Origin of the sequence: Pseudomonas sp. PB103 (assembly GCF_009764635.1) — a bacterium.
Taxonomy (GTDB): domain Bacteria; phylum Pseudomonadota; class Gammaproteobacteria; order Pseudomonadales; family Pseudomonadaceae; genus Aquipseudomonas.
The window spans coordinates 1-105784 of record NZ_RWIL01000176.1 but is presented as its reverse complement, the minus strand read 5'-3'; the positions used below and the strand labels follow the sequence as shown (position 1 = coordinate 105784).

General features: G+C 59.3%; 87 protein-coding genes and 1 pseudogene. 30 read left to right on the top strand and 58 right to left on the bottom strand.

Annotated elements, in window-relative coordinates; translation table 11 throughout:
- From EJA70_RS30785 to EJA70_RS30775, 3 genes are all read right to left on the bottom strand, one after another.
- The coding region (locus tag EJA70_RS30785; RefSeq protein ID WP_158836381.1) for a hypothetical protein at positions 1-456 on the bottom strand (456 nt) is incomplete at its 3' end.
- A gap of 43 nt (positions 457-499) precedes the next feature.
- A complete protein-coding gene (locus EJA70_RS30780; protein ID WP_158836379.1) occupies positions 500-904 on the bottom strand; it encodes a hypothetical protein in 405 nt (134 codons plus the stop codon).
- Positions 905-945: 41 nt separating this feature from the next.
- On the bottom strand, positions 946-1695 hold the full coding sequence (locus EJA70_RS30775; RefSeq protein ID WP_158836377.1) for a lysozyme inhibitor LprI family protein: 750 nt from the start codon (positions 1693-1695) through the stop codon (positions 946-948).
- Between the two features lie 490 nt (positions 1696-2185).
- On the opposite strand from EJA70_RS30775, the gene EJA70_RS30770 reads away from it, so the two are divergent.
- Entirely contained in the window at positions 2186-2572 is a 387-nt protein-coding gene (locus EJA70_RS30770) for a DUF6124 family protein (protein WP_158836375.1), read from the top strand.
- A gap of 79 nt (positions 2573-2651) precedes the next feature.
- Here EJA70_RS30770 and EJA70_RS30765 read toward each other — a convergent pair whose 3' ends face one another.
- The 30 genes from EJA70_RS30765 to tssA all read right to left on the bottom strand — a co-directional run bounded on the left by EJA70_RS30765 (position 2652) and on the right by tssA (position 35241).
- Complete coding sequence (locus tag EJA70_RS30765; protein ID WP_158836373.1) at positions 2652-3746, bottom strand: tetratricopeptide repeat protein; 1095 nt, start codon at positions 3744-3746, stop codon at positions 2652-2654.
- Positions 3743-6919 carry a hypothetical protein gene (locus EJA70_RS30760; RefSeq protein ID WP_158836371.1) on the bottom strand — a complete coding sequence of 1059 codons (3177 nt, stop codon included), beginning with the start codon at positions 6917-6919 and terminating at the stop codon, positions 3743-3745. Before EJA70_RS30760 ends, EJA70_RS30765 begins: the two co-directional genes overlap by 4 nt.
- A gap of 18 nt (positions 6920-6937) precedes the next feature.
- Positions 6938-7957, bottom strand: coding sequence for a tetratricopeptide repeat protein (locus EJA70_RS30755; protein WP_158836369.1), 1020 nt, complete (start codon positions 7955-7957; stop codon positions 6938-6940).
- Between the two features lie 5 nt (positions 7958-7962).
- Positions 7963-10011 carry a type VI secretion system tip protein VgrG gene (locus EJA70_RS30750; protein WP_158836367.1) on the bottom strand — a complete coding sequence of 683 codons (2049 nt, stop codon included), beginning with the start codon at positions 10009-10011 and terminating at the stop codon, positions 7963-7965.
- A gap of 28 nt (positions 10012-10039) precedes the next feature.
- Positions 10040-11041 carry a serine/threonine-protein kinase gene (locus EJA70_RS30745; protein ID WP_158836365.1) on the bottom strand — a complete coding sequence of 334 codons (1002 nt, stop codon included), beginning with the start codon at positions 11039-11041 and terminating at the stop codon, positions 10040-10042.
- The gene (locus tag EJA70_RS30740) at positions 11038-11766 is read right to left on the bottom strand and encodes a PP2C family serine/threonine-protein phosphatase (RefSeq protein ID WP_008078706.1); all 729 of its coding nucleotides are present in this window, start codon (positions 11764-11766) and stop codon (positions 11038-11040) included. The genes EJA70_RS30745 and EJA70_RS30740 overlap by 4 nt, the downstream gene beginning before the upstream one ends.
- The gene (tssM, locus tag EJA70_RS30735) at positions 11766-15305 is read right to left on the bottom strand and encodes a type VI secretion system membrane subunit TssM (RefSeq protein ID WP_158836363.1); all 3540 of its coding nucleotides are present in this window, start codon (positions 15303-15305) and stop codon (positions 11766-11768) included. The genes EJA70_RS30740 and tssM overlap by 1 nt, the downstream gene beginning before the upstream one ends.
- A 13-nt stretch (positions 15306-15318) precedes the next feature.
- The gene (gene icmH, locus EJA70_RS30730; RefSeq protein WP_008078709.1) at positions 15319-16194 is read right to left on the bottom strand and encodes a type IVB secretion system protein IcmH/DotU; all 876 of its coding nucleotides are present in this window, start codon (positions 16192-16194) and stop codon (positions 15319-15321) included.
- Positions 16195-16199: 5 nt separating this feature from the next.
- Positions 16200-17531 (bottom strand): type VI secretion system baseplate subunit TssK, encoded by a 1332-nt coding sequence (gene tssK / locus EJA70_RS30725; RefSeq protein WP_008078710.1) that lies wholly within the window; start codon positions 17529-17531, stop codon positions 16200-16202.
- A gap of 2 nt (positions 17532-17533) precedes the next feature.
- Positions 17534-18034, bottom strand: coding sequence for a type VI secretion system lipoprotein TssJ (gene tssJ / locus EJA70_RS30720; protein WP_008078712.1), 501 nt, complete (start codon positions 18032-18034; stop codon positions 17534-17536).
- A 5-nt stretch (positions 18035-18039) separates the two neighbouring features.
- On the bottom strand, positions 18040-19236 hold the full coding sequence (gene tagH / locus EJA70_RS30715; protein ID WP_008078713.1) for a type VI secretion system-associated FHA domain protein TagH: 1197 nt from the start codon (positions 19234-19236) through the stop codon (positions 18040-18042).
- Between the two features lie 18 nt (positions 19237-19254).
- A complete protein-coding gene (locus EJA70_RS30710) occupies positions 19255-19395 on the bottom strand; it encodes a hypothetical protein (RefSeq protein WP_008078714.1) in 141 nt (46 codons plus the stop codon).
- Between the two features lie 348 nt (positions 19396-19743).
- Complete coding sequence (locus EJA70_RS30700) at positions 19744-21264, bottom strand: sigma-54-dependent Fis family transcriptional regulator (protein WP_008078716.1); 1521 nt, start codon at positions 21262-21264, stop codon at positions 19744-19746.
- A gap of 10 nt (positions 21265-21274) precedes the next feature.
- Entirely contained in the window at positions 21275-23932 is a 2658-nt protein-coding gene (gene tssH / locus EJA70_RS30695) for a type VI secretion system ATPase TssH (RefSeq protein ID WP_158836359.1), read from the bottom strand.
- A gap of 11 nt (positions 23933-23943) precedes the next feature.
- Positions 23944-24951 (bottom strand): type VI secretion system baseplate subunit TssG, encoded by a 1008-nt coding sequence (gene tssG / locus EJA70_RS30690; protein WP_158836357.1) that lies wholly within the window; start codon positions 24949-24951, stop codon positions 23944-23946.
- Positions 24915-26702: a type VI secretion system baseplate subunit TssF gene (tssF, locus tag EJA70_RS30685; RefSeq protein ID WP_158836355.1), complete on the bottom strand. Its 1788-nt coding sequence runs from the start codon at positions 26700-26702 to the stop codon at positions 24915-24917. Before tssF ends, tssG begins: the two co-directional genes overlap by 37 nt.
- A 27-nt stretch (positions 26703-26729) precedes the next feature.
- Positions 26730-27173 carry a hypothetical protein gene (locus tag EJA70_RS30680; protein WP_158836353.1) on the bottom strand — a complete coding sequence of 148 codons (444 nt, stop codon included), beginning with the start codon at positions 27171-27173 and terminating at the stop codon, positions 26730-26732.
- Positions 27170-27391 (bottom strand): hypothetical protein, encoded by a 222-nt coding sequence (locus EJA70_RS30675; protein ID WP_008078730.1) that lies wholly within the window; start codon positions 27389-27391, stop codon positions 27170-27172. Before EJA70_RS30675 ends, EJA70_RS30680 begins: the two co-directional genes overlap by 4 nt.
- Positions 27388-27783: a hypothetical protein gene (locus EJA70_RS30670; RefSeq protein WP_052178201.1), complete on the bottom strand. Its 396-nt coding sequence runs from the start codon at positions 27781-27783 to the stop codon at positions 27388-27390. The genes EJA70_RS30675 and EJA70_RS30670 overlap by 4 nt, the downstream gene beginning before the upstream one ends.
- Positions 27780-28163, bottom strand: a complete 384-nt coding sequence (locus tag EJA70_RS30665) for a hypothetical protein (RefSeq protein WP_008078734.1) — start codon at positions 28161-28163, stop codon at positions 27780-27782. The genes EJA70_RS30670 and EJA70_RS30665 overlap by 4 nt, the downstream gene beginning before the upstream one ends.
- Positions 28160-28510 carry a hypothetical protein gene (locus EJA70_RS30660; protein ID WP_158836351.1) on the bottom strand — a complete coding sequence of 117 codons (351 nt, stop codon included), beginning with the start codon at positions 28508-28510 and terminating at the stop codon, positions 28160-28162. The genes EJA70_RS30665 and EJA70_RS30660 overlap by 4 nt, the downstream gene beginning before the upstream one ends.
- The gene (locus tag EJA70_RS31250) at positions 28501-29076 is read right to left on the bottom strand and encodes a hypothetical protein (RefSeq protein ID WP_008078738.1); all 576 of its coding nucleotides are present in this window, start codon (positions 29074-29076) and stop codon (positions 28501-28503) included. Before EJA70_RS31250 ends, EJA70_RS30660 begins: the two co-directional genes overlap by 10 nt.
- A 75-nt stretch (positions 29077-29151) precedes the next feature.
- Positions 29152-29577, bottom strand: a complete 426-nt coding sequence (locus EJA70_RS30650) for a hypothetical protein (protein ID WP_158836349.1) — start codon at positions 29575-29577, stop codon at positions 29152-29154.
- A gap of 43 nt (positions 29578-29620) precedes the next feature.
- Positions 29621-30055 carry a hypothetical protein gene (locus EJA70_RS30645; RefSeq protein ID WP_158836347.1) on the bottom strand — a complete coding sequence of 145 codons (435 nt, stop codon included), beginning with the start codon at positions 30053-30055 and terminating at the stop codon, positions 29621-29623.
- 230 nt (positions 30056-30285) lie between these two features.
- On the bottom strand, positions 30286-30684 hold the full coding sequence (locus EJA70_RS30640) for a hypothetical protein (protein WP_158836346.1): 399 nt from the start codon (positions 30682-30684) through the stop codon (positions 30286-30288).
- Entirely contained in the window at positions 30681-31067 is a 387-nt protein-coding gene (locus tag EJA70_RS30635; protein ID WP_158836344.1) for a hypothetical protein, read from the bottom strand. Before EJA70_RS30635 ends, EJA70_RS30640 begins: the two co-directional genes overlap by 4 nt.
- A 157-nt stretch (positions 31068-31224) precedes the next feature.
- Positions 31225-31632 (bottom strand): type VI secretion system baseplate subunit TssE, encoded by a 408-nt coding sequence (gene tssE, locus EJA70_RS30630; protein ID WP_008078744.1) that lies wholly within the window; start codon positions 31630-31632, stop codon positions 31225-31227.
- Between the two features lie 9 nt (positions 31633-31641).
- Positions 31642-33117, bottom strand: coding sequence for a type VI secretion system contractile sheath large subunit (gene tssC, locus EJA70_RS30625; RefSeq protein WP_158836342.1), 1476 nt, complete (start codon positions 33115-33117; stop codon positions 31642-31644).
- 25 nt (positions 33118-33142) lie between these two features.
- On the bottom strand, positions 33143-33646 hold the full coding sequence (gene tssB, locus EJA70_RS30620; RefSeq protein ID WP_003229587.1) for a type VI secretion system contractile sheath small subunit: 504 nt from the start codon (positions 33644-33646) through the stop codon (positions 33143-33145).
- A gap of 32 nt (positions 33647-33678) precedes the next feature.
- The gene (gene tssA, locus EJA70_RS30615) at positions 33679-35241 is read right to left on the bottom strand and encodes a type VI secretion system protein TssA (RefSeq protein WP_008078749.1); all 1563 of its coding nucleotides are present in this window, start codon (positions 35239-35241) and stop codon (positions 33679-33681) included.
- Positions 35242-35913: 672 nt separating this feature from the next.
- On the opposite strand from tssA, the gene EJA70_RS30610 reads away from it, so the two are divergent.
- The 3 genes from EJA70_RS30610 to EJA70_RS30600 are packed head-to-tail and all read left to right on the top strand — an operon-like array spanning position 35914 to position 38073.
- On the top strand, positions 35914-36546 hold the full coding sequence (locus EJA70_RS30610) for a CDP-alcohol phosphatidyltransferase family protein (protein ID WP_158836340.1): 633 nt from the start codon (positions 35914-35916) through the stop codon (positions 36544-36546).
- On the top strand, positions 36533-37132 hold the full coding sequence (locus tag EJA70_RS30605; RefSeq protein ID WP_158836338.1) for a 1-acyl-sn-glycerol-3-phosphate acyltransferase: 600 nt from the start codon (positions 36533-36535) through the stop codon (positions 37130-37132). The genes EJA70_RS30610 and EJA70_RS30605 overlap by 14 nt, the downstream gene beginning before the upstream one ends.
- A complete protein-coding gene (locus tag EJA70_RS30600; protein WP_158836336.1) occupies positions 37129-38073 on the top strand; it encodes a phosphatidate cytidylyltransferase in 945 nt (314 codons plus the stop codon). Before EJA70_RS30605 ends, EJA70_RS30600 begins: the two co-directional genes overlap by 4 nt.
- Positions 38074-38175: 102 nt before the next feature.
- Here the strand turns inward: EJA70_RS30600 and EJA70_RS30595 are convergent, their stop codons facing one another.
- The 3 genes from EJA70_RS30595 to EJA70_RS30585 all read right to left on the bottom strand — a co-directional run bounded on the left by EJA70_RS30595 (position 38176) and on the right by EJA70_RS30585 (position 39979).
- Positions 38176-38451: an HU family DNA-binding protein gene (locus tag EJA70_RS30595; protein WP_003213368.1), complete on the bottom strand. Its 276-nt coding sequence runs from the start codon at positions 38449-38451 to the stop codon at positions 38176-38178.
- A 190-nt stretch (positions 38452-38641) separates the two neighbouring features.
- On the bottom strand, positions 38642-39790 hold the full coding sequence (locus tag EJA70_RS30590; RefSeq protein ID WP_008078758.1) for an NAD(P)/FAD-dependent oxidoreductase: 1149 nt from the start codon (positions 39788-39790) through the stop codon (positions 38642-38644).
- 21 nt (positions 39791-39811) lie between these two features.
- Positions 39812-39979: a rubredoxin gene (locus EJA70_RS30585; RefSeq protein ID WP_007954349.1), complete on the bottom strand. Its 168-nt coding sequence runs from the start codon at positions 39977-39979 to the stop codon at positions 39812-39814.
- 201 nt (positions 39980-40180) lie between these two features.
- Between EJA70_RS30585 and EJA70_RS30580 the strand changes: the two genes are divergently transcribed.
- Both EJA70_RS30580 and ubiA read left to right on the top strand, forming a co-directional pair.
- Complete coding sequence (locus EJA70_RS30580) at positions 40181-40741, top strand: chorismate lyase (RefSeq protein ID WP_158836334.1); 561 nt, start codon at positions 40181-40183, stop codon at positions 40739-40741.
- Positions 40741-41631 (top strand): 4-hydroxybenzoate octaprenyltransferase, encoded by an 891-nt coding sequence (ubiA, locus tag EJA70_RS30575; protein ID WP_158836332.1) that lies wholly within the window; start codon positions 40741-40743, stop codon positions 41629-41631. Before EJA70_RS30580 ends, ubiA begins: the two co-directional genes overlap by 1 nt.
- Before the next feature lie 83 nt (positions 41632-41714).
- Here ubiA and EJA70_RS30570 read toward each other — a convergent pair whose 3' ends face one another.
- Positions 41715-42098 (bottom strand): hypothetical protein, encoded by a 384-nt coding sequence (locus EJA70_RS30570; protein WP_008078761.1) that lies wholly within the window; start codon positions 42096-42098, stop codon positions 41715-41717.
- 151 nt (positions 42099-42249) lie between these two features.
- Between EJA70_RS30570 and phoB the strand changes: the two genes are divergently transcribed.
- The 3 genes from phoB to EJA70_RS30555 all read left to right on the top strand — a co-directional run bounded on the left by phoB (position 42250) and on the right by EJA70_RS30555 (position 45817).
- Positions 42250-42939 carry a phosphate regulon transcriptional regulator PhoB gene (gene phoB / locus EJA70_RS30565; protein ID WP_007896474.1) on the top strand — a complete coding sequence of 230 codons (690 nt, stop codon included), beginning with the start codon at positions 42250-42252 and terminating at the stop codon, positions 42937-42939.
- A 140-nt stretch (positions 42940-43079) separates the two neighbouring features.
- Positions 43080-44366 carry a phosphate regulon sensor histidine kinase PhoR gene (phoR, locus tag EJA70_RS30560; RefSeq protein WP_256677783.1) on the top strand — a complete coding sequence of 429 codons (1287 nt, stop codon included), beginning with the start codon at positions 43080-43082 and terminating at the stop codon, positions 44364-44366.
- A 110-nt stretch (positions 44367-44476) separates the two neighbouring features.
- Entirely contained in the window at positions 44477-45817 is a 1341-nt protein-coding gene (locus EJA70_RS30555) for a hemolysin family protein (RefSeq protein ID WP_008078763.1), read from the top strand.
- A 110-nt stretch (positions 45818-45927) separates the two neighbouring features.
- Here EJA70_RS30555 and EJA70_RS30550 read toward each other — a convergent pair whose 3' ends face one another.
- The 8 genes from EJA70_RS30550 to EJA70_RS30515 form a co-directional block, all read right to left on the bottom strand.
- Entirely contained in the window at positions 45928-46824 is an 897-nt protein-coding gene (locus EJA70_RS30550) for a M23 family metallopeptidase (protein WP_008078764.1), read from the bottom strand.
- Positions 46825-47010: 186 nt separating this feature from the next.
- On the bottom strand, positions 47011-47961 hold the full coding sequence (locus EJA70_RS30545) for a response regulator (RefSeq protein ID WP_008078765.1): 951 nt from the start codon (positions 47959-47961) through the stop codon (positions 47011-47013).
- A gap of 177 nt (positions 47962-48138) precedes the next feature.
- Positions 48139-48900 carry a phosphate signaling complex protein PhoU gene (gene phoU / locus EJA70_RS30540; protein ID WP_007954334.1) on the bottom strand — a complete coding sequence of 254 codons (762 nt, stop codon included), beginning with the start codon at positions 48898-48900 and terminating at the stop codon, positions 48139-48141.
- 118 nt (positions 48901-49018) lie between these two features.
- Positions 49019-49852 carry a phosphate ABC transporter ATP-binding protein PstB gene (gene pstB, locus EJA70_RS30535; protein ID WP_064116474.1) on the bottom strand — a complete coding sequence of 278 codons (834 nt, stop codon included), beginning with the start codon at positions 49850-49852 and terminating at the stop codon, positions 49019-49021.
- A gap of 184 nt (positions 49853-50036) precedes the next feature.
- Positions 50037-51707, bottom strand: a complete 1671-nt coding sequence (gene pstA / locus EJA70_RS30530; protein WP_008078768.1) for a phosphate ABC transporter permease PstA — start codon at positions 51705-51707, stop codon at positions 50037-50039.
- A 16-nt stretch (positions 51708-51723) separates the two neighbouring features.
- Complete coding sequence (locus EJA70_RS30525) at positions 51724-53757, bottom strand: ABC transporter permease subunit (RefSeq protein ID WP_178117052.1); 2034 nt, start codon at positions 53755-53757, stop codon at positions 51724-51726.
- A gap of 553 nt (positions 53758-54310) precedes the next feature.
- The gene (locus tag EJA70_RS30520) at positions 54311-55312 is read right to left on the bottom strand and encodes a phosphate ABC transporter substrate-binding protein PstS (protein WP_034152107.1); all 1002 of its coding nucleotides are present in this window, start codon (positions 55310-55312) and stop codon (positions 54311-54313) included.
- A 240-nt stretch (positions 55313-55552) separates the two neighbouring features.
- Positions 55553-56851, bottom strand: a complete 1299-nt coding sequence (locus EJA70_RS30515; RefSeq protein WP_158836326.1) for an MFS transporter — start codon at positions 56849-56851, stop codon at positions 55553-55555.
- Between the two features lie 376 nt (positions 56852-57227).
- Here EJA70_RS30515 and EJA70_RS30510 point away from each other — a divergent pair, with 376 nt between their 5' ends.
- A complete protein-coding gene (locus tag EJA70_RS30510) occupies positions 57228-57632 on the top strand; it encodes an acyl-CoA thioesterase (RefSeq protein ID WP_003229628.1) in 405 nt (134 codons plus the stop codon).
- Positions 57633-57689: 57 nt separating this feature from the next.
- On the top strand, positions 57690-58589 hold the full coding sequence (locus EJA70_RS30505; RefSeq protein ID WP_158836324.1) for a D-hexose-6-phosphate mutarotase: 900 nt from the start codon (positions 57690-57692) through the stop codon (positions 58587-58589).
- 174 nt (positions 58590-58763) lie between these two features.
- Here EJA70_RS30505 and EJA70_RS30500 read toward each other — a convergent pair whose 3' ends face one another.
- The 5 genes from EJA70_RS30500 to EJA70_RS30480 form a co-directional block, all read right to left on the bottom strand.
- Positions 58764-59300, bottom strand: coding sequence for a DUF3299 domain-containing protein (locus tag EJA70_RS30500; protein ID WP_008078784.1), 537 nt, complete (start codon positions 59298-59300; stop codon positions 58764-58766).
- Positions 59301-59393: 93 nt separating this feature from the next.
- Positions 59394-59639, bottom strand: a complete 246-nt coding sequence (locus tag EJA70_RS30495; protein ID WP_007920223.1) for a GlsB/YeaQ/YmgE family stress response membrane protein — start codon at positions 59637-59639, stop codon at positions 59394-59396.
- Positions 59640-59748: 109 nt separating this feature from the next.
- A complete protein-coding gene (locus EJA70_RS30490; protein WP_158836322.1) occupies positions 59749-60831 on the bottom strand; it encodes a 5-(carboxyamino)imidazole ribonucleotide synthase in 1083 nt (360 codons plus the stop codon).
- Between the two features lie 10 nt (positions 60832-60841).
- Positions 60842-61333 (bottom strand): 5-(carboxyamino)imidazole ribonucleotide mutase, encoded by a 492-nt coding sequence (gene purE, locus EJA70_RS30485; protein WP_007954291.1) that lies wholly within the window; start codon positions 61331-61333, stop codon positions 60842-60844.
- 332 nt (positions 61334-61665) lie between these two features.
- Positions 61666-62583 (bottom strand): LysR substrate-binding domain-containing protein, encoded by a 918-nt coding sequence (locus EJA70_RS30480; RefSeq protein ID WP_158836320.1) that lies wholly within the window; start codon positions 62581-62583, stop codon positions 61666-61668.
- A gap of 180 nt (positions 62584-62763) precedes the next feature.
- On the opposite strand from EJA70_RS30480, the gene EJA70_RS30475 reads away from it, so the two are divergent.
- From EJA70_RS30475 to EJA70_RS30440, 8 genes are all read left to right on the top strand, one after another.
- Entirely contained in the window at positions 62764-64188 is a 1425-nt protein-coding gene (locus tag EJA70_RS30475) for an aspartate ammonia-lyase (RefSeq protein ID WP_008078790.1), read from the top strand.
- A 612-nt stretch (positions 64189-64800) separates the two neighbouring features.
- Complete coding sequence (locus tag EJA70_RS30470; RefSeq protein WP_158836318.1) at positions 64801-66249, top strand: sodium:alanine symporter family protein; 1449 nt, start codon at positions 64801-64803, stop codon at positions 66247-66249.
- Between the two features lie 171 nt (positions 66250-66420).
- The gene (locus tag EJA70_RS30465) at positions 66421-67425 is read left to right on the top strand and encodes an asparaginase (RefSeq protein WP_158836316.1); all 1005 of its coding nucleotides are present in this window, start codon (positions 66421-66423) and stop codon (positions 67423-67425) included.
- Between the two features lie 248 nt (positions 67426-67673).
- Positions 67674-68666 (top strand): AraC family transcriptional regulator, encoded by a 993-nt coding sequence (locus tag EJA70_RS30460; protein WP_158836314.1) that lies wholly within the window; start codon positions 67674-67676, stop codon positions 68664-68666.
- Positions 68667-68737: 71 nt separating this feature from the next.
- A complete protein-coding gene (locus EJA70_RS30455; RefSeq protein ID WP_158836312.1) occupies positions 68738-70627 on the top strand; it encodes an ankyrin repeat domain-containing protein in 1890 nt (629 codons plus the stop codon).
- A gap of 161 nt (positions 70628-70788) precedes the next feature.
- Complete coding sequence (locus EJA70_RS30450; protein ID WP_158836310.1) at positions 70789-71814, top strand: histone deacetylase family protein; 1026 nt, start codon at positions 70789-70791, stop codon at positions 71812-71814.
- 142 nt (positions 71815-71956) lie between these two features.
- A complete protein-coding gene (locus tag EJA70_RS30445; RefSeq protein WP_158836308.1) occupies positions 71957-76543 on the top strand; it encodes a DUF6543 domain-containing protein in 4587 nt (1528 codons plus the stop codon).
- 187 nt (positions 76544-76730) lie between these two features.
- Positions 76731-81293 (top strand): dermonecrotic toxin domain-containing protein, encoded by a 4563-nt coding sequence (locus EJA70_RS30440; protein WP_158836306.1) that lies wholly within the window; start codon positions 76731-76733, stop codon positions 81291-81293.
- A gap of 2 nt (positions 81294-81295) precedes the next feature.
- Here EJA70_RS30440 and EJA70_RS30435 read toward each other — a convergent pair whose 3' ends face one another.
- A complete protein-coding gene (locus EJA70_RS30435; protein ID WP_158836304.1) occupies positions 81296-82849 on the bottom strand; it encodes a PLP-dependent aminotransferase family protein in 1554 nt (517 codons plus the stop codon).
- Positions 82850-82941: 92 nt separating this feature from the next.
- On the opposite strand from EJA70_RS30435, the gene EJA70_RS30430 reads away from it, so the two are divergent.
- From EJA70_RS30430 to EJA70_RS30420, 3 genes and pseudogenes are all read left to right on the top strand, one after another.
- Positions 82942-83565 carry an FMN-binding negative transcriptional regulator gene (locus EJA70_RS30430; protein WP_158836302.1) on the top strand — a complete coding sequence of 208 codons (624 nt, stop codon included), beginning with the start codon at positions 82942-82944 and terminating at the stop codon, positions 83563-83565.
- A gap of 10 nt (positions 83566-83575) precedes the next feature.
- Positions 83576-84021 (top strand): annotated as a pseudogene (locus tag EJA70_RS30425) (N-acetyltransferase family protein).
- Between the two features lie 12 nt (positions 84022-84033).
- Positions 84034-84705 carry a GNAT family N-acetyltransferase gene (locus EJA70_RS30420; RefSeq protein ID WP_158836298.1) on the top strand — a complete coding sequence of 224 codons (672 nt, stop codon included), beginning with the start codon at positions 84034-84036 and terminating at the stop codon, positions 84703-84705.
- A gap of 63 nt (positions 84706-84768) precedes the next feature.
- Here EJA70_RS30420 and EJA70_RS30415 read toward each other — a convergent pair whose 3' ends face one another.
- The gene (locus EJA70_RS30415) at positions 84769-85668 is read right to left on the bottom strand and encodes a homocysteine S-methyltransferase family protein (protein WP_158836296.1); all 900 of its coding nucleotides are present in this window, start codon (positions 85666-85668) and stop codon (positions 84769-84771) included.
- A gap of 113 nt (positions 85669-85781) precedes the next feature.
- On the opposite strand from EJA70_RS30415, the gene EJA70_RS30410 reads away from it, so the two are divergent.
- The 3 genes from EJA70_RS30410 (at position 85782) to EJA70_RS30400 (ending at position 90110) form a co-directional block, all read left to right on the top strand.
- The gene (locus tag EJA70_RS30410) at positions 85782-86603 is read left to right on the top strand and encodes an ABC transporter substrate-binding protein (protein ID WP_158836294.1); all 822 of its coding nucleotides are present in this window, start codon (positions 85782-85784) and stop codon (positions 86601-86603) included.
- A complete protein-coding gene (locus EJA70_RS30405) occupies positions 86600-87436 on the top strand; it encodes an amino acid ABC transporter permease (RefSeq protein ID WP_158836292.1) in 837 nt (278 codons plus the stop codon). The genes EJA70_RS30410 and EJA70_RS30405 overlap by 4 nt, the downstream gene beginning before the upstream one ends.
- 280 nt (positions 87437-87716) lie before the next feature.
- A complete protein-coding gene (locus tag EJA70_RS30400) occupies positions 87717-90110 on the top strand; it encodes an autotransporter outer membrane beta-barrel domain-containing protein (RefSeq protein ID WP_158836290.1) in 2394 nt (797 codons plus the stop codon).
- A gap of 164 nt (positions 90111-90274) precedes the next feature.
- On the opposite strand, the gene oadA is transcribed toward EJA70_RS30400, so the two are convergent.
- The gene (oadA, locus tag EJA70_RS30395) at positions 90275-92083 is read right to left on the bottom strand and encodes a sodium-extruding oxaloacetate decarboxylase subunit alpha (protein ID WP_008078836.1); all 1809 of its coding nucleotides are present in this window, start codon (positions 92081-92083) and stop codon (positions 90275-90277) included.
- A gap of 101 nt (positions 92084-92184) precedes the next feature.
- The gene (locus EJA70_RS30390; RefSeq protein WP_053125176.1) at positions 92185-93600 is read right to left on the bottom strand and encodes an acetyl-CoA carboxylase biotin carboxylase subunit; all 1416 of its coding nucleotides are present in this window, start codon (positions 93598-93600) and stop codon (positions 92185-92187) included.
- Between the two features lie 190 nt (positions 93601-93790).
- Here EJA70_RS30390 and EJA70_RS30385 point away from each other — a divergent pair, with 190 nt between their 5' ends.
- A complete protein-coding gene (locus EJA70_RS30385; RefSeq protein WP_158836288.1) occupies positions 93791-94753 on the top strand; it encodes a LysR family transcriptional regulator in 963 nt (320 codons plus the stop codon).
- Here EJA70_RS30385 and EJA70_RS30380 read toward each other — a convergent pair.
- From EJA70_RS30380 to EJA70_RS30370, 3 genes are all read right to left on the bottom strand, one after another.
- Positions 94695-94898, bottom strand: a complete 204-nt coding sequence (locus tag EJA70_RS30380; RefSeq protein WP_077575111.1) for a PA3496 family putative envelope integrity protein — start codon at positions 94896-94898, stop codon at positions 94695-94697. The two genes, EJA70_RS30385 and EJA70_RS30380, sit on opposite strands and share 59 nt — an antisense overlap.
- Before the next feature lie 232 nt (positions 94899-95130).
- The gene (gene hexR / locus EJA70_RS30375; RefSeq protein ID WP_008078846.1) at positions 95131-95997 is read right to left on the bottom strand and encodes a transcriptional regulator HexR; all 867 of its coding nucleotides are present in this window, start codon (positions 95995-95997) and stop codon (positions 95131-95133) included.
- Positions 95998-96124: 127 nt separating this feature from the next.
- Positions 96125-98998, bottom strand: coding sequence for a bifunctional diguanylate cyclase/phosphodiesterase (locus tag EJA70_RS30370; protein WP_158836286.1), 2874 nt, complete (start codon positions 98996-98998; stop codon positions 96125-96127).
- Between the two features lie 257 nt (positions 98999-99255).
- Here EJA70_RS30370 and uvrD point away from each other — a divergent pair, with 257 nt between their 5' ends.
- The 3 genes from uvrD to EJA70_RS30355 all read left to right on the top strand — a co-directional run bounded on the left by uvrD (position 99256) and on the right by EJA70_RS30355 (position 103168).
- A complete protein-coding gene (gene uvrD / locus EJA70_RS30365; protein ID WP_158836284.1) occupies positions 99256-101439 on the top strand; it encodes a DNA helicase II in 2184 nt (727 codons plus the stop codon).
- 304 nt (positions 101440-101743) lie between these two features.
- Positions 101744-102622 carry a Tim44 domain-containing protein gene (locus EJA70_RS30360; protein ID WP_008078851.1) on the top strand — a complete coding sequence of 293 codons (879 nt, stop codon included), beginning with the start codon at positions 101744-101746 and terminating at the stop codon, positions 102620-102622.
- A gap of 138 nt (positions 102623-102760) precedes the next feature.
- Positions 102761-103168 carry an SMI1/KNR4 family protein gene (locus EJA70_RS30355; RefSeq protein ID WP_008078852.1) on the top strand — a complete coding sequence of 136 codons (408 nt, stop codon included), beginning with the start codon at positions 102761-102763 and terminating at the stop codon, positions 103166-103168.
- Positions 103169-103189: 21 nt separating this feature from the next.
- On the opposite strand, the gene EJA70_RS30350 is transcribed toward EJA70_RS30355, so the two are convergent.
- On the bottom strand, positions 103190-104953 hold the full coding sequence (locus EJA70_RS30350) for a cation:proton antiporter (protein WP_008078853.1): 1764 nt from the start codon (positions 104951-104953) through the stop codon (positions 103190-103192).
- A 279-nt stretch (positions 104954-105232) separates the two neighbouring features.
- Between EJA70_RS30350 and EJA70_RS30345 the strand changes: the two genes are divergently transcribed.
- Entirely contained in the window at positions 105233-105715 is a 483-nt protein-coding gene (locus EJA70_RS30345; RefSeq protein WP_003229693.1) for an acyl-CoA thioesterase, read from the top strand.
- Positions 105716-105784 lie beyond the last annotated feature (69 nt).

The following is a 105784-nucleotide window of genomic DNA, read 5'->3' as shown; positions in this document are numbered from 1 at the left end:
ACTCGCAAGCGACTGACTCTCGCAATAAGCGTTCTTCTCTGCATCGTAATAAAACGCCACTTTGTGATTGGCCATCCCGCCCCGGTTGGGGACGAACAACTCGACGGCGAACACGACATCGGGCATATCAGTTTTTCTATCCGACATCAGCGAGGGTGGCCCAAGAAACTTACAGGGCACGCCGTCAAAAGGCAGATCCAACTGGCCTTCTTGATACCTGTAAATCGCACAAATGCCATTCGGATCTTCAATCACCACGGCAGCAATCGTTCCACCGCTCCAGCTAACGACGCCATCTGTAATAGAGCGAAAACTCTCTGCAGGCATTTGGTGTTCTTTCGTTAGCGCGGCGACCATGGCGGCGGGCATTGCTTGGCTTGTACTGACACCGGCCGGCTCTGCGCTTGCGGGCAATGCCCACGTCAATGTCAGGAACAACAAGGAAACGACTTTCACTTTGACTCTCCGATGGCGTGGCTGACTGTGCAATACACGACCATTACTGCGCCGTACATTCAGGTTCAGCGAGACGCTCCCCATCAACGCGGAATTTACATAATTCGGTAGTTTCATTCACTCCAACCAACGACATCAGCTTGAAGGTCAGCTGCAATTCGGTGTCGGAAAACGTCGCCTTATCCAATGAGACATCGGAGAAGCCGTTGTTAAAACTCTTCCCTGCAATGCCGCAGAATGCAATCGAGTCGCTCGCAGCCCCTTGCCCCCCAGGCTTGAGAATCTGAATATTGACGCAGGGGCTATCGAACGTCTGGAAGTAACGGACAATTTTTCCGGAAACCTTAGCGACATCCGCTTTGTATATATCGACGATTGGCTCTCGTGCGCTGCCTGCAAATGCACAACATGAAAAACACAAAACTGAAAACAGCGACAATCCTTTCAAGACTTACCTACTCCATCTACCGGCTGATCAAATGCTTTAATTCACTGCTTGTTCTTGTCCGGAGCCATGGCCAATTGACGCGCTCGCTCTATCGTCGCGCGGATCAAGCAGGAATTCGACCACTCCCCGAAAACCGATTTATACGATTTCGCCTCAGGCAGACACTCCGCATCGCGAAACTTCATCCAGGCTCTTTGGGTTTCTCTCAGGCCTTTCTGTGCATTTTCGTCCAACCGCTCCATGCGCTCCCGGTAAACCAGGTTGAGCAGTGCATCCGTATCCGTCACGACCAGATCAAGCGTCCCACTCGGCACAGTTGGCCACACAACGTCCGCCAAAGCCTGCTTGGTTTCGTTGTTCCAATTGTAGAAACCGTTCTCTTCAATCTTCAGCCAGGCAGAGCGCCTATGATGATTGGTCGGATCGGTCGCACTGACTTCAGACTGGTAAACAATCTCCAGATAGATCGGGTCGCTTGAGCGCTGAGGATCATTCAGCAACGTTTGGCGAACGATGGCCCGTTGTTTTTTGCTCTCGGTGATTTCAATCGAAAAGCATGGATCCGGGCCGGGACGGTCAGACGATTTCCCCCTCGCCAGACACTCTTTACGAAGGGCCATCGACGGAGCATCCGGCCCCCATCCTATGTCTACAACCCTTACGAGCAGCCTTACCTCCGGATCTTTGGAAAAATCCGCCTGAAGCACGGTCGCAATCATCGTGCCTTCCGCTTGGGCGAGGGACGATAGTAAGGACAGTATGAAAACGACGCCGAATCTGAAAATCTTCATTCCCTGGTTTCCTTGGAAAAACAATAAAAGCCTGCAATTCATCCGATCTGAATTTGACCCACTCAACCTTCGGAATCAGACGTAGATGCCCTGCTGTAAGACCCATCCACGTTCTGGCGTAGGCACCTAAACAGAACTCACGATCCTCTGCTAACCGGATGTCATGTTCGTCGGACATTTCCCGCAGAACGCCGAGCCACCCATGAACTATCCACACCTTGCATTCACCGCTAACCTTGATTTGTCACCGCAAAAAACGATGACACGGACGTGCAAGTCCGGTACATATCGCCGCACAAACGCCTAGTCAGAGGTTCGAGCTTTCAAGTGCTCGTTATGACGCTTTATGGCGGCTGTGCGCGGGAGGTCCTTTTGGGGTCTGCCGGGTCCGATATGCCCGGTCTTGCACACCTGCGTACAGCTGCCACCTTCATTCGAATGCAAGCGAACGGGTGTCAGTCCCTTTAAATACTCATATCGGGATGTATCCATGTTCAAAGTAACGCCCAACCCGCCAGACAACACTGGCCCCCCCGCCGAGCAATCCCTCGACACAGAATTGCTCGACAAAGAAGCCGCCGACCGTGCCTTCGCCCATTACTTCCCACCCACCAACGACAAACCGTCCAAATGCCGCAAAGGCAGGCTCTTCACCATCTCGACCGGCTTTGACCCGGAAGCCCTCCTGGCCAACGCCTCCGAAGACATGCTGTCCATCAGCGCCATCGCCGCCAAATTAGCGGACGATGTCGAAGGCTCTAACCGCTCCGTAGCACTGGCCCTTAGCCGAATTGCCGATGGCGCGCAGCTCATGGTGGAGCGTGCGCTGGATCACCTGGAAGAATTAATCGCGGCGAGGCAAGAAGCTAAGACCTAAGTGGAACGGATAGGGGGGATAAGCACTTCCCCCTTTCCCAATCAGCAATAATCGAATAAACCAAAGGCAGTGAAAAATTCTACTTAATACGCTCCCCCACTCTTTTGGGGATTTTTGCGAACTTTCCTGATTGCTGCATCAGCAGGCTGTATTTTTTGTAGTTTTCAGCCGAAAGTTCTTTGAGCCCTAGTCCCCAGTAAGCATCTGCCAGATTCAAATAGGCGACTGCCCTATCCGGATTCTCCGATACAACTACTTTCAATAACTCAATCGCCTCCTGATAGTACCCGGCTTCAGCAAATAAGAATCCAACATCGTTGGACCACCCCACCATACCGGGGTAGTAATACTTCTCCACCACATAAGAGTCCGGAGCACAGCTATCACTTGAACCGCCATCAACCAACATATTCCCCATTAATTCTTTTAGCTTTGCTTTATCGCCAATTTTAAAAGCTGCCAACGCCTTTTCAAAATTTGAAGTCACGGAAACCGAAAAAAGCTTTTCACTACCTATTTTTTTAGCCAGGAAATCCGAGCGGAGTTTTTTTAAGTACTCAAACGCTTTCGCGCCATCGAACTCTTCAAATGAAATAGACATTAAGTCATTTGAAGGCAGCGCATAAACGCTCAATATCGACCTGTCACACTCACTATTGCTGCTTACAAGTAGAACTTTACTCACCACAATTTTTTTGACTGACGCGTCATACTGGAACTGCACATTAAAGACAGACTCAGTATTACCGTCCTCCCTTGTAGTCAAATTAATTATATCGCCTGCCTTAGAGGATGCATATTTATAAAGTAAATCCTCGCCCTGCCCCCCCGAAACACTTACTATTTTTTTTTGACCGCTTAGCACAGCCACAGCAAACCCATCATAACTCGCTGGAGAATATTCATTTCTTATATCGGGTAGCGCAAAGGATGCTTTGCTTATTACGGATTGCTTACCATCTTTATCTGCCACAATACTCAACGACTTTCCAACAACGCCATCTTCTTTAAAAATCAACAGCTTTTGCCCGACAAAATCCGGCATTAATTTTATATGAAATTCCTTTACGACCTCCGAAGCCGAATCTGTAGATTGAGACGCCCACACCATAGAGTTTGCAAATACGAAGAATAAAACATTAAAGAATCTGATTTTTTGAAATAGACTGCTCACTGCCCAATCTCCTGATATATGAAGGTAAAATTATTCCGACGCTTAATATAGCTTGCTTCAGGGGTATGCAAGTTAACAATTTTGGTTATCTCAGTTGTTGAGTCAGTAGTAGGGAACACGAGATCATTTAGTTTCTTCCAGTCCCAGAAGCCCATGGCTGAAAGCAATCCGAATTTTGTTTCTAGCAACTGATCCGGGTTCGAAACCATCTGGAAAGTTTCCTCTGGTATCTTTACCTTCAAAAGGTCTTCCACGGCTTGATAATTGGCTTTCCATGTGAGTTGAATGAAACCCTTCCCTTTATACTTTATCCCCTCTACACATCCACCCTGTATTAATACAAACCCCCCATTCGCAGAGCAGCAGCAGTAGATCCGCTTAGCAATTTCATCTTCATTTGGGAATTGCGAGTACGCTTTTTCGTTATGTATTGTGTACGCACTTTTTGCTGCAGGACTAAGACTGTTGTACTGACTCAACTCGATACGTTTATATCCAATCTGATCCGCTTCTGCAGGATAAGTATCAAAATAACGTCCAAATTTTTCTCTAAGAATATCGGTCCTATACCACAAGTCCTCAACTTTCCCAACAAGTGCATCACCAACTTCTGCTTTAACCTGGGCAAAAAACTGGGCAATTCTAGGCGCCGTATTGATCTCAAAACGATCGGCATATTTATTAAATAAACCTCTAACCTCCTCACGCTTTTCTTCCGAGGATGCCGGAAACATTCGTTTCATTTGGTCGTAAGATACAAGCTCCGCTACTGCAGAAGTGAACCCTCCGACGAACTCTATTGGATGAAAATGCCAAACCATGCTGGTACCAGGTGAAGCTTCACCAGATAGCTTATCCCAGAAAATGAGATTATTTATTCTCTCTTTCTCATGCTCCAAAAGTTTGGGGGAATGTTTGAGAATATCGGACAGGCGCGCCCACTTTGGCTGATCTGCCTTATCATTCCACTCCGTTGGATGCCGAGCAATAAGTTTTGACCATTGCGAGCGCGTTTCCAAATTCTTAAGCGCTTCAGCTAACTCTTCAGCCTCTATTTCATGATTGTTATTTTTATCGATTTTTTCAAATAACTTCTTGAAAAACGGTGGAAGATCATTTGGATCGAGAAAGCCATCAGCTGAAGAATTGGATTCTTCAACTACCTGAAATCCTAAATCCGCCCAGTCGTGCTGCGTTATTAAATTAGAACCTGCCTTCCTGGCCAATCCTACAAGAGCTTGGCCATCATCCTCTACATGAACCTCATACCACTCTTCTGAATCTTTGAATATGGGTGCCTTGCTCAAGTCTACCGCGTGCGACTCCTTCAGGTCGACTTCTCCTACGCCCGGAGCCTTAAACTTCAGCAAACTATCTTTTGCCAAAGACAAGTATTGCTTACCTATCTTCAATCCGGCAGTGTTATTTAAGAAGCCCTCTATACCCGCATCAGCGGTAAAAATCTCTACGTGAACTTGAAACTTACTACTGACCTCTTCCAACTCATTTATATTCTCCATTTGCCCAAGGTAACCAATAGGATCCCCCGCCTTGATTCCAACCCCCACGTTTATAACAATATCGGCAGAAGCCGGCTCCGTAACACTCCATTTCACTACGTTATTTTCTGGAGTATTTTCGACACACGCCCAAAATGTTGGCGGAACATTTCCCGCACCAGTCGGACCACCGCTAACCAAAGTGCATTCAGCCATACGCTGTAGTGACGCCCCCGAAACTAAACTCACTACCTTCTGACTATCGAATGCCACGACGCTATTCATAACTAACTGCACGGCGCCAAGCGGAGCACCTGCCGCTTTTCCGTTACTAGGATCTGACGGAGCACCAAAGAGCGGAAGTTTATTCACTACCGTTCCATTAACTTTTCCCTGCCAATAATTTGGCCGTTCGCGCGCAGGTATCCTATCTTCTATCCAAACCCTATCTCCGGCGTTATTTTCATAAGGCTGCCCGTTTTTTAAATACGCGAACCAGATTTCACTTCCTGCCTCTCTTTTTACTTGCGAGCCTGACTTTACGCTTCCAGTAATTATCTTACCTTTGGCATAAATTCGATCTGTGTTAGGGACCGGCCCTTGATCTAAGATTTCAAGCCTTGAACCCTTAGTTAGCTTACCTGCGGATATAACACTAGATGACACCGGCAATTCGTCATATGCCTTAAAATCATTTACCTGCATTGTCACTTTTGGCTTTGGAGTTTCCGCAGGAGAAAGAGGATATTTATTAAACGGCAAAAGATGCATATACAGACTATAAAATGTCAGCTTGTTCTGCTTCCCCTTATTTACCCCCTCTTCTGGATTAGGTGCAGATTTATATTCGTGCCGAACCAGACAGAATGAACTTGAATACTTCAACCTTTTCGTTTCGCCATTTACATCGAAAGGTGACTCTAAATAGTCCTTGTTTAAGCGATACGCGACAACTTCACCATCGGCCATACAGCGTATTGGCTCATCTAATATACATTGTGAAGCGCTTGCATTACTGATGTGAACTCCGCCGTGCCAGAACTTATTACTACCAAGCAAGTAATGACCAGACGCTTCCTTCTCCAATACCTTATACACTTCATCAGCGCCAGCAAACTGCTTGCCATCGGGTTTGCGGAAAGGGAATTGAAAATTCATCAATGGCACCGCCCCTGCCTGAACTGGAGCCGATGCAGGAGCAGGAGAGGTAGCTCCCGACCTCGTTGACTCTTTAACCCTTAAAAATTTTGTAGGGACTGGCCAAAAATAAGCTTTCCCCACTGCACCGAATGGTGCAGTGGCTGGGCCGGAACTTTGCGCGCCAAAAAAGCTACCAATCTCAGATTCTAATGTGCTGTCATAGCTTTCGACAATACCCGTATGCTTTAACGTCCTACTTTGATCATTGGATACTTTGTTAAACCAAAGTACGATATCTCCACGCTTTACATTAGCGGGACTAATTACATCATAGTACTGAAGAGCCTCGTCCCCATTAAGAGCTACTGTATTCTGATAAGGGACTTCGTAGCCAGCACGCGTGAGCAGCAAATTTACCATGTGTGAACAGTCAATTATTTTCTTACCATCCTCAACATCAAAACCGTTCCCTCCCTCCTTATATCTATAATTGGCGCTTGTATATTCACTCGAGAAACTTAGTGGCTCTGTCATTTCTGCTTCCTGCAATAATCAATAGCAATAGCTGGCTTTATAAGTTCCGGCCGGCTGCTTATTCAATCGGTCCAAATGTGCGATGGCACCTTTACTGCCTTCTTTGGTAGCGAGTTGGTAGCAAGCAACAGCCCTGGACATGTCCTTTGTAACAAACCTTCCAGTTTCGAAGGCGCGACCGAGCGCATTTGTTGCGAAGGCACTCCCCATACGGGCAGCTTGCGTCAACGCTTCTTCAGCTTGTTCTGGGTGCTGGCACGGGCCGTCAGATGAAATGTTGTTACCGTCGCAATAAAACAACGATAGGCTCATAGCGCCCTCCGGCAAAGTGGCGGCTGCTGCCTTGAACAGCTGCTCAACCTTCTCGGTCTCCAACTGCGGAGCCATGCCAGAAAGACTTAAACTCGCAGCACTTAGACTGGACTGAGGATCACCGGAAGCTGCTGCGCATAAATAGTTCTCCAGAGACGCTTCAAATAACTCGCCTGTGAGTCGGTACTCCTCTAGCCCCCCTAGGCCTCTGAAGGCTTCTGCACGCTGAAAGCAAAAATTTTCTGTCTTGCCCATGCGGGGGTTGCTCCCCTCTACGAGATCTTTCTCTCTGATCGACCAATCTTCAATTCCCTCAAGCACCCAACACGCTTGGCGAGAAAAGTTGAAGATCTTGATGTTGCTGTTACCCGCTCGCTTGTCCACAACGTTGAAATGACTATCGTCAATCGTTTCAACCTCAACACCTTCAGTCTTTTCTATGTCTACAGGCGCCATTAACGGAAACGCCAGATTGGAACTGTTGACTCCCGTCGTTTGCGGTTCAAAAACCCCGTGCTCACCAACCGGTTTCAATACCAGCGACTTGACCGTCATCGCAGTCAACCGCTGCTGAGTTTCAGCATTCGCAGAGAACGCCGGCAGGAACTGGGAAAAGTCCTCAGACGGACACTCACCCGCATAAGCGCTGCCATGAAACAGGCTCAGCAGCGAGGCGGTGAAAGCCGCTACGGCGAAGCCATTCCTCTTCTTCAAAAAACCATTCATGTCGATCACTCAGAAAACACAAAAAAAGCCTTCGGCTTAACCTTCTCAGGCGGCGAATTACCCAACGCCTGATCCATCAAACTCCCCGCCTTATCCTTATCCGCCGCCCCCGGCAGCACCGGCGGTTTAATCCCGATCCCGGTCCCATTCCCAGGCGCCCCACCGGCATTAATCTTCACCACCGGCCCAACCACCGTCACACCACCGCCATCGAGCTTGATAAAGCTCCCACCCCCAAGAATGGTCAGCTCCGTCCCCGCTTCAATAACGATCTTGTCCCCAGCCTTGAGATGGATCTCTTTCCCGGCGCTGGTCAGTTGCGCAGTCCCCAGTTTGATGTGCTGGTTCTGCCCAACTGTCAGGTGATCATCGATTCGCGTTTCAACCTTGCGGTCGGACACCGTGGTGCGGTGTTCTTCGGCCTTGAGTTCGGTGTAGGTATTTTTCTCAACGGTGTCGTGGCGTTCGTTGCCGACCCGAATCTTCTGGTCGCGCTCAACGTTTTCATCCCAGTCGCGCTGGGCGTGGATGTAGATTTGCTCCGCGCCTTTCTTGTCTTCGATGCGCAGCTCGTTGTACCCGCCGCCCCCCGGTGAGCTGAGGGTTTTGAACACGCTGCGCGTCTTGTTCGCCGGCAAGGCGTAGGGCACCGGGTTTTCCTTGTGGTACAGGCAGCCGGTAACCAGTGGTTGGTCGGGGTCGCCTTCGAGGAAGGTGACGAGGACTTCCATGCCGACGCGCGGGATGCTGATGGCGCCGTAGCGGTCGCCGGCCCAGGAGCTGGAAACGCGCAGCCAGCAGCTGGTTTTGTCGTCGGCCTGGCCTTCGCGGTCCCAGTGGAATTGCACCTTGATGCGGCCGTACTGGTCGCAGTGGATTTCTTCACCGGCGGGGCCGGTGACGTGGGCGGTCTGGCTGCCGAGTACGCGCGGTTTCGGGTGTTCGAGGGCCGGGCGGTAGAACACGTCCCACGGGGTGCCGAGGAAGGTGTTGCGGTAGCCCTGGTGGAAGTCGTCCTTGTTGTCGGTGGTGTCGCTGGTCACGCCTTCTTCGAGGACTTGCGGTTGTTTGCCTTCGTGGAAGATTTCGGTGAGCAGCCACAGGTCGTTCCACTCGCTGCGCGGGTGGTCGGACATTTCCATGAAGTGGCCGCTGACCAGACGGGTCTGGTCGCCGCGACCTTCGGCCTGACGGTAGTCGGCGCGGTGGCGTTCGAGGGCGCGCTGGCTGAGGAACTTGCCGCGCGCGCGGTCGATGAAGCGACCGGGGTAGTCGTAGTCTTCCAGATCCGGTTCGGCGCTTTGGCTATCGGGAGCGGCGTCCGGTTTGTAGGCCGCTTCCATTTGCAGACGCGGTTTTTCGAAGTCGTAGTCGCGGCGGGTGACGCGGCTGGTGCGGGTCTCCAGGCGCAGGCGGAAGCCTTTGATCACCGGCTCGTCAGCCACCATGCCGCTGCCCTGAATGTAAGCGGTCGGCTGGCCGAGTTTGGGGAACACGGTCTGGTCGTCGCCGAACACCAGCAGGTGGCCTTTCGGGGTGTGCTGGAAGTGGTAGTGGATGCCTTCCTCTTCGCACAGGCGCTGGACGAAATGCAGGTCGGTTTCGTCGTACTGCACGCAGTAGTCGCGATCCGGGCACGGCTGGCTCAACTGGAAGTTGTAGGCGTTGCCCTTGATGCCGTGTTCTTCGAGGATCAGCGCGATGATTTTCGGCGCCGACATCTGCTGGTAGATGCGTTGGTTGGTGCGGTGATGCAGGTACTGCAGTTGCGGCACCAGCGACACTTTGTAGCGGGTCAGGCGCTTGCCGGCATCGCCCTGGGCGACGCGATAGATCTGCCCGTGAATGCCGGAGCCCTGCGGATCGAAGGCGAGGAAAGCCTGTTTGTGCAGGAGCTTTTCCAGGTCCAGATCCGGGTTTTCGCTGACCAGTTCGAGGTCGAAGCGAAACGGCTGGCTGATGCCTTCGGTGCCGGTGAACGACAGCACTTGCAGGTCGCCGACATAGTCTTCGACCGTCAGGCTGAAGTGGGTCTCGTTAGCTGAGTTGAACATTGTGTGTTCCCTGTTCGAATGTCATCCGTTATGCCCGAAGTCGCAGACGTTGCAGCCAGGACGAGGTGGCGCCCATGGCGTCACGCAATTGAGTGGCAGTGATGGCGCGTTCCGCCGCGTGGAAGCTCAGCGCTGTTTGCAGCGCAGGCCAGCAGTGTTTCGGCAGGTTTGCCGGGGCTTGCAGCTCGCGCTCCAGGTGCTCGTCGCGGGCCTGGGTCGAGGGCAAGCGGCGGAACGGGTGTTTGCCGCCCGCCAATTCATAGATCACGCAGGCCACGCCGTAGACGTCTGCGCTGGCCGACAACGGTTGGCCTTCAAGCAGTTCGGGGGCGGCGTAGCCTGGCGTCCAGGCGTTGAAGCGCTCGCGGCTCAGGTGCGGCAGGCCGGGCAAGGTGCCCTCTTCTGCCTGGCCGAGACCGAAGTCGAACAGGCGCAAGCCGTCTTCGCTGAGCATGACGTTGCTCGGTTTCATGTCGCCGTGCAGCACGCCGCGACGGTGGGCGTAGGCCAGCGTGTCGAGCAGCGGCAGGACGATGTCGCGCAGTTCTTTCCACGGCAGGCCGAGGGGCCGCTCGCAGAGCAATTTGTCCAGGGTCAGGCCACGCATGTATTCCATGGTGATGAAGGCCCGCTGGCAATCGGTGTCGACTTCAAAGGTGTGTGCGCGCACAACGTTGTCGTGGCGCAGGCGTCGGGTCAGGGCGAACTCGCTGTAGAGCAAGGCACTGGCGTCCGGCGATTCGGCAAATTCTTCGCTGAGGATTTTCAGCGCGATGTAAGGGTCGGGATCGCCGAACTGTTCGTGCAGCAGATCCCTCGCCCGGTATACAGCGCCCATGCCGCCTGCCCCGAGCAGGCGCTCGAGGCGATAACGGCCGGCCAGCACGTCCGGCAACGCGCCGATGCTGGCCTTGGTCGGGGCCAGCGCGGGTTCCGCGTTATGGGCTTTGGCGAAGGCGAAGTAGGTCAGGTTGTTGGCCTGTTCTTCGCTCATCAGCACGTCATCGATGGGTGATTCGATTTCACTCATTGGCGGATTACCACGGCAGTCAAATTGTCCCGAGCGGCGCCCCGCAGGGCACCGTCGAACAAACGTTCCAGCGCCACGTGCGGCGCGCTGAGGCTGAGGGCGTTGCCGAGGGCATCGCTGCTCAGGCCTTGATACAAACCATCGCTGCAGAGCAAAAACGCATCGCCCGGATAGACCTCGAGTTCGAGGACATCCAGGGTCAGTTGTTCGGCGGCGCCGACGGCTCGGGTCAACGCCTGAGCCGACGGGTGCGCTGCCGCCTGTTCGACGCTCATTTGTTGCTCGTCGATCAGTTGCTGTTGCAGCGAATGGTCTTTGGACAGTTGGTACAGACGCTGGCCGCGCCACAGGTAGCAGCGGCTGTCGCCGGCCCAGATGCAGGCCGCGCGATTGCCTTCCACCAGCAGCGCCACGACGGTGCTGCCCATGATGCTGTCGTGACGGCCGGCAGTGACGGTCAACTCCTGCCCCAAACGCCGGTTCAGCCAGTGCAGGCACTGGCGAATGGCTTTGAGGCGTTCGTCGAACTCGTCGTGTGCCGGCAGTTCAGCCAGGCTGGCGACGATCAACTGGCTGGCGACGTCGCCACCCTGATGACCGCCCATGCCGTCCGCGACCACCCACAGCCCCTGCTGCGGATGGTCGAGGAAGGCATCTTCGTTGCGCGCCCGCACCTTGCCCGGGTCGGTACGCGCCGCGCTGCGCCAGGGACTGGCCACCAGCATCAGAGCTGCACCGGCATACGGAAGGTGCGCAGCACGCCCATGTCGAACGGGTTCGGCGTGCGCTGGCTGGTCAGCAGGTAGTTGGCGCGCAGGCCGCCTACGTCAGCTTTCAGCACCAGCACGTCGCGACCGGTCAGGTACTCGGTCTGCATCAGGTCGAACAGACGGAACAGCGACCATGGGCCGGAGTTCTTCTCGATACCGATCGGGCGGCCGGCCATTTTGTCCATGACCAGGCTGGTACGACCGTCTTCAGCCTCGGTCGGCCACTTGAACGACATTGGCAGGATCGGGCCGTGACGGTATTCCATGGTCTTGTCGCCGAACTTGAACTCGGAACGGCTGACGGCCGGGTCGAGGGTGTACGGCTCCAGTTTGAACTGCACGGTCGGTTCGGCCGGGTTGATCGAGAAGAAGCTCTGACGAATCGTCAACGCCGCCGCCATCTGATCGAGGTAGACCTTGGACACCGGCAGGCTGTGACCGTCGATGCTGCGCATGCGGTAGTTGCCCGGATCGCCGCTGACGAACGGACGCATGTAGCTGTCGAAGAAGCGGTCAACGGTGCCTTGCGCCTTGAAGAACTCGCGGAAGTCGCTGATCGCCACGTCGCTGGTGCTGCTGGCGCTGAACGGATAACGCTTGCTGATGGTCTTGCCATACACGCTGTACAGTTCGTTCTGATAACGACCGTTGAGGTATTGGTAAGCATCGTTGAGCACCAGACGCCAGGAGTCTTCGGCCAGCACGTTGAACCACACGCTCAGTGGACGCGGCAGGCGACCGGAAGCGGTGCGCAGGTTGGTCAGCGCATCACGCTGGCCGCTCATGCGGGTTTTCGCCAGTTCGAACGCGGCTTGTTCCGGCGTGCTGGAACGGGCCAGACCGGACAGTTGCAGTTGCAGGTCGTTGAGCGCGTTGAAAGCCGGCGTCAGGTCGGCGCCCGGACCGTTGTTGTCATCGAGCAAACGATGCAGCGGTTCGAAGCGACGTTGCAGCGACTTCTTCGCGGTGTCCGGCAGGCTCTTGGCGACGTTCAGGGCCGAAGCCTTGTCCGCCACGGCAGACGCCAGTTTGCCGACTTTACCCAGTTTGCCCTTCTGCCCCGCCAGTGCATCGGCGGCATCACCGGCTTCATCGACCGGATCGGCAGCAGCCGGGAAGCGGGTGTTTTCACGCACTTCGGTGAGCAATGCGAGCACCGGCGAGTTGGCCGAAGTCAGCCCCGCCAGTTGTTCGGCGCCTTCACCGGCGTCGCTGATCGGCGGCAACGCCACCTGGCCAACGGCTTCGCTCCAGTAGTTGGCGTAGTCGCGGAAATACAGCTGCTCCAGTTCGACCATCAGGCGACGCAGGTCCATGTCGCTGATGCCCGCACCTTCGCCCAGCACCCAGTTGTCACGCAGGATGTCGGTGACCAGCGCCGAACCCTGCACCGAGAAGTACTGCTGATAACCGGTTTGCGTGTAGAAGCCCGGGATCACGTATTCGGTGCCGATAAACAGCGAGCCTTGCGGGCCGAGGTGTTGGCTGAAACGGTATTCCGGCAAGTTGCGCGCCTGCTCGCGGAGCATGCGATAAACCACGGTGGCCAGCGATTCGCTGCGCAATACCTGACGCGCCTGCGTGACCAACTGGTCGTTCAGCGGGTAGATAAACGGCAGCTTCAGCAGGCGTTCGAGGTGAGTGTTCAGACCGTTCTGCACCGCGGTGTTGCCGGTGTAGCGCGTCGACCAGTCAGTGGCGACCCAGTCCTTCAGCCAAGCGGCGTCGCGACGGTCTTTCATATTCAGCATCAGGTAGGCGCGCAGGCTGTTGAGCAGCTTTTCGCGGTCCTTCATGTTGGCGCGGATCTGCCCTTCGAGCATCGTCGCGACGCGTGGCAGCAGTTGCTTCTCAAGCTCGCGCTCGTAAGCTTCTTTGACCACCGGATTAACCGTTTCACCCTGATACAGACCGCCGCGCTCAAGGTACGAGACATCACCTTTTTTCGGGAAGGCCTGGGTCGCGGCATAGCTGGTGTCGAGGGTTTTCAGCGCGCCCATCGCATCATCGCGCGGCGACAAGGCCGAGCGCTGCTGCGTCCAGTTTTGCGCGAGGTTGCGCAGGTTTTCCAGACGCTCGTAGTTGGCCGAGAAACCGCCGGCCCAGAGCATGCCGAACAACGCCAGTGCCGCCAGTGCGCCGACGTACAACGCACGTTGCCCCCAATGGATGCGGCTGCGCTCGCGCTTGTCGAGACCGGCCAGATCGGCTTCAGGGAAAATCACCCGGCTGAGCAAGTGATGAATGAACCGCGAACGGCCGCTGCGCAAGGTCGGCAACACGCCGGCACTGATGCCGAGGTTGGCGCCGATGCCGGCGGTGCTCGCATCCATTTCCTGGGTCAGGTGCGGTGCACTGGTCAGGTAGAAACCGCGCAGTTGCGTAGCACGCTGATAACGGTTGCCGGTGAACGCCATGTCGACGAACAGGCACATGCGCTCGCCGATCTGCCCCAGTTGATGCGGGAAGTCGAGGATGCGGCCACGGCGCTGCGTGTCACGCTCGGAGTGCATGCGCATGATCACTTGGCTGTTGAGGCGACGCAGCAGTTCTTCGAACTCGTTGCGCAGCACGGCCACGTCGGTGCCGACCTGATCCTTGCGGAAACTGGTACCGAGCACCTGATCGCTTTCTTCGCGGGTCAGTTGATCGAAGAACTCGTCGAAGCCCAGCAGCTTGTCAGCCTTGCTCAGCACCAGATACACCGGCACGTCGACGTGCAGTTTCTGATGCACGTCTTGCAGACGGGCACGTACCTGGCGCGCCAGGGTGTCGATGTCTTGTTCGCTGCCGCCGAGCAGGGTTTCCACCGGAATGGCCACCAGCACGCCGTTCAACGGACGGCCACGACGACGCTTGCGCAACAGTTCCAGCAAGGTGGTCCAGGCGCTGCCGTCGACTTCGGCGTCCGGCTGCGTCAGGTAACGGCCGGCGGTGTCGATCAGCACACCGTGATCGGCGAAGTACCAGTCGCAATGACGGGTGCCGAGGGTGTCGCGGGTCAGCTTGCGGTCGATCTTGTTGATCGGGAATTCCAGACCGGAAAAGTCCAGCAGGCTGGTCTTGCCCGAGGCCTGCGGGCCGATCAACAGGTACCACGGCAAGTCGCTGCGCCAGCGTTCGCTGCGGCCGCGATACAGGCTCGAGGTCTTCAGGGTTTTCAGCGCGTCCTTGAAGCGCGCCTTCAACTCTTTCTGTTCTTCGTCGATCTGCTCTTCGCGGCGGATGCGATCCTGACCGTCCTCGGATTCTTCATCGGCTTTCTTGCGGATGCCCGCGCGCCAGCTGACGAAGACCATGGTCAGGCCCCAGATCAGGAACAGCACGCTGATGGTCAACAGACGGGAGGTCGAACCTTCCCAGAACTTGTAGTCATCAACCGCCAACAACGGGCCGACGAACCACACCAGCAGCGCCACGAACAGCACCAGCAGCAGGGTCCAGACCCAGGTCTGGCGCAGGAAGGCGCCGACTTTCTTGAAAAACTTTTTCATCACACGTCCCTGTTTACGGCTGCGACTGCGGCTGGACCGCGGCCGGATCAAGCGGCTGATATGGTTGCAGTACGGTGTCGCGCTGCTCGCCCAAGACCCAGGCGAAGCCCGAATACATCACCACCAGGCAGACGAAGGTGAACAACACCACCATCCACGCCGGCACGATGCGCACCAGGTTGCGGCGCTGATCGTTCAAGCCTTCCCAATGCGGCGACAACTCGCGCGGCACGTCGCCACGCAACTGACGGATCTGCCGGTACAAGGCGTCGCGGATGCCTTCGAGTTCGAGCATGCCGCGTGCCTGTACGCGGTACTTGCCCTCGAAACCGAGGGACAGGCACAGGTACATCAGCTCGAGCATCGGCAGGTGCTTGACCGGGTTCTTCGACAGCCGATCGAGCAACTGGAAGAACTTCTCGCCACCGAAGGTTTCGTTGTGGAAGCTGCTCAAAAGGCTCATCTGCGACCATTCGCTTTCGTTGCCCCACGGCGTGGTCACGACGGCTTCGTCGACCACGGTGCAGAGCACGTAACGCGCGGCCATCACCTGGCTGCTTTCGGCGCCGTTGTGCAGGGCGCGCACTTCAAACAGCTTGAGCCCGGCGGTCAGGCGCTCGTTGAGCGCGTACAAATCTTCGCGGGTTTCGCTGTGCTTGAGGCGCACCACTTCCGAGAGCAGTTCGGAGGACGCCGCCACCAGCGAATTGAGGCTGATGTTGAACGCTTCGGCCGGGCGCAGGCGCGCGGCGTAGATCATCCGTTCTTCCAGTTGCTCGAAACGCGGCGGCGCGGCGAAATCGGTCAGCGGACTCGACGCCGGGCCGTGGCCCTGACGGTCGAGCAGGACGGTTTTGTCGTCCTGGTTGTGTTCCATGTCCTTGATCATGTCGGTCAGTTCCTGATGGCCCAGAATTTCAGTTCAAGCTCGGCGAATTCGCCGGACACGTGGAACGCGAAGCCGCCGGAGCGCTCGAGTTGCGCCAGGTCTTCGGAACTGAGTTCGAGGATGAAATAGGTTTTGTTCGAGTGGAACGCGATCTGCCGTGGGGCCACGGGCAACGGTTTGACCTTGATCCCCGGCAGGTGCAGGTTGACCAGTTGGCGGATACGCTCCACCGGGCCGACCTTGAGGTGCGCCGGCAAGCGGTGGCGCAGTTCTTCGGAGTCGCAGTTGGCACTGGCCGCCAGCACGAACGAAGCCGAGCCGAGCAGTTTGTGGTCGTGCAACGGCGACACGATGATGCCGTACTGACGCGCTTGCAGGATCAGCTCGATGGCGTGCTGTTCCAGCACCATCGACAGCACCTGACGAATCGCGTCCATCAGTTTGCGGAAGCTCGCGCCCTGGTCGGCGTGCGAGTAGCGGCTGTCCAGACGCGGACGTTTGCTGTCGCCAGAGAAAGTCGCCAGGTCGCCGAGCATGGTCAACAGCGTGCGGTACAACTCTTCCGGGTGAACCTGCTCCAGCCCCAGATAGTGACGCAGCAGCAGCTCGGTGCGGTTGATCAGTTGCAGCATCATGAAGTCGCCAACCTCAGCGCCGCCGACCTTGCCGTTGGAGCGAATCCGCTCGGCAATCGTGTCACCACGGTGGTTGAGCATGCTGATGACTTCTTTCAGGCACGACAGCAGGTAGCTGGAGGCGTGGGCCTGAATGTAGGTCGGGACGAAATCCGGATCGAGGCTGATCACGCCGTCGGGCGTGGTGTCGAGCACGTCGCAGATCTTCAGTTTCACGTAGGCCTGATCGCTCTGCTGCTCGCCGAGCAACAGTTTGAAGTCCGGGCGACCACAGCTGACCTGGCTGGCGGAATCATCGCCGGCGTTGGAGTCGGCTACTTCGGCGTCGTACGCGGTATAGCGCGCGAGCACGTCGGACTGCTCCGGACGGCGCGACTCGATGTGGTTACCGGTGACCAGCGGCAGCGCCAGGTAGATCGGCGTGTTGCCGGTGTTCGGCGGCACGTCCAGCGCCAGCGGTTCGGTGTTGCCACCGAGTTCGAACAGGCTGCCGTCCGGCAGAATCCCCGAGGCGGCACTGATCACCAGTTTGCCCATGTTGAGGAACTGCAGGTCGATCTCCAGATTGAGGAAACCCCAGGTGTAACCGCCCAGCAACTGAGTGCGGGTTTTCATCTGGTGATCGTAATAGCGATCGTTGTGCTGGAAGTGCTGCGGACGCAGCAGCATGCCTTCCTGCCAAATGACTTTATGGGTATTCATGGTCAGTCATCCGCCTTGGCGAGCACTTGATTAGTGTTACGGATGCCGGTCTGGTCCAGGGTCAGATCGACTTCGGTGACTTCCAGTGGCGTGATCTGCACCGTGTGGCGCCATTGGGTTTCCGGCAAATCGCGGTAAGCGGCGAGAACGCCGACATAACTGCTGCCCTCTTCCACCTTGAGTTTCAGTTCCACGGTTTCGCCCGGGCGCAGTTCGAGTTCTTCGCTGGCCACCAGATCCGGGTTGAGGGATTCCTTGGCGCGCTCGTAAAGGCTGAAGAAGTCAGCGTTCTCGAAGGTCACCGGGTGCTTGAGTTCGAACAGGCGCACGACGATCGGCGATGGCCGCCCGTTGAGGTCCGGGTTCAACTGATCGCTGCCGGTCAGTTTCAGGTTGATCTTGGTCACTTTCGAGTACGGCGACAGCGACGAGCAACCGGCGAGCAACACCAGCACGGTGAGCGCAGTCAGCGTCTTGAAAAAAGCGGTCGAGCGGCGAGACATGCGCATCATCCTTGGTGGTCGGTGTGGAGGGTGGAGATCAGGCGGATCTGTTCTTCGTAGGCCTGGGCGAAGTCGCGGGCCAACAGGCGTTCGCTCCAGTCATCGTCCTGGCGCAGCGCCTGGTGGTAACGGCCGAACGCTCTCCAGCGCCCGCCCGACGTGGCGATCAACGGCTTGTTGTCGCGCTCGAAACGCAGGGTCAGCTGCTCCGGCGAGAAGTGCTCCAGCGTGCCGCGCACGGCGGCGCGGCTGGCGGTCAGCAAGGCCACTTGGTGCGCCTGCAAATCGCGGAACGCGCGGGAGATGGCTTGCTCGGCCGGCAGGTGGCCTGGCTTGCTTGGCTGCAACAGAATCTGCAGGGCTTCGCTCGGATCAACGGCGAATTTCAGCGGATTCTTGTTGGTGCCTTGCACGGTGGTCTGGGCCAGACGCAGTTCGTTTTTAAGCTCCGAACGGGTACGCAGACTCTGCTGCAAACCGCCGACGCTCTGACGCAACAAGCGCGCAGCGTTCAGCGCCAGGGCTTCGCGCTCGTCGTGGCTGAGGCCTTTGACGTCGACCCCCAGTGCCGCACCGAAGTGCTCCCAGAAACCTTCGCTCTGGCGCTCAACGGCTTTCGGCGCGGGCGCAGGCTCAGGCTCGACGGGGGCGCTGATCAGCTCCGGCACCATCAGGCTTTCCATGTCGATACGCGCGTAGTCGGCGCGCTGACGGCTGTCCTCGGGCGCGGTGTTCGGCGCCAGCAATTCGTCGATTTCCGAGTAGACGCGTTCTTGCTGTTCGAGCGCATTGAGCGGGTCGAGGTCGAGGAAGGCGTCATCGGGGATGATGCTGCCGGCCGCGCGCGGTCGCCCGGCTTCACCGTCGAACGCCGCCGGGTCACGCACCAGCCGAGCACGGATCTCGAAGTCGCCCAGCACGTAGGTGCTGCCGTGTTCGATGCGCACTGGCTCGCCCTTGCTCAGACGTGCGCCGCTTTCACCGTCCTGAACACCGTTGCTGCTGGTGTCCGTGAGGAAAAACACGCCTTCGCGAAAGCTGACAATCGCGTGGTGGTTGGACAGGTGACGCTTGCGGTCAGGAATGATCCAGTCGCAGTCCTCGCCCCGCCCGATCACGCCACCGGCCTGTTTGAAGGTCCGCTGGCACAGCTCGGTGGGCACGAACTGCTTGGTGTTCAGCATTTCGAAAACCAATTCCATGTTTGATGCTCCTTGCGGTCACTTGCCGCGATTGACCGCTTGCGGATCACCCAACGGGCGATAGTCGGTATCGTTGAATTTGTAATTGCCGCTACAGCCTGCAAGGCCGCATAGAACGACAAGGGTCAGCAGGACAGCGTGCCAGTGACGAACAGACATCAGAGGGTCTCCAGGGGTAGACAAAGCACAAAGCGCCGACCCTTGCGGGCGGCGCCATTATTAGCGAATTCATTGGCATGGGAGGCTCTAGATCGCAGCCTCCAGCCACTTTTTGGAGGAATGTTGATCCCCTGTGGTGAGGGGACTTGGCGAAACGTCGCACCGCCCCGCTGGGGTGCGCAGCGCCCCCAAAACCTGTGACCCGGTTTCTGCAGGGAAACCGCGTTTGCCGGACTACGACTGCTGCGCAGCCGATCGGGGATAAATCCCCTCGCCACAGGGGGTTCACTGATCACAGGGGTTTCACTGCCCACAGGGATATTGTTGGATGCAGCGATCACTTTCTGCTCAACCATCAAAGTCACCCAAATTGATATTCAGGCGACCGAGGCGATACAGCAGCGTGCGGCGTGGCAGGCCCAGTTCGCGGGCGGCGAGGGTCTGGTTGCCGTCGTTCTTGCGCAGGCAATCGAGCAGCAGGCTGCGTTCGACTTTCTCCAGGCGTTCACGCAGGTTCAGGCCACTGTTGTCGTCGGCCATCGCCTCCATGCGCAGGGAAAAATGCTCGTCCAGCAACTCGCCGCCCTCGCACAACAACACCGCGCGTTCGACCAGGCCTTTGAGTTCGCGGACGTTGCCGGGGAAGTTGTAGCCAGACAGATGCTCCAGCGCCGCATCCGACCAGCGCACCGGGTCGCGCTGCAAAAACGAACAGGCCTTTTCGGCGAAATGCCGGGCCAGTTCGAGAATGTCGCTTTCACGGTGACGCAGCGCCGGCAACTCGATCGGGAATTGCGCGAGGCGGTAGTACAAGTCCTCGCGGAATTTGCCCTCGCTGACCAGCACCGACAAATCACGGTGCGTGGCGGCGATGATGCGTACATCGATCTTGTGGGTGTCGTTGGAACCCAGCGGACGAATCTCGCCTTCTTGCAATACGCGCAGCAATTTCGCCTGCAACGACAACGGCATGTCGCCGATCTCATCGAGCAACAACGTGCCGCCATTGGCCGCGTCGAACAGCCCGGCACGGTCGCGATCGGCGCCGGTGAAGGCGCCTTTGCGGTAGCCGAACAGTTCGCTTTCCAGCAGGTTTTCCGGGAACGCCGCGCAGTTCTGCACGATGAATGCCTGGGATCGACGCGGGCCGCAATCGTGAATCGCCCGCGCCACAACTTCCTTGCCGGTGCCGGTTTCACCGCGCAGCAGCACGGTATACGGGCTGTGCAAGACCTTGCTGATCAGCGAGTAGGTCTGACGCATCGCCGCACTTTTACCGATCAGGCCATAACCGCTGACATTGGCCACACTGCGCGACGTCGGCGCGACCACATCCATCGGCTGACGCAGGCGTTGCAGCAAGTGCAACTGCCCCAGCACGAACGAGCCAAGTTGCCCGAGCGAATCGGCGAAACCCTGCAAATCGACGCGGCGATGGCTGGCGCACAGCAGCAAGCCTTCAACCGCCTTGTGCTGGTTAACCAGCGGCACGCACAGCAACGATTGCCAGGCGCGCGTGGCGGCCGGCAGGAAACTGGTTTCGTGCAGGCTGCCGCCGAGGTCGTCGAGGCACACCACGCGGTTCTGGCACAGGGCGAATTGCAGCAATTGCTCACCGTTGTAATCGGCAGGCAGGCTCGCCGCTTCACGCGGTTGCAGGGCGCCATCGAGGTACTCGGCGTTCATCCCCAGGCAGGTGTGGGTAGCGTCGAGAAGATACAGCTGCGTCAATTCGCAGCCGCTCAACTCGGCCAGCCCACGCACGAAGTCACCCAAGAGCGCAGCGCCGTCTGCCGCACGCGACAGACTGGCGAACTGCGCCAGCAACGCTTCGGCATAGACCAGCGGCTGCGGCACTTGAGTGAACATCACGCCCACCTCAGGCGAACTCGCACGTCACGCTGGCGTCGCCGTCGAGCGTGGCATGCACACGCTTGAGGCTTTCACCGGTGGCCATCGCGTCGAGCAGACGATCCGCTACCAGCGGCAGCACGTGCTGATCGAGCAAGTGATCGATCAGGCGCGCGCCGCTTTCGCTTTGCGTGCAACGCTCGGACAAATGATCGACGAGGTTCTGGCACCAGCTGAAATCCAGCTGACGACGGTTGAGGCGTTCGCCGAGACGACCGAGCTTGATCTCGATCAGTTCGCGCAGCACCGGGCCGCCGACCGGGTAGTACGGCACCACTTTCATCCGCGCCAGCAGCGCCGGTTTGAAGTGTTTACTGAGCACCGGGCGAATGGTTTCTTCGAGCACTTCGGCGGTTGGCCGCGCGCCGTTTTCACAGAGGTCGCTGATGCGGTCGCTGCCGAGGTTCGAGGTCATCAGGATCAACGTGTTGCGGAAGTCGATCTCGCGACCTTCGCCGTCGTTGGCCACGCCTTTGTCGAAGATTTGGTAGAACAGGTTGAGCACGTCAGGGTCAGCCTTCTCGACTTCATCGAGCAGCACCACCGAGTACGGCTTCTGGCGCACGGCTTCGGTGAGCATGCCGCCCTCGCCGTAACCGACGTAGCCTGGCGGTGCACCGATCAGGCGGGAAACGGTGTGCTTCTCCTGGAACTCGGACATGTTGATGGTGGTGATGAAACGATCGCCGCCGTACAGCAGGTCTGCGAGGGCCAGCGCAGTTTCGGTTTTACCGACGCCGCTCGGGCCGACCAGCAGGAACACACCGACCGGCGCATCAGGTTTGTTCAGGCCGGCAGCGGTGGCGCGCATCGAGCGATCCAGTGCGTGCACGGCTTGTTCCTGACCACGAATGCGCGCGCGCAGGTCGGTGGCGAAGCTGGCGACTTTGGCGTTGTGTTCGCGGGCCAGTTGCGCCAACGGCACACCGGTCCAGGCGCTGATCACTTCGGCAACCAGACGCGGGCACACTTCAAAGCTGACCAGACGCTCTTTGACCTGCGCGGCGGTCAGTGCGCAGTGGGTTTCGTTGAGCAGGGCTTCCAGCGCTTCGACGCTCTGGCCTTCTTCAACCTCAGCGGCAACGGTTTCGATCACGGTGCCTTCGGCGTCTTCCTCAACGGTGACCACCGGCTCCACGGCGGCCGCTTCGCGGGCCTTGGCCAGTTGCTGACGCAGTTCCAGCAGGCGCTCGGCCAAGGCTTTCTGTTCGGTCCACTGGGTTTCCAGTGCGACCATCTCGTCTTCGGCTTCGTCGAGACGCGCTTCCAGCGCATCGAGTGCTTCGTGGTCGATCAGCAAGCCAGCTTCGGCATCGCGGCGCAGGGCCTGACGCTGACGGCCACCTTCAGCCAGTTCGCCACGCAGGCGCTCAAGACTTTCCGGAGCAGCGGCGAGGCTGATGCGCACGCGGGCACAAGCGGTGTCGAGCACATCAACGGCTTTGTCCGGCAGCTGCCGACCGGCCAGATAACGCGCGGACAATTCGGCAGCGGAAACCACCGCGTCATCACGCAGGTAGATGCCGTGGCTCTTCTCGTACACCTGGGCCAGGCCACGGAGGATGGTCACCGCTTCGCTGACGGTCGGTTCGTGCAGTTGCACCGGTTGGAAACGACGGGCCAGAGCCGGGTCTTTCTCGAAGTATTTCTTGTACTCGGCCCACGTGGTGGCGGCGATGGTGCGCAGCTCGCCCCGCGCCAGTGCCGGTTTCAGCAGGTTGGCCGCGTCGGAACCGCCGGCATTGCCGCCCGCGCCGATCAAGGTGTGGGCTTCGTCGATGAACAGAATGATCGGTTTCGGCGAGGCTTTGACTTCGTCGATCACGCCTTTGAGGCGACGCTCGAACTCACCTTTGACGCTCGCGCCGGCCTGCAACAGGCCCATGTCCAGCGACAGCAGCTCGACGCCTTTGAGCACTTGCGGCACTTCACCGGCAGCGATGCGCGACGCCAGGCCTTCAACGATCGCGGTCTTACCGACACCGGCTTCACCGACCACGATCGGGTTGTTCTTGCGGCGACGGGCGAGGATGTCGACCATCTGGCGGATCGCGCCGTCACGGCACAGCACCGGGTCGAGTTTGCCGTCGCGGGCCTGTTGGGTCAGGTTGTGGGTGAAGCGCTGCAACAGCGATTCGCCCTGCGCGGCCGGTTTGCCATTGGCCGTTGGTTGCTCTTTTTGCGACAGGGCAAATTCTTTCAGGCGATCGATGTTCAGCTTGGCGAGCAGCGGCTGATAACGGCTGCCGGCGTAGCGCATCGGGTTGCGCAGCAGCGCGAGAATCAGCGCGGCGTCTTCGACCTGGGTCTGGCCCAATTCGAGGTTGGCCACCAGCAGCGCGTCTTGCAGCCACTGCACCAGTTCCGGGGCGAACACCGGGTTGCGCGAAGCGCTGTGCTCGACCCGCGATTGCAGCGCGGCGCTGAGTTCACCGGCGTCGACGTCGGCATCTTGCAACGCGCGCGTGAGCAAACCGTTCGGGCGCTCGAGCAGGCCGAGCATCAGGTCTTCGACGAGGATCTTGCTGCCGCCACGGGCGACGCAACGCTCGGCCGAACGTTCCAGATCACGACGGGTTTCGGCGTCCAGCGCCTGGATGAGTTGTTGCAGGTCTACGTTGATCATGGCTCACGTCCTTAATGAATTTTGCTGCCCAGGGTCACCACGCCGTCCGCCTTCTCGCGGCCCAGCCAACTGGTCCAGCCGAGGCGACAGGCGTTCTGCTCACCGATGCGCAGTTCGCGGATTTCTTCCTGGCGCAACACCAGGCGGATGTCGTAATCAAGCGGGTCACGCAGGGTGAACCGCACCAGCGCGCAGAGCGGCTGGTAACCGAAACCGATCGGCAGGAATTCATGGAATCGCTGCCAGTCGAGCTGGGTGATGTGGATGCGGAATTTGCCGCTGCGGTCGCGCACGTGTTCACCGAGCACGAGGTCTTCTCCGAGCATGCTGTTGGCGCGGCCCAAACGATTGCGCTGCTCGTGGAGAATCTCCACGCGGCGCTCGATGCACTGCTCGATGACCAGGTCTTCGTGCTTGAAGTAGTAACGCAGCACGGCTTCGATCAGCGCCGCCGAGTGCGCCCGCAGGCTGAGCAGACCGAGGTACGGCAGCAGGCGTTTCCAGTTGAGTTCCTTGGCCTTGCGGATCTCGTCGCCGCCCAGGCCGATCAGCGCAAACAGCTGCGACGAGAACGGGTCGAGCGCGCCACTCTGGAAGCTCGCGCGATAGCGGTACTTGCGCCAGATCGGCAGCATCAGCCGTTGCAGGCGATGGTGGAACAGGTCGAGGAAGTTGCGCGTCGGGTTGCCGTCTTCGCTGTCGCCCAGGGCTTGTTCGCCGTAGAACGCCGGCAACGGCGAACCCGAGCCCACCAGGCCAATCAGGTTGAAACGTATGCGCGCGCGCATCTGCCCGTGCTCTTCGAAAAACTCCACGCGATCGACATCGCTGCGCGGAAAGCCCAGGCTCGGGTTGGCCTGGAACTCGACCTGATCGTACAGATCGTCTTCGCTCAGGTGCGGGTGTGCTTCGCGCAGCCGGTCGATCACCAGCAGCACGGCCTGAAACAGCGAGTACTCGCGTATTACCTTGGTCAGCCCGCTTAAAGCAGGGGCTGAAGGCCCATACGTGGTGTCCATTGGTACACCTCTCCCTGTGTGCTTTTTACGCGCAGTTCATGGAATGAATTGAGACTGGCGTAAAGCGCGAAAAACTCGTTAAGAACCGAAGCGAAGACGAACAGGTCGCCCTCGCCGATGTACCCTTCCGGGTCGATGGTCAGCTCGGTGCGCAAACCGCGTACCGGCAGGCCACGGTGCAACCGATCGACGTGGTGATGCTTGATGTGCTTGAGGCCACCGAGCAGGCGTTTGCTGACCTTCTCTGCGTGCTGGTCGTAGTAGCGCGGCAAGTCGTAGGTTTCCAGAATCACCTTCAACGCATTGACGTCGGCCAGCGACAGATAGTTAAGCGACATGTTGCTGATCAGCTTCCACAGGAAGTCACGGTTCAGCGGTGGCGCGAAACTGGACGTCGCCGGGGTGATGTTGCGGAAGCTCAAGAACTCCGGCGTCTCTTCGCAAGCCATGCAGATGTCGCCAAGCTTGAGCTTGCGCGGCAGGTTCTGGTTGGTGCACATCAGCTCGATCGACAGGGTTTCGTGGGCTTCGGTGTGGCGGATGCCGAAGCTCAGGTAAGTGTCGAGGCCGTCGTGCAACAGCGACGAACGCTGGCGAATGCTGTAGTGCGGACGGCTGTTGGGCACGTCGAAACTCGGGTCGTGCTCGAACGATTCGAACGGCACGTATTCCTGATAACCGAGGCCGCCGGGCTTCCAGCCGGTCACGGTTTCCACGGAGAACACGCCGCAGTTTTCCAGATCGAATTCCGCCGGCAGCAGCAGGTATTCATCCTGCTTGCCATCGAGGCGGATCGGCAGTGCGTCGTGCGCAAACAGGTTGGCAATTGGCGTGCAAAACAGCTTCACGTTATCCAGGGTCGGGCGCATGCGCATGATGCCGCTCTTGCGAATGTCGAAGCGCAATTCGAGGCCGCGCATCTGCTTGAGCGTGTCTTCGGGCAGTGCCTTGAGGATGTCCAGGCCGTTGACGTCGACGAACAGGAATTTGTCCTGGAAGGCGAAGTATTCCTGCAGGTAGCGATAGCCACGGAAGGTGTTCAGCGGATACGGGATCAACGCTTCTTCTTCGGCAAAGCCCACCGGTTTGACCCGGTCACCGGGAATCTTGAACGCCATCGGCTTGCCGCTGACGCCATCGATCGGCTTGCCGGCGCCGTCGAGCGGGATCAATTCGATGCCTTCGAGGTTGCGCAGCAGGCTCAGGTAGAGCATCTGACTGATGTAACGCTCACCGGCAAAGTGCAGGCGCAATTTGCTCAGTTCCAGCTCACCGAGGTGGCCGTCGGCGCTCATTTCCAGGCGCAGGCTGAGCAGCGAGCCGTCGCCCTTCACCGAGTAGTTCAGCGCGGCCAGATCCAGCGGCAACACTTCGGTCGGGTAGCAGGTGCGGAAGCGGCAGCGCACGTCTTCGATCGGCACGCTTTCAATCGGCGTATCGCGCTCGACCTTCAACGCCGGCCCCGAACGCTTCAACGGATCGAACTGCAGAATGCTGAAAGCCGGCAGCGGCCGCATGTAGTTCGGCCACAGCAGTTGCATCAGCGAATGGCTGAGCTCAGGCAGTTCGTCATCGAGCTTCTGGCGCAGCCGCCCGGTGAGGAAGGCAAAGCCTTCGAGCAAGCGCTCGACGTCCGGATCGCGCCCGGCCTGCCCCAGATACGGCGCCAACGCAGGACTACGCTCGGCGAAACGGCGACCGAGTTGGCGCAGAGCGGTGAGTTCGCTTTGGTAGTAATGGTTAAACGACACGGGTTACCTGCCTGGTAATGGAACTCATCAAAAAAATATCCTGTAGAGCGCGACCGTTACGCCGGCGCAGAAATAACCGGCGATTAGCACGTACGGTATGAGCATGATCCAGGCGAAGGACATGTAAGCATCCGAAAACGGCCCGGCAATCAGACTGCACAGGCCATAAATCACCCATGGCACGCCGTAAAAAAGCACGAATTTCAAAGGTGCCATCCAAACCATCCGCACTGCTTGTTGCTCGGTTCGACGCTTGGCGCCACGCGACATCCACAGCGAAAACCCCAACAGCCCGGGAATGCCCCACCACAACGGGTACTGCCAATAGGTCTGGGCTGAGTCGTGCGTCGAATAAGCGCCAGTCGACAGGTCATAGGAAGAAATCGCCAGCACTGCCAACGTTGGCCACCACAAGGCCCCCATGAAAAAACCCAGTTGCGCGCGACTGAGCACGTTCTGTGGCGCCGTCATGCTGGAGGCAACGAGGCGTAGTAACCGCCGCTAATTTCGATGGCAACCAGCGAAATCAGGACCATGAACATCAACGCCCGATGCAGCCATGACTGACGCAGGCGCTTGCTGATCGCCGTGACAATCAGCAGAAAACTCAAGATCGCGATGCCGCCGAACAGATCGCTGTCGGCGATGAAGGCCAGGTACATGCGCATCTCGTCAGACACGGCAATCATGGGCAAAACACTCCGTCCTTGAGAGTCCAGCTGCGCTGCAAGCCATCGCTCTCACGTTTGACGGAGTGCAAGGCCTGGCGCATTTCATCGGCAGTGACCAGACGCGTGCGTTCAGGCCCTTTGATGCTGAGCGAATAGCGGCAGCTGACTTGCCCATCGACGTCTTCACCGTACGACCGGTAGCTGGCCACGCTGACGCGCTCGCCCGGTGCAACCATTTGCGGCTCGATCGGCGGCAGCCAGTTGGTCGAATTCTGTGATTGCACTTGCAGCGGTACGCCGCAGCTGTTGACCAGATAAATGTCGTTCATATAAACCAGCTGCGTCGTGCAGCCCGTCAACAACAGGCCGGCCAGGGCCGCCAGCGACATCATGCAAGCGAGGAACTTCATTGGACGAGCCCTCCTTTGCTCGGGGTAATCGGCACGTACGAATCGATGAAGAGGTATTCGCTGTCCGCACCGCCGACACGATTCATCGTCAACGGCTTGCCGTCAGGGGTAGCGAAGCGCGTCCAGCCTTCGGTGACCAGACTGCCGCCCTCTGCACGCACCTGGACGAAATAGTCCGGCGGTGTCGAGCGGGTGATCTCGATGAAGTAGCCACCGTCCTCCGCACCGCGCCATACCGCATCGGGGTACGCGGGCAACACCGGCTTCGCATTATCACGACTCGACCCGACCCAGAACATCACGGCGGCGATGACGGCCAACGCACCGATCAGGCTCAGCAGATGATTGAGCCATTTCCATACCCGCAGCCACGCGATCATGGTGTGCACCATGTGCGCACGTCGCGCTTGTCGAAGCCCGCACACTGATTGTTTTTGGCGATCAGGCGGTAAGCGGTTTCAGGGGTGTAGGTGAAGGAGTAGTAATTTACCCGATCCTCACCGTAGAGCCAGTAAGACGTGGAACCTTGATTGATTTCGTAAGGTTCAAAGGTCCAGATCGACGACTGCGCCGGGATGAAGTTGCTCCGCTCCATCAGCAACATCACGGCGTTGGAAACCAACGGAGTGGCAAACATCGCCAGCACCAATAGCAGCGCCGTCAGCCCGAGAAAAAGTCGGCGCTTGGCGAAGGCGAGCAACGTGTTCAAACGGGTCATCAGGCGCATTGCTGTACCCCGCCGTCGTCGTGACCTTGAGTGTCGCGATACGACACGGCCGAATCATTGGCCTTTGTGGCATCCGCGTAAATCCCCAGCGCCAGCAAAACGGTGCATACGCACACGCCGATCAACGCCGTGATCAGCAGCAGAAGCGGCGTTGCCCGACGGCTGTGGATCGCTGGCGATTTCACCTGCGCCTGCCCGCGCAAGCGCGCGTAGGCCTTGTCGATGGCACCGGTCAGCAAAATGGCGGCAATCGTCAGGCCACCCGTGAGTGCGCAATACGCCAGGCCGCGGACGGGATACTGCGGCAGCAGGTAAAACAAAATCGCCAGCATCATGAAAATCACCAGGCCAAACTGGAGGGCCTGGCGCCGGATGAAGACCAGAATCAAATTCACAGCAACGAAAAAGTAGAAAATCAGGTACATCGCCATGCCGATGGCGACGCCACGCGAAGTCAACCCGCCGACCAGCTGTTTGTAGGCAGCCACGGCATAGCCGTTCATGAGGATATAAATCACGCAGGCCAACGCATGCACGGCCAGACCGATGACTCGACGGCTATTCATGCGCAACCCCGGCCATGGCTTTTTCGGCACGCAGAATCTGCGTTTGCTGAAGGTGTGCGAGGCGACCGGATCGGGTCATGCCACCCCCTCCTGCACAGGACCGGCAGGCAACGTGCGCCGCGTCAGCAAGCGGATTTGCCAACGCAGTTCAATGACCTGCGTGAGCAGAATCGCCAGCAACGTGACGCCACCTTGGGCCACGGTGTAGAACAGCGCACGCAACGGGTTGTGGGGCACCATCATGAACAAAATCCAGGCAACCATCAGCGCGAGCAAACCGAGCTTGGCCCACAGGCCGGGGAGAACGGCGGCCAATACATTCACCCCGAAAAAAATATAAATGAACGTGTAATGCGCGATACCGATGCCCACGCCACGGGTGGTGAAGCCGCCATTGAAGGCTTTATAGGCATCGACCACAGCGTCGTTCAGGAACGTGTATGCAACACATCCTGCGACGTGGAAAACCAGGCACATGGCAACGCGGACGTAGGTGTTCATTCCGAGTTCATGTTCCCAGAGAAAATCAGAGACAAAAGCACCATTAGTTAGGTATCACTTCATAGGCTGTGTTACTGACGAAAAAATTCGCCCAACTTTCTTTCCAGTTTGGAAGGGACAATACGAAAACTCGGCGAGACTTATCGAAGTCAACCCAGGTAATCCCCACGACTTTTTCATCCTCATAAGGCCGCATGTCCAATGAGGTTTTTGACATCAGGGGTGTACGGTATATATGCCCGGGCTGCTTAAGATCGATAAATCGGAGATAGATCAGATTGGACGACACCAGTATCGGACCCGCTCTGACCACGTCGACTTTATAGCTACCAGACTTGCTGACATTCGATACATATGCTTCACGATCAAACACATCGGCGACCAGAACAAAAAAGCCGATAGCCACGCTTACTCCGAGCGCAAGAAAAACCCGCGACAGCTTCGCCGCCGAACGACCCGCCACCGACGCCAAGGTCACACCCCTGAACTCATCATGTAATACACCCCGACGGCAAACATCAGCGGGATAGCCATCACACACAGAAAATTCAGCACTTGATGAATTCTATTGTTGCGAAACTTCGGAAACAGTCCCAGTGGGTGCCGTGGCCGGGGAGCGGGCAAGCAGTGGGGTCGGATACGCGTGCGGCGGGTTTTCCTGACATTGAGCTCTCCTTAATGGGCCTTGGCGTGATGACTGTTCATTGATTAACCACACACTGGAATATTCCAGCCCTCGTAACCTGACACCGTCGGATAGATCGCGTGAGACCCTGCCCACTGCGAGCGTTCATCGGTGGTGAATTCGTTCTGCCACAGCAGCCATTCCGACGACTTCAACAAGGTGCCGTCTTTGGCATACACGCGGAAAAACGCTTCGCTGGTGAACATCTTCGCAATGCTTCCCGCGACGCCAAGCGCCGAATACTGCGGAATGTAGGACTGGATGTAGCAAGTACCGGCGTCGTTCCAAGCCGTGGAGTACTCGTGAGCAAGCCGCGCGGCCTCCGTTTTCACGTAACAGGCGGCTGCCACCAAGGCAACAACAGCCGCGGCAAGCAACAGCAACGCCCTACGCCCCCACTTCACCACCGAAGAAAAACTCACGACGCTTCCTGCCAACGTCGCGAGATCTGCCGTTCGACCATCCAGCGAACGCTCAAGGCCAACAGACTCATGACACTGGTCAGGGCGCTGTAAACCACGGCTCTTACCGGGTTGTCCGGCAGGAAATAGAGCAGGATCACGCTCACCATCAACGCGATCGACACCAGTTTTGCCGAAAGCCCGGGAATAAAAAAAACAGCCGCATTGACCACAATAAAAAAATAAAACGTCAGCTCGGCCGTGATGCCAATCCCGACACCTCGATCCGTAAAACCACCCATGTGCGCTTTATAAAAAACAACAGCAAAATCATGGACGACCACGTACAGCGCACCGACCAGCAGGTAGACCGACAGACCTGCAATGACTTTTCTCAACGGCATTGTGGAATGATCCAGCTTTCCCAGCCCTCAGAGCCCGGATATAGAATCATCTCGCCGTGAAACTCCGGGGCAACACCTGGATTGCCTTCCATCAGGAGAACGCGCGCGGATGTTCTGGTGGAGCGTGCAGCAGGCTTGCCAGACATCGGGGTTCTCCTTAGTTGACTTTCACTTGACCGCTGCCATCCAGGCGCGCGGAAAAACTGACCTGACGCTTGAATCCTTCAACTTCCAGCAGGCCTTCGATGCTGAAGGCCAGGCGCAGTTGGTCGTGATCACGCGGCAGGGAAATGACACGCACGTTGCTCAGGCGCGGCTCGTAGGCTTCGATGAAGCTTTCGATGGCCAGGCGGGCCTGACTCAAGGAGTCGTGCAGGCTCAGGCGCATGTCATTGAGATCGGGCAACCCGTAGTCGGCCAGCGTTTGCACGCTGCCGGCCCGGGTGCTGAGCATTTTGGCCAGATGGGCAGCCACTGACGCCATGGCACAAGCCTCAAGGCTGTTGCCCTTGCGTAGTTGCGCGTCGCCGTTGAGGCGTTCGAACAGGCTGCCGTATCCGTCCATGAGTCGCTCTTACTCTTTGTCCAGCTTGCCAACCAGCGACAGGGTGAAATCGGCACCCATGTACTTGAAGTGCGGACGCACGTTCAAGCTCACGCGGTACCAGCCTGGCTCGCCTTCAACGTCGCTGACGATGATTTGCGCAGCGCGCAGCGGACGACGGCCACGTACTTCGGCGCTTGGGTTTTCCTGGTCGGCGACGTACTGACGGATCCACTTGTTGAGTTCCAGCTCGAGGTCGGTACGTTCTTTCCACGAACCGAGTTGCTCGCGCTGCAGCACTTTCAAGTAGTGAGCCAGGCGGTTGACGATCATCATGTACGGCAGTTGGGTGCCGAGCTTGTAGTTCAGCTCTGCCGCCTTGCCTTCTGCGCTGATGCCGAAGAACTTCGGCTTCTGCACCGAGCTGGCGGAGAAGAACGCCGCGTTGTCGGAGCCTTTACGCATGGTCAGGGAGATGAAGCCTTCCTCGGCCAGTTCGTATTCACGACGGTCGGAAACCAGAACCTCGGTAGGGATCTTGGTTTCGATTTCGCCCATGCTTTCGAAGTGGTGCAACGGCAGGTCTTCAACCGCGCCACCGCTCTGCGGGCCGATGATGTTCGGGCACCAGCGGAATTTGGCGAAGCTGTCGGTCAGCTTGGTGCCGAACGCGTAAGCGGTGTTGCCCCACAGGTAGTGCTCGTGGCTGTTGGCAACGGTTTCCTTGTACACGAACGATTTGACCGGGTTTTCTTCCGGATCGTACGGGTTACGCAGCAGGAAACGTGGCACGGTCAGGCCAACATAACGGGAGTCTTCCGAGGTACGGAAGCTCTGCCATTTGGCGAATTGCGGGCCTTCGAAGTGGTCTTTCAGATCTTTCAGATCCGGCAGGCCGGTGAAGCTTTCCAGACCGAAGAATTTCGGGCCGGCAGCCGCGATGAACGGCGCGTGGGACATGCACGAAACGCTGGCCACGTACTGCATCAGCTTGACGTCTGGCGAGCTCGGCGACATGTAGTAGTTAGCGATGATCGCGCCTACCGGCTGACCACCGAACTGGCCGTATTCAGCGGTGTAGATGTGCTTGTACAGGCCCGACTGCATGACTTCCGGCGAATCTTCGAAATCGTCCAGTAGGTCTTCTTTCGAGACGTTGAGGATTTCGATTTTGATGTTTTCGCGGAAGTTGGTGCGGTCGACCAGCAACTGCAGACCACGCCACGACGATTCCAGAGCCTGGAAATCCGGGTGGTGGAGGATCTCGTCCATCTGACGGCTGAGCTTGGCATCGATCTCGGCGATCATGCGGTCAACCATGGCTTTCTTGACCGGCTCACCGTTGTTCTGCGGCTTGAGCAGTTCTTCGATGAACGCCGACACACCGCGCTTGGCGATGTCGTAGGCTTCGTCGTCCGGAGTCAGACGGGTTTCGGCGATGATGCTGTCGAGAATGCTGTACTCGCCGTTGCCGGCGCTCTTCTCTTGTGCTGCGCTAGTGCTCATTGTGTTGGCTTCCTTGGCTGGAGTCTCAGGCGTCCGGGGCTGCGGCGTTCAGGCCCAGCTCACCGAGTACGCGACCGCGGGATTCGTCGTCGGCGAGCACGCCTTCGATCGCTTTACGGAACGCAGGTGCGTTACCCAGCGGGCCTTTGAGGGCCACCAGCGCATCGCGCAGTTCCATCAGTTTTTTCAGCTCAGGCACTTGCTCGACCAGGCTGGCCGGGTTGAAGTCCTTCATCGAATTGACGCGCAGTTGCACAGCCAGCTCGTCGGCCTCGCCATCTTCCTGCAGACGGTTCGGCACGCTCAGCGTCAGACCCAGTTCTTGCTTGGCCAACACTTCGTCGAAGGTCATCTTGTCGATGCTGATCGGCTTGCGATCTTCGATTTTGCGATCGTCCTTGCGGTGGGTGTAGTCACCGATTGCCAGCAGCTTCAGCGGCAGTTCAATCTCTTCCTGAGCACCGCCGGTGGCGGGTTTGAAGGTGACGTTGATGCGTTCCTTGGGGGCTACCGAGCCTTCTTTGGCCATGGCTTTTCTCCTTGCGGTTGTGGCCCTGGGGCCTATTCGAGTACCACTTCGAGATCGAGGTGGCACAGCCTGCGATAAATCTCTTCCTTGCGTTCACGTACGGCATGGTTCTGCGGCAACAACTCGCAGCAACTGTGCAGCAGGTGCAGCACTTCCAATGCAAGATCGGGCTCCCAGGCATGCAGGCCTGAGTCCAGTAATGTCTGATCGAGGGTTTCCAGCTGGTTCTTGGCCAGTTCGTATTTCTTGGCCATGAAGCACAGGCGCGCGAGGGCGAACTGCCAGAAGAAGCGTTCGCGGCCGCCATGGGCCGACTGCAAGCCTTGCTTGAGCGTCTGCACGGCCGGCTTCAGGCCTTCCTTGCGCAGCAGCGGCAGAACTTCTTCGAGGGCCTTTTCCCAGGCCGGCTGGGTTTCGACGTTTTCGCTTTCGACCTTGCGCGGCGCGCTGGCGCTTTGCAGGTGCGGCATGACGTTGGCGGCGATCCACGCCCGGGTGGACGGATCGGCAAACGGCGCGCCGTCATGGAAGCGCAACTCGACAATGCCGGGCAGGCGCTGAATCAAAAGCGCGAAGTGGATTTCCACTTCGCGCATGGCCAGCTCGGCGTTGAGGTTCTGGAGACATTCCCAGACCATCCTCTGGCCATCGAACCAGAACGGCGCCTTCGCCAGGCTCGCCTCCAGTTCCACCAGCAGATCGGCGTATTTGCCCTGATCGAAACGATCCTGATAGAGCTTGAGCTTTTCCAGGGGCAGGCCGCGCAGCACGGTGATCTGCTCGGCGTTGCGCTCAGGCACCGCGTCGATGGTCATCCACAGCAGCGTGCGATTCAGGCGCAGGGCGCGCAGGTCGGTGGCTTTCTGCTTGAGCCACCAGGCGCACAGCGGACGGGCGCTGTCCTGCTGGGCGCGCAGGGCTTTGTGCGCCTCGCGCTCGTTGTCGATCGGTGCGCCGGGCGCGAGCAACTGGCTGGCGGCCTGCTTGACCTGCGCCACCGCCGCGCCCACGACGCCGGGGGCCGGCTGGTTGTCGGCCGCGCGCTGGATCATGGTTTTCAGGCGACGGGAGATCGGCAGCAGCAGCGGCGAATCATCGCCCAAGTGCTCGGCACACGCGGCTTCGAGGCCGGACAGGTGCTCGGAGAGCTGCCGGAACATCGGCAACTGCTCTTTGATCGCAATGTTTTCGGTGATGACCTGCTCGAGACGCGGCACCAGCCAGCCAATGGCGGCGGCACGGGTGCGGGCTTTGAGCGGATGAACGTCGGCCCAGTTGTTTTCCGACAGATGGTGCAGCAGACCGAGGCCGGCCAGCAGCCCGGGGAAGGATTCGCGCTGGTACAGCGACCACGTCAGCCAGGCGCCGACACGCAGATCCTTGGATTGGGTACGCAGCAGATTTTCGCTATTTTCGCGGATTTTCAGCCAGTCGATCTGCCCGCTTTCGTGCATCGACGAGGCTTTGGCCAGCTCACTTTCCAGGGCCTCGAATTCGCTCGAAAAGCGTACGTCTTCGCCCGCAAAATTCTCTTTGGAAACAGAGACTTTGGCGAGTTCGAGGTAATGGGCGGAAAGTTTGCTTGAGTAGGACATCCATGGCCTTTAATTGGATTACAGTCGTGCGCCTATTGGAGTTTCAGCGGCGCGGGACAGTATCGAAGAGCAGTGACGCGACTCATCCAATTGAGTGTGTGCTCTATCAAGTGCGCGCATCGTAATCACTATGATGGCCACTAGCAAGCATCTGGTTAAACAACAAGACGAAGTGTTCATTGCTGCTTGTAGGAGATCGCCCTATATGTGACAGGGGAATCCCTGATATCGATTTATATTTGCCCTGATCGCTACGCTCGGCCGTAACCATTGAGCTAGAGCGGCCCGATGAGGGAGGTCGGGGCACTTCGAACATCCGTACCAAAACGTATGTGAAAGCATGCCTGCACTTGCAGGAAATAGAAGTAGGAATTTTCCTAGAAATGCTGGTCATCTATCAACCCGTTGCCGGCGACAACAGGCAAAAGCAAAAGTGCCATCAATTTGATAGCATTTTTGTTTTTCGCTAAACTTTTGTTTCCACCCGGTAATAAACCGCGAACTGTTGCGATTATCCGCAAAACTTCTTTGAAAGTTTTCTCTGACAGCTGTCGGGTAATGTTCTTACTTCAATTTGTTTCCACGCCAATAGCGTCGCCGTCAGGGAAAGTCATTATATTGTCACCCGCCATCATCAACTGATGGCACTCATCATTGATATGGACATTGCACATGGACGACAACAGAAGGCCCATCAAGACGCGGTCGGCGGGCTGGGCGAAGTACATCACTCAACGATTGGTCAACAGCGACATCTCCCCCAACCAGATCTCCGTGGTCAGCATCGTTTTTGCCTTGTTCGGCGCCATAGCGCTCAACATCGACAATGGCGCGGCGGGTGCGATCTGTTGCGCGGTGGCGATTCAATTGCGCCTGTTGTGCAATCTGTTCGACGGCATGGTGGCCATTGAAGGTGGCAAGCAATCCGCCATCGGCAGTCTCTACAACGAGTTCCCGGATCGGCTCGCGGACAGCCTGCTGATCGTCGGGCTCGGTTACGCCATCGGCCAGTCCGATCTCGGCTGGTTTGCCGCGCTGGCCGCTGCGCTGACCGCTTATGTCCGGGTGTTCGGCGGTTCGCTGGGGCTGGCGCAGAGTTTCATCGGGCCGATGGCCAAACAGCATCGAATGGCAGTGATGACCCTGAGTTTGCTGTTGAACGCCGTCGAAGCCAGCCTTTATGCCACGCATTACACCCTGCTGATCGCGCTGATCATTATCGCCATCGGTTCCGCCGCCACGTGCGTTACGCGCACGCTGGCTATCGCCAGGCAATTGAAGGGGAATCACCATGTGGATCAGTAATGCGCTGATTTCGCTGCTGCGCTTCTTGATCGGTGTGACCGCGCGCTGGGAGAGTCCACCGGATCTGTCGCGCCAGCGCATCTACTTCGCCAACCACACCAGCCACATGGACACCCTGGCGATTATTGCCGCATTGCCACCGGAGGCGCGAATCGACGTAAAACCGGTGGCCGCCGCCGATTACTGGGGCAAGAACCGCTTTCTCCGGTACATCTCGCAAAAAGGCCTGAATGCCGTGTTGATCGAGCGTAACCCGGCCCCGGGCGTCAACGTGCTGGAACCGATTTTCGACGTGGTCCGCGCGGGCCATTCGATCATTATTTTCCCCGAGGGCACCCGCTCTACCCAAGCGCTGCCCGCTGAATTCAAATCCGGCCTGTATCGTCTGGCCGAGTCATTCCCTGACGTCGATCTGGTGCCGATCTACCTGGAAAACCTGCACCGCTCGATGCCTAAAGGCAAACACGTACCGCTGCCGATCATTTGTACGATCCGCATCGGCGACCCGCTGCCAAGAATTGCCGGAGAAGAAAAACAAGTGTTTCTGGAACGGGCGCGTGACGCCATCGTGAGGTTGTCTAAATGAGTCTGGAAACCAAATTCCTCTGGTTCTTCGCCGCCATCGCCGGGTTGCTGGCGATCGCTTCGTCGATCGGTTACGTGCTGGCCCGACGGGCAAAAAGCGAGAGTTCGATAGCGACCATCGAGAACCTCAACCAACGGGTGAATGCCTGGTGGGGGATGGTCATCATCTTCTTCGTCTCGTGGCTGCTGGGACCTAACGCAACGGTAGTGCTGTTTGCGTTTATCTCGCTGTTCGCGCTGCGTGAGTTCATCACCCTGGCGCCCACCGCACGCGGTGACCACAACGCGCTGTTTTCGGCGTTTTTCATCCTGATCCCGCTGCAATACCTGTTGATCGGTATGCACTGGTACTCGATGTTCACCTTGCTGGTGCCGGTGTATGCCTTCCTGTTGCTGCCGGCGATTGCCGTGCTGAGCCAGGACACCGAGGGTTTCCTTGAGCGTACGGCGAAGATTCAGTGGGGCGTGATGATCTGCCTCTACTGCATCAGCCACGCCCCGGCGCTGTTGCTTCTGGACCTGCGAGGTTTCCAGGGCCAGAACGCCTTGCTGCTGTTCTATCTGGTGTTTGTGGTACAGATGAGCGATGTGCTGCAGTACGTGTTCGGCAAGCTGTTCGGCAAACACAAAGTCGCACCGCTGGTGAGCCCGTCGAAAACCGTCGAGGGCCTGGTCGGCGGTGGCTTGAGCGCTACGCTGATTGGCGGCTGCATGTTCTGGATGACGCCATTCAACTTCTGGCAATCATTGCTGATGTCGCTGGTGATCGTGGTGATGGGCTTCCTCGGCGGCCTGGTGATGTCGGCCATCAAGCGCAGCCTGAGCGCGAAAGACTGGGGCACGATGATCAAGGGCCACGGCGGCATGCTGGATCGGATGGACTCGATCTGCTTCGCCGCACCGATCTTCTTCCACCTGACCCGGTACTTCTTCTCGGCCTGACCCGAGCAAGATCATCAGGCATAAAAAATGGGCATCCGACCGCAATCGGTATGCCCATTTTTTTATGCCGCGCGCCCCGCTACTCGGGGGCGATCGCCGCCCTTATGGATTGACGCTGTCTTTCAACGATTTGCCTGGCTTGAACGCAACGGTGTTGCTGGCCTTGATTTTCACCGGCTCGCCGGTTTGCGGGTTTTTGCCGGTACGGGCGCCGCGGTGGCGTTGCAGGAAGGTGCCGAAGCCTACCAGCGTCACGCTGTCCTTGCGGTGCAGAGCGCCGGTGATTTCTTCGAGAACGGCGTTGAGCACGCGGTTGGCCTGCTCTTTGGTCAGATCTGCTTTTTCAGCGATTGCAGCGGCGAGTTCTGGTTTACGCATTAGTGAAGCCCCTTTGACGGTTTTTTGTTGTTATGTCCGTGCTGTTCTCGTTGGAACAGCGCCCAAGGCGCCGCAGGCTCTACTCTGCGGCAGACGGGAGTGAGAATGGCACGCGGACAAGGCCTGCGCCAGTCTCACTACGACCTTTGTGGGGGCAAAAGCGGGGTGATTCCGACAGAACGACCGGTATTTACGCCAGCAAGGCCGGAAGCTGTTTGTTCAGGGCAAGTTTTTCCATCACCGCCGCCCCGGTCAGCGCGTAACCGAGCAACTGGCCGTCGGCGCCGTGGCACAGCGCCTTGATGTCGGCGCCCTGCCCTTCAACGCTCCAGACGCCTTCGCTACCGCGTGGCGGCGGCGAAACCACCAGTGGGCACACCGGGGTTTTCACGGTGATCGGCATCGGGCCATAGTTCACCGCAGTCGGGTTGCCTGCCAGGGTTTGTGCCAGCGCTCGCGCACAGCTCATGAGGGGCATCACGTACAGAAGATTCAGCCCATCGACCTCGGCGCAATCGCCCAGGGCGTAGATATTGGCGTGGGAAGTCTTCAAATGACGATCAACCACGACGCCGCGATTGACCTGTACACCAGCCGCGGCCGCCAGATCGATGCGCGGACGCAGGCCGATCGCCGAGACCACCACATCGCAGGCAATGACCTGGCCATCGGACAGGTGTGCTTCGAGACCATCGGCGACTTTCTGTAGACGGGTCAGCACCGGACCGAGGTGGAATTTCGCCCCGAGGCTTTCCAGCCCGGCCTGTACCGCTGCCGCCGCAGCCGGGTGCAGCAAGGTCGGCATGACCTGCTCGCAGGGTGCGACCAATTGCACTTCGTAGCCGCCGAGGATCAGGTCGTTGGCAAACTCGCAGCCAATCAAACCGGCACCGAGCAGCAACACCCGGCGCTTGCCGGCCGCGGCGGTGCGGAAGCGTGCGTAGTCTTCGAGATCGTTGATCGGGAACACCAGATCGCTGGCGTCGCCCTCGATCGGTACGCGCACGGTTTCCGCGCCCCAGGCAAGAATCAGGTCGCGATAGGGCACGGCTTCTTCGCCAATCCACAGGCGCTTGTGGCCGGCGTCGATGCCGCTGATGCGCGTGTGGGTACGCACTTCGGCCTTCAACTGCTCGGCCATGGCGCCGGGTTCAGCCATGCTCAGGCCGTCGGCGTCCTTGTTCTTGCCGAAGCCGGTGGAGAGCATCGGCTTGGAGTAAGAGCGACCGTCATCGGCAGTGATCAACAGCAGCGGGGTTTCGCTGTCGAGTTTGCGAAACTCGCGGGCCAGGTTATAGCCCGCCAGGCCGGTGCCGATGATGACGACAGGTGCGCTCATGCCTTACTCCTTTGGATTTACTTAGTTGATTTCGATCATTTCGAAGTCCATCTTGCCGACGCCGCAGTCCGGGCACAGCCAGTCTTCCGGCACGTCCTGCCACAGGGTGCCCGGCGCAATGCCGTCATCCGGCCAGCCGTCGGCTTCGTTGTAGATCAGGCCGCAGACCACACATTGCCACTTTTTCATTCAGGTACTTCCTCAGGGTTCAGGCTTATTGCCGGCGCGGACGGTCGATGGGTAGTGCGCTGCCATCCGGCTCAGGGCGTTTTGTACTGATGGAGCCGGGCAGATGCAAGCCTGTTCGGCGCAACGGCGCCCCGGATCGCTCAATATCGCAGCCTGCCATGGTAAGCTCGCCGCCTCATTTGCGGCCAATAATGACTCATTGTGCAACAGACTAATCCCGCCCCGGCCCCGCTCTGGCTGACTCAAAGCCGACTGACGCCCCTCCCCGATTCGTTGACCCTCGACTGGCTGTTCGACGAAGGCTCGCTGACCCGCCGACTCACACGTTTGTCCAACGATGGCTTCAGCGTGACGCCATTGTTCGAAGGCTGGGACACCCTGCGCGCCGATGAATGTACGGCGCTGGATCTGGCCGACGGCAGCGAAGGCTGGGTGCGCGAGGTGTATTTGCGCGGCCATGGCGAGGCTTGGGTGTTTGCCCGCAGCGTCGCCTCGCGCGCCGCGTTGCAGGGCGACGGTTTGCACATGGACGAACTCGGCAGTCGCTCGCTGGGCGAATTGCTGTTTAGTGATCAGGCCTTCCAGCGCCGCGCCCTCGAAGTGTGTCACTACCCTGAAGAATGGCTGCCGACCGCCGCGAAAGCGCCTGCACTGTGGGGCCGTCGTTCGCGTTTCGACCGGGGCGCACTGAGCGTGCTGGTCGCGGAAATCTTCCTGCCGAGCCTGTGGCGCGCTGCCCGCGCCCATCCGGAGAATTGCTGATGTATCAGAGCCTGCTCAAGTCCCTGAACCGTTTGAACCCGCGCGCCTGGGATTTCATTCAGTTGACCCGCATGGACAAGCCGATCGGCATTTACCTGCTGCTGTGGCCAACGCTGTGGGCGCTATGGATTGCCGGCAAAGGTTCGCCGTCGCTGGCCAACGTGGTGATTTTTGTCCTCGGCGTGATCCTGACCCGCGCCGGCGGCTGCGTGATCAACGACTGGGCCGATCGCAAGGTCGACGGCCACGTCAAACGCACCGCGCAACGGCCATTGGCTGCGGGCAGAATCAGTTCGAAAGAAGCGCTGGTGTTCTTTGCGCTGTTAATGGGCGTGAGTTTTCTGCTGGTGCTGTGTACCAATGCGCCGACCATTTGGTTGTCGCTGGGTGGTCTGGCGCTGGCCTTCACCTATCCGTTCATGAAGCGCTACACCTATTACCCGCAAGTGGTGCTGGGCGCGGCGTTCTCGTGGGGTATGCCGATGGCCTTCACTGCCGAGACTGGCGAGCTGCCGGCGGCGGCGTGGTTGCTATGGATCGCCAACCTGCTGTGGACGGTGGGTTATGACACGTATTACGCGATGACCGATCGTGATGATGATTTGAAGATCGGCGTGAAGTCGACCGCGATTCTGTTTGGTGAAGCGGATCGGGTGATCATCCTCAGTTTGCAGGCGCTGTCGCTGGGCTGCCTGTTGCTGGCGGGATCGAAGTTCGAGCTGGGCGTCTGGTTCCATCTCGGCTTGCTGGTGGCTGCCGGGTGTTATGCGTGGGAGTTCTGGTATACGCGGGATCGCGACCGGATGCGCTGCTTCAAAGCGTTTTTGCACAACCACTGGGCCGGATTGGCGATTTTCGTCGGGATCGTGCTGGATTACGCACTGCGCTGACTGAAAAGATCGCAGCCTGCGGCAGCTCCTACAGGGCGTACACATTCCAATGTAGGAGCTGCCGAAGGCTGCGATCTTTTGCGTTACTTGGCTTTGGCGACTTTCCAGGCGCCGTCCATTTTGCCGTCACCGGTCATGTCACCGGCCTTCTTGTCCATCACGAAGGTGTACAGCGGCATGCCTTGGTAGGCCCACTGCATCTTGCCGTCGTCGCGTTTGATGACAGTCCAGTCCCCCATCGACTTGTCACCCGCCGTCGCCATCAACGGCGGCCAGTTGGTTGCGCACTTGTCGTTGCACATCGACTTGCCGCCCGAGTCCTTGGCGAAGGTGTACAGGGTCATGCCTTTGTGGTCGGTGTACATGCCGTCCTTCTCCATCGCAGGATCTGCAGCCATGGCAAATCCAGGCAGCGTCAGAGCGGCAGCCATCAGCAGGGCTTTGAAAGAAACAGTCATTTGAGTCATGGAAACCTTCTTTTGTGGTTGTCAGGATTCGGACTTAGAGCTTAGTTGAGGATTTGCACAATCGCCGCCGGACGAAAATACTGTCACACGACTGCAATAATTCCGTTATCTAATGCGGCGCAAGACAGTTAAATGACAAGAGGATTAAGGCATGGTTGGCAGGAGCATTCTGATCGTCGACGACGAAGCGCCCATTCGCGAAATGATCGCCGTTGCGTTGGAAATGGCCGGCTATGACTGCCTCGAGGCAGAGAACTCGCAGCAGGCGCACGCCATCATCGTTGACCGCAAGCCGGACCTGATCCTGCTCGACTGGATGCTGCCCGGCACCTCCGGTATCGAGCTGGCCCGCCGCCTCAAGCGTGACGAGCTGACCGGGGACATCCCGATCATCATGCTCACCGCCAAGGGCGAAGAGGACAACAAGATTCAGGGCCTGGAAGTCGGCGCCGACGACTACATCACCAAACCTTTTTCCCCGCGCGAACTGGTTGCACGCCTGAAAGCCGTGCTGCGTCGCGCCGGCCCGACCGATGGCGAAGCGCCAATCGAAGTCGGTGGCCTGCTGCTCGACCCGATCAGCCACCGCGTGACCATCGACGGCAAACCGGCCGAGATGGGCCCGACCGAATACCGTCTGCTGCAATTCTTCATGACCCACCAGGAACGCGCCTACACCCGTGGCCAGTTGCTGGATCAGGTCTGGGGCGGCAACGTCTACGTTGAAGAGCGCACCGTCGACGTGCACATCCGCCGCCTGCGCAAGGCCCTCGGCGACGCCTACGAAAATCTGGTACAAACCGTGCGCGGCACTGGCTACCGGTTTTCCACAAAAGCATAAAAAAGCAGCTGCAAGCTTCTAGCTACAAGCGGCAAGTTGAAGCCGACCCGCTTTAGCTTGAAGCTTGTGGCTTGAAACTTGAAGCTGCGGCTAAGGACGCCCCCGTGAATCAAAACTGGCATGGCACCCTGATTCGCCACATGCTGTTGCTGGTCACCGCCTGCCTGGTGATCGGCCTGATCACCGGCTATTACGGCTGGAGCCTGGCGGCAGGTCTGGGCATTTATCTGGGCTGGACGCTCAAGCAATTGCTGCGGCTGCACGAGTGGCTGCGCCAGCATCAACCGGACGAAGCACCGCCCGATGGCTATGGTCTGTGGGGCGAAGTGTTCGACAGCATCTACCACCTGCAACGCCGCGACCAACGCGTGCGCGGGCGTCTGCAAGCGGTGATCGACCGAGTACAGGAGTCCACTGCTGCGCTGAAAGACGCGGTGATCATGCTCGACAGCGACGGCAACCTGGAATGGTGGAACCGCGCCGCCGAAACCCTGCTCGGTCTGAAGACCCCGCAGGACAGTGGCCAACCGGTGACCAACCTGGTGCGGCATCCGCGCTTCAAAGAATACTTCGAGCAGGACAGCTACGCCGAGCCGCTGGAAATCCCTTCGCCGACCAACGATCGCGTACGCATTCAGCTGTACCTGACCCGCTACGGCAACAACGAACACCTGATGCTGGTGCGCGACGTCACGCGCATCCATCAGCTGGAACAGATGCGCAAAGACTTCATCGCCAACGTCTCCCACGAATTGCGCACGCCGCTGACGGTGATTTGCGGCTATCTGGAAACCCTGCTCGACAACGTCGAAGAAGTGAACCCGCGCTGGAGCCGCGCCCTGCAGCAGATGCAGCAACAGGGCGGACGCATGCAGACACTGCTCAACGATTTGTTGTTGCTGGCGAAACTGGAAGCCACTGATTACCCGTCGGACAACCAGCCGGTGCAGGTCGACGCCCTGCTGCAATCGATCAAGGGTGATGCGCAGCAGTTGTCCGGTTCGAAGAATCAGCGCATCACGCTGGAAGCCGACGCCGGCCTGCTGCTCAAGGGCAGCGAAGCGGAATTGCGCAGTGCGTTTTCCAATCTGGTGTTCAACGCCGTGAAGTACACCCCGGCCGAGGGCAACATCCGCATTCGCTGGTGGGGTGACGATCAGGGCGCGCACCTTAGCGTGCAGGATTCCGGGATCGGCATCGACAGCAAACACCTGCCGCGCCTGACCGAACGTTTCTACCGCGTCGACTCCAGCCGCAACTCCAACACCGGCGGCACCGGGCTGGGTCTGGCCATCGTCAAACACGTATTGCTGCGCCACCGCGCACGCATGGAGATCAGCAGCGTGCCCGGTCATGGCAGCACCTTCACCTGCCATTTCGCCCCGGCGCAAGTGGCCAGCGCACGGGCGATCAGCGCCGCTGAGTAATGTCGCACTAGGCAATCGCCAGGTCAGCCGCTACATTGGCTGACTTGTGCCTGCCTTTCAGGCGCGACTTTTACCTCTCTTGAATCACACGGAACCCGCAAAACTCCATCATGGACCCTTCCCCTGGCTTGTCCCTCGCAACAATATTCGCCGATTTCGGCATGATCCTTTTTGCTCTGATCCTGGTTTTGCTCAACGGTTTTTTCGTTGCGGCGGAATTCGCCATGGTCAAACTGCGCTCGACCCGGGTCGAGGCCATCGCCGACAAAAACGGCTGGCGCGGGCACATCCTGCGCACCGTACACAGTCAGCTCGATGCGTACCTCTCGGCGTGTCAGCTCGGTATTACCCTCGCCTCCCTTGGCCTGGGCTGGGTCGGTGAGCCGGCCTTTGCGCACATTCTCGAGCCGCTGCTGAGCGCAGTCGGCGTGCAGTCGCCGGAAATCGTCAAAGGCGTGTCGTTCTTCACCGCGTTCTTCATCATTTCGTACCTGCACATCGTCGTCGGCGAGCTGGCCCCGAAATCGTGGGCGATCCGCAAACCCGAGCTGCTTTCGCTGTGGACGGCGGTGCCGCTGTACCTGTTCTACTGGGCGATGTACCCGGCGATCTACCTGCTCAACGCCAGCGCCAACGCAATTCTGCGCATCGCCGGTCAAGGTGAGCCAGGCCCGCACCATGAACACCATTACAGCCGCGAAGAACTGAAATTGATCCTGCACTCCAGCCGTGGCCAGGACCCGAGCGATCAGGGCATGCGTGTTCTGGCCTCGGCGGTGGAAATGGGCGAGCTGGAAGTGGTCGACTGGGCCAACTCCCGCGAAGACCTGATCACGCTGGAATTCAACGCGCCGCTGAAAGAAATCCTCGCGATGTTCCGTCGCCACAAGTTCAGCCGTTATCCGGTATACGACAGCGAGCGCCAGGAGTTCGTCGGCCTGCTGCACATCAAGGATCTGCTGCTGGAACTGGCGGCGCTGGACCACATTCCCGAGTCGTTCAACCTGGCCGAACTGACCCGTCCGCTGGAGCGCGTGTCGCGACACATGCCGCTGTCGCAGCTGCTGGAGCAGTTCCGCAAGGGCGGCTCGCACTTCGCCGTGGTCGAGGAGGCTGACGGCAACATCATCGGCTACCTGACCATGGAAGACGTGCTGGAAGTGCTGGTCGGCGACATTCAGGACGAACACCGCAAGGCTGAGCGCGGCATCCTCGCGTATCAGCCGGGCAAGCTGCTGGTGCGCGGTGATACGCCGCTGTTCAAGGTGGAACGCTTGCTGGGCATCGACCTCGACCACATCGAAGCGGAAACCCTCGCCGGGCTGGTCTACGAAACCCTGAAACGGGTGCCGGAAGAGGAAGAAGTGCTGGAAGTCGAAGGCCTGCGGATCATCATCAAGAAGATGAAAGGGCCGAAGATTGTGCTGGCGAAGGTGTTGATGCTGGATTGAGTGCAATGCGGGTGACCGCATTGCCTGTTAAAAGATCGCAGCCTTCGGCAGCTCCTACAGGGGATCGCATTCCAATGTAGGAGCTGCCGCAGGCTGCGATCTTTTGCTTTTTACTGTTTGCCCAACGCAAAGTTGGGCAATGCCCCCAGCGGCTGGTTGAACTGGTAGGGAATCGACACCAGCCCCGCCCCGCTGTTGCGCTGCACCACAAAGTGCAGGTGCGGGCCGCTGCTGTTGCCGGTGTTACCCGACAGTGCCAGCGGACTGCCCACCGTCACCCTCTGCCCTTCGCGCACGCTCACCGAACCTTGCTTGAGGTGCAGGTACACGCCCATCGTGCCGTCGTCGTGCAGCACCCGCACAAAATTGCCGGACGCATCATTGCCGCGCCCGCTCTGCGAGTTTTCGGTTTTCACCACCACCCCTGCCCGCGCGGCAATGATCGGCGTGCCGACCGGCATGGCAATGTCCATCGCGTATTTATTCTTCGGCCCGTAGTGGCTGTATTGGCCGTTGGCGCCCTGGCTCAGGCGGAACGGCCCACCGCGCCATGGCAGCGGATAACGATAGCCCTGCGCGGTGCCGGCAGGGTCACCGAGGGAATAGTGAAATTGCGGCGTGTACACCAGCGGCTGCTTGCCGGACACCGCCGTCAGCAACGCCAACCGCGTGTTGCTGCGCGCCGGCAGCACCCGGCGGATGGTTTGCGCCGGTGCACCACGCACGTTGCTCATCCCGGTAAACGCCAGCGCAACCTCGACCGGCGCGTACAAATCGTTGCGCACGAAGACCACGTCGGCGCCCTTCTGCTTTTTGATGTCGAGGTATACCTGACGTTCCAGGCGCTCGACCATCCGGTCCTGAAAGACGAACACCTGCGCGCCTTTGCTCGGCCGGTCACTGTAGGAGACCACGCCGTTGGCATCGGTGGATTTGTAAATGGTCATGGCCACAGCCGAGGTGGAGGCCATGAAGAGACCACAGAGAAACAGCAGGCGCGCGAGCATGGGCAAGAGTCTGTCGAAGTAAGGCCTGGGAGTGAGCCTAGCAGTTGTGACAGACCAGGCTAGTCGACAGATGTTTCAATTTGCCCAGCACACAAAGCAAAAGATCGCAGCCTTCGGCAGCTCCTACAGGGAAATGCATTCCCATGTAGGAGCTGCCGCAGGCTGCGATCTTTTCACAGACGCCGATTACGCGCCGGGAACGAAGTGCTTCTGTGCCGTGCCGCGAGCGATCAGGCGGGAGATGTAGTCGAGCTTCTGCGCATCCTGGTCGACAAAACGGAAGGTCAGTTGCAGCCAGTCGCTGTCGGCTTTCTGCTCATGCGCGACGATGGCGTGCAGGTAACCGTTGAGGCGGGCGATTTCAGCGTTGTCGCCCTGCTCCAGGTCGAGCACGGCGCTGTCGAGGATCTGCGGCAGGGTGTCGGTGCGTTTGATCACCAGCAGCGCTTCCTTGATGCTCAACGCCTTGATGACGCATTGCTGGGTGCCGCTCGGCAGACGCAATTGACCCTGACCACGACCACCGGCCGGCGCTTTCGACGCTGCGGGGGCCTGCACCGGTGGGCTGTTGAGCAAACCACGCGACGGCGCTGCAGCTGCTGGCGCAGCGGCAGCCGGTTTGGCGAACGGGTTGACCGCCGCTGCCGGTGCGCCGCCGACCACAGCAGGCTTGCCACCGGTCAACGCGCTCAGCGAATCGTTGCCGAACGCCGAGTTCATCTTGGTCGGCGCACTGTTCATCAGGGTGTCGAGCTTGCCGACCTTGTTCAGCGCCTGTTTGACCTTGGTCAGCAGTTGCTCGTTGGTGAACGGCTTGCTGACGTAGCCGGAAACGCCGGCCTGAATCGCCTGCACGACGTTTTCCTTGTCGCCACGGCTGGTGACCATGACGAACGGCATAGTCTTGAGATTGTCTTGCTCGCGGCACCAGGTCAGCAGTTCAAGACCGGACATTTCCGGCATTTCCCAGTCGCACAGGACCAGGTCGAACGCCTCTTTGGCCAGCATGGCCTGAGCCTTTTTACCGTTGACGGCGTCCTCGGTGCGGATCCCCGGGAAGTAATTACGCAGGCACTTTTTCACCAGGTCACGAATGAACGAAGCATCGTCCACGACCAACACACTGATCTTGCTCATCCAACACCCCTATTAAAATCCCGGCAAGCATAACGCTGGCTGATGGCACATTGCCAAAACTCTTCAGTCACGCCGGGACTTTTCGTTCGCGGGTGCTGCTTTTTAATTCGATCTGCCTTGTGAAAAGCAGAAACAAAAACGCCCGGCCAAAGGGCCGGGCGCTTTTCTCAGGCAATCTTACTTATCGTCAGCATCGCCCGGAACATTAGCGGTTTCGCCGCTTGTGCCCTCAACTTCTTCCTTCATGCGCTTGAGGCCCATGTGGCGCACGTCGGTACCACGCACCAGGTAGATGACCAATTCGGAGATGTTGCGTGCGTGGTCACCGATGCGTTCCAGCGAACGCAGCACCCAGATGATGCTCAAGACCCGCGAGATAGAGCGCGGATCTTCCATCATGTAGGTGGCCAGTTCACGCAACGCGGTTTTGTATTCGCGGTCGATGATCTTGTCGTACTGCGCCACCGACAACGCCAGATCGGCGTCGAAACGGGCAAACGCGTCCAGCGCATCACGGACCATATTGCGCACCTGGTCGCCAATGTGACGAACCTCGACGTAACCGCGCGGCGCTTCGCCTTCTTCGCACAACTGAATGGCGCGACGGGCGATCTTGGTCGCTTCGTCACCGATGCGCTCCAGGTCGATCACCGACTTGGAGATGCTGATGATCAGACGCAAGTCGGACGCCGCCGGCTGACGACGGGCGAGAATGCGCAGGCATTCTTCGTCGATGTTGCGTTCCATCTGGTTGATCTGGTCATCGATCTCGCGCACCTGCTGAGCCAGACCGGAGTCGGCCTCGATCAGCGCGGTCACCGCGTCGTTGACCTGTTTCTCGACCAGCCCGCCCATGGCCAGGAGGTGGCTGCGCACTTCCTCAAGCTCAGCGTTGAACTGCGCAGAGATGTGATGGGTAAGGCCTTCTTTGGAAATCATTGTTCGCTCCGCGAAAGTTGCAAGCTTCAAGCTGCAAGCTTCAAGCAATTATGTATAAGTCCCGATATCGCACCGCTTCTTTCTTGCCGCTCGCAGCTTGAAGCTCGCGGCTGTACGGTTAACCGTATCGACCGGTGATGTAGTCTTCGGTCTGCTTCTTTGCCGGATTGGTGAACAGCGTATCGGTGTCGCCGAATTCCACCAGTTTGCCCATGTACATGAACGCCGTGTAGTCCGAAACCCGCGCAGCCTGTTGCATGTTGTGCGTAACGATGACGATGGTGAACTTGGATTTCAGCTCGTAGATCAGCTCTTCGACTTTCAGCGTCGAGATCGGGTCGAGGGCCGAGCACGGTTCGTCGAGCAGCAGCACTTCTGGCTCAACCGCGATGGTGCGGGCGATCACCAGACGCTGTTGCTGACCACCGGACAGGCCGAGTGCCGATTCGTGCAGACGGTCTTTGACTTCGTCCCACAGTGCCGCGCCTTTCAATGCCCACTCGACCGCTTCGTCGAGGATGCGCTTCTTGTTGATGCCCTGGATGCGCAGGCCGTACACGACGTTTTCGTAGATGGTTTTCGGGAACGGGTTGGGCTTCTGGAACACCATGCCGACGCGGCGACGCAGTTCGGCAACGTCTTCGCCCTTGCGATAGATGTTGTTGCCGTACAGGTTGATCGCGCCTTCTACGCGGCAGCCGTCAACCAGATCGTTCATACGATTGAAGGTGCGCAGCAGCGTCGATTTACCGCAGCCGGACGGGCCGATGAACGCGGTCACGCGCTGTTTCGGAATGTTCATGCTGACGTCGAACAGCGCTTGTTTCTCACCGTAGTACAGGCTCAGGCCGGGTACTTCGATGGCCACGGTTTCCTGTTCGAGGTTCAGGCTCTGCTTGTCGCGGCCCAGGGCAGACATGTTGATGCCGTGGGTATGTGCTTCGTGCTGCATGGGAGGCTCCCTGTGCTAACAAATTCGGTTCGTTGAACCACTGGCCTTGCCAATGGGTTACTGAAAATCTGTGGCTTGCGCCGATCCTTGTGGGAGCTGGCTTGCCAGCGATGGCATCACCGCGGTGTTACTGGCTGACCGAGTCGCTTGCATCGCTGGCAAGCCAGCTCCCACAGGATTTGTGTTAACTGTCCAAAGCTTTGTATTTTTCGCGCAGGTGGTTGCGGATATATACCGCCGACAGGTTCAACGTGGCGATCACCAGCACCAGCAACAGCGCCGTGGCGTACACCAGCGGACGCGCCGCTTCGACGTTCGGGCTCTGGAAGCCGACGTCATAAATGTGGAAGCCCAGGTGCATGATCTTCTGATCCAGGTGCAGGTACGGGTAGTTGCCGTCCACCGGCAGCGACGGCGCCAGTTTCACCACACCCACCAGCATCAGCGGCGCCACTTCACCGGCGGCGCGGGCCACGGCGAGGATCATGCCGGTCATCATCGCCGGGCTGGCCATCGGGATCACAATCTTCCACAAGGTTTCAGCCTTGGTCGCGCCGAGGGCCAACGAGCCTTCACGCACGGTACGCGGAATACGCGCCAGACCTTCTTCCGTCGCCACGATCACCACCGGCACCGCCAGCAGCGCCAACGTCAGCGACGCCCAGAGCAGACCCGGTGTACCGAAAGTCGGTGCCGGCAATGCTTCCGGGAAGAACAAGCGGTCGACCGAACCACCGAGTACGTAAACGAAGAAGCCCAGACCAAACACGCCGTAAACGATCGCTGGTACGCCGGCGAGGTTGTTCACCGCGATACGGATGATCCGCGTCAGGGTGTTCTGCTTGGCGTATTCACGCAGGTATACCGCCGCCAGTACGCCGAACGGGGTGACGATCATCGCCATGATCAGGGTCATCATCACGGTGCCGAAGATCGCCGGGAAAATCCCGCCTTCGGTGTTCGCTTCACGCGGGTCATCCGAAAGGAATTCCCAGATCTTGCTGAAGTAGAAACCGACCTTGGTAAAGGTGCTCATCGCGTTCGGCTGGTAAGCGTGAACCACTTTGCCCAGACCGATTTCAATCTCTTTGCCGTTGGCATCACGAGCGGTCAGCGCATCACGGTTGAACTGCGCATGCAGATCGGCCAGACGTGCTTCGATGTCCTGATAACGCGCGTTCAACTCGGCGCGCTCGGATTCCATGTCCGCTTGCGCGGTGGCGTCGAGCTTGCCTTCCAGTTCCAGTTTGCGACTGTGCAGACGGATGCGTTCCAGCCCTGCGTTGATCGCACCGATGTCGGTTTTTTCCAGCGACTTCAGCTGTGCCGCCAGACCGTTTACCCGGTTGATCCGCGCTTGCAGCTCAGGCCAAGCCGCTTCGCCCTCGGCGATGACCTTGCCGTCCTGCTTGACGTTGACCAGGTAGCCGTAGAAATTGCCCCACTCGCGACGTTCGATCGCCATCAACTCTGGCGGCGTGGTCTGGTTGGTCAGCCACTCGCCGACGATCCAGGTGAAGTCGTTGCCGTTCAAATCACGGTTGCCGACCTTGATCAGCTCGCGGGTCATGAATTCCGGGCCGACGTCAGGCACCGGCAAACCAGCGCTCTTCAGACGTGCGCGCGGCACTTCTTCTTTCTGTACCACTTCACCGACGACCAGGTGATTGGCCTGGCCCGGGACGTCGTAGTTGGCGTGGATCAGATCCGCCGGCCAGAAGTGACCCAGACCGCGCACGGCGATCACTGCCAGCAGGCCAATGGTCATGATGACCGCGATGGACACCGCGCCACCGCTGATCCAGACGCCCGGGGCGCCGCTCTTGAACCATCCTTTCAGGGAGTTCTGTTTCACAGACTTCTACCTTTGCTTAAAGCGACGAGTATTTCTTGCGCAGACGCTGACGAATCAGTTCTGCCAGGGTGTTCATGACGAAGGTAAACAACAGCAACACCAGCGCCGAGAGGAACAGCACGCGGTAGTGGCTGCCGCCGACTTCCGACTCGGGCATTTCCACCGCGACGTTGGCGGCCAGGGTGCGCAGGCCTTCGAACAGGTTCATTTCCATGACCGGGGTGTTGCCGGTGGCCATCAACACGATCATGGTTTCGCCGACCGCACGGCCCATGCCGATCATCAGCGCCGAGAAGATGCCCGGGCTGGCGGTGAGGATGACCACGCGGGTCATGGTCTGCCACGGCGTGGCACCGAGAGCCAGCGAACCGAGGGTCAAGCCGCGCGGCACGCTGAACACGGCGTCTTCGGCGATCGAGTAGATGTTCGGGATCACCGCAAAACCCATGGCCAAACCGACCACCAGTGCGTTGCGCTGGTCGTAGGTGATGCCGAGGTCGTGGGAGATCCACATGCGCATGTCACCGCCGAAGAACCAGTTCTCCATGAACGGGCTCATGTACAGCGACAGCCAACCGACGAACAGAATCACTGGAATCAGCAGCGCACTTTCCCAACCGTCCGGGACTTTCAGGCGGATCGATTCAGGCAAGCGACTGAAGGTAAAACCGGCGACCAGAATGCCGATCGGCAACAGCATCAGCAGGCTGAAAATACCCGGCAAATGCCCTTCGACATACGGTGCGAGGAACAGACCGGCGAAGAAACCGAGGATCACCGTCGGCATCGCTTCCATCAGCTCGATCACCGGTTTGACCTTGCGGCGCATGCCCGGGGCCATGAAGTACGCGGTGTAGATTGCAGCAGCAACCGCCAGCGGCGCGGCCAGCAGCATCGCGTAGAACGCGGCTTTCAGGGTGCCGAAGGTCAGTGGCGAGAGGCTCAGTTTCGGTTCGAAATCGGTGTTGGCCGCGGTCGATTGCCAGACGTATTTAGGCTCGTCGTAATTCTCGTACCAGACCTTGCTCCACAACGCGCTCCACGACACTTCCGGGTGCGGGTTGTCGAGCAGCAACGGTTGCAGCTTGCCGCCGGCTTCGACGATCACGCGGTTGGCGCGCGGCGACAGACCGAATACACCTTGGCTATCGACCACTTGATCAACCAGCAGCGTGCGGTGCGCGGTGCTGTGGAACACGCCGAGCTTGCCGCTGGCATCCAGCGCGAGGAAGCCTTTGCGACGTTCTTCAGCGGTGATTTCAACGATCGGCGTGGTGCCCATCTGGAAGGTGCGGATCTGCTTCAGGCGCAGCTCGCCGTCGGTGTCGCGGGCCATGAACCACTGGGCCAGACCGCCCTTGGAATCACCGACGATCAGCGAAATGCCACCGACCAGTTGCGTGGTTGCGGTCACTTCGGCGTCAGCGTTTTCCAGCAGTTTGTAGCGACCGTTGAGGCTCTTGTCGCGCAGGCTGAACACATCGGCCTGGGCACGACCGTTGACCACGTACAGCCATTGCTGGCGCGGGTCGACGAAGATGTTTTTCACCGGCTCGGTCATCTGCGGCAGATCGATACGCTTCTGCTCGTTGGTGACTTCGCCGGTCATCATGTTTTCTTCGCTGGTCAGCGACAGGACGTTGAGTTGCGAACCGGTCGAGCCGACCAATATCAGGGTGGTGTCGGTGGCGTTCAGGCTGACATGCTCAAGCGCACCGCCGGCTTCGTTCAGCGCGATCGGCGTGTCGCCGTACGGGTATTCAATCGCCGGGGTGATGGTTTTCTTGCCATCGGGGTAGCTGACTTTATAAGTGTGACGGAACACCAGCGCCTGACCGTTGGAAAAGCCCACGGCCACAAGCGGATGGCCCGGCTGGTCTTCACCAATGGAGGTCACGGTGGCACCGGCCGGCACCGGCAGATCGACGCGCTTCAATTCAGCGCCACTGTCGATATCAAAGAACAGCGCCTGGCCTTTGTCGGACACGCGCATGGCCACCTGGTTCTGCTCTTCGAGCGAAATCATCAGCGGCTTGCCGGCGTCCTGCATCCAGGCCGGGGTGATCGCATCTTTCGCGCTCAGGTCGGCCCCTTTGAACAGCGGCGCAACCACGTAGGCGAGGAAGAAGAAGATCAGGGTGATGGCCGCCAGCACCGCGAGACCGCCAACGAGGACGTACCAGCGAGTGAAGCGATCCTTGAGCGCGCGAATGCGGCGCTTGCGTTGCAGCTCAGGCGTATTGAAATCAATGCGCTTGGGAGGGGAAGTCGTAGTCATTGGGGAATTGGCCAGATCATTCATGCGCACACCCTAGCGATCCTGTATGACAGAAAGATGACAATGCAGTGACGCAGCAAATCCACCGCCAGCGGGTACTGGAGGAGGATCGAAGAATTCGAAGGTTCGCGTTGCCCTGTGGGGCCCGCCTGAAACCTGCTGTAACGGAAACGTTTGAAACCTGTGTAGGAGCTGACGAGGGAACCGAGGCTGCGATCTTTTGATCTTGCAGTCAGAGGCCAGATCAAAAGATCGCAGCCTCGTTTCACTCGACAGCTCCTACAGGGGTTCCGGCAGATCCGGGGGTTAGCCCGGATCTACGGGGTTACTTCTTTGCGACTTCAGCGCCGCCTTCTTGCAGACCGAGGTCAGCCAGTGCTTTTGCAGCAACCTTGGCTGGCAGCGGGATGTAGCCGTCTTTCACTACGACTTCCTGGCCCTGTTTCGACAGCACCAGTTTCACGAACTCGGCTTCCAGCGGTGCCAGAGGCTTGTTCGGGGCTTTGTTGACGTAAACGTAGAGGAAACGCGACAACGGGTACTTGCCGTTCAGGGCGTTTTCTTCGGTGTCTTCGATGAAGTCAGTGCTGCCCTTCTTCGACAGCGCCACGGTTTTCACGCTAGCGGTCTTGTAACCGATGCCCGAGTAACCGATGCCGTTCAGCGAGGAACTGATCGACTGCACCACCGACGCCGAACCTGGTTGTTCGTTGACGTTTGGTTTGTAGTCGCCTTTGCACAGGGCTTCTTCTTTGAAGTAGCCGTAAGTGCCGGATACCGAGTTACGGCCGAACAGCTGCACTGGCTTGTTGGCCAGGTCGCCGGTCACGCCCAGATCGCCCCAGGTTTTCACGTCGGCTTTGGCGCCGCACAGACGGGTCGACGAGAAGATCGCGTCAACCTGTTCCATGGTCAGGTGCTGGATCGGGTTGTCCTTGTGCACGAACACGGCCAGGGCATCCACGGCAACCGGGATAGCGGTTGGCTTGTAGCCGTACTTCTGCTCGAAGGCAGCCAGTTCGGTGTCCTTCATCTTGCGGCTCATCGGGCCCAGGTTGGAGGTGCCTTCAGTCAACGCAGGTGGCGCAGTGGCGGAGCCAGCGGCCTGAATCTGGATGTTTACGTTCGGGTATTCTTTTTTGTAGTTCTCAGCCCAGAGGGTCATGAGGTTGGCCAGGGTATCGGAGCCGACGCTGGACAGGTTGCCCGACACACCAGTGGTCTTGGTGTAGCTCGGGATAGCAGGGTCAACAGCGGCGAACGCGTTGGCAGTCGCAACGCCAGCAGCGACAAAAGTCATTGCCGCCATCAAACGCTTCAGTTTCATGCCTTACTCCTAGCAGATAGGGTGTGTTAAGTCGGGGCCAAGTATCAGCAGGCCGTGTGAACACTCTATGGCTGAAATATGACAATTGGATGAAAGGCCAGCATGTCGCGACAGATCGTTCCCACGCTCTGCGTGGGAACGCCGCCATGGACGCTCTGCGTCCGCATTTGAGAGGTGACGCGGAGCGTCACAGGATGCATTCCCACGCGGAGCGTGGGAACGATCAGTGCAAAATCTGGATCAGAGGCCCTTCTTCCAGAGCCATGCCCCCACCAGAATCCCCATCGTGCACAGCACCGCCACATAGTAGGCCGGCCCCATCGCGCTTTCCTTCAGAAGCAGACTCACCACCATCGGCGTCAACCCGCCAAAGATCGCGTAAGCCACGTTGTACGAGAACGACAACCCGCTGAAGCGCACCACTGGCGGAAACGCTTTGACCATCACATACGGCACCGCACCAATGGTGCCGACCAGAAAACCGGTCAGCGCATACAGCGGGAACAGCCAGTTCGGGTGATCGGCGAGGCTGTGATAGAACGTCCACGAGCTGATCAGCAGGCCCAGGCAACCGAACACAAACACCCGGCCGGCACCGAAGCGGTCCGCCAGCGCACCGGAAATGATGCAGCCGATGCTCAGGAACACGATCGCCAGACTGTTCGATTGCAGCGATTGCGTCGGCGTGAAGTGATAGACCGTTTGCAGCACGGTCGGGGTCATCAGGATCACCACAACAATCCCGGCCGACAGCAACCAGGTCAGCAGCATCGAGATCGCAATCGCGCCGCGATGATCACGCAGCACCGCACGCAGCGGCACTTCTTCAGCCAAGGCTTTACGCTGTTGCAGCTCGGCGAACACTGGCGTCTCATGCAGCCAGCGGCGCAGGTAGACCGAGAACAGGCCGAACACACCGCCGAGCAGGAAAGGGATCCGCCACGCGTAATCGGACACTTCTGCAGGCGTATAGATGCTGTTGATCGCGGTGGCGACCAGCGAGCCGAGCAGGATGCCGGCGGTCAGGCCGCTGGTGAGTGTGCCGCAGGCGTAACCCATGTGCTTTTGCGGCACGTGTTCGGAAACGAAGACCCACGCGCCCGGCACTTCACCGCCAATCGCCGCGCCCTGAATCACGCGCATCACCAGCAGCAGGATCGGCGCCCACATGCCGATCTGTGCGTAAGTCGGCAGCAGCCCCATGATCAGGGTCGGCACGGCCATCATGAAAATGCTCAGGGTGAACATCTTCTTGCGCCCCAGCAGGTCGCCGAAGTGCGCCATGACGATGCCGCCCAACGGCCGCGCGAGGTAGCCGGCGGCGAAGATGCCGAAGGTCTGCATCAGGCGCAGCCACTCGGGCATGTCGGCGGGGAAGAACAGCTTGCCGACCACGGTGGCGAAGAAAACGAAGATGATGAAATCGTAGAATTCCAGCGCACCGCCAAGGGCGGACAGCGACAGAGTCTTGTAGTCATTGCGGGTCAACGGTCGTGCGGGTTGCTCGGGCTGCGCGAGGCTCGAAGGCGCTGTGGTCATGGCAAGGGCTTCTCTTATAGTCGGATCTGCCGCCACAACAACGCTGGCGGTGGCTTGGGCAGGTTCGGCACCATAGCAAATTGTTCGAAAAAGCACATAGAGGCGCGTATTTGACGGTCAAAATCAGAACCGGATGGTCGTCGTGGAGTCTACCGACCGATATACTCGCAACCTGCTCCGGTTTGTAGGGGGTTGCTGTGCGAAAACGTCGTTGGCCCGGCCTTTGCTCGGGATTAGCCGGTTTCGCAGAGTTTCTCCTTCAGGCGGCTTATGGAAAACGTGACGAACGTAGTATGTTCGGTGCTGAATCGTTTTTCCTGAAGACGGCTACCACCCGCAATACCAACAAGAGTCACGGGTCAGAGGCACCCCCGGCATGATAGAGCTCGAACAAGAAGATCCGATCCCGCAAGGCGACCTGGCCCTGCAAATCACCGCACTCCCACGCGAAACCAACGGCTTTGGCGATATTTTCGGCGGCTGGCTGGTGGCGCAGATGGATTTGGCCGGCACCGCAATGGCCAGCCGTGTCGCTGGCGGTCGCGTCGCCACGGTTGCCATCGATCGCATGGCGTTCCTCGTCCCGGTCGCTGTCGGCGCGCAATTGTCCTTTTATACCCAGACCCTGGAAATCGGCCGCAGCTCGATCCAGATGATGGTCGAAGTGTGGAGCGACGATCCGCTGTCCAGCGAGTGGCGTAAAGTGACCGAAGCGGTCTTCGTCTTCGTCGCCATCGACGGCAGCGGCCGCACACGTTCGGTTCCACCGCGCGCGCGTTAAACCTCGCGGCCGTTTGACGGTCGATTGTTGTCCTTGTTACTGATCGAGAGCTGTCCGATGAACACGCCCAACGTTGAAGCCGTGAAACTGGATGAACTGAACTGCTGGCGCATCCGCCACGGTCAGGCCGAAGTGCTGGTAGCCCAGCAAGGCGCACACATCCTCAGTTATCAGATCGATGGCCAGCCGCCGATCATCTGGCTCAACGACAAGGCCGAATTCAAGACAGGCAAGAGCATCCGCGCCGGTGTCCCGGTGTGCTGGCCGTGGTTTGGCAAATTCGAGCGCAACCCGCAGAGCGTGCAGGCCATGTACACCGGCGATCAACCGGCGTCCGCGCACGGTCTGGTGCGGGCGATGGATTGGGAGTTGGGTGGCATCGAATCAGAGGTTGACGGCGTCAAGGTCGAGTTCAAACTGCCCTACCCCGAAGGCGGCCTGCCGGGCTGGCCGCATCAGGTCGATCTGACCCTGACCCTGCATTTGTCCGAGCAACTGAGTTTCAGCCTGACCAGCCATAACCGTGGCAGTGACACCGTCAGCCTGAGCCAGGCGCTGCACACCTATTTCGCGGTCAGCGATGTGCGCTACGTGCACGTCGATGGCGTCGATGGCTTGAATTACATCGAGACGCTGGATGACTGGAAAACCAACCGTCAGCAAGGTGACCTGCAGTTTGCCGGTGAGACCGACCGCATCTATCTCGACGCTCCGCCGCAGCTGAGCATCGTCGACGCGGCCTGGGAACGACGCATTGTGCTGACCGCCACCGGCTCGCGCACGGCGGTGATCTGGAATCCGTGGATTGACCGCGCGGCCGCGCTGGCGGATATGGATAACGATGGCTGGCAGCGCATGTTGTGCATCGAGACGGCGAACGTGATGGATGACATCGTCACGCTGGCACCGGGCGCGAGCCATACCATGGGCGTCAGTGTCGCAAGCAAACCGCTCTAAGTCCTGACGCAGAACGAAATGTGGGAGCGGGCACCTGTGGCGAGGGGATTTATCCCCGTTGGGTCGCGAAGCGGCCCCCGCTTTTTTTAATCAAGAGCAGGGCCTGCTGCGCAGTCCAACGGGGATAAATCCCCTCGCCACAGGGCTCATTCCCACATTTGTTATGTGCAGGTTCTAAAGATCAGACTCCTGCACCACCCGCACTTTGTCCGCGTCCAGCGCATACGCCGCGTCAGCCAGGTCATTGCTGACCTTCTCGACTTTCAGCGTGCCGGTCACCCACAGCGGCGTGTAAATGTCATCCAGCTTCAAACCCTTCGGATAACGCACCAGCACCAGTTGATTCGGCGGCGGTGGCGGCACGTGGATGCAAGCACCCGGATAAGGCACGAGGAAGAACAGCGTGCTGCGGCCCTTGGCGTCAGACTCCAGCGGCACCGGGTAACCACCGATGCGGATGTGCTTGTCGTTCATCGACGCCACGGTTTTGGTTGAATACATCACTGCCGGCAGACCTTTGGCCTGCTTCATCCCGCCCTTCTCGGTGAAGGTGCCGGTGGCTTCCGGGGAGTTGTGGTCGATTTCAGGCATGGCCTCGAGGGCCTTTTGATCCGACTTGGGCATCAGTTCGAGCCAGTCGGTTTCCGGCAGTTCGCCGGCGTGGGCCAAACCGCTGCCCAGAAACAGGAGAGTCAACAGAAGACGGCGCATGAAGGTGCTCGGTATAGAAAGGAATGAACGCTGAATCGCCGAGCATTCTAGCCCTCCCTGCCGCGTTGGCAGAGAGGGCTTTGTCGCTTTGGATCAGTTCTTTTTGATCAGGCCGTAGATCACCAGCAACACGATTGCGCCAACCAGTGCGCCGATGAAACCTGCGCCCTCGCCCGCGTGATAGATGCCCAGAGCCTGGCCGCCGTAAGTGGCCGCCAGCGAACCGCCGATACCGAGCAGGATGGTCATGATCCAGCCCATGCTGTCATCGCCCGGTTTCAGGAACCGAGCCAGCAGGCCGACGATCAAGCCGATAAAGATGGTTCCGATAATTCCCATGGCAATTCCCTCTCAGTAGTAGATATGCGAAGCCTAGTCAGACTTTGGCATCCTGCCATGAGAGAACGGCGGCCCCTGAATGGTTCCGCCGCTGCCACATGAAACTGTTTTACTCGGCGATCAGCGCTTCGACCTTGATGATCTGCGCCTGCAGCGTGGCCATGTCCGCGCAGCGCAGGTTGGCGTGACCGACCTTGCGCCCGGCCTTGAACGCTTTGCCGTAGTGATGCAGGTGGCAATCGTCGATGGCGATGACCTTCTCAACCGGCGGTACCACGCCGATGAAGTTGAGCATCGCGCTCTCGCCGACCTTGGCCGTCGAACCCAGCGGCAGGCCGGCAACGGCGCGCAGATGGTTTTCGAACTGGCTGCACTCGGCGCCTTCGGTGGTCCAGTGCCCGGAGTTGTGTACACGCGGGGCGATTTCGTTGGCTTTCAGCCCACCGTCAACTTCAAAGAACTCGAACGCCATCACGCCGACGTAGTTCAACTGCTTGAGCACACGGCTCGAGTAGTCTTCGGCCAATGCCTGCAACGGGTGATCAGTGCTGGCAACGGACAGCTTGAGAATGCCGCTGTCGTGGGTGTTGTGCACCAATGGATAGAAGCGGGTTTCGCCATCACGAGCACGCACCGCGATCAGCGAGACCTCACCGGTGAACGGCACGAAGCCTTCCAGCAGGCAGGCAACGCTGCCCAGTTCGGCGAAGGTGCCGACCACATCTTCCGGCTTGCGCAGGACCTTCTGGCCCTTGCCGTCATAGCCCAGGGTGCGGGTTTTCAGCACGGCCGGCAGACCGATCGCAGCGACCGCAGCGTCCAGATCGGCCTGCGACTGAATGTCGGCGAAAGCCGGGGTCGGGATGCCCAAGTCCTTGAACATGCTCTTTTCAAACCAGCGATCGCGAGCGATGCGCAGGGCTTCGGCGCTCGGGTAGACCGGGACGAACTGCGACAGGAATGCCACGGTTTCGGCCGGGACGCTTTCGAACTCGAAGGTCACCAGATCGACTTCATCGGCCAATTGGCGCAGATGATCCTGATCGCCGTAATCGGCCCGCAGGTGTTCGCCCAGCGCAGCGGCGCAAGCGTCCGGCGCAGGGTCGAGGAAAGCGAAGTTCATGCCCAGCGGAGTGCCCGCCAGGGCCAACATGCGACCCAACTGGCCGCCACCGATTACACCGATCTTCATCTCAACAACCTCAGGCAATACGTGGGTCTGGATTGTCCAGGACGCTGTCTGTCTGCTCGGCACGGAAGGTTTTCAGTACCGCGTGGAACTGCGGATGCTTGGCGCCGAGGATGCTCGCCGAGAGCAGCGCAGCGTTGATCGCGCCGGCCTTGCCGATGGCCAGGGTGGCGACCGGAATGCCCGCTGGCATCTGCACGATGGACAGCAGCGAGTCGACGCCCGAGAGCATGGCCGACTGCACCGGCACACCGAGCACCGGCAGGTGGGTCTTGGCCGCACACATGCCTGGCAAGTGGGCTGCACCACCGGCACCGGCGATAATCACCTCGATGCCGCGGCCTTCGGCCTCTTCGGCGTACTGGAACAGCAGATCCGGGGTACGGTGGGCAGAGACCACTTTGACCTCGTACGGGATGCCGAGCTTTTCCAGCATATCGGCGGTGTGGCTAAGGGTGGACCAATCGGACTTGGAGCCCATGATCACGCCAACCAGTGCACTCATCGTCGCGCCTCTTCTCTCTGGAGCGCCCGCAGGCGCGTCATAAAACAACAAGCCACGCAGGTTGCGTGGCTTGATTGTACGAAAAATGGCCGGACGTGCCGGCCGAAGGCCGCGCAGTATACCGCAAAGAAAGCAATAAACAGCCCCTGAAACGACCATCTGTCAAATGAGCGAAAGCCCCGGTTTTATTGACCTGAAGGTCAGCGAAAAGACATCCCCCGATCCCTGTGGGAGCTGGCTTGCCAGCGATGGCGTCGCATCAGTAAAAAGCGCGGGTGACTGACCCACCGCAATCGCTGGCAAGCCAGCTCCCACAGGGTTTTTCATCAACCTCAGGCTCCGGTTGTACCTTGTGCAGCACTGCCTTCGAGCTTGCGCCACAGCAGGCGGACGTTGGCTTTGCGCACCAACGCGCAGCGGTAGAGGCGAATTTCCAGCGGCACATGCCATTGCGGGCCACCGCACACAACCAACTCGCCACGAGCCAATTCAGCACGCACGCTCAATTGCGGTACCCAGGCGATACCCAGGCCTTCCAGCGCCATGCTTTTAAGGCTGTCAGCCATTGCGGTTTCATAGATGGTGGTGAAGCGCAGCTGACGCTGACGCAGCAAGCCATTCACCGAGCGCCCGAGAAACGCCCCGGCGCTATAAGCCAGCAACGGCACGCTCGCCTCCCCCTCCAGATCGAACAACGGCTTGCCGTCAGCATCCGCCGCGCACACCGGCAGCATCTCGGTCTGGCCCAAATGCAGCGAGGGAAAGATTTCCGGGTCCATCTGCATCGCCGCGTCCGGGTCGTAGAACGCCAGCATCAGATCGCAGCCCCCTTCACGCAAGGCATGCACCGCATCGCCGACGTTGGTCGCGACCAGCCGCGTGGCGATGTTCAGCCCTTCATTGCGCAACTGCGCGATCCAGCGCGGGAAGAAACCCAGCGCCAAGGAGTGAGCGGCAGCGACTTGCATGACTTCGCCCTGCCCGCCTTCCAGATGATGCAAATGGCGCAGCACTTCACCGAGCTGTTCAACCACGGTGCGTGCGGTCACCAGAAACAGTTGCCCCGCCGCCGTCAGCTCGATCGGCGTGCGCGAGCGGTTGACCAACGTCAGCCCCAGCGCCGCTTCGAGACTGCGGATCCGCCGACTGAAGGCCGGCTGGGTCACGAAGCGTCGTTCAGCGGCCTGCGAGAAGCTGCGGGTGGCGGCCAGGGCACTGAAGTCCTCGAGCCATTTGCTTTCCAGATTCATCACGTCCTCCCGGACACGCACCAAAACAGGTCACACGTCTGCCGCGCACGCGGCGTCACACGGGCATTATGCCGAATGTGCATAGGCCAGTGCTTAACAGCATTGGCCCAAAAATTCGCACAAGCCTAGCATTCGCAGCGTTCCGGCACAGACCGGGTCCATATCGAGATGATTTCTATCATGTCCTCCGCTGCATCTTTCCGCACAGAAAACGACCTGCTTGGCGCCCTCGAAGTACCGGCTCAAGCGTATTACGGCATCCAGACCCTGCGAGCGGTGAACAACTTCCGTCTCTCCGGCGTTCCGATTTCGCATTACCCGAAACTGGTTGTCGGTCTGGCAATGGTCAAACAGGCCGCTGCTGACGCCAACCGCGAGTTGGGTCACCTGAGCGAAGCCAAGCACGCTGCCATCAGCGAAGCCTGTGCCCGATTGATCCGCGGTGATTACCACGAAGAGTTCGTGGTCGACATGATTCAAGGTGGCGCCGGTACTTCCACCAACATGAACGCCAACGAAGTGATCGCCAACATTGCGCTCGAAGCAATGGGTCACGAGAAAGGCGAGTACCAGTACCTGCACCCGAACGATGACGTCAACATGGCACAGTCGACCAACGACGCTTACCCGACGGCGATTCGCCTGGGTCTGCTGCTCGGTCACGACACCCTGCTGGCCAGCCTCGACAGCCTGATTCAAGCGTTTGCGGCCAAGGGCAAAGAATTCGATCACGTCCTGAAAATGGGCCGCACCCAGCTGCAAGACGCCGTGCCGATGACCCTCGGCCAGGAATTCCGTGCTTTCGCCACCACCATGGGCGAAGACCTGGCCCGTCTGAAGACGCTGGCCCCGGAACTGCTGACTGAAGTGAACCTGGGCGGCACCGCGATCGGTACCGGCATCAACGCCGACCCACGTTATCAAGCGCTGGCTGTTCAGCGTCTGGCCCTGATCAGCGGTCAGCCGCTGGTTCCAGCCGCCGACCTGATCGAAGCGACTTCCGACATGGGCGCCTTCGTGCTGTTCTCCGGCATGCTCAAGCGCACCGCGGTCAAGCTGTCGAAGATCTGCAACGACCTGCGCCTGTTGTCCAGCGGCCCACGCACCGGCATCAACGAAATCAACCTGCCAGCGCGTCAGCCAGGTAGCTCGATCATGCCCGGCAAGGTCAACCCGGTAATCCCGGAAGCTGTGAACCAGGTAGCGTTCCAGGTCATCGGTAACGACTTGGCGCTGACCATGGCAGCCGAAGGCGGCCAACTGCAGCTGAACGTGATGGAGCCGCTGATCGCGTTCAAGATCTTCGACTCGATCCGCCTGCTGCAACGCGCCATGGACATGCTCCGCGAGCACTGCATTGTCGGCATCACCGCCAACGAAGCGCGCTGCCGTGAACTGGTCGAGCACTCGATCGGTCTGGTCACCGCACTGAACCCGTACATCGGCTACAAAAACGCCACCCGCATCGCCGGTCTCGCCCTTGAAAGCGGCCGCGGCGTGCTGGAACTGGTGCGCGAAGAAGGTCTGCTCGACGAAGCCATGCTCGCCGACATCCTGCGCCCGGAAAACATGATTGCTCCGCGTCTGGTTCCGCTCAAAGGCTGAACCGATGCGTAATTTGTAGCACCGCTCACCAGGTCGAGGGACTAGACACCTCTCACCTTTTGAGGGCTTGGGGATTTAGTCCCCAGGCCCTTTTTTTTAACTATTTGATCCTGAGACCCGTATGTCTGGGGACTGCTGCATGATGTGGAAATGAGCCTTTGTGGTGAGGGGATTTATCCCCGATCGGCTGCGAAGCAGTCGCAAAATCATTGCGCGCGGTGTGCCTGACACATCGCATGTGCAGGTTTTGGGGCCGCTTCGCGACCCATCGGGGATAAATCCCCTCGCCACAGGGTTTGCTTCAGCAGAGGAGCAGTTTCCTGTACAAGCCCGGCGCCGGTAACGCCGGGTGTTTCAAAGCCTCGTTTCGTCGCTTGCACCACTACCGTGCAGACGGGCGCGTCACTGATCGGTATAGTGCCGCCCCTCTTCGCGTGAGCGGTCGTCGGTAACGAGGCCATAACCCATGCGAAACCCGAACTAATAACAAACCCGCGAAATGGATCCGGGACGAAACCTTCGCCTCACCTGTCGTGCCGTGCGCACACCGGTGTAACACGATATTTCTTCCATCCAGCATTTGCTTACACAATAAACAGCGAGGAAAAATCCATGCTCGAAGTCATTAACGACTTCCTCTCAGGGAAAGTACTGATCGTGCTCATTGTCGGGCTCGGTAGCTACTTCACGATTCGCTCGCGTTTCGTTCAATTGCGGCACTTCTTCCACATGTTCGCGGTGTTCCGCGACAGCCTCAAGGGCAGCGCCGGGCAACTCAGCTCGTTCCAGGCCCTGATGCTCAGCCTTGCCGGCCGCGTCGGTGCAGGCAACATCGCCGGTGTCGGCATCGCCGTGACGCTTGGTGGTCCGGGTGCAGTGTTCTGGATGTGGGTCACCGCGCTGGTCGGCATGTCCAGCAGCTTCTTCGAATGTACTTTGGCCCAAGTCTACAAACGCGCCGATGGCGACGGCTTGTACCGTGGCGGCCCGGCCTACTACATCCAGCACGGCCTGAAGCTCAAAGGCATGGCAGTGGTGTTTTCCGTTCTGCTGCTGGTCACCTACGGCTTCGCCTTCATTGGCCTGCAGTCCTACACCGTGACCCACTCGCTGCAAAACGCTTTTGCCTTCGATCCGCGCCACACAGGTATCGTCCTGGCGGTGCTGCTGGCCATCACCTTCCTCGGCGGCATCAAGCGCATCGCTTCGGTGTCCGACCTGCTGGTTCCGATCAAGACCCTGGCCTACATCGGCGTGACCCTGTACGTGATCGGCACCCAGATCGAACACGTGCCAGCCATGCTGGAAACCATCCTCAAGAGCGCCTTCGGCCTCGACCCGGCCTTTGGCGGCCTGCTCGGCAGCGCCATCGTCATGGGCGTGAAGCGTGGCGTGTTCGCCAACGAAGCGGGTCTGGGCAGTGCGCCGAACGTCGCCGCCGTGGCCGCTGTGAAGCACCCGGGTGCGCAAGGCGTGGTCCAGGCTTTCAGCGTGTTCCTCGACACCTTCGTGATCTGCACCTGCACCGCGCTGCTGATCCTGCTGTCGGGCTTCTACACCCCGGGCTTCGAAGGTGACGGCATTGTCCTGACCCAGAACTCGCTGGCCGCCGTGGTCGGTGACTGGGGTCGCATGTTCGTCAGCGTCGCGCTGTCGCTGTTCGTCTTCACCTGCATCCTCTACAACTACTACCTGGGCGAAAACAGCCTGCAGTTCCTCACCCGCAACCGCGCCGCGCTGATGGTTTTCCGCGGCCTGGTGCTGGCGCTGGTGGTCTGGGGTTCGATGCAGGATCTGACGACCGTGTTCGCCTTCGCCGACATCACCATGACTTGCCTGGCCTTCGTCAACCTGGTGGCCCTGGCCATGCTGTTCAAGGTCGGCATGCGTGTGATGCGCGACTACGACGGCCAGCGCCGTGCCGGCGTCAAACAGCCGGTGTTCGATTCGAGCAAATTTGCCGATCTGGACCTCGACCTGAACGCCTGGCCGGCCAACCCGTCTGCTGCTGTCGGCAAGACTGAAGCCGAGCCGCAAGGCGTGCCTGCAGCGCAACGCTGACAGGTGAATGACGGGCGCATCCCCTGCGCCCGTCAGTTATTGTGATGCAATAACTTGTAGGAGCGAGCCTGCTCGCGATAGCTGTCTTTCAGCCAACATCAATGTTGAATGATGAAACGCCATCGCGAGCAGGCTCGCTCCTACAGGGACCTCATCGTTTCGGAGAATCCTATGAACCCTTCGACTTATCCCGCCGCTCAAAACGTCATGGTGCTCTACACCGGTGGCACCATCGGCATGCAGGCCAGCGCCAATGGCCTCGCCCCGGCGTCCGGTTTCGAAGCGCGGATGCGCGACTACCTGCACAGCCAGCCTGAGCTGGTGGTGCCGCAATGGCGCTTTCGCGAGATGTCGCCGCTGATCGACAGCGCCAACATGACCCCGACCTATTGGCAGCAACTGCGTGAAGCGGTGGTCGATGCCGTGGATGTGCAAGGTTGCGACAGCGTGTTGATCCTGCACGGCACTGACACCCTGGCCTACAGCGCCGCGGCGATGAGCTTCCAGTTGCTCGGCCTGCACGCACGAGTGTGCTTCACCGGCTCGATGCTACCGGCCGGCGTGACCGACAGCGATGCCTGGGAAAACCTTGGCGGCGCGCTGGTCGCTCTCGGCCAGGGCTTGGCCCCGGGCGTGCATCTGTACTTCCACGGCGAACTGCTGGCGCCGACCCGTTGCGCGAAAGTGCGCAGCTTCGGCCGTCATCCATTCAAGCGTCTGGAGCGGCAGGGTGGCGGTGTGAAAGCGCCTTCGATTCCTGCGTCGTTGAACTACAACCAGTCGAAGCAACTGTCCAAAGTTGCCGTGCTGCCATTGTTCCCCGGCATTCGCGCAGAAGTCGTTGATGGTTTGCTCGACAGCGGCATTCAGGGTCTGGTGCTGGAATGCTACGGCAGCGGTACTGGGCCGAGTGATAACCCTGAGTTTCTGGCGAGCCTCGGCCGCGCGCGGGATAACGGCGTGGTGGTGGTTGCGGTGACGCAATGCCATGAAGGTGGGGTTGAGCTGGATGTGTATGAGGCCGGCAGCCGTTTGCGCGGTGTGGGCGTGTTGTCCGGTGGCGGCATGACCCGTGAGGCGGCGTTTGGCAAGTTGCACGGGTTGCTCGGTGCTGGGCTTGAAACTGAAGAAGTGCGCCGACTGATCGAACTCGACCTCTGCGGCGAACTCCTCTGAGCAAGGCTCTATATCGGCCCTCACCCTAGCCCTCTCCCGGAGGGAGAGGGGACTGACCGAGTTGTTTTTCGCTGTCCGTCGACCTGATAAACCGTGTCGATTGTGGATTCGGCAGAGATGTCTCACGTCGGTGCATCTCACCAATATCCCCCAATCGGCTCCCTCTCCCTCTGGGAGAGGGCTGGGGTGAGGGGCTGCGGCGGCATGCAACTTGCTGCATTCCAGCTATCTCAAGGCTGGAAGATCCCATGCTGCACTCCCACCTCACTACCCTCAACGCTGTCTCGCTAATCCTCAACACCTTCAAGGCCGAAGGCCTGTCGAGCGAGGCGCTGCTCGCCGGCAGCGGCATCAGTGCCGCGGATTTGCACCGGGCCGACACGCGCATCACCACCAACCAGGAGATGCAGGTCTGCGCCAACGCGGTCGCGCTCAAGCGCGATATCGGCCTGGAACTGGGCCGGCGCATGCACGTCTCCTGCTACGGCATCCTCGGTTACGCGCTGCTGACCTGTGCCACCTTCGGTGACGCTTTGCGCCTGGCGATCCGCTATCCGGCGCTGTTGGGAACACTTTTTGAACTGAGCCTGGAAGACGATGGCGAGCGCGTCTGGTTCGTTGCGGCGGACTATCGCGAGAGTCCGGCGATGGCGGTGTTCAATGCCGAGTTCTGCCTGGTCTCGCTGAAGGTGATTTGCGATGACCTGCTCGGGCATCCTCTGCCCTTGCTTGCCACGCGGTTCGAACACGCAGCGCCGGATTACCGCGACCGTTACGCCGAGCACTTCGAATCGCCATTGCACTTCGCCGCCAAGGACAACGCGTTCGCCTTCGACCGGCACTGGCTCGATCAACCGTTGCCCTTGGCGGATGCCATTACGCATCAAGCCATGGCCGAACGTTGCCGCAAGCAGAACCTCGAATTCACCGGGCGTCAGGCATGGCTGGGGCGCATTCGTCAGCTGCTCAGTGCGCAGTTGAATGCCGCACCGGGGCTGGAAGGATTGGCGCAGCAGATGAAGTGCTCACCACGCACGTTGCGACGGCACCTGAAGGACATGGGCAGCAGCTATCAGGAACTGCTCGATGAGCTGCGCTTCGAACGGGCCAAGCAGATGTTGTGTGAGGATCAGCTGCCGATCTACCGCATTGCCGAATCCCTCGGTTTCAGCGAGACCGCCAGCTTCCGCCACGCCTTCGTGCGCTGGAGCGGCGTCGCCCCGAGCCAGTTCCGCGCTTAAGATAAATCAGGCACCGTGCCATCATCTGCACTACATTACGCAGCCAACCACGTTGCCGGTGCTTTTGCTTGATGCCTCTTTTCCGCCGCTGCTCACGCCTTGCCTTGCTCGCCGTTTTGCTTAATTTGCCTGTAGGCGCCCACGCCATTCAACTGGACTGGTGGGGCCGCCCGCCACACCCGACTGTCGATGCACCCGAAGACGGAAAAACCATCATCCCGCTCCCCGCCGCTGCCCAGACCCTCGACGCGGTAAAACCGCTGACGGGCTTGATCAGCGGTTTTCGCGGCCTTTTCTATCTGAACGTCTACAGCGATGAGAACTACCGCGAACGTTTGCACAAGCTAGGGCCGATCCCGCTGCTGACCGCCGATGAGTTTCACAGCTGCGTGACCGAATACCAGTACATGAACCTGTCATCGTCGGCCATGCGCACCGACATCGCACCGGGCATCGTGGTCGATACGATGAGTTTCGACTGCCTCAAAACCAATGGCTGGGAAACCAAACGCTATCTGCTGATCGACTGGCGTACACCCGGCGAACCGCTGCTGGCACTGGGACGAGTTCGCGGCGAGCACATGCTTGCGTTCCAGCCATTGCAAGAGACGCCGGCGCCGGTGCTCGACACTTGGCTCAAAGGCATCGAAGGCGCCCGCGACGCCATGCGCCATGACGTTCCCGAAGCGCCGCTGAGCATCGTGGTTGACCCGCAACCTTACCTGGCGGGTGACGGCGCCCTGCAACTGTGGGAACTGCATCAGCAACTGAGCAAGGCCAGCGACAAAGGCCCGGGCCTGAAAAAGGTCGATGAGCTGTTTCTGAATCAAGACTATCGCCGCATCGGCGCCGACCAAAAGGATTTCGTCGGCCAGCTCAACGATATTGCCTACTGGAAAAGCGAACTGGCGCCGGACGAAGGCTCCCGACAATGGCTGCTGGAGGTCGTGCGGCGCGCGCCGCAACGCATCCCGGTGTACCTCAACCTCGCCGATCAGGCCTGGAAGGGCTATGAAAAAGCGCCGGCCTACACCACGCAATACGCGTTGGCGCAGGAGTATTACCGGATTTATTGCGGTTTGCGCCTGCAACGCAATCTGAGCGTTCCCGAGCGCGTGATTCAACGGCTTGGCCTCACTCAGGCTGATCCTCAGGCCTGCCAGGCACAATGGCCATTGATCGAGGCTGTCGACCAGCAAAACGAGGCCCTGGTAAAACAGCTCCTCGACAGTGGCCTGCAGGCGAAAACCCAAGGCGAGGATGGCCGCAGTGCCCTGGCCCACGCATTGGATGCACCGAACTTCGCCATTGCCCGTCTGTTGCTCGAGCGTGGCGCCGCCACCAGCGGGATCAACGGCAACGAGCCGCTGGTGATGCAGGCCTTCAACAAGGACCTCAAGGCTGACAAGGATCCGCAAAAGGGCCAACGCACGCAGTTTCTGCTCAGTGCCGGTGCCGCCATCGACGAACCCGATGCACAGGGCGAAACGTTGCTGATGCAGCGCGTGTCGCAAAACGACGATGCATTGTTCAACTGGCTGTTCGAACACCCGCAAAACCTTGATCGGCGACAGAGCAAAGAACAACGAACCGCACTGTACGAAGCGATCTACCGCAACAACTATTCGGCCGCCAAACGTCTGGTCGAAGCCGGTGCGCAGCTGAATCTGCTCTACCCCGCCGGACGCTGCTACGGACGTGATCGCATGGATTCGGCGCTGTATCTGCTGGCCAGCGAGACACCCAGGAGCGACATCGACAATGAGCTCGCTCGTCAGCAAGTACTGCAGCTGTTCACCCTGATGCTGGAGAAAGGCGCCGACCCGATGCTGGGCGACGCCTGCACTGGCGATGCCTACGGCAAGCTGCGCGAAGTGCTGAAACAACGTGATCGCCAGGACTGGCTGGAGGTACTCGACCAGCATCAGGCAGCCGCCGGCAAGACGCCGACGCAGCGCTAACCGTGCGGGCGCCCCGTCGGGGCGCCTGACACCATCGGGGGGCGAATTGCGGTCAGAGGTTTTGGCCAGATCAATCCCCTTTTGGCCTCTCCTGCCGTTTTCCGATTCGCCGCGCGCCGCAACACTGGGAGCAACCGAACCAGCCTTGCGGAGAACAACAAATGCTGACGATCTACTCAGACGATCACCACCTGCACCATGGCCGCTGCGAACTGATCGATGGCCAGCTCAAGCCGTGCTTCGAAATGCCCTCGCGCGCCGACCACGTGCTGCAACGCGTACACAATCAAAACCTCGGCCCGGTCGAAGCACCCAAGGATTTCGGCCTCGAACCGATCGCCCGTATCCACAGCCGTGATTACCTCGACTTCTTCAAAGGCGCGTGGGCTCGCTGGACTGAATTCAATACCGATGGCGACTTGCTGCCCTATACCTGGCCGGCGCGCACCCTGCGCGCGATCAAACCGACCAGCCTGCATGGCCAACTCGGTTATTACAGCTTCGACGGCGGCGCACCGATCACCGCCGGCACCTGGCAAGCGGCGTACAGCGCGGCGCAAGTAGCCCTCACCGCGCAAGCGGCAATCCAGCGCGGCGCTCGTGCGGCTTTCGCCCTGTGCCGTCCACCGGGACATCACGCCGCCAGCGATTTGATGGGCGGTTATTGCTACCTCAACAACGCCGCCATTGCCGCACAAGCGTTCCTCGATCAGGGTCACAAGAAGGTTGCGATCCTCGACGTCGACTATCACCACGGTAACGGCACGCAGTCGATCTTCTACGAGCGCAGCGATGTGCTGTTCACCTCGATCCACGGCCACCCGGAAGCGGAATTCCCGTTCTTCCTCGGTTATGAAGATGAGCGCGGTGAAGGCGCCGGTGAAGGCTGCAACTTCAACTATCCGCTGCCCGCCGGTTCCGGCTACGACGTCTGGAGCGCAGCGCTGGAACAGGCCTGCGACGAGATTGACCGCTACGGCGCCGACGTCATCGTCGTGTCGCTCGGCGTCGACACGTTCAAGGACGATCCGATCTCGCAGTTCAAACTCGACAGCCCGGATTACCTGGCAATGGGCAAACGCATTGCCGCTCTCGGCAAGCCGACCCTGTTCGTCATGGAAGGCGGTTACGCGGTCGAAGAAATCGGCATCAACGCGGTGAACGTGCTCGAAGGCTTCGAGCAATAACCCGAGTCACAATGACCGTGTCCTTCTGACCCGCCTCGGTGCGGGTCTTTTTTTGCGTGCGATATATAGATACCACCACGCCACGCAAACGGCCGCCTACCTTCGTGTGCTTTCCCGATTCAATCGTCAGAAGGATCTGCACATGCCCACCCTTGAGCCCGACGCGCCCACCCTGTCCGTCCCAGCCACCGATCTGCTGACGCAACTGGTCACCGGCCCGTCTCTGCGAGAAGTCGCCACCACGGTGCTGCGCGCTGAACTGAACTCGCTGTATCCCACACTCGAACTCGACCCTGATCTGGTCATGGTCGGCACACCCTCCTGGGTCAAACAGGATGGACAGATCGTTGCCGGCGACACTCGGTTCGAATCCTTGACCGACGCACTGTTGCACCACGCGATTGCGCGCCAGCCGATCATGTACATCGACGGCGAAAACTTTCTGACCCGACAACCGAGCGCCAGCCCTTCCATTCAACTACCGGTCAACATCGACGTGGTCGGGCGCCAGCTCAACCTGCTCGCGTCGATGCTGTTCACCGCCTATCAGGAACAGCAACTCGATTACTGGAATCAGCCGGTCAGCCTCAACGCACCGCGTTGGCAGGAACTCTCGCTGGCCTTGCGCATGCGCTGGAACATCAAGCGGGCCAAACACTGGGATGCTGATCAGCTTGCCCTCGCACAACTGGTGTTCAACTACCCCGACCGAGCCACGCGCAAGCCTCACGATCCCTATCAGACGCGCGCCTGTCTGATCGATCTGGACAGCGCCGGCGAGCCGTCCACGCACCTGAACATGATGGATATCGCTGTGGTCATCGGCGTATCGGGTGAGCGCACCCTGATACTCACGCATTCGATCATCATGGGTTTTCGTACGCATCCGTCGTTCGAAGCACTGGGTATCTACCTGAAAATATTCACCGCCGACTTGCCCGCCGAGAGCCAGCTCGAGTGGCGGCTGGTGGAACCCGAGGGCGACTTTTTCGATACCCAGGCCTGCACGCTGGTTGCTCTGCAAGCGCAGGCGCTGGGCGAGCTGGACTTCAGTAATCCTGAGCCCGCGACCGGCACCCAGGCCAGCGCCCACCATGTCCACAAGAGCGATGCGCGCTTCAATCGTATCGATCCGCTGTTGCCAGACTGGCTGACCCGCGCGCCCTCCAACGACCTCAGTGCCTTCAGCCGACATTTGATGGATCTGGCCGCCGTGCGACAGAGCAGCACCACGTCTTTCGACGATGAAATCCCGCCCATCGAGCGCTTTGCCTTGAACAGTCTCAGGCGGCAAATGGAAAAGACACACCCGCAGGCCACTCAACTGAAACTCAAGAACCTGCGCATCAGCATTACCACCCCGGTGGTCTGGGGCACCCAGGCAACGGGCTCCAGCGAAACACTCACACTGAGCCTGGCCGAGCTGGCTCTGGAAAACCTGATAGCCGTCCCGCTGGGTGACAAAGTGATCTGGTTTACCACCGGTGAAGCGGTTCCGGACTGGCTGACCCCGACCTATGTCGAAGCCTTGGTAACCACGGTCAATATCGGCAAAACCTACCCGGCACTGATCAAGGATCGGTTGATCGACGACCCGCGCAAATCGTCGGAGTTGTCGAGGTTGTACCGCGCGCACTTGCAGGTGCAGCTGCCGCTGCTCGCCCTGCAATGCAATATCCGCAAAGAAGGCGCCATTGATGAGCAGGGTTACCGCTATGTCGTGGCCGTGATGAGCCCTGCGGGTGAAGCTCGGCGGGTCGATGATCAGGAAATCGTCATCCGTCCCTTGGCGTTCGTGCTCGATCAACATACCGATGACAGCGCCGACACTGTCACTAACATGTTCGTGATCGGCCCACGTGATCCAGTCAACGGCCCTTGCTTGCTCTACCGTCCGTTGCTGGAAAACTCACTGACTCAGTACCCGACGCCGTCGAGCCTGATCTACGCGATCAAACACTCGAAAAAAATTCGTGAATCGGTACTCGCCTGGCTTCCGGACAGCGTTCGCGCCAACTATTCAAACTTCATTTTCCACGGTGACATGCCCGACCTCGCGGTACTCGCTGAGCTGTTGACCAATCCCCTGCTGAACATCAACCTCAACACCCCGGTACGGCTGGGCAGCAAGGTGCTCGAAGGCGATTATCTGCGCAGCTTGTTCACCGCCAATGCCAATGCGCTGATCGAACTCGCCGACCGGGAATCCGTATCGAACGCCGAAAGCCATTGGGCGACGCTCAAGCAAGGCGCGTGGAAACTGTTCAACGCCGTCCTGCCGTTTCTCGACCCGACCGTAGGCACGGCGGTTTGGATCTGGCAGTTGTTCGATGATCTGCAACAGACTATCGAGGCGACGTACAACGACGATCGCGAGCTGGCCGCCAGTGCGCTTACCGATTTGCTCCTGTCACTGGCCATGGTGCTGGCGCATCGCGCGGCAACTCGCGGCAAACCGGCACGGCGCGCAAATGAATTAACCGCACAGGCCAAGACCCAGCGCATCGCAACACCTTCGCGACCCGACAAGATCCCTTTGAAACATCTCGCGGACGTTGCGCCCGCCGACCTGCCTGGCAACCATCAGTCGGCCATCCACAGCCTCGGCGCGCTCAATCGCGAAGCGACGAGCCTTGGCCGGACGCTTGAGCGATTTGCCATCGACCCACCACCAGTTCTCGACCAGCCCATCAGCGAGGGCGCGCAACAACACCTCTACGCCAAGGGGCAGAAGCGTTACGCAAAAGTGGCTGAGCGCTGGTTCGAAGTGCACCTCAATGAACAGCAAGACGTGCAAATCATCGACTCCCGCCAACAGCCGCCACGCTCTGGGCCATTGCTGATTCATAACCGTCAGGGCCGCTGGTTCATCGACACACGCCTGCGTTTGCGCGGGGGCGGCCTCAAGAGCCGAAAGGCCGAGCTGCTACGCAAGAACGCGCAACGGGTCGGTGAGCTGCGCCAGCACCTCAGAGCTTTCAACGATAATCTCGGCCCTGCCAAAGACGCATTGATCGCAGCGCGCAAAGCGCTGACATCGGCACCCGATGAGACGTACAAGGCGCACGAAGCAGTGTTTCTGGAAAAGCTTGAAGCGCAGATCCGCACCTACGACAGCGCCATCGGCTATATCAAGGAATTGAACCGCATCGATGCGGTTCCACGGTACCGGGCTTCGATGGTCGAAATGCTCAGCTCCCAACTGTTTTTCAACCAGTCGTGGATCGAGCAGGTCGAACCCGCCTTCAAATCAACGCTGGACCTGACGCTCACTCTGCTGGCCGACGAAGAAGCCGGCATCAGGCCCGCCGATAACGCGCCCTATCGAGAAATGCGCAGACTGACCACGTTGATGATCGAGCGCATCGAAATGGCTCAGGCGAGTTTTCTCGAACTCGGTGTGCTCGGCAAAGAAGCTGCGCAAGTTGCCAGCAGATTCAAACAGAAGTTGCCGGTGTTCGACGTGCAGGACATGAAAGCGCTGCGGATTACTCTGGCACGCGAATTCTGCGTCAAGGAAGGCAATGGCCAAATATTGGAGGAGGCGCGGGAGCGGGTCGAGCGTCTGGTCGACGAAGCCGATCTGGCGATCCAGAACTCACTCGATCTGCAACGCGAAGATCATCAGTTCAGCGATCCGCAACGCATTGAGGCGCTGAACACTCTGGTCGAACAGTTCGTCAGTATCGACTCGCGGCTACAGGATCTGCCGCAGCAGTTTGCCGAACAGATGCTGACGGAACAGCTCGCGCAACTGCAGCTCAATATCGATGAGTTCGGTCAGCGAAGTACCCGGCAACTGTCGCAACTGTTGCGTGATCGTGGCCCACAACTTCCGCAACCCGGACCGTCGCGGGCACCGGTCAAGAAAGTCATAAAGACCCGCTTCAAAGGCACGCAACTCGTAGTGCCGCGCAAAGAAGCGCAAGGCCATGCGCAGTTTGCAGACGTCAGATCCAGTCTGACCGGCAAGGTGCTGTCGACCTTCCACGAGAAGGAGCCCGGTGTGTGGGTGCAGCGCTTGCGCAGCAGACCGGCGAAGACCCTGCCAGCCAAAAATTTGAGCAACACCCTGAGTTCAGGGCAGACGCTGCTTGATGCGGTGCACGGTTTTATCGAACAACAAAAGACCCACGCCCACGAGCCGAATCGCCTGCCCGTGGAAATCGAAGAAGCCCTGGCTCGTCACGCCACGCAACTGAGCGATACCGCCAAAGCCATCGACCACTCGCTGGCGTCGGGCCCCTCGTCCCATGCGCAAGCCAGCATGGCAACTCAGTTGAAACAGAAAATCGACACAGCGGTAAAACTGCTCAAGACCGAAGGGCATGCGCTGCGGGTGAGCATGACCAAACGCCAGTTGCCCACCGCGCCGCGTGTGGAGTGGTTGCTGGCTCAGCAAGAAGTAACGATCGAGGTAATCCCCGGTCGCCGGCAGCTCAAAGGTTCGAAGCGGGATTTTCTGCAGGAATACGAAATTCGCGATCGCAAGAACAAAGCGGTGCTGTGGTACGCGCACTTTCACTATAAGCGAGCCGATACCGCCGACGAGTTTTTCAGCGCCGCACACCTTAAAACCAAAGAGCAACGCTTGCTCGGCAGCGGTTACTCCCTGGAAAACGCGTCGAGTACGCAGGAGGTGATCGCGATCTACCGCAGCGAGATCAGCGTGCCATTGGCGAAAACCCTGTTTTTCCCGATCAAGCCCCCCACCGCGTCCATGACCTGAATCTGACACTGACACTGACACTGACACTGACACTGACACTGACACTGTGGCGAGGGAGCTTGCTCTCTCGCCACAGGTTTTTTTACCGAACAATATCTATGTACCACCATCTCACGCCGGCCATTCACTACTTTTCGGGGCTATGCAGGAGGCGACGCAGCTTCCTCAACCGACTTGGAGTATTGAAATGAGCCCCCCTGTCACACTGTCTTCCCACAGCTCTACGCCCTTGCTCGACAAAAGCCGACTGGTGAATCTGACCAGCCACGGCCCGACCCTGGGTGATGTCGCCGCGCAAATGCTCGGTGAAGCCTTGCGTGCGCTGTACCCCGACCTGGCCCTCGATCCGAATGAATGCATGATCGGCACGCCGCAATGGCACGAAGAAAGTGATCTCGTCGTCGCTGGCGTTACACGTTTCGAATCACTGAGCCATGCGCTGGTTCGTCTGAATCTTTACGGCATCTCAGCCAATTTCATGGCGGCCGAGCATTTCCTTACCCGCGAACCGGAAGCCCCGACACCGCGGCACCTGGCCGTCGACATCGAGGAGATCGGCCGTCTGCTCAACGACTACGCACCGTTGCTGTTCGTCGAGTATCAGGAGCGCCAACTGGATTTCTGGAACAGTGAAAACCGCAGTCTGCCGCGCTGGCAAGAACTCGCCGACACCCTGCGTAAAGCGCTGGATGTCACTAAGGTGCAGGGCTGGAGCGATGAGGAATGTGCGTTGGCCCGCTTGATCTTCACAGCGCCGGACAAGCACGCCCGGCAAACGGTGCACAGCGAATTCAGCGACGTTCAGGCCGGTCTGATCGATATCGACACACTGGAAAGCACCCGCGAAACCCACCTGTTGCTCGGCGGTGCACTGGTCATGCGTGGGCGGCTTGCGCAACGTGAGTGGGTTTTGATGTACACCATTGAAAGCGGCTATGAGTCTTTCGCTTCGATGGATGCTCTCGGTGCCTCGCTGCCTTCGCGCATCTCCGAGCAACTGAATGGACGCCCGATGCAGTGGCGCCTGTTCGAGCCCGAAGGGAGCATTTTCGACCATATGGCCTGGGCTTTGGTCGCCTCACAACTCGACTCCATTGTCGCGATCGGCGACACCTCGACCTCATCGGCTCCGGCCACCCTGAGTGCACCGGTGATACCTGCGGACGAGCAGGCCCGACTCGACCAACTCGAATCAGCGATCCCCGCCTGGCTGCACAACGCCTCGGCCAAGGATCTGTCGGCCTACAGCAAATACATCACCGGTCTGGGCAAGCTTTACCGCGATCCGCAGATGAAGACCACCAAGGATCTGATCGAGCCCATCGAGCGCTTTGCCCAACGACTGATGCGCGAAGCCATTGTTCGTGACAAGCACACCGAAGGCGCATTGACACTGCCGCTGGATGAGCTGGAGATAACCATCACCAACAGCTTTACTGCCGGCGACCTGACGCTGCCTGACGTGCTCGACACCTACACCCGAACCCTCGGCGAATTCGCCCTGGAAAACACCGCGCCCTATCAGGCCAGCCTGCGCTTCAAACAGGGTGAAACTGTACCAGCCTGGCTGACAGTGGATTTGCTGGTGAGCCTGTCCCGGCAAGTCGACATCGGCAGCGTCTATCCGCAACTGATCAAACGCCAGCTGATCGATGACCCACAGGAAACGAAACGTCAGGCCGGGCTGTATCACAGACAACTGCGCTTGCTGCTGCCGCTGGCGGCGCTGGAAAGCAAGGTGCGTTCGCACAATGGTCTGGATGAAACCGGCTACGCCTATGTTTGCCAACTGGCCGGTGAACTGATGGTGTCTTCACACAAAATATCGGTCTGCCCGCTGACACTGATCCCGCAACATCGCTGGGTCAGCGCAGCGGACACCGTGACCAACATGTTCATCATCGGCCCGACTGATCCTGACAGCGGCCCCTGCATCCTTTATCGCCCGTTGTTCGAACCGGCTTTGCTGCAATTCCCCTCGCGCCAGAATCTTCTGTACGCGCTGCATCAACCGGGTGAACTCAGGGACTCGGTGCTGGCCTGGCTGCCTGACCGCCACTTGAGTTTCGAATACGCGCAATACGTTTTCCCCGTTGGTTTACCTTCACCCTGGCTGATCACCCAACAACTGTCCGACCCCAATCTGCGCCTGGGTGGACTCGGTCACGTGCGCTTCGGCAATGACGACATCACCGGCGATCGCTTTCAGGCGCTGTTCGAAAGCAACGCGCGGGCCCTTGTCGAACTGGCGGACCGACAATCGATGTCCAACGCCGACCAGCGCTGGCTGCTGCTGCAGGAAAGCAGCTGGAGCCTGTTCAATGTCGCCTCCAATTGCCTCAGTGGCGCGCTCGGAACTGCCGTGTGGGTGTGGCAAAGCATTGAAGAAATCCAGCAGGCACTCGATGCCCATGAGCGCGGCGATCATCTCGGCGAATGGAACTCGCTGGGCAATGTATTGCTGACTCTGGGAATCATCCTGACCCATCACGCCGCACAGCATCGCCGACGGGTGGCGGGTGAGCTGAAGCCTGAGCCACACATCGTCGAAGACTTGCTCATAGCCGATACCGCACCGGTCCCTTCACGTTTTGAAACGGAGCCCTTACTGGGTGAATTGCCAAGCCGTCACTGCTCTTCGGTCGAGGTCGGTGGATCGGTTCCCCGGCGCAACCCGCCCGAGCTGGGGCGTTATCTGGACACGCTGAAGGTTGGGGCGCCGGATCAGACCCACGCCGAAATGATCAGGCTCAATGACCAACCGCCCTACCTCTATCAACTCGACGACAAGACCTACGCACAAGTGCGCGAACGCTGGTTCGAGGTTCACCTGGATATCAATGAGCAAGTCACGATTCTCGACCCGCGTGACACCTCCCGCAACGGCCCGCTGCTGACCCGCGGCCTGCAAGGTCTGTGGTACATCGATACACGTCTGCGCCTTCGTGGTGGCGGGCGCAAAAGTCGAATTCAGCAATTAAGAAATGCCAACGAGCAGCGCAAACAGGAACTGGAAAGTAGCCTGCAAGCGTTCAGGGTCCACGAAAAAATCCTCAAGACCGAACTGCGCGAAGCCCTCGATGCCAGGATCAAGGCCACAGAGCAAACCATGCAAGCCGCCACAAACGCCTACGCGTCAAAGCTCGAAGAAAGCATCGACGAACACCAGAAAGCCCTGGAGCAGCTTCGCGAATGGCGAACCAAGGGTGGCTCGGTCGGTTACCTCAACGACAGCGTGCGCCTGACCATCGAGCTGCAAAAAAACATCGCTCAGTGGTACGTCATCAAAGTGCATGCCTACATCAAAACCACTGAGCCGCTGTATTACACCCGGCCCGAAGATCCTCCCGCACAACGCCAGGCCTACGCCGCAACCATTGCTCAGGCCATCGAGCTGGGCCAGCAGCTGGAAGAAAAACTGAAACTCGCCGATACCTCCCTGGAGCACCTGCAACCGCTCGGCAAAGTGGGAATTTCCAAAGCAGCGCAACTGCGAGCCATGCTGCCGTCTGCCACCGCTCTGGAGTTCAAGGCCAACGAAATCGGCATGTCTCATGAACCCTGCATGGAGGAAACAACGGGGCCGCTTATGGATCAGGCGCGTGAGAAAGTGGGCAGCATAATTGTCAATGCGGCGAGTGCCGCACAGGATCTGGCGATGCGGGTCAAAGAAACCGCAGCGACAGCCGAGCCGGTAGCCGCTCTGGAACAAATGAGCCACTTCGTCGAAACCTTCAACGATGCCGACCAGCGTCTGCTGGAACTGGTCGACAACTTCCCGCAACAGGTCAAGCGCCCACGCGTGATGCATCTGCGCACTCTGATCGAGGAGTTTCGCCAACTGGCTCAGGCCAGACTCGATTCCTTATTGCTGAATGACCCGACGCTGCAACAACAGGAACCACCCGCCGCCGAACAACCCGGCCCTTCGCGCGCGATGATCAAGGTCTACAAGACCCGTCCGCGCGAAGCCGCGGCTGCCGCGCCGGAGAAAAGCAGCGCCGCCCCGATCAACAGAATCCTGCCGGACGCACGCCCTGCGCTGAGCCCGCTTCGCAGCGATATCGACACCATCGACAATGGCCTGCAGCTGAATATCGATTACCCGAACTTCCTCCAACGGACCCGTAAAGACGCCCTGAGACCCTCACGAATTCCCGCCGACATACAGGAAATCCATGATCAGTACGCGTTGAAACTGGAACGCAGCGCAGCCGATGTCGAACAGGCCCTGAGCAACCTGCGCAAAGCGAACGAAGACGTGCCTCCGGTGGCCGATCTGAGTGCCGAACTGCGCGACGCAGCAAAGCGGGTCAGGCGTGAGGGCGTAGGCCTCCGCGCGAACCTGTACAAACTGCGTAAACCGACTCAGACGAACTTCAAATGGATGCACGAGCATGCTCAGCTCAGCTTCGTCCGCGACGAGCGCGGACGTATTCCGACAAAACAGTTCGGCGATTATTTTCAGGAGTTCCGGATTCTCGATAAGGCCAACAACGACCAACCGCTGTGGGTTGCTCACTTTCACTACAAAACCCTGAAAACCCCGGCGGATCAACCGACCACCGCCCACCTGAAAGTCGCCGACAGTTACCTCGCTACCCTTACACCGGATCAGCAAAAAACCTTGAACGCTTTCGAGCCGATCAATGGCGTGTTGCGCAAGTTAAGCGATCCAGACCTGCGCAAACTGTTTCTTGATTTGCCAATGTCGAAAAAACCATTGGCCGGTGCTTCCGGGAAAAACTGATTTCAGTCGTGCCAGGCTTTCTTCAATCGCCCGAGCGCAGCGCTGATCGCTGCCTCGGGCACGGCGGCAAAACCCAGCACCAGGCCGGCGCGTTGATCCGCCGGCAAGGTTGAATCCGGCAGCCAGTAACTGCTTAAACCGTTGATCTCGACATCGACGCTGGCGGCCAGACCGATCAACTGTTGCTCACGGGCCAATGTGTCCACAGGAATGGTCAAATGCAGACCGGCGGCGACACTCGGCAAGCTGCCAACGCCGGGGATATCGCTCGGCCAACCGGCCAACAAGGTATTGCGCCGGCTCAACGCGGCACGACGCATGCGCCGGATGTGTCGCTGAAAATGCCCGGCCGCCATGAACTCGGCCATCACCGCTTGGGTGCTCACTTCCGAATGGCGCACGTCCACCGCCCGGCGCTGGGAAAAGGCGTCCACCAACCCCGGCGGCAACACCAGATAGCCCAGACGCAACGCCGGGAATGCGACTTTGCCGAAGGTGCCGACGTACAACACACGGCCCTGCCGATCGAGCGCGGCCAATGGCGCCAGCGGTGCGCCGGTATAACGGTACTCGCCGTCGTAATCATCCTCGACGATCCAGCCTTGCGTGCATTCGGCCCAGGCCAATAACTCCAGACGCCGCGCCAGACTCATCACCACGCCGGTCGGGTATTGATGAGACGGCGTCACATAGGCCACTCGGCAATCCGTCGCCGCCGCCAATGCCGCGCAATCAATGCCCTCCTCGTCCACCGCAATACCGCGCAATCGCGCACCCGCTACAGCGAACGCATGACCCGCCGCACGGTAGCCCGGATTTTCAATGCCGACGCCATCGCCCGGCTCCACCAGCAACTGTGCACAAAGGCTAATGCCCTGCTGCGCACCACTGGTGATCACAATTTGTTCAGCGCTGCACTGCATGCCGCGCGAACTGCGCAGATAGGCGGCGATCATCGCGCGCAAACGCGCATCACCGGCCGGGTCGCCGTAACACAGCTGCTGCAAATCCGGTTTGCGCCAGAAAGCCGCGTTCAGCTTGGCCCACACCTCAAAAGGGAACAGGTCGAAAGCTGGTACACCGACGCGAAATGCGCGCGGCGGACCACTCGGGGGCTTTGCCAAATGGTTGTTTTCAATACGCGAAAAAGTAGCGCTGTGGATAACTTTACTGGATGGAATCACAGTTAAATCCAGCCAATTTGTGGATAAGGCTGTGGGTAAGCCTGTTGAAAACCCTGTGGATACTTTTGTGGATAGTTTTTTCGCCGAGGGCGGCGGCGCCGACAATTGCGCGACGTAAGTACCGTCGCCAACGCGCCCTTCGATAAAGCCTTCGGCATACAACTGATCGTAAGCGCGCACCACGCTGTTACGCGAAATCGCCAATGCCGCCGCCAGATCGCGACTGGCCGGCAGCCGCGTGCCGCTGGCGAGGCGTCCATCGAGCACGCGCAAACGCAGCGCCTGATAGAGCTGGCGGCTCAAACCCTGGCGCCGATCCAGCTCGATACCGGCGGGATTGAAGGGCATGGACAGCGATGGCGAGTCAGGCATGGCAATGGACCTATGAAATTGGCCGTCAATGGCTCTTACAACAGACCAATAGCCTGCCTAGGATGCAGGCATTCGCCAAGGAAAATCTGTCCATGTACACGCCGCGCGCCTTTGCCATCGAAGAACTGTCCCAACTGCACGAACTGATCCTCGCCACCCGCCTCGCCATTCTGGTGACCCACGGCGAAAACGGTCTGCAAGCCAGCCATGTGCCGGTGCTGCTGCATTGCGAACAAGGCGAGTACGGCACGCTGTACGGGCACTTGGCCCGCGCCAATCCACAATGGAAAGACCTGCGCGACGGCGCCGAAGCCATGCTGATTTTTGCCGGTGCCGACGCCTACGTCAGCCCGGGCTTCTACCCGAGCAAAGCCGAGCACGGCAAAGTCGTGCCGACCTGGAACTACATCGCCGTGCATGCCTATGGCCACGCCGAAACCTTCAGCGACGGTGGGCGTCTGCTCGACATCGTCAGCACCCTCACTGACCGTCATGAAGCCGGCCGCGCCCAGCCGTGGTCAGTCGCCGATGCGCCCGCTGACTACATCGACGGCATGCTCAAGGCGATTGTCGGTTTCGCCATTCCCATCGACCGTCTCGAGGGCAAGCGTAAGCTCAGTCAGAACCGCAGCGCCGAAGACATTGCCGGCGTGCGTGAAGGTCTGGCCGCCAGCCCCGAAATCAACGATCAAACCCTCGCCCGATTGATGCGCTAAGGAAATCACCATGAGTCAGATCGACATTCGCCAGGTCAGCGCCGCCGACCGGGCCGCGTGGCTGCCGCTGTGGCAGGCCTACCTGCGTTTCTACAACACCGAACTGCCGGACGCCGTGACCGACAGCACCTGGCAGCGTTTCCTCGACCCGAGCGAACCGACCCACGCGGCGTTGGCCTGGGCCGATGGCAAAGCGGTCGGCATGGTGCATTACATCTACCATCGCTCGAACTGGAGCATTGAAAACTCCTGCTACTTGCAGGATTTGCTGGTGACCGAGGAAACACGCGGCACCGGCGTCGGCCGCCTGCTGATCGAACACGTCTACGCCACCGCCAAGGCTGACGGTTGCTGCAAAGTGCACTGGCTGACCCATGAATCGAACACCACCGCGATCCAGCTCTACGAGCGCATCGCCGAACGTCCGGCTTCATCCAGTTTCGCAAAGCCATTTAAGGAGAGGTACGCATGATCATTTCACCGGCTGACTGGAAAGGCGTCCCCGCCCCCACCGCCACGTTGCTCGAAGGCCGTTTCATTCGCCTCGAACGCCTCGACCCGGCGCGCCACGGCGAACAACTGTTCGCCGCACTCGAAGGCCCGGGCGCCGACCCGAAACTCTGGGATTATTTGCCCTACGGGCCGTTCCCGGAACGCAGCGTTTTCGACGCCTGGCTGAACAACCATGCGGCCGCCAGCGATCCGTATTTCTTCGCGGTCATCGACCGTGCGAACAATCAGGTGCAAGGCATCCTCAGCCTGATGTCGATCGTCCCGGCGCAGGGCCGCATCGAGATCGGCCACGTCACCTTCGGCGCACCGATGCAGCGCTCGCCGAAAAGCACCGAGGCGGTATATCTGCTGGCCAAACATTCCTTCGACCTCGGCTACCGCCGCCTCGAATGGAAATGCAACAACGGCAACGCTCGCTCCAAATACGCCGCCGAACGTCTGGGCTTCAGCTTCGAGGGCGTGTTCCGCCAGCACATGGTGGTCAAGGGGCAGAACCGCGACACCGCGTGGTACTCGATTCTGGATTCGGAATGGCCAGCGATTGGCGCCGGGTTCGAGCGCTGGTTGAGCGATGAAAACCAGACGCCGGATGGCCAGGTGAAAGGCTTGGTTGAGTGCCGTAGCTGAGGCGCAAAGCAAAAGATCGTCCGCACGCGGCCCGAGCCTTCGGACGATCTTTTGATCTGTTTTTCACCCCAGCTTTTGCGCCAGCACCGCAATGTGCTCGGGGCCGATCCCGCAGCAACCGCCCAAGTGGCTGGCACCGCGCTGCTGCCAATCTATCGCCCAGTGCAAATAACCCGGTGGATCAAGATCCTCGCGCAAGGGATCAAGCCCATCATTGGCTGTTGCCTCTTCTGGCTGCGGAGGAAACGCATTGGCGTAAGCGCCGATATGAATGTTCACCCCCAGGCGTTCGAAGGTTTCACGCGCGGCATCAATCGCGGCACCGATCACTTCCGGCTGACTGCAATTGAACAGCAACGTCTCGACGCTCAACTCAGCCGCCACTGCCGCCGCTTCGGCGACCGGCTCGCCAGAGCGCAAGCGCGGTACTTCATCGATGTCTTCGTCCTTCAAGGTGAACGACAGCCAGAACGGCTTGCCGTCCTGCGGTAAACCATTGTGGATGGCTCGCGCCTCAATGATCGAGCTCTGGGTTTCCGCCAGCCACAGATCAACGTGCGGCGCCAGGCCGTCGACCAGCGGCGCCAGCAACCCGGGCGCGCGTGCGGCTTCGAACAAGTCCGGTCGATAGGAGCCGAACAGCGGAGGCAATGAGCCGGCCACACGCACGGCTTTTCCCGACGCCTGCACCGCCCGCCGCGCCAATTCACCCGCCAATGCCGCCAGCGCCTGCCCTTCAGCGGCGAAGCGCTCTGCGCCGATATGAAATGGCACCACCGCATAACTGTTGGTGGTAATCACATTGGCACCGCTGGCGATATACGCCGCGTGTACGGCCTCAACCGCTTGCGGCGCTTCGCTTAACGCCAGCGCCGACCACTCCGGCTGCCGAAATGGCGCCCCGGCGCGCTGTAACTCACGGCCCATACCGCCATCGAGAATAATCGTGCTGCCTGCGCCCATATGCTTTTCACTCATATGCTTATGAAAATAACTCACTATCAGAGTCGTTCTTATAACTATTTAATACGCACCATTCGGTTAATAACAACCTCTTTTTTACTCAGGGATCGACTGTGAAATTTCAACCGCTACTGGCCCTGGGCCTGACGATTCTGGCCGCCTCCACGCAAGCGTTTGCGGGCACCACGCTGGACCGTGTCGAGCAGAAAAAGCAACTGGTCGGCGTGCTGATGGAGAGTTATCCACCGTTCTCGTTTCTCAACGATCAGAACCAGCTCGACGGCTTCGATGTCGATGTCGCCAAAGCCGTGGCCGATAAACTCGGGGTCAAGCTGCGCCTCGAAACGCCATCCTGGGATGTCATCGCCGCCGGTCGCTGGAGCGGCCGTTACGACATCTGCATCTGCTCGATGACACCGAGCAAGGCGCGCGCCGAAGTGTTCGATTTCCCGGTCGAGTATTACGCCTCGCCGGCCGTGATCGTGGTCAATGCCAAGGATGACCGGATCCACCAAGCCAAGGATCTGAGCGGCAAGAAAGTCGGCCTCACCAGTGCCTCCAGCTACGAGAGCTATCTGAACAAGAACCTGGTGATCGAAGGCGCTGAAGACACGCAGTTGCAGTACCCGTTCGAGGACGTGCAGATCGCGCCGTACGATACCGACAACGTCGCGTTCCAGGACCTGGGGCTCGGCGCAGGGGTGCGGCTGGATGCGATTCTCACCAATCTCGTCACCGCGCAACCACGCCTGAACCAGGACAAACGCTTCAAACTGGCTGGCGCGCCGCTGTACTCGGAGCCGAACTCGGTCGCCATCGAGAAGGGCGACGCACAATGGGCTGCCAAAGTGCGCGAAGTGTTCGCGCAGCTCAAACAGGACGGCACCCTGAGCAAACTTTCGCAAAAATGGATCGGCGCCGATATCAGCCAATGACCTCTTTCCCTACACCTCCACAGCCACCGCAGCGGGTGGCTGAATCACGTCTGCAACGACTCTTCGGTTTTCGCACGCGGCTGTACCTGACGTGGGCGGCGATGGTCTGCCTGTTCGGCGGATTTTTCCTCAGCTTCGACCTGAAGTTCTCGATCATCCTCGACAAGCTGCCCAATCTGGTCGGCCTGCATCTGGCCCCCAACGGCTTTCTACAGGGCGCTGCGCTGACGCTTTTCCTGTGTGTCTGCTCGATTGTCGCCTCGTCACTGCTGGGCTTTGTCACCGCGCTGGCACGCCTGTCGAAAAGCGCCGTAGCGTTTGGCATCGCCAGTTTCTACGCGTCGTTCTTTCGCGGCACGCCGCTGCTCATCCAGATCCTGCTGATCTATCTCGGGTTGCCGCAACTGGGCATCGTGCCCGGCGCCATAGTCGCGGGCATCATCGCCCTGTCATTGAATTACGGTGCCTACCTCAGCGAGATTTTCCGCGCCGGTATCCTCGGCATTCCCTATGGCCAACGCGAAGCGTCACTGGCGCTGGGCATGCGCGAATCGGTGATTTTCTGGCGCATCACCCTGCCCCAGGCCATGCGCACGATCATCCCGCCGACGACTAACCAGTTCATCTCGATGCTCAAGGATTCGTCGCTGATCTCGGTAATGGGGGTCTGGGAAGTGATGTTTCTGGCGCAGTCGTATGGGCGCTCCAGCTATCGCTACATCGAAATGCTCACCACTGCGGCGATCATTTACTGGGTGATGTCGATCGGTCTGGAGTTGATTCAGGCGCGAATGGAGCGGCATTACGGCAAGGCCTATGTGCGGCGTAGTTAGGGCGAGCGGCACGTTTCAGCGGCGAGATTGGCCGCAGCGGCCTTAATCACGGCTGCTGGGGCAGTGGCAGATGAGTTGCCGAGATTACCAGCGGGTTACATCTGTAAACGCTGTAGGAAAACACGCCGCAACAACTGGGTAAACGCAGCCGTTCCCACGGTCGCGGAAATTTTCCACAGAGAAAACTGACGAAAGCTGCATACCTGTGGGAAGCAGCTGACATCGGACCCAAGGACCTTCAACTTAGAGTTTGGCCTCCTGTCAAAAGAGGCCTTACTTGATGTCCGTTCAACACATTTTTCGACCGAAACAACTGGCCTTGGCGATTGCGCTGACAATCGGCTGCACAGAAATTGCCGTAGCGCAGCAACCGGAGACACCCGTTGTTGCCGAGGCCGATATCCCGAAGACGCCTGCAAAGAAACCCGTTCCGAAGGCTGCGTCTTCGGACGATATTTTTGCATCCAAAGTGTTCATTGGCCCCAAAAAAAATGCCCCCTCCAGAGCTAAAAAACCAGAGAAAGAACTGCCGGGCGATCTGCCCTTGCTCAGTACAAACCTGCCGGTCGAATTTGATCAAGCGTTCTACGAGTTCCTGGAGTTTCCGGAAATTGAAACAGTAGACGTCAAGGCCAACGGTAACCCGTTCGACGACTTCCAGAATGCGCTCTCCACGACACACACCCGTCTTTCGACCGCACCTGAAATTCTCAACGGCGTCTCTCTGCAATTAGGTGAAGGTGATGACCTGCTGGAGATCACCAGCGCTGCCAGCCTGGAAGGGCGCATTGACGGCGGCGCAGGCAAGAACGGACTGCTTTTGAATGCTGCCGAAGGCGGAAAAATCGCTGATGCAGCAAACTTTCAACACCTGCGCGTAGCTCGCGGAGAGTGGCATCTCCATCAAGAGCTGGCCGGTGACGCGGATGTTCAAGCGGGAGTCCTGCTCAACAACAGCTGGATAAAAGGCAACGTCCATGTCGGTTCAAATGCTGTTTACGGCGGATACGGCAACGCAGGTAATGTGACTGTAGAAGGCTCACTGATCGCCAATACTGTGCGCGGGTCGCCTACTATCAAAGGCAACCTCACATTCGCCGAGGGAGCAACCTTTTCCTATGGAGTGACCGCAAATGAGTTTGCCGACCCGGTTTTCGTAAATGGCACAGCTCAATTGGCCGGCGCCAACTTTGAAGTTTACGGAGCGCCCGGGGATTACGCGCAAACCACCTCAACGACAGTTTTGTACGCCGGCAAAGTTGAGGGTGAATTCGATAAAGTCACTACCAACCTGGCCTTCATGACACCGACGCTGCGGTACGACGAGAATCAGGTTGACCTGACGTTCAGTCGTAATGGAGTGAAAGTTGAAAGCGTCGCAACCTCGGAAAATGCTCTTGAGATTGCCAAAGAGATTGATCAGACACCCGGTATTTCAACGGTGCCAGTGAAGCCTCCAGCGACAGTTCTGTCAGTGGCAGAATCGGCGGGTACACAGACGGGGTCATCAATCGACAGGAGCACTTCGGCGTCTTCCATTGCAGCGATAACTGCCGTTGCTGAAGGTGCATCCAAGTCGTCCGCAACTCAAACTCCTGCCGTAGCTGCCACCCCCGGTGCAACCACTGCTCCCGCCAAGGCTTCACCGCCTCCGGCGCCAGCAAACAAAGCCCTCGTTTCCCTGCTTGGCAGCAACAGAACCACCGCCGCCCTCGCGCTCGAACAACTTGCCGCCGGCAGCAACGCCAACCTGGCCAAAGCCACACTGAGTGCCGTGACCCCGGTCAACGACAGCCTGCTGTCGGCGATGCGCCAGTTGGACCCTGGCAAGCCATCGACCCGCGCAAACGACGGCAATGGCCGAGTCTGGGTCCAGGCACTGGGCAATAGTGGCAAGATCGATCGCGACACCGACAGCACACTGAAACACGCCACCCAGGGTCTGGTCGCGGGTGCCGACTGGCGTCTCGATGAGCAATGGCATGTCGGGATCATCGGCGGCAAATCGCAGACGAAACTCGATGCCCGTCATTCGGACGGCGACCTCGACAGCTGGCACCTCGGTGCTTATGCCGTTCGCCAGGACGGCCCCTTGGCGCTGCGTTTCGGTGCCACTTACGCCAGCCACGACGGCAGCAGCAAACGTCGAGTCGCGTTCAATGGTTTCAGCGATCGCCTCAAGGGCAGTTACGACGCCAGCACCCAACAGGCCTTTGCCGAAGCGGGTTACAACTTCGGCGAGGGTGACATCACGCTCGAACCTTTCGCCAATCTGGGTTACCAGCGCTATCAACGCGACAGCTACAGCGAAAAGGGTGGTGATGCGGCGTTGAAAGTCCACGGGCAATCGCAAAACAACCTGACCAGCACCTTCGGCCTGCGTGTGGCAAAAACCAATACCCTCGACAACGGCATGCACCTGACGCCGCGCCTGAGTGCTGGCTGGAAACACACCTACGGCGAACTCGACCTGCACACCCGCCAGCAATTGCTCAACGGTGGCATCGATTTCGAAATCGCCGGAGCACAACTGGATCGCAACAGCCTGTCAGTCGACGCCGGTCTCGACCTGGCCCTGTCTGCCAATCACACGCTGGGCGTTGGCGTCACCGGGGACGTCGCATCTGACAGCCGCAACACCGGCGTAATGGGCCAATGGCGCATGGCGTTCTAACCGATCCCGGTAGGAGCTGCCGCAGGCTGCGATCTTTTGATGTTGTTTTTTAGAAGACAAGATCAAAAGATCGCAGCCTGCGGCAGCTCCTACCGGGAAAAAAGCAAAAAAAAGGGGAGCACATGCCCCCCCGAGGTTTAAAGCGTTGAATCGCGGCCGTTATCTCAGCCTTCGATCTCGATCAGAATTTCGCCCGGATTGACCCGATCACCCTTGGCCACATGAATCGCCGTGACCTTGCCGGCGATAGCGGCCTGGACTTCGGTTTCCATCTTCATCGCTTCGGTGATCAACACAGCCTGGCCGGCCTTGACGGAGTCGCCCTCCTTGACCAGCACATCAACGATGTTGCCCGGCATGGTGGTGCTGACGTGGCCCGGTGCGGATGCTTGCTTGCGCTTGCTGCTGCCACCGCCGACGAATTCGTTGAGCGGTTCGAACACCACTTCTTCCGGCATGCCGTCGATGGACAGATAGAAGTGACGCTTGCCTTCAGCCTTCACACCGACACCGGTGATGTCGACGCGGTAGGTTTCGCCGTGCACGTCGATGACGAACTCGGTCGGTACGCCTTCGCCGCCCGCCTTGGTCACACCGCCGGCTTCAGGAATCGGCAGCAGCACTTCAGGGGTCAGGGTGCCAGCGGCACGCTCTTCAAGGAACTTGCGACCGATGTCCGGGAACATGGCGAAGGTCAGCACGTCTTCTTCGGACTTGGCCAGAGCGCCGATGTCGGCACGCAGCTTGGTCATTTCCGGCTTGAGCAGATCGGCTGGACGCACGTCGATGACTTCTTCGCTGCCGATCGCCTGACGACGCAGCTTCTCGTTGACCACGCCCGGCGCCTTGCCGTAGCCGCCTTGCAGGTAGAGCTTCACTTCGTTGGTGATGGTCTTGTAGCGCTCACCGGCCAGCACGTTGAAGAACGCCTGGGTGCCGACAATCTGCGAAGTCGGGGTCACCAGCGGCGGGAAGCCGAGGTCTTCACGCACGCGCGGGATTTCCGCGAGCACTTCGCCCATGCGGTTCAGCGCGCCCTGCTCTTTCAGCTGGTTGGCAAGGTTGGAGATCATCCCGCCCGGCACCTGGTTGACTTGCACACGGGTGTCGACGGCGGTGAATTCGCTTTCAAACTGGTGGTACTTCTTGCGCACGGCATAGAAGTACAGGCCGATCTCTTGCAGCAGTTCGAGATTCAGACCGGTGTCGTACTCGGTGCCTTTCAGCGCAGCAACCATCGACTCGGTACCCGGGTGGCTGGTGCCCGAGGCGAAGCTGGAGATCGCGGTGTCGATGTGGTCGGCGCCGTTTTCGATCGCCTTGAGCTGGCACATGGTCGCCAGACCAGCCGTGTCGTGCGAGTGGATGAATACTGGCAGCGACTGCTCGGCTTTCAGTGCGCGTACCAACTCGCCCGTGGCGTACGGGGTCAGCAAACCGGCCATGTCCTTGATCGCCACCGAGTCGCAACCCATGGCTTCCATTTGCTTGGCCTGGGTGACGAACGCGTCGATGGTGTGCACCGGGCTGGTGGTGTAAGCGATGGTGCCTTGGGCATGTTTGCCGGCTGCTTTCACAGCTTCAATGGCCACGCGCAGGTTACGCACGTCGTTCATCGCGTCGAAGATGCGGAACACGTCGATGCCATTGACGGCAGCCTTGGCGACGAAGGCTTTGACCACGTCGTCGCTGTAGTGGCGGTAGCCCAGCAGGTTCTGCCCGCGCAGCAGCATTTGCAGACGCGTGTTAGGCAACGCCGCGCGCAGTTGGCGCAGACGCTCCCACGGATCTTCTTTGAGGAAGCGTACGCAGGCGTCGAACGTCGCGCCGCCCCAGCATTCCAGCGACCAGTAGCCGACTTTGTCGAGCTTGTCGCAGATCGGCAGCATGTCTTCGGTGCGCATGCGGGTGGCGAGCAGCGATTGGTGAGCGTCGCGCAGGATGGTGTCGGTAACGAAGATCTTCTTAGTCATTGGTATCTCCTCATAGCGGCAAGCTTCAAGCTACGAGCTGCAAGAAAAAGCCAATCTGCTTTTACTTGCCGCTTGCAGCTAAAAGCTCGCAGCTGTTTCATTCATAGGCCTGCGTGGGCGGCGATGGCGGCGGCGATGGCCAGGGCCAGCTCTTCGGGTTTGCGCTTGATCGAGTAGTTGGTCAGTTCAGGGTGGCTTTCAACGAAGCTGGTATTGAACTGGCCGCTACGGAATTCCGGGTTGCGCAGGATTTCCTGGTAGTAGGCGGCGGTGGTCTTCACGCCTTGCAGACGCATGTCGTCCAGCGCGCGCAGACCACGGTCCATCGCCTCTTCCCAAGTCAGTGCCCACACAACAAGTTTCAGACACATCGAGTCGTAGAACGGCGGGATGGTGTAGCCGGTGTAGATCGCTGTGTCGGTGCGCACGCCCGGACCGCCGGGGGCGTAGTAACGGGTGATCTTGCCGAAGCTCGGCAGGAAGTTGTTCTTCGGGTCTTCGGCGTTGATGCGGAACTGCAACGCGAAACCACGGTGCTGAATGTCTTCCTGTTTCACCGACAGCGGCAGACCGGAGGCGATGCGAATCTGCTCGCGGACGATGTCGATCCCGGTGATTTCTTCGGTGATGGTGTGTTCCACCTGCACCCGGGTGTTCATCTCCATGAAGTACACCTCGCCCTCGGCGAGCAGAAACTCCACGGTGCCAGCGTTCTCGTAACCCACTGCCTTGGCCGCACGCACCGACAGGTCGCCGATGTAGGCACGCTGTTCCGGGGTCAGTTGCGGGCTCGGGGCGATCTCGATGAGCTTCTGGTTGCGACGCTGGATCGAGCAATCACGCTCGAACAGATGCACGACGTTGCCGAAGCTGTCGCCGAGGATCTGCGCTTCGATGTGCTTGGGATTGACGATGCATTTTTCCAGGAACACTTCGGCAGAACCGAACGCCTTGGTCGCTTCGGATATGACGCGAGGGAAATTCTGTTCGAGCTCTTCACGGCTGTTGCAGCGACGGATACCGCGACCGCCACCACCGGAAGTGGCTTTGAGCATCACCGGGTAACCGATGCGGTCGCCTTCGACCAAGGCTTCTTCGATGTCGGCAACGTTGCCTTCGGTGCCTGGCGTCACCGGTACGCCGGCCTTGATCATGCTGCGGCGCGCTTCGGTCTTGTCGCCCATGCGGCGAATGACTTCTGCCGACGGGCCAATGAACTTGATCCCGCGTTCGGCGCAGATATCAGCCAGCTCAGCGTTTTCCGAGAGGAAACCGTAGCCAGGGTGAAGTGCATCGCAACCAGTTTCCACGGCAAGGTTCACCAGCTTGCGCGGGTTGAGGTAACCAGCCAGTGGCTCGGCACCGATGCTGTGGGCCTCGTCTGCACGTTTCACATGCAGCGCATGGCGGTCGGCGTCGGAAAAAATCGCAACCGAGCGAATGCCCATTTCGGCGCAGGCTCGTACGATTCGTACGGCAATCTCACCACGGTTGGCGATCAGGATCTTTGTTATCACTTGGAGGTTCCCTTGAGCCGGTGGCACCACGACCTGCTAGACCCAGGTCGACGCGTGACCAAATGTTTCAATTTAGTCGCAGGTCCACACTAGCGCTCATGAGGGATTAACAAAAATGAATAAAAATTGGGTCAGGCATAAGCAAAGACTTATAGTTGAAACATCAGCCAGCCGTCAGAGCCTATAAAAAATGCGTAAGTCCTTGATGCGTATGACATTGCGTCAATTGCAGATCTTCAACGAAGTATGTGATTTACGCTCTTACAGCCGCGCAGCCGAGGAAATGTCGCTCACCCAACCGGCGGTCAGCCTGCAAATAAAGCAGCTCGAAGAGCTGATCGGCCAGCCATTATTCGATTATGTCGGCAAAAAACTCTACATGACCGAAGCCGCTGAAGCTCTTCAGCGCGCCAGCCGGGACATTTTCGGACGCCTGGAAAACCTCGATATGCAGCTCTCGGACATGCAGGGCTCGCTGCAAGGTCAGCTGAAACTGGCGGTCGAATCCAGCGCCAAATACTTCGTTCCGCACCTGTTCGCCGCGTTCAAGCGCCAGCACCCGGAAGTGAATCTGCAACTGACCGTGGTCAACCGTGGCCAGGTCATTCGCAGGCTCTCAGACAACCGTGATGATCTGGTGATCATGTCGATGGTGCCGCAGGACATGGGCCTGGAATTCCTGCCGTTCCTCAACAACCCGATTGTTGCCGTGGCGCGCCCGGATCACCCGTTGGCGCACATGGGCCCGCTGCGCCTGCAGGATCTTGAGCCCTACACGCTGCTGATCCGCGAACCCGGCTCGGGTACGCGACTGGCGTGTGAAGAGTATTTCAAAGAGAAACGCGTGCACTTCACCCAGACCCAGGAAGTGGCATCGGCTGAAGCCCAGCGAGAGTGTGTGCAGGCGGGTCTGGGCCTGGCGCTGTTGACGCGCCACGCCCTGAACCTGGAGCTGGCGACCGGCGGGCTCGTCGAGCTGCCGGTCGAGGAATTGCCGCTGCTGCGTAGCTGGTGCCTGGTGCAAGCGAAAGCCAAACGCTTGTCACCGGTGGCGCACGCCTTCCTGGCGTTTATCCGCAGCGAACGCGTGCAGATCAGCGCGCTGGTTGAGCGCTTCGACGGGAAGCTGCGGGTGCCGCCTGCCAGTGAGTGATGTCGGGAAAGTCGCCGATTTCGGCCTGAAGCTGACGTAGTTCGAAGCGATCTTCGATAGCGCGGCGAAATTCCATGCGGCGCTGGTCTTCCTGCTGACGACGGGTTTTCGCGGCGCTGTTGCGTTCTTCGTAGGGCTGAGCCATTTCGAGTCTCCCAAGGCGATGACGGGAGTTTCACGATAGGCGCGGGGGATGACGGTTTGGCTGCGTAGGGATGACAGTGCGATGAAACTTGCGCAGGGTTGCGGTGTTTTTGAGGACGCTATCGCTGGCAAGCCAGCTCCCACAGGGTTTTGTGTCGTACACAAACGATGTAAACACTCGAAAAAACTGTGGGAGCGGGCTTGCCCGCGATTAAGGTCGGAACGACCTTGCTTTAATCATCGAGAGCTTTCGCGGCTTTCGGCGACAAGCGCAAGCTGCGCAGACTGCGCTTCACGCTCTTGAGGTGGTTGACCAGACTCGGTCCGCGCGCCATGGCCACGCCCATCGCCAACACGTCGATCACCACCAGGTGGGCGATACGCGAGGTCAGCGGCGTATAGATCTCAGTGTCTTCATGCACATCGATCGCCAGATTCACAGTCGACAACTCGGCCAGCGGAGTCTGGCTCGGGCACAAGGTAATCAACGACGCCCCGCTCTCGCGCACCAGATTGGCGGTGATCAGCAGATCCTTGGAACGCCCCGATTGCGAAATACAGATCGCCACATCAGTAGGCTTCAACGTCACCGCCGACATCGCCTGCATGTGCGGATCGGAATACGCCGCCGCCGTCAGCAGCAAACGAAAGAACTTGTGCTGCGCATCCGCGGCCACTGCGCCCGACGCGCCAAAACCATAGAACTCGACGCGCTGCGCCTGCGACATCAACGTCACCGCGCGCTGCAACTCGATCGGATCGAGCTTCTCGCGAACCTCCATCAGGGTGTGCAACGTGGTGTCGAAAATCTTCAGGCTGTAATCGGCAACCGAGTCGTCTTCATGGATCGCGAACTGGCCGAAGCTGGCACCGGCGGCCAGGCTTTGCGCCAATTTGAGCTTGAGATCCTGAAAACCGGAGCAACCGATGGCGCGACAGAAGCGCACGATGGTCGGCTCGCTGATGCCGACGCTGTGGGCCAGGTCGGCCATGGAACTGTGCATCACCGCCGCAGGGTCAAGCAGCACGTGGTCGGCGACCTTGAGCTCCGACTTGCGTAACAGGTGACGTGATTGGGCGATGTGTTGCAGCAGATTCAAGGGGCTGGACTCTTCTTATGGGCAAGGATGTAGCACGCTTGTAGTTATACTACATGAATTGGCTTTTTGCCTGCTCAATGCGTAACTCCATGTCCCCATATCAGGCGCGATGAGGTGCATGTAGCCCTTAAAACGGTTTTTCCTGTTCACGCAAAAGCCCGGCCAGCGCGGCAGCCTCCACCGGACGGCTGATCAGATAGCCCTGCACTTCATCGCAACGTTCGGCGCGCAGAAATTCCAACTGATCCTGGCGCTCAACGCCTTCGGCGACCACCTTCAGCGAGAGCCCGTGGGCCATGGCAATGATCGCGCGGGTAATCGCCGCATCCTCACTGCCTTCACCCAATCCGCGTATGAACGCCTGATCGATCTTCACGTAATCCACCGGAATACGCTTGAGGTAACTCAATGACGAATAGCCGGTGCCGAAGTCGTCGATGGCCAGCTTCACCCCCAGATCGCGCAGTTGCTGGAAGGTCGCGATGATGTGTTCGACGCTGTCGAGCAACTGGCTTTCGGTCAGTTCCAGCTCAAGGTAGTGCGGCGCCAGCCCGGTTTCTTCCAGCACCTGGCGCACCAAGCTGACCAGTTTGCCCTGACGTAATTGATGCACCGACAGGTTCACCGACACGCGGATCGGCTCCAGCCCCTGCCGCTGCCATTCACACGCTTGCCAGCAAGCCTGGCGCAGGACGAATTCGCCGATCGGGCCGATCAGGCCGGTTTCCTCAGCCAGCCCGATGAAATCTCCCGGCGGCACCCGGCCCATGGTCGGGTGATCCCAGCGCACCAGCGCTTCCGCCGCATTCAAACGCCCCGATTCCAGGCACAGCTTGGGCTGATAAAACACCTTCAGCTGTTTTTCCTCGATGGCTTTGCGCAGCTGGTTTTCCAGCTGCAAGCGCTCAAGAGTACTGGCCTGCAGACTCTCGGTGTAGAACTGGAAGTTGTTACCGCCCAAGTGCTTGGCGTGTTGCATGGCCATATTCGACTGGCTGACCAACGCGGAAATCTCCCGCGCGTTGTCCGGCAACATGCTGATGCCCATCGAGGCACTGACGACCAGCTCATGCCCTTCGACGGTCAGCGGCAAGCGCAACTTGCTCGACAGTCGGGTGGCGACACGGGCCAGGCTCGACAGATTGCCGTAAGCATCGAACAACACTGCGAACTCATCACCGGACAACCGCGCGATGGTGTCGGCCTCCGGCAAGGCATTGACCAGCCGACGCGCCATTTTCTGCAACATCTGGTCAGCGACCTCGTGGCCGAGGCTGTCGTTGAGCAACTTGAAGCGATCCAGATTGATGTGCAGCAACGCCAGGCTACGCCGTCCGCCCTGCCGCACGCGTTGATGCGCTTCATGCAGGCGCTCGCGGAACAGTGATCGATTGGCCAACCCGGTGAGTTCGTCGTAATGGGTGAGGTAACGCATGCGCTCTTCGGATTCGCGCCGCGCTGACAGATCGGCGAAGAAGCCGACGATATGACTTACATTGCCTCGACTGTCGCGCACTGCATTCAGCTGCAGCCACTGCGGGTACAACTCGCCATTCTTGCGCGTCTCCACCAGTTCGCCCTGCCAACTGCCGTGCTGTTCCAGCGCATGGCGGATCGCGACGTAATGACGCCGGGCATCGCGGCTGCACGGCAGCTCGACGACGTTGCGCCCGAGCATGTCGTCGATGTCGTAGCCAGTCACGCGGCTGAACGCCTGATTGATTGCGATCAGCGAGTAATTCGGGTCGAGAATCACGATACCTTCGCTGGCCGCTTCGAACACCGTCGCCGCCAGGCGTTGCTGCTCTTCGAGGCTTTTGCTGACGCTGATGTCACGGCGAGTACCGACCATGCGGATCACACGACCACTTTCGCTGCGCTCCACGGCGCGACCACGGTCTTCGATCCACACCCAATGACCGTCGCCATGACGCACGCGGTACTCGATCTGATAATCCTCGGTGCGGCCCTTCAAATGCTCGATCAATGCGTGCTTGAGGGTGGGCACGTCCTCCGGGTGCAAGCGCGGTTTGAGGTCGCGCAGCAGTGCCGTGACAAATTCCGGGGCGAGGCCGAACAGCTCCTGAATCTGCGTGTGATGAACTTCATCGGTTTGCAGGTTCCAGTCCCACAGCCCCAGCTCACTGGCTTTCAACGCCAGCGCCAGCCGCGCTTCGCTTTTGCTCAGGGCCTGATTGGCAGCATCGAGTTCGCGGCTGCGCTGGGCGACGCGGTCTTCGAGCTCGACCTGCGCTTCGCGCAACTTGCCCTCGGCACAGCGCCGGTGATCGATTTCCCGGGCCAGTTCCTGATTGAGCTGCTCGCTGCGCGATTGAGTTTGCTGCAGGTGTTCGATCAGGTGCTGATTCTGGAAGCGCCGCAGCAAACCACGATCGATCAGGCGATTGACCTGCCACGCGACCACGCTCAGCGAGCCGAGCAGAATCAACCCGAGCCAGCCCCAACCGCGCGCCTGTTCATCGCCGCCCCAGAATAAAAAGCCGATCGCCGGCAGCAGACACGGCAAGGTAAAGGACAGGAACGCCGGCAGGCTCACCGCGTAAGCGACACTGGCCGACAGGGTCGCGGCACCGATCAGGCCGAACACCCAGGCTTGCTGCATGAAATTATCGGCGGGCACCAATGCGATGCCGGCACCGGCCAGCGTCAGCCCGGTCAGGGTCGAGCCGAGCAGAAACATCCGTAACCAGATGGGTTGGGCCTGGCGATCAGGGATTGCCGAGTCGAACGCCGCCACCTGAATCACCCGCAACGCCACCAGCGACAATAGCCACACTAGCCAGACGCTGACCACGAAGTAGCGCTGCGGGCTCCAGAGCAAACCGGCGCAGACCAGACCATTGATGAGCATGAAAAGAGTGGGCAACAAGGAGCCCTGATACAGCAGACGCGTGCGCTCCACCGCCATTTCGACGGCATAGTGCTTGCGGATAACCCGGGGTTCCACAGAGGGGCCCGACAGTTCGGCGCTGAGGGTCATGGGCAACGTTCTTGTTCTTATAAGGAGGGCGTGCGCCCGAAACGTGGACGGAGCATACACAAGCCGACCCCGTTGCCAAACTGCCCCAGATCATAATTTCATCGAAACTTTTCCGCCCTCAGGCCCCGGTAAAACCCGCAGAGTGAGGCGGGCTCAAGCCTGTAGCCGGTGACCGACCGGTCGTCATCGGCAGCACTTTCATCGGCTAATGCAAAGCTCGGTTTGCCCGGGCCTGCGGCGCACCCTAGAATGCCCCGATGCGCGATGATCTCTCCCTTCTGCTGAACTCCCTCAACGATGCCCAACGCCAGGCCGTAGCAGCCCCCGTTGGCCGTCAGTTGGTCCTGGCCGGTGCTGGCTCCGGTAAAACCCGAGTGCTGGTGCACCGTATCGCCTGGTTGATCCAGGTCGAAAACGCCTCGCCCCACTCCATTCTGTCGGTGACCTTCACCAACAAGGCCGCTGCCGAGATGCGTCATCGCATCGAGCAGTTGCTGGGGATCAACCCGGCCGGCATGTGGGTCGGCACCTTCCACGGCCTCGCGCATCGCTTGTTGCGGGCGCACTGGCAGGAAGCGGGCTTGAGCCAGACCTTCCAGATTCTCGACAGCGACGACCAGCAACGGCTGGTCAAGCGGGTGATCCGCGAGCTGGGCCTCGACGAGCAACGCTGGCCGGCCCGTCAGGCGCAGTGGTTCATCAACGGCCAGAAAGACGAAGGTCTGCGGCCGCAACACATTCAGGCCAGCGGCGATCTGTACCTGGCGACCATGCGCGGCATTTACGAGGCCTACGAGGCGGCGTGCCTGCGTGCCGGCGTGATCGATTTCTCCGAACTGCTGCTGCGTGCCCTCGATTTGTGGCGCGATCACCCGGGCCTGTTGGCGCACTACCAAAAGCGCTTCCGGCATATTCTGGTGGACGAGTTCCAGGACACCAACGCCGTGCAGTACGCCTGGTTGCGCCTGCTCGGCAAGGGCGGCGACAGCCTGATGGTGGTCGGCGACGACGATCAGTCGATTTACGGCTGGCGCGGCGCGAAGATCGAGAACATTCATCAGTACTCGTCCGACTTCGCCGACTCGGTGACCATTCGTCTTGAGCAGAACTACCGCTCCACCGCCGGCATCCTCAAGGCTGCCAACGCCCTGATCGCCAACAACACCGGGCGCCTCGGCAAAGAGCTGTGGACCGATGGCGGCGATGGCGAAGCGATCAATCTGTACGCCGCGTTCAACGAACACGACGAAGCACGCTACGTTGTCGAAACCATCGAAAGCGCGCTGAAAACCGGCTTGGCCCGTAGCGATATCGCGATTCTGTACCGCTCCAACGCCCAGTCGCGCGTTTTGGAAGAAGCCTTGCTGCGCGAGCGTATTCCGTATCGCATCTATGGCGGTCAGCGCTTCTTCGAACGTGCGGAAATCAAGAATGCCATGGCGTATCTGCGGTTGCTCGAAGGTCGCGGCAACGATGCAGCGCTGGAGCGGGTGATCAACGTACCGGCCCGTGGCATCGGCGAGAAAACCGTCGAAGCCATCCGCGAGCACGCGCGCCACAGCGATGTGTCGATGTGGGAAGCGATGCGCCAACTGGTCGCCAATAAAGGCTTGACCGGTCGCGCAGCGGGTGCGTTGGGCGCGTTCATCGAGCTGATCGAGAACCTCGCCGCCAAGTGCATGGAAATGCCGTTGCACTTGATGACGCAAACCATCATCGAGCAATCCGGCCTGATCGCTTATCACCAAGCGGAAAAAGGCGAAAAAGGCCAGGCCCGGGTAGAAAACCTTGAGGAATTGGTCAGCGCCGCGCGCAACTTCGAGAACAACGAAGAAGACGAAGAGCTGACCCCACTGGCGGCATTCCTCGGCCATGCTTCGCTGGAGGCTGGCGACACCCAGGCCGACGAGCACGAAGACAGCATTCAGTTGATGACCCTGCACAGCGCCAAAGGCCTGGAATTCCCTTACGTGTTCCTCGTAGGCATGGAAGAAGGCCTGTTCCCGCACAAGATGAGCCTGGAAGAACCCGGACGTCTTGAAGAAGAACGGCGTCTGGCTTACGTCGGCATCACCCGGGCGATGCAGAATCTGGTGATGACCTACGCGGAAACTCGACGCCTGTACGGCAGCGAAACCTACAACAAGGTCTCGCGCTTCGTACGCGAAGTGCCGAAGGGTCTGATTCAGGAAGTGCGCTTGTCGAACAGCGTCAGCCGACCGTTCGGCGGCAACCAATCGATGAGCGGCAGCAACCTGTTCGCCGGCAGTGAAATCCCGGAGACCGGGTTGAGCCTCGGTCAGGCGGTTCGCCATTCGATCTTCGGCGACGGCGTGATCCTCAACTTCGAGGGCGCCGGTGCGCAGGCACGGGTGCAGGTGAACTTCAGCGAAGGCAGCAAGTGGCTGATGCTCGGCTACGCCAAGCTGGAAGCTATCTAAAAGCGAAAAGATCGCAGCGTGCGGCAGCTCCTACAGGGGATTGTGTATCTGTAGGAGCTGCCGCAGGCTGCGATCTTTTGATCTTCTGATCACGGCGGGTGTGGTGATGCTGGCGTTTCGTCGCTAAGTAGATTTCCCACTGAACCTGTCGCGCTTTCCTACAGCCAAAAGGTAGAAGGCCCTCTTGCCTCTTCCGAGCTGAACGCGACCTGTCAGGCAAAAGCCCGAAACACTCTCTCGCTAGCCAGTAACAGTTGAGCTGTGCAACATGGCGCGCGTGTCTCCACAAACGGGAAATCCCTTTATGAAACGTTTTCTTAGCATCGCCATGGCGTTGTGCATTGGCTTGACGATGAGTCTCGACGTCAATGCTGCCAAGCGCTTCGGTGGTGGCAAAAGCGCCGGCGCTGCGCCGACGCACCAGACCAGCCAGATGGCTCCTTCTTCTCCAGGCATGGGCGGCGCTGCAGCGACCGCAGGTGCTGCCGGTGCCGCCGGCGCTGCGGCCAAGGCCAGCGGTGCTTCGCGCTGGCTCGGCCCGCTGGCCGGCATCGCCGCCGGTGGCCTGCTGGCGTCCATGTTCATGGGCGACGGCTTCCAGGGCATGCAGATCTTCGACATTTTGATCATGGCCCTGATCGCGTTCGTGATCTTCCGTTTCATCGCCGCTCGTCGCCGCAAGCAGCAGGAGCAATTCGCTCCAGCGGGCGCACCGATGCAGCGTGAAGCCTTCCAGCAGAACCCGCCTGCCATGGGTTCGATCTTTGGTGGTTCGGCTGCACCCGCTGCCGCCCGTCCGGTGATCAACGCGCCGGCCTGGTTCAACGAACAGCGCTTCCTTGAAGCTGCACGCAGCCATTTCCAGGCTTTGCAGCAGCACTGGGACGCCAACGAAATGGACAAGATTGCCGAGTTCGTGACCCCGCAAATGCTCGAGTTCCTCAAGCGTGAGCGTGCGGACCTGGGCGACGCATTCCAGTCGACCTTTATCGACAATCTCCAGGTACAACTGGACGGCGTCGATGACCGTGCCGACAAGACCATCGCCACCCTGACCTTCAACGGTGTGTCGAAGTCTTCGCGCTTCGATCAGGGCGAAGCATTCAGCGAAAGCTGGAACATGGAACGTCCACAGGGCGACAACCAGCCTTGGCTGGTCGCCGGTATCCGCCAGAACGGCTGATCCCCTCGCGCGCTTCACTTGCTGTCATAAAAACCCCAGCCTCGGCTGGGGTTTTCTATTTCGCGGTTGCATCTATAGCGAGCTACTGTATAAACCGGCCCATATAAACCGCGCCATTCAAGCAAGAGGATCCCGGACGTGGAAGAAATCATCGAACAACTGCGTGAAGCCAACGAACCCGTGCCGGTTCCTTTGGAATTGCCTGACGAAGACCAACTGGTGGAAGTCGAAGAAGAACTCTTCATCAACATCCCGTTTGTCTTCAAAGAATTTTTGCTGACCGTCAGCGATGTGGTCTACGGCAGCCTGGAGCCGGTGACCGTCACCGATCCGCAATCGCACACCTATTTGCCGGACGTAGCGGCCAATGCGTGGGACATCGGCGTACCGCGTGACCTGATCCCGATCTGCCAGGACGGCGAGAACTACTACTGCGTCGAGGAAGACGGCACCGTGGTGCTGTGGTCCGGCGAAGAAGAGTTGATCACCGAAGAATCCTGGGAATCGGTGTGGCACTGGGCGCGGGACGTCTGGCTGGAAAGCTGATCCGGCAGACGCCCCAATCGGTTAATGCCCCGACGACTCCTTGTGGTTGTCGAGGGTTTCCAGCAGCGCCACCTGCATCCGCGTGTGCACACGGATGAACCAGCGCCAGAGCAGCGCCGCCACGGCGGCCGCGACCACGGCGATCAGCACCAGCAACTTGTTGGTCGGCAGAATACTGGCCGACAAGGCTGCCAACAGCAGGAAAATCACCAGCAGCGAGAGAATCGGGATCACTTCTGAGATCACCCGGCGCACTCGCTGCGTGTGACGCCCGGCCATCTCCGGTTTCACGCCCATCTCCGCCAATAGCATCGACAGCGCCTTGAGCTTGCGATACGCGGCGATCAAGAACGGCAACGACACCAGCAACGCCCCACCCCAGATCAATGCTTTCTGCCAGCTCGGATCACTGATCCAGTCCTGCAGCCACAGCGAAATGCGCTCGGCAAAATACGCCCCGGCGAAGAAGATCGCGATGACCAGCGCCAGGTTGACCCCGACTTGCAGCAAAATCTTGCGAATAATCGACGCCAGCATCGCGCCCTCGCCTTGCGGCTGAATGCTGCGCAGCCATTCGCCGTACATGCCGAGCACGCGCCCGAGAGGCTTAGGCACCGCTGCCGACAATTTGAGCGACAGCGGATCAGCCGCACGAATCAGGTACGGCGTCAGCAGCGTGGTGATCACCGAAACGGCCACCGCGACCGGATAGAGGAAGTTGCTGGTGACCTGCAAGGTCATGCCCAGCGCGGCGATGATGAAGGAAAATTCGCCAATCTGTGACAGCCCCATCCCCACGCGCAGTGAGGTGCGTCCGTCGTTGCCGGCGATAAACGCTCCGAGGCCGCAGGACAACATCTTGCCGAGCACCACGGCGACGGTGATCACCGCAATCGGCCACGCGTATTCGAGAAGGATCAACGGGTCGAGCATCAACCCGATGGCGACAAAGAAGATCGCGCTGAACAAATCGCGAACCGGCTCGATCAGCCGTTCGATTTTCAGCAGTTGCCGCGACTCGGCCATGATCGCGCCGATCAGGAAGGCGCCGAGCACCATGCTGTATTCGAGCTTGACCACCAGCAGACAGAAACCGAAACACAGACCCAGCACCGTGATCAGCAGCATTTCGTTGCTTTCGAATTTGGCCACGTAAGCCAGCAGGCGCGGCACCAACAGGATGCCGATGACCAGCGCGACGATCATGAACAACGACAACTTGCCGACCGTGGAGAACACTTCACCGGAACTGACCGTGCCGCTGACGGCGATGCTCGACAGCAGCGCGATGATGCCGATGCCGAGTATGTCTTCAACGATCAGCACGCCGAAAATCAACTGTGCAAAGCGCTCGTTCTTCATCTTCAGATCATTGAGTGCCTTGACGATGATGGTGGTCGAGGAGATCGCCAGAATCGCGCCGAGGAACAGCGAGTCCATGGTGTTCCAGTCGAACCAGCGGCCAATTTCGTAGCCGATCCAGATCATCAGAACAATTTCGAGGAACGCCGCGATAAACGCCGTCGCGCCGACTTTGAAAAGCTTGCGCAGGCTGAACTCCAGCCCGAGGCAGAACATCAGGAAAATCACCCCGAGTTCGGCGAGTGTCTTGATGGTTTCTTCGTCGTGAATCAGGCCGAACGGTGGCGTGTGCGGGCCGATGATGAACCCGGCAACGATGTAGCCGAGTACCACCGGTTGCTTGAAGCGGTGGAACAGCACGGTCACCACACCCGCGACCAACATGATCACTGCCAGGTCCTGAATAAAACTGATGGCATGCATGGCGTGGGCTCCTTGAATGACGAGGCTCGCAGTCAGACATCAGAAAGGTCTGAGCGAGCGAAGTAAAAATCCGCTTTTCGTGTGGGAATTGCCCTTGGGAGAGGCTTTTGCAGGTTAACACCGCGACTTGCGGCTGGAAGGCGGTGCAATATATGGAAACAGATCGATCCCGGCGTGACGGCGGCCAGTCGCCCGGCGTCCCGATAACGGTGCTTTTGAAAAGCGACCAGGCACCCGCAGAGGTGCTTCCAGAAACCAGCCTTGATCCGTGAGAACGTTATGGAACCCGGAAACGCCCAGCTGTCGATGACGGTACTGATGACCCCCGACATGGCCAACTTCTCTGGCAATGTCCACGGCGGCACCTTGCTCAAATACCTCGACGAAGTGGCCTACGCCTGCGCCAGCCGTTATGCCGGCCGCTACGTGGTGACCCTGTCGGTGGATCAGGTGATTTTCCGCGAGCCGATCCATGTCGGCGAACTGGTGACCTTCCTCGCGTCGGTCAACTACACCGGCAACACGTCGATGGAAGTCGGCATCAAAGTCGTGACCGAGAACATCCGCGAACGCTCGGTACGCCACACCAATAGCTGCTTCTTCACCATGGTCGCGGTGGATGACCAGCGCAAACCGGCCGCCGTGCCGCCGCTGCAACCGCAAAACAGTGAAGACAAGCGTCGTTATATGCAAGCGCAGCAGCGTCGGCAGATTCGCCAGGAACTGGAAAAGCGCTATCAGGAGATCAAGGGCGACGCCTGAGATCAAAAGCAAAAGATCGCAGCCTTCGGCAGCTCCTACAGGGGAATGCAAAACCCTGTAGGAGCTGCC

Bases quoted from the DNA above. Each gene is read 5' to 3' on its own strand.
- EJA70_RS30755 (WP_158836369.1), bottom strand. From the start codon at position 7,957: ATGAATGGTTTTTTGAAGAAGAGGAATGGCTTCGCCGTAGCGGCTTTC.
- EJA70_RS30360 (WP_008078851.1), top strand. From the start codon at position 101,744: ATGAAACGTTTTCTTAGCATCGCCATGGCGTTGTGCATTGGCTTGACG.
- EJA70_RS30455 (WP_158836312.1), top strand. From the start codon at position 68,738: ATGCCTCTTTTCCGCCGCTGCTCACGCCTTGCCTTGCTCGCCGTTTTG.
- EJA70_RS30740 (WP_008078706.1), bottom strand. From the start codon at position 11,766: ATGCTGGTGGCCAGTCCCTGGCGCAGCGCGGCGCGTACCGACCCGGGC.
- EJA70_RS30610 (WP_158836340.1), top strand. From the start codon at position 35,914: ATGGACGACAACAGAAGGCCCATCAAGACGCGGTCGGCGGGCTGGGCG.
- tssM (WP_158836363.1), bottom strand. From the start codon at position 15,305: ATGAAAAAGTTTTTCAAGAAAGTCGGCGCCTTCCTGCGCCAGACCTGG.
- EJA70_RS30660 (WP_158836351.1), bottom strand. From the start codon at position 28,510: ATGCGCCTGATGACCCGTTTGAACACGTTGCTCGCCTTCGCCAAGCGC.
- EJA70_RS30345 (WP_003229693.1), top strand. From the start codon at position 105,233: ATGGAACCCGGAAACGCCCAGCTGTCGATGACGGTACTGATGACCCCC.
- EJA70_RS30775 (WP_158836377.1), bottom strand. From the start codon at position 1,695: ATGAAGATTTTCAGATTCGGCGTCGTTTTCATACTGTCCTTACTATCG.
- EJA70_RS30545 (WP_008078765.1), bottom strand. From the start codon at position 47,961: ATGAGCAAGATCAGTGTGTTGGTCGTGGACGATGCTTCGTTCATTCGT.
- EJA70_RS30405 (WP_158836292.1), top strand. From the start codon at position 86,600: ATGACCTCTTTCCCTACACCTCCACAGCCACCGCAGCGGGTGGCTGAA.
- EJA70_RS30550 (WP_008078764.1), bottom strand. From the start codon at position 46,824: ATGCTCGCGCGCCTGCTGTTTCTCTGTGGTCTCTTCATGGCCTCCACC.
- EJA70_RS30465 (WP_158836316.1), top strand. From the start codon at position 66,421: ATGAACCCTTCGACTTATCCCGCCGCTCAAAACGTCATGGTGCTCTAC.
- EJA70_RS30470 (WP_158836318.1), top strand. From the start codon at position 64,801: ATGCTCGAAGTCATTAACGACTTCCTCTCAGGGAAAGTACTGATCGTG.
- EJA70_RS30475 (WP_008078790.1), top strand. From the start codon at position 62,764: ATGTCCTCCGCTGCATCTTTCCGCACAGAAAACGACCTGCTTGGCGCC.
- EJA70_RS30595 (WP_003213368.1), bottom strand. From the start codon at position 38,451: ATGCGTAAACCAGAACTCGCCGCTGCAATCGCTGAAAAAGCAGATCTG.
- tssJ (WP_008078712.1), bottom strand. From the start codon at position 18,034: ATGTCTCGCCGCTCGACCGCTTTTTTCAAGACGCTGACTGCGCTCACC.
- EJA70_RS30400 (WP_158836290.1), top strand. From the start codon at position 87,717: ATGTCCGTTCAACACATTTTTCGACCGAAACAACTGGCCTTGGCGATT.
- EJA70_RS30635 (WP_158836344.1), bottom strand. From the start codon at position 31,067: ATGCCGTTGAGAAAAGTCATTGCAGGTCTGTCGGTCTACCTGCTGGTC.
- EJA70_RS30415 (WP_158836296.1), bottom strand. From the start codon at position 85,668: ATGGGCGCAGGCAGCACGATTATTCTCGATGGCGGTATGGGCCGTGAG.
- EJA70_RS30385 (WP_158836288.1), top strand. From the start codon at position 93,791: ATGCGTAAGTCCTTGATGCGTATGACATTGCGTCAATTGCAGATCTTC.
- EJA70_RS30490 (WP_158836322.1), bottom strand. From the start codon at position 60,831: ATGAAGATCGGTGTAATCGGTGGCGGCCAGTTGGGTCGCATGTTGGCC.
- icmH (WP_008078709.1), bottom strand. From the start codon at position 16,194: ATGATCAAGGACATGGAACACAACCAGGACGACAAAACCGTCCTGCTC.
- EJA70_RS30750 (WP_158836367.1), bottom strand. From the start codon at position 10,011: ATGTTCAACTCAGCTAACGAGACCCACTTCAGCCTGACGGTCGAAGAC.
- EJA70_RS30370 (WP_158836286.1), bottom strand. From the start codon at position 98,998: ATGACCCTCAGCGCCGAACTGTCGGGCCCCTCTGTGGAACCCCGGGTT.
- tssE (WP_008078744.1), bottom strand. From the start codon at position 31,632: ATGGACGGATACGGCAGCCTGTTCGAACGCCTCAACGGCGACGCGCAA.
- phoB (WP_007896474.1), top strand. From the start codon at position 42,250: ATGGTTGGCAGGAGCATTCTGATCGTCGACGACGAAGCGCCCATTCGC.
- EJA70_RS30555 (WP_008078763.1), top strand. From the start codon at position 44,477: ATGGACCCTTCCCCTGGCTTGTCCCTCGCAACAATATTCGCCGATTTC.
- EJA70_RS30760 (WP_158836371.1), bottom strand. From the start codon at position 6,919: ATGACAGAGCCACTAAGTTTCTCGAGTGAATATACAAGCGCCAATTAT.
- purE (WP_007954291.1), bottom strand. From the start codon at position 61,333: ATGAGTGCACTGGTTGGCGTGATCATGGGCTCCAAGTCCGATTGGTCC.
- EJA70_RS30500 (WP_008078784.1), bottom strand. From the start codon at position 59,300: ATGCGCCGTCTTCTGTTGACTCTCCTGTTTCTGGGCAGCGGTTTGGCC.
- EJA70_RS30435 (WP_158836304.1), bottom strand. From the start codon at position 82,849: ATGCCTGACTCGCCATCGCTGTCCATGCCCTTCAATCCCGCCGGTATC.
- EJA70_RS30680 (WP_158836353.1), bottom strand. From the start codon at position 27,173: ATGACGGCGCCACAGAACGTGCTCAGTCGCGCGCAACTGGGTTTTTTC.
- EJA70_RS30515 (WP_158836326.1), bottom strand. From the start codon at position 56,851: ATGACCACAGCGCCTTCGAGCCTCGCGCAGCCCGAGCAACCCGCACGA.
- ubiA (WP_158836332.1), top strand. From the start codon at position 40,741: ATGTATCAGAGCCTGCTCAAGTCCCTGAACCGTTTGAACCCGCGCGCC.
- EJA70_RS30495 (WP_007920223.1), bottom strand. From the start codon at position 59,639: ATGGGAATTATCGGAACCATCTTTATCGGCTTGATCGTCGGCCTGCTG.
- EJA70_RS30700 (WP_008078716.1), bottom strand. From the start codon at position 21,264: ATGTTCACTCAAGTGCCGCAGCCGCTGGTCTATGCCGAAGCGTTGCTG.
- EJA70_RS30590 (WP_008078758.1), bottom strand. From the start codon at position 39,790: ATGAGCGCACCTGTCGTCATCATCGGCACCGGCCTGGCGGGCTATAAC.
- pstB (WP_064116474.1), bottom strand. From the start codon at position 49,852: ATGCAGCACGAAGCACATACCCACGGCATCAACATGTCTGCCCTGGGC.
- EJA70_RS30605 (WP_158836338.1), top strand. From the start codon at position 36,533: ATGTGGATCAGTAATGCGCTGATTTCGCTGCTGCGCTTCTTGATCGGT.
- tssB (WP_003229587.1), bottom strand. From the start codon at position 33,646: ATGGCCAAAGAAGGCTCGGTAGCCCCCAAGGAACGCATCAACGTCACC.
- tssC (WP_158836342.1), bottom strand. From the start codon at position 33,117: ATGAGCACTAGCGCAGCACAAGAGAAGAGCGCCGGCAACGGCGAGTAC.
- EJA70_RS30510 (WP_003229628.1), top strand. From the start codon at position 57,228: ATGATAGAGCTCGAACAAGAAGATCCGATCCCGCAAGGCGACCTGGCC.
- EJA70_RS30445 (WP_158836308.1), top strand. From the start codon at position 71,957: ATGCCCACCCTTGAGCCCGACGCGCCCACCCTGTCCGTCCCAGCCACC.
- EJA70_RS30600 (WP_158836336.1), top strand. From the start codon at position 37,129: ATGAGTCTGGAAACCAAATTCCTCTGGTTCTTCGCCGCCATCGCCGGG.
- EJA70_RS30450 (WP_158836310.1), top strand. From the start codon at position 70,789: ATGCTGACGATCTACTCAGACGATCACCACCTGCACCATGGCCGCTGC.
- uvrD (WP_158836284.1), top strand. From the start codon at position 99,256: ATGCGCGATGATCTCTCCCTTCTGCTGAACTCCCTCAACGATGCCCAA.
- EJA70_RS30460 (WP_158836314.1), top strand. From the start codon at position 67,674: ATGCTGCACTCCCACCTCACTACCCTCAACGCTGTCTCGCTAATCCTC.
- EJA70_RS30520 (WP_034152107.1), bottom strand. From the start codon at position 55,312: ATGAAACTGAAGCGTTTGATGGCGGCAATGACTTTTGTCGCTGCTGGC.
- EJA70_RS30570 (WP_008078761.1), bottom strand. From the start codon at position 42,098: ATGACTCAAATGACTGTTTCTTTCAAAGCCCTGCTGATGGCTGCCGCT.
- EJA70_RS30480 (WP_158836320.1), bottom strand. From the start codon at position 62,583: ATGAATCTGGAAAGCAAATGGCTCGAGGACTTCAGTGCCCTGGCCGCC.
- EJA70_RS30420 (WP_158836298.1), top strand. From the start codon at position 84,034: ATGATCATTTCACCGGCTGACTGGAAAGGCGTCCCCGCCCCCACCGCC.
- EJA70_RS30670 (WP_052178201.1), bottom strand. From the start codon at position 27,783: ATGAAGTTCCTCGCTTGCATGATGTCGCTGGCGGCCCTGGCCGGCCTG.
- tssA (WP_008078749.1), bottom strand. From the start codon at position 35,241: ATGTCCTACTCAAGCAAACTTTCCGCCCATTACCTCGAACTCGCCAAA.
- EJA70_RS30745 (WP_158836365.1), bottom strand. From the start codon at position 11,041: ATGAGTGAAATCGAATCACCCATCGATGACGTGCTGATGAGCGAAGAA.
- EJA70_RS30350 (WP_008078853.1), bottom strand. From the start codon at position 104,953: ATGCATGCCATCAGTTTTATTCAGGACCTGGCAGTGATCATGTTGGTC.
- EJA70_RS30525 (WP_178117052.1), bottom strand. From the start codon at position 53,757: ATGCAGGACGCCGGCAAGCCGCTGATGATTTCGCTCGAAGAGCAGAAC.
- EJA70_RS30770 (WP_158836375.1), top strand. From the start codon at position 2,186: ATGTTCAAAGTAACGCCCAACCCGCCAGACAACACTGGCCCCCCCGCC.
- EJA70_RS30380 (WP_077575111.1), bottom strand. From the start codon at position 94,898: ATGGCTCAGCCCTACGAAGAACGCAACAGCGCCGCGAAAACCCGTCGT.
- EJA70_RS30665 (WP_008078734.1), bottom strand. From the start codon at position 28,163: ATGATCGCGTGGCTGCGGGTATGGAAATGGCTCAATCATCTGCTGAGC.
- EJA70_RS30505 (WP_158836324.1), top strand. From the start codon at position 57,690: ATGAACACGCCCAACGTTGAAGCCGTGAAACTGGATGAACTGAACTGC.
- tssK (WP_008078710.1), bottom strand. From the start codon at position 17,531: ATGAATACCCATAAAGTCATTTGGCAGGAAGGCATGCTGCTGCGTCCG.
- phoR (WP_256677783.1), top strand. From the start codon at position 43,080: ATGCTGTTGCTGGTCACCGCCTGCCTGGTGATCGGCCTGATCACCGGC.
- EJA70_RS31250 (WP_008078738.1), bottom strand. From the start codon at position 29,076: ATGAATAGCCGTCGAGTCATCGGTCTGGCCGTGCATGCGTTGGCCTGC.
- EJA70_RS30440 (WP_158836306.1), top strand. From the start codon at position 76,731: ATGAGCCCCCCTGTCACACTGTCTTCCCACAGCTCTACGCCCTTGCTC.
- oadA (WP_008078836.1), bottom strand. From the start codon at position 92,083: ATGACTAAGAAGATCTTCGTTACCGACACCATCCTGCGCGACGCTCAC.
- EJA70_RS30710 (WP_008078714.1), bottom strand. From the start codon at position 19,395: ATGTCTGTTCGTCACTGGCACGCTGTCCTGCTGACCCTTGTCGTTCTA.
- tssG (WP_158836357.1), bottom strand. From the start codon at position 24,951: ATGGACACCACGTATGGGCCTTCAGCCCCTGCTTTAAGCGGGCTGACC.
- EJA70_RS30430 (WP_158836302.1), top strand. From the start codon at position 82,942: ATGTACACGCCGCGCGCCTTTGCCATCGAAGAACTGTCCCAACTGCAC.
- tssH (WP_158836359.1), bottom strand. From the start codon at position 23,932: ATGATCAACGTAGACCTGCAACAACTCATCCAGGCGCTGGACGCCGAA.
- tagH (WP_008078713.1), bottom strand. From the start codon at position 19,236: ATGGAATTGGTTTTCGAAATGCTGAACACCAAGCAGTTCGTGCCCACC.
- EJA70_RS30650 (WP_158836349.1), bottom strand. From the start codon at position 29,577: ATGAACACCTACGTCCGCGTTGCCATGTGCCTGGTTTTCCACGTCGCA.
- EJA70_RS30585 (WP_007954349.1), bottom strand. From the start codon at position 39,979: ATGAAAAAGTGGCAATGTGTGGTCTGCGGCCTGATCTACAACGAAGCC.
- EJA70_RS30675 (WP_008078730.1), bottom strand. From the start codon at position 27,391: ATGATTGCCGTGTCTGACGAGATGCGCATGTACCTGGCCTTCATCGCC.
- phoU (WP_007954334.1), bottom strand. From the start codon at position 48,900: ATGATTTCCAAAGAAGGCCTTACCCATCACATCTCTGCGCAGTTCAAC.